The organism is Sphingobium agrisoli, from assembly GCF_041877245.1.
Lineage (GTDB): Bacteria > Pseudomonadota > Alphaproteobacteria > Sphingomonadales > Sphingomonadaceae > Sphingobium.
Genome location: NZ_JBHDJI010000005.1, coordinates 115344 through 230686, shown reverse-complemented (window position 1 = coordinate 230686; position 115343 = coordinate 115344). Strand labels below are relative to the sequence as shown.

Sequence of the window (115343 nt, the reverse complement as noted above, 5' to 3'; positions counted from 1 at the left end):
GCGTTGAGGTCGGCCGCTGTAGCGCGGTTAAGCTGCCCGCTGCGGAAGAGGCGGCCAGTCCTGAGCCGAGCGCCATCAAGCGTGCGCCAGCCGCCGAAATCACGGAAGTTCATTACCCCGTGCAGGGTAACGACACGCTCGGTAGCAGAGATCACGCCAATGAAGCTCGCGCCAATGCCGCGCGATATTCCATCGCAAGACGCTCGACCAGGCGCCCGGCTGGAAGGACATCGTCGATACCGGCCACGCCCTGGCCGGCTGACCAGATCTCCTTCCACGGCTTGACGGTCGATCCATCGGGCGCAACGGACACTTTGGCATGGCGCAAGTCCAGTTTCCTGGGGTCGAACCCATACCTTTGCAGCGAGCCATTGAGGAACGAGGCCGGCGTCCCGCTCATCGCCGCCGTGGCCGTGACTTCGCCTGACCCTGCGGCAAGGATCATGGCCCGATAGTCGTCCTCTATGGCTGCCTCGTCGGTGGCGAGAAAGCGTGTGCCCATGTAGGCCATGTCGGCCCCCGCGACGATTGCCGCGGCCACGTCCCGCCCGGTCGACAGGGCGCCGGCCAGAATCAGCGTACCGTCGAAACGCTTGCGTGCATCGGCGAGGAAAGCGAAGGGATTGAGGAAGCCGGTATGGCCACCGGCACCGCCGGTGAGCAGAATGATGCCATCCACTCCCGCCTCCGCAGCGATTTCCACGTGGCGGGCGCTGGCGGCATCGTGAAACACAAGGCCGCCGTATTCGTGGACAGCCTTGACCACCTCACGGTCTGCTCCGAACGAGGTGATGACCAGAGGAACCTTGTGGCGTACGGTGACAGCCAGATCCTCGGCAAGACGGGTATTGACCGCGCCAACGATCAGATTGACCCCGAACGCGGCATCGTCCGGCCCCAACGCGCCCGTGATCAGATCGAGCCATTGCGCAAAGTCCTCGGCCGTCCTGGCGTTGTGCGCCGGGAAAGTGCCGATCGCGCCCCCGCGGGACGTTTCGATGACGAGTGCCGGGTTGGACGCGATCAACATGGGGGCGGCAATGACCGGCGCCTTGAGGTTGTTGGCCAGGGGAGGGGGGATGCCCATCAGTCACTCTTTCCTTCGTGTTCGATCCTGTCGAGCATCAGCTCGATTTCCGCGCCTCTGGGAAACCCCTGGAACACGGCGAACTGCAGAACGAATTCCCGCAGTTCGGCGCCTGTTATCTCGCCGGAGTTGAGTGCAGCCCGAAGATAGGTTTCCATCGGCAGTGCTGCGCCGGTGGCGCAGACGCAACTCAGCGTGATCCAGAAGCGCGACCGACGGTCGAGCCCAGGCCGACTCCAGACCTCGGCGAAAACGAAATCGCGCCCTGCGGCACGGTAGGGTGTGGTTGGTTCCAGTTGCCCGATGCCAAGGATCTGCCGGACAGTTGCGTTGCCCCGATCCGCTCTTGCCGCCGTTTCCGGAGAAAGACTGAAGTCCGCTGTGCCCATGGTCTCCCTGCTCCTCATCAAGCGATCCGGACAACCACCTTGCCAAGCGAACGCCCGTCCGAGGCAGCATGCATGGCATCCCGGAAGTCTGCGAAATCGAACGTAGTACCGACGGGTGGGCGCAGCCCGTCAGCGCACCACCCGGCGATCAACGCGCGGTTCGCGGCAGCCAAGTCGGACTCCTTCAGGCTGAACTGGCGGACATCGACGCCCACCAGGGCTGCGCCCTTGAGCAGAGCAAGGTTGGCGGGAAGCCGCGGAATCGGGCCACCGGCAAAGCCGACGACAAGATGGCGCCCGCCCCACCCAAGGCTGCGGAAGGCGGGCTCGAACAGATCGCCTCCGACGGGATCGAACACGATGTCGACCCCGCCATTTCCGGTCAGCGCCCTGAGGTTCTCACGCCACCCGTCCTTGCTGTAATCGAGCGTGGCCTCTGCGCCGTGCTGGGCGGCAAACTGACGCTTGGCCGCAGTAGAGGCACCGGCGATCACCCGGGCGCCCAAGCGAGCAGCGATCTGCACCGCTGCCATCCCCACCCCGCCCGCGGCGCCGAGTACCAGAACCGTCTCTCCCGGCCGCACGGCGGCGCGATCCTTGAGTCCGTGCAAAGCGGTCGCGTAATTGGCTCCATAGCTGGCTGCTTCGGCGAAGGTAAGTCCGGCGGGGATCGGTGTCAGTTCGGCTGTATTGGCGACCACATGGTCGGCCAACATGCCGCTGAACCGGGTCACGGCGACCCGATCGCCGGGCGCGAAACGGTCAACGCCAGCTCCGATCGCGACAACCGTGCCGCTGCCTTCGGACCCTGGTACGAACGGGACCTCCGGCTTTACCTGATAAGCGCCCGCCGCGACGAGAACATCCGCATAGCCCAGACTGGTCGCATGGACCCTGACAAGCACCTCGTCCGAAGCCAGAGCTGGTAGCGGCAGCTGGACCAGATCGTATTGGTCGGGCGGACCCAAGCGCTCAGACCGGACGCAGAGCATTGTCTTGGGCGCTGAAAAGTCCAACCGCTCGCCTGAGGTGAAGTCGTCCATCGTCCGAACCCGCCTATTCCCGGACGAGCAGCATGCAGCCGCCGAGCGGCCCGCCGGCCGTACTGTTGATGCTCACTTGCAGATCCTTCGCGACCTGTCGTGCACCGCCCCTTCTCCACAATTGCGTGGCGGCTTCATGCAACTGACCGTAGCCATGCATCCGCCCCATCGAGAGCTGGCCGCCATCGGTGTTGAGGGGGAGCTGGCCTTCCAGGGCTATCCGGCTGCCATCGCCCACGAACGCGTTTTCCTCGCCGGGGTTGCAGAACCCTGCTGCCGACAGCCAGGCAGCGACGTGGAAGGTAAAACCATCATAGAACTGGGCGATGTCCACGTCTGCCGGCTTCAGGTCGGTCCGTTCCCACATCATCGCCGCCGCCGATATGGCCGCTTGGCGTGCCAAGGCATGGCTGGCAATCTGGTCCCACGAATTGCGCACGGTTTGTGCACATCCTACGGCTTCCACCCGCAGCACGGGATTGCGGCAATCGCGCGCCGCATCCCGGCGCGACAGGACGACGGCAACCGATCCGTCACAGGGAACGTCGCAGTCGAACAGACGCACCGGCGTGGCGATCATTTCGGATGCGAGGTATTCGTTGAGCGTGAACGGGCTGCGATAAACGGCTGCCGGATTGAGCGAGGCATTACGTCTATTGTTCACCGCAATACGTCCGGTAGTTTCTTCAGCGAGGCCGTGATCGTGGACGAAGCGCTGGAAATACAAGGCCTGCTGCACCGAGGCCGCAAGAGCGCCGTAAGGAGCAAAGCTGCCGAACTGGCTATAGACCCGATCGCCCGCGATAAGGGCATTGGCCTGTCTCGAGCGCTTGCGCGCGCTTCCTTCCTGCACGGTTCGGAAGATCAGGACATGGCGGCAGAAACCCGCCGCGATGGCGCCAATTGCGTTGAACACAGCCCCAAGTTGGCCTGGCACTTCGATCCCGCCGGCGTACCAGTTCACCTGAAGCCGCAGCGCGTCCATCAACTGGGGCACCCCGATCGGCGAGAAGCCCGAGGCGTTGTTGTCGGCTCCCGGATAGGATGCGACGCCGTCAATGTCCGCCCGGGTCAGGCCTGCGTCCGTTATTGCTTCCATGCAGGCATCGATCGTCAGCGTGAGCGCCGTCCGTTCCGATGCGCGGGACACTTCCGACATGCCGATGCCAGTAATGGCGGTCTGCTTTTCGCCAAAGCGGGTCATGCGGCACGCGGGCGGAACTGAGGGACGAGGATATCTTCTACCTGCTCGAAAACGACCTCGACGGGCATGCCGATGAAAACGGTGGCAGGTTCGGTCCCGATGATGTTCGCGGGCAGTCGAATCGTCACGTCTTCATCCAGTTCCACCAGGGCAAGGACACAGGGCACCGACTGTCCCGGAAGCCACTGGCGAAAATTGATCGTGTAGGTGGCGACGGTTCCCTGTCCGGATACGCGTTCAGGCACAATGTCGCGGCTCTCGCAGGCTGGGCAAAACGAGGTGGGCGGGTGCACATAGGCTCGGCAATCGCAGCAGCGCGCAATCATGAGGGCGCCATTTTCCCCACCGGTCCAGAATGCGCGGTTGTCTGATGTGATCGCCGGTAGGGAACGTTGCATTGGACTGGCTCTCCATGACCGCCCCCTTGTTCACGCCCGAAGGACTGATTGCATCTTGTGGGAACTGATTTGACGTTTTCGTCAAAAGCGTGGATGTGTCAAGCAAGGTTGTTCAGAACCGTTAGCCGAAGGCGCGCCATGCAGCGGCGGCGGTTGAATGAGAGGATTTTGCTATGCCCACGATCAGGTTCGTCCAACATGATGGTCGTGAAGATGTCATCGAAGCTACCGTGGGTGAAAGCGTGATGCGAGCGGCATTGTCACACGCCGTTCCTGGTATTGTCGCCGACTGCGGCGGTTTCCTGAGTTGCGCCACTTGCCATGTCTTTGTTGCCGACGACTGGGTCGACCGCATTGCTCCGCGGACCGACGAGGAAGAGACGATGCTCGAAATGGCTGTCGAGCCCACCGAATTCAGCCGACTGTCATGTCAGATTTTGGTTGATCCGGATTTGGATGGCCTCACCCTGCGAGTCCCCGCGCGGCAGTTCTGAGCAGGCAAGTATCCGGCGTGCGCGACTCCTTGGCGAGGCCGGGCAGGTCATGAGCGCATCTGCAGACATGAACGAAAGGGCCTGTGAAGCACGCTGAATGGGGGATTCATTCAGCTTGCAGGACGGCTCCGGATGATTTATTGACAACCTGTCAGAAATGTGAGGCCTGTCGTGTTCGGGTCCTTGCGTCATTAGGAGAGCAGCAATGCAGTTGGAAGAAATGGTCATCGTCAGCGTGGACGACCACGCGGTTGAACCCACAGATGCTTTCTTCAAGCATTTCACGGGCATCTATCAGAACGAGGCGCCGCGGGTTGTCGAACGGAACGGCAAGGATGTCTGGCTGTGGAACGACACCATTTTCCCGACGATCGGCCTGAACGCCGTGGTCGGCCGGCCGCGTTCCGAATACGGAATGGAGCCTGACAGGTTCAATCAGATGCGCGAAGGCTGCTACAACGCCAAGGCGCGCATCGCCGACATGAACGCCAACGGGATCTGCGGATCGCTGAATTTTCCGACATTCCCTTCGTTCGCCGGCAACCAGTTCATCAAGGCCGGTCTGAATGGCGACCACGACAAGGCGCTGCGCGCGGTTCGGGCCTGGAATGACTGGCATGTGCTGGAATGGTGCGCCGAAGGTCCGGGCCGGTTTATTCCGATGATCATCCTTCCGCTGTGGAACATGGACTCCATCCTCGAGGAAATGAAGCGCTGGGCAGGGCATGGTGTCCACGCAGTGTCCTTCCCCGACAATCCGGCGCGAGTTGGCCTGCCGAGCATCCACAACGAATATTGGGAGCCGTTCTGGAAGGCGTGCGTCGATCACAAGATGGTGATCAACTGCCATATCGGCACCGGCGGGGCCGCCGAGCATGCATCGACCGAAAGCCCGATCGATGCGTGGATCACGACCATGCCGATCTCCATCTCAAATGCTGCGGCCGATTGGCTCTTTGCCGATTTCATGCGGCGCTATCCGGACCTGCGCATGGCGCTCTCCGAAGGGGGCATCGGCTGGATTCCCTATCTGCTCGAACGGGCCGACTACACGTATGAACACCATCGCGAATGGACGTTCTGCGATATGGGCGAACTGCGTCCGTCCGACATCTTCAAGCGCCAGATCATCACCTGCTTCGTGGACGATCAGTTCGGGTTGAAAAATCTCGATTACATGAACCCCGATCTGGTGTGTTACGAAGTCGATTATCCGCATTCCGACACGCTGTGGCCGAATTGTCCCGAATATCTGTGGACCTCGATCAAGCATCTCGACCCCGAGATCATCGACAAGATCTCGCACCAGAACGTCATGCGCGAATACAACTACGATCCGTACACTGCGCTGGGTGGCCGGGATAAGTGCACCGTCCGTCATCTGCGTGAACTGGGCAAGGACGTCGACGTTTCGCCCCGTGCCAACCTTGGCGGTCTGAAGACCGAGAGCATGGACTTGATCGGCGGGGCACGCCGCCGTGTCACCTCCGGCGAAATCATGCAGATGTTCGCTTCCGCCTGAACCTGACGGGAAGCATCAAAATCGGGCCCGGCCTTTTCATGAAAGGTCGGGCCTGATGTATTGTGCCGGGAATGGAGAGTGCGTTTTGCCGGGTTCCTGAAACGGAACCCCGCCACATTGCGCGGGCAGGACGAGACTGGTCCGGTGGTGCTTGTCAGGCCGTCAGCGCACGCCGCCAGGTACCGGCAGGCCGAGATGGCCCCGCAAGGTGTCAGAGGTGTATTCGGTTCGGAACAGTCCCCGTGCCTGGAGAATCGGCACGACCTGATCGACGAATTCATCGAGTTCGCGCGGAAGAATGTTGCACGAGACCAGAAAGCCGTCGGCTGCTCCTTCGCGGAACCACAGTTCCATCGTATCGGCGATCTGATTGGCTGAACCACAGGCGATCACGCTGGTCAGGCCGCGCACAAGCTTCACCGCCAGCTGTCGGATGGACAGCCCCTCCTTGGCCGCGGCATTGCGCGCCTGATCGAACAGGGTACGCGAAGCGTTGGTCAGCGGCACGTCTTCGGGCAGCGGGCCGTCGAGCGGATAGCCGGTCAGGTCGACGCCGCCCAGTGCAGCTTCGAGATGGGCCAGGGCAAAGTCGATATCGACCAGTGCGTCCAGTTCGGCCAGCTTCTGCCGGGCCGCTTCCTCCGTTTCGGCAATCACCGGCACAAAATTGTGTAGCGACTTTACGGAATTCGGATCACGACCGGCCGCCTCTGCACGGCGGCGCAGGTCGGTGCGGTATGCACGCGCGGTTTCCAGGTCTGGCGAGATGGAAAAGGTCACGTCGGCGATCTGAGCAGCCAAATCGCGCCCTGGACCCGACGCGCCGGCCTGCACGATGATCGGCCGCCCCTGGCGTGATGGCGGGACCGAAAGGATTCCGTCCGCCGAGCGGAACTTGCCCTTGTATTGAAAGCGATGAACCTTGCTTTCATCAAACAGGATGCCGGTTTCCTTGTCGCCGATCAGGACACCCGGATCGGTCGATTTCCAAAACCCGCGCACCACGTCTGCGGTCTCATGCGCGACCTCGTATCGCGCGTCATGATTGGGGGCTGCTTCCAGCCCATGGTTAAGTGCTTCGTCGCGCAGTCCAGACGTAACCAGGTTCCACCCGGCCCGACCGCCGCTGATCAGGTCAAGTCCGGCGATGTGACGGGCGATCTGGTACGGAGAGTAATACGTGGATGACATCGTGACGATGAAGCCAAGCCGTTCGGTTACCGCAGACAACGCGGACAGCATGGTGAGCGGATCGAACTGGAAGGTGGTGAAAGGAGTGCGGCAGGCCATGTTGCGCGGCAAGCTGCGGACGCATAGCTGATCGGCGCTGAACATGAAGTCGAACTTGCCGCGTTCGGACGTCTGCGCGATCGTCTTGTAGAACTCGAAGCTCAAGCCCGAATCCGGCTGCGCGTCGGGATGTCGCCAGGCTGCCTGGTGTTGGCCTCCGGTGTACACGATCGTTCCCAGGACCATGTGCTCTCCGTCCCGATTTGCCATGTCGAACAATCCTCTCGCCCACGAAGATTTGCAGCAGCCACCGAGTCGGTTTTCAACGAGCCGTTTGGAGCGCAAGTTGATGCTAGATTAATTCTGACACTTCCGTCAAATTGGGAGCGGCCCGCAAAGCTCTGATTTTCGGTAATTGGTCGGTTGGGGAGAGAAGAACGATGACACATGCTGACGTCCTGATCATCGGTGCCGGGGCTGCGGGCGGAATTGCTGCGCGACGGCTTGCCGAAGCCGGGCTGTCGGTAGTCGCGCTTGAACAGGGCGAGTGGCAGGGTCCCGACCGTTATCGCGGAAACGAGTGGGATTGGGAGGTGACTGCGGCCCGGCAATGGTCGACCCGCCCCGACCTGCGCCGATCTCCGGCCGATTACCGCATCGATTTCTCCGAATCTGACGTCCACGTTCTCAACTTCAACGGGGTAGGTGGCGGCACCGTCCTGTTTAACGGGGTATGGAACCGGCTGCTGCCTGCGAACTTCGACGGATTCAGCCGGTTCGGCATAGGTGACGACTGGCCGATCCGTTACGAGGATCTGGCCCCGTGGTACGATGCCACGGACCGTAGTGTCGGCGTGTCTGGCCTTGGCGGGCATCCTGTCTATCCGGGGGGTGCGGAGCCACCCCTGCCGCCGTTGCCGATCGAGGGCAAGGCTGTGGAGATTGCCAGCGTCATTGCCGCACGAGGGTGGCACTGGTGGCCGGAAACAAATGCCATCCTCTCCGGGCCGTTCGATGGGCGCCATCCTTGCGTTCAGCGCGGGACCTGCTCGAGCGGCTGCAATGAAGGAGCAAAGTCTTCCATCGATCTGACGCATTGGCGCCCGTTCATTGCCGGGGGAGGGAGGTTGCTCACCGGGGCGCGGGTACGGCGGATTACGCTTGATGCGGCCGCCCTATGCAACGGTGCGGAGTGGATCGACCGGGATGGACGGGCGCACCACCAGTCGGCTGACGTGGTGCTGCTGGCTGCCAACGGAATCGGCACCCCGCGCCTTCTTCTCGCTTCGGCCTGCGACAGTTTCCGCGATGGCCTCGCTAACCGTTCAGGCCTGGTGGGCAGGCGCTTGATGATGCATCCATCGGCCTTCGTCCATGGAATTTTCCCCGAACCCCTGCGAAGCTGGCAGGGCCGCAACGGTTCTACCCTGCAGTGTCTGGAGTTTGCGCCACATGTCGATGGATGTGGGTATGACGGTGGCACCAAGTGGTCACTGCATCCTGCAGGGGGAGGGCCGCTCGCCGAGGCAATGCGCGTGTTTGCTGCAAAGGTTCCGCCGTCGGAGTTTCACGCCCGGTTCGATGCACAGTTCGGCCACCGCCTGAAATGGGTGATTCTGGCAGAGGACATGCCGGATACCGAAAACCGCATAGAATTGCATCCGGACCTTACCGACGCCGACGGCGTTCCCGCAGCACGGCTTTTCTACCGCTTCAGCGCGAGCGTCCGGGCAGCGCTGGATGACAGTGTCGAGAAGTCCGCGCAGGTGCTCCGGGATGCTGGCGCGATGGCGATCGAGGCAAGCAACCCGGCACCGGTTGGTGCCCACCTGATGGGAACCGCCCGCATGGGCGATGATCCCAGGAACGCAGTGGTGGACCGCTGGTGCATGACCCACGATATTCCGAACCTGGGGATCATCGATGGTAGCGTCTTCGTGACTGCCGGCACGGTCAACCCGACCAGCACGATCTGTGCGCTGGCCCTCCGTGCAGCCGACCACTTGGTTCGCCACCGTGCCGACGTGCCCCGGCCCGAGATGCGCAATCGCGCTATTCCTGTTGCGGCATCGGCGGGGCGGTCGAACAATGCGGCCGCTGTGGATGCAGCGCTTCAACCGATGCTGACTACGGCAGAACACCGCCGTCTGGTGGAAATCGCCGATTGTTTGATCCCGCAAGTCGATGATCTGCCGGGTGCTGGAGCCATGGTGGATGCCGCGGCATTGAAAAGGCTGTTCAGCGTCCGGGCAGACCTTGTCGAGGCTCTCCGCCGCGCTCTGGCGGGAGACATGGTCGCCCCCGCGACCTTGGTCGGTCACCTGTCAGCCAATGATCCGGTAGCCCACGAGGCTTTGCTGACGACTGTCGCCGGCATCTACTACCTGGATCCCGAAGTGCGAAAACGGATCGGCTATGATGGTCAGGATGCACTCCCCGTCACTCCGGATCGCTATCCAGCCTACCTTGCCGATGGTCTGCTGGACCATCTATTCGAGGATGGCTGGCTCGAGCGGTGGGAGGCTGGCGCATCGCGGCTTACGTCTGCGCCAGCATCTCCCGGGTAGGCCACATCGGCCTTCGGTCTCAAGCCGGTTCGTGGACCACGTTGGCTCGCTGGCGACCACGGACCAGTCGGCCAGGGAAGGCTCCGGTCACCGTGTCGTTCTCGACGATCGCCTCACCCGAGACGAAAGTCCAGCGATAGCCCACGGCGGTCTGGTCAAGCCGGCGGCCATTGGCGGGCAGGTCATCGACAATCCGCGGAGCATGCAGGGTCATCGCGGCATGATCGATCACATTGATATCCGCCTTGTAGCCAGGTGCCAGGATGCCCCGATCGCCAAGGCCCATGACCCCGGCCGGTGTCGAGGTCATGGCTTTGACCGCCTCCTCCAGTGTCAGGCGGTCCCCATTGCGATCGCGAGCCCAATGCGTCAGCATGTATGTCGGATAGCTGGAGTCGCAGATCAGACCGTAGTGCGCGCCGCCGTCGCCCAGCCCGATTACGCAATGCGGGTCCTGCATCATCTCCATCTGATAGCTCAGGCTGCCCTGCGCATAATTGGCGATAGCCACCAGGATCAGGGCATGTCCATCGTTCTCGAGCAGCAGATCGTATGCGATATCTTCGGGGGATCTACCCTCGCGTTCCGCCATGGCCGCGACACTCGACGCGGGATCAGGCTCGTAGCAGGGCGGGTCGCCCAACCGGTACATGTTCTTCCACTGCCGGGTCATGGCAGTCATTGGCAACAGCGTGTCGTCAGGCTGTTCGCCGGTAATCCGCGCCTTGACCTCGGGTTTGCGCATTTCGGCCACACGTTCAGCCAGCGGGAGGTGAGCGATCGCCTTGTAAGACGGACAATAGACGAAAGGATTGCTAGTCAGTTCCAGGCCCGCCAGCATGCCGACAGGGCGGGGGAAGAACTGAGGATGGACCAGCCCGCCACCGGCCTTGTTGTGCGCCTGGGTCAGGTGCAGCAAACCGCGCCAATGGTCAGGGTGCTCGTTGATTTGGGACATTGTGTACGTGACAGGTTGCCCGGATGCCTCGCTCATGACCTTCATCAACGAGAAGCATTCCTCCGGCGTCGATCCGAATGTGCCAAGATCGGGGAGAATCTGCAACAAGCCACCGCCGCCGTCGCGCACGGCGCGGGCCGCGTTGGCCAACTCTTCCGCGTCGATGCCGAAGGAAGGAACATGCTCGCCATCTGCACGGCGGTCGAAGAAGGTGCGGGTCGAGCCAAACCCTAACGCGCCGGCCTGCACGGAATCGCGGACAAGATCGTACATTGCTTTCAGGTCCAGCTCGTTAGCCGGTTCCCGGTCTGCCCCGCGCTTGCCCATTGCATATACGCGCACCGCAGAATGCGGGACGAGGACGCCAACGTCGATGTCGCGGGCACGGGCCTCGACCGCATCGAGGTATTCCGGGAATGTCTCCCATTCCCAAGTAAGGCCTTCCTTCATCACGACACCGGGAATGTCCTCCACTCCTTCCATGGTGATGCAAAGGAGGGGCCGATCCTCTGGACGGCATGGCGCAAAGCCGACGCCGCAATTTCCCATCAGAACCGTCGTCACGCCGTGCGACGACGAAGGGTTGAGGCGCGACGACCAGATCGCCTGGCCGTCGTAGTGGGTGTGAAGGTCGATGAATCCCGGCGTCACGACCAGGCCGGTTGCATCGATCACGGACTCGGCCGTGCCGGTGACGGTCCCCACTTCGGCAATCACCCCGCCGCGCACCGCGACATCGCCAACGAAGCTTTCCGATCCGGTGCCATCAACGATCGTGCCGTTCCGGATGATCAGGTCATATGTGTTCATAACGGTTCCATCCCATTGTCTTCATTGCTGTTTCCAGATTGACAGCAGCGATCATTCCTTGTTTCCAACCATCACATCAGCGCACTATTCTTTCGTCGGAATTCCACGGCGCTGTTGATCATGACGCTGTGAAGCTTCCAGATCCGACCGGCGTCTGCGAAGCGGCATCGAGCAGGGCCATCTGCGCAGGTTCCAGCTTGAGGGTTGTGGCCGGCAGCAGACCCTCGACCTGTTCCACGCTTGTCGCGCTGACAATCGGACCCGTTACTCCAGGCGTAGCAATGATCCAGGCCAGGGCGATCTGCGCCAAGGTGGCCCCGGTTTCGGCAGATACCGAGTCCAGCGCCGCGAGAACGGCGTTGCCGCGAGCATTGAAATACCTGTTCAGCGCTGCGCTGCGGCTGCTGTTCTGAGCATCTTCCGGCTTCCGGTACTTACCCGAAAGAAATCCGCTCGCCAGCGCGAAGAAGGTCATGACGCCCATGCCACGTTCTGCACAAAAGGCGCGGTATGATTCGGGGAAGGCGCCCGCAGCCATGAGATTCAGCTGCGGCTGAAGCACCGCATAGCCGGCAAGTCCGGCCGCGTCGCTGATGTCCAGCGCAGATTCTAGCCGAGCCTGGCTGAAATTCGATGCACCCAGCAGACGGACCTTACCGGCCTTGACCAGCCGGTCAAAGGTTTCGGCAACCTCTTCCTGCGGAACGCTTTCGTCGTCGGCGTGCGCAAAATAGAGATCGACGTAGTCAGTCTGTAGGCGGCGCAGCGAGTTTTCGATCGCCGTCTCGATCACCGATGTCTTCAGGCCTTTTTCGCCTTTGATTTCGAGCAGGCCGACCTTTGTGGCAACCTGAACCTTGTCCCGGTTGCCGCGAGCCTTCATCCAGCGGCCGATGATCGTTTCAGATTCGCCGCCAACGTTGCCCGGGACGTAGGCGTAGTAGGCATCTGCAGTATCGATCATCGTCGCGCCGCCAGCGAAGAATGCGTCCAGCACTTCGAAGCTGCGCTGCTCGTCGATCGTCCAGCCGAAGACGTTGCCCCCGACGATCAGCGGACCGACCGGTAGTCCAGTGTTCCCAAGCGGTTTCAACATGAGCAAAGGCCTTTCAGGCTGCCGTTTCGGCAGACAGTTCGAGGAAGGTGAGCGTGGCATCCAACAGCCGTTTGGCGCGTTCTGCGGGGTTTATGCCTTGGAATGCTTTTGAAGTGCGCGGGATTTCGAGACCCAGGGTGACGTCAGGCAGGGCTGCGATGAACGGACCCAATGGAAAGCTGCCCTTTCCGGGCAGCATGCGATCAAACGCACTCTCATGCTCAAGTCCCGCCATTGGCGCCTCTGGCGGGCCGTCGCACAACTGGACGTGACCGATCACACCGCGGGGTAGCGTCTGTACCTCTGCAACCGATCCGCCGGAACGGACGAGATGCAGGATGTCGATCAGGATGCCGGTCCCTGCATCGCCTGTCTTGTCCACTAGCGCAATCGCCTCCGCCAAGCTGCTAGGTCCGCGATAGGAGAGGAATTCGACATTTACCCGGACGCCATGACGAGCCGCCATCCGTGTGAAGCGGGCAAGTACCTCAGCGGTTTCGTCGCTACCGTCCTTGGCGATTGCGGTCGTGGTTGCAGCACCCAAGTCTGCTCCGAGCGCGAGCGAAGCTTCGTAGCTGTCGATGTCGACGCCAGGGCCCACCCGGAAAACCTCAAGATTGCGTGCCCGCAATCCGGCATCATCGAGGCGACGTTTCATTGTCCGCGCCTGCCCGGGTTCAACCAGACACGGAGCGACGAATTGCGCTGTGGGCGAGTGCACCCACAAGCTGACAGCACCAAATCCGGCGCCAGCCGCCATATCGACTGCGTCAAGCGCGGGCACGTCGAGGAGGGCCAAGGGCTCGAGGCAAAGCTGTCTGATCGCGGCTTCTTGCTGCATGACTTCCTCTATGACGCCTTTTTAACCTGACTCATGGCCGCTTTCGACATTCAGGACCCCGGGCAAGCACAGTTCCTATGGCGGCGTTTCCGGGTCGGCAGGGCGCTCCACCGACCGTAGATGGTATTATTTGACAGTTTCGTCAGAAAAGTCCATACCGCTCGAACGGAAACGAACGAACGTCAAATTGCGAAAGGTAGAACATGACCTCTGCAGCTGCTGAAGTGGAGTCGGCGCACGAACTCCTCGTACGTCAGGCAACCGAAAATGCCCGCCGCTTCCGTTATGCGGAAGACGGTTTTCAGATTTCACCCGGGCCGCTGCTGACCGAGACCGAGGTGCGGGATGCCCGCGAGCATGCGTGGAGCGTCCTGCGTGGCGTATATGAAACGGGCGTTGCGCCCCGGACCAATACCGGAGGTCCGGACATCGACAATCATCCGCCCTACATCGAATCGCAAATGCCGCAGGACGCTGACGATCGCCTTCGCGAGATCATGGCCAGTTCGCGCATGGCGGAATGGGCGGCGGAAGTGACCGGTGCCAAGCGGCTCAAGGTCTTCAATTTCATGGTCATGGCCAAGTACCCGCGCTCGTCTACCAAGACTGTGGTCGGCTGGCACCAGGACCGCCGCTACTTCGAAAAGATCATCAACGGCCGCAGCGTCAATCTCTGGGTCGCGCTGGACGACGTTCCCGTCGAACTCGGGCCGCTTCGGTTTGTCCCCGGTTCGCACAAGTGGGATGCGCTGTACCAGACCGGCTTTTTCGAGCATGACATCGATCGTCAGCGCGAAGAGATCAAGGTTCCCGAAGGCAAGGAATGGAGCGAGCTGGATTCGGTGCTCCCGGCCGGCTGGGCGTCCGCTCACCACACCCATTTGCTGCACGGCAGCGGCATGAACAGTGGTGACAGGCCGCGGATCAGCATGCTGCTGAACTATGGGATCGATGAGTATACCATGGTGCCGGAAAGCTACTTCGCGACCCGTCACGACGACCTGAAGGCCACCCCGATCGTTTACCAGGCGGGCTAAGCTTCAGTCAATCCCAAGTGGGAGCGGCAGGATTGCCGGGAGGGCACCCTGCCGCATCTTCCCTGATGAAAGGTCCGGGATTGTCACTTTTGCCCGCTGCTCGTTCCTGGCCTGTCGCCGCAAGCCGGCGCAATACTAAGGAGCTGGCCGATTTTGGAATCATTTGAAATCGCGGTGCCGCAAGAGCGGCTTGACCGGATTGCCGCCAGGCTTGCCGAGGCGAGGGTCGGGCCGTTCCCCGCCGACGAGGGCGAGTGGGACCTCGGGATGAGCGTCCGGTACCTGTCCGATCTGATCCAGTACTGGCAGACCGAATATGACTGGCGCGAAGAAGAGGCCAGGCTGAATATCTATCCGCAATACCGCGCGACGATCGACGGTCTGGCGATTCATTTCCAGCATATTCGCGTACCCGGTGGACACCCGGTGCCGATTGTCCTGACTCACGGCTGGCCAGGGTCGATCGTAGAGTTTCAGGCGGTGGTCCCCATGCTGTTGGAGGCTGGTTTCTCGGTCGTGGTTCCTTCCCTGCCGGGCTATGGCTGGTCGGGGAAGCCGGCCAATCCGGTCGGGCCAGCGTATACCGCAGACCTTTGGCGCAAGTTGATGGTGGACGTCCTCGGCTACCCCCGTTTTTACGCCCAGGGGGGGGACTGGGGTTCCATGGTCACGAGCTGGCTGGCCGCTCGCCACAGCGATGTAGTTCCGGCGATACATTTGAATCTGTTTCGCACCATCACCCCGGATGGCGCCACCGCAGGCCCGGAGGACACCCGGCTGGCCGCGTACTGGGGCAAGGTCGCCAAGGTGATGGCAAACGAGAGTGCCTATCAGCAGTTGCATCAGACCCGGCCTCAGACCATCGGTCTTGCGCTTCATGACAATCCGGTAGGCTGGGCGGCGTGGGTCGTCGAAAAATTTCAGCGATGGAGCGACAATCGGGGCGACATCGAGAACGCCTTCACCAAAAGCCAGCTTATAACCAATCTGATGACCTATCTAACTACAGACTCGGTTATGTCGTCGATTTGGTTCTACTACGGAAACCGGCAAGAACCGGTGCTTCCCCTGCCGTTGCGAGTGCCGACGGGACTTGCGTCCTACCCTGGCGAGTTCCTGCCCGTGCCGGACAGGGAGCTTGCCGCGTTGGCGTATAATGTCCGCCACTACGCCGTGATGCCATCGGGCGGACACTTTGCTGCGATGGAGGCTCCTGTCGTTTTTGCCCAGGACATCATCGAGTATTTTTTAAAAGCAGGCGCGTCTCAGGCGACTTGACCAATCGACCGGGCCTCGACCCGGATGACTCGCGTCAGACCCAGAGAGAGGTTAGGAGAGCGGAAAAATGAAGGCCAGGCTTCCAGCGTTCGACTTTACGAACACACCTGTACATTGGTCGGCCAACCCCGAGTTCGCGCAGAGGATGAATGCATCGTCGATCATCATCCCGCACCTTGAGCGCTTTTTGAACCGGGTCATGGCCAAGGCCCTGACAACCTTGAAGGATGAGCGCCATGCCAAGCTACGTGCCGAGGTAAGGACCTTCATCCGACAGGAATCGAACCATTACGCGACTCATCAGCGGCAGGCTGAAATGCTCAAGCGAGACGGTTATGACATAGCCGAGCTGGATGCTTGGGTAGAAGCAGAATATGCTCGCCTGTTCGAGACCAAGTCGCTCGCTTTCCTGTGCGCATACTGCGACGGATTTGAAACCTTGGGGCCAATTACAGCGAAGATCTGGCTGGACAACGAGATTTCGGAGCTCATCGGATCTGCCGATCCCGAGATCGTTTCCATGTGGATGTGGCACCTGACCGAAGAGTTCGAACACCGTTCGGTGTGCTTCGATGTCTTCCACGCCGTGCATGGCGGATACTTCCTGCGGATCCGTGCTTTCATTGCCCAGCTTATGCACTTCAAGAAGATGATTACGCGAGTCACCAATCATTTGCTTGAATGGGACCGCAAATCGATGTCAGAGGCAGAACGTATTGAATCGGTTGCCCGTGAAAAGGCTGCCGAAGCCTTGGTGGCCAAGGCGATGAAGCCCAAGCTCCTCAAGGTGCTTTCGCCTACCTACAACCCACGCTATCTTCCAGAGCCGGAAAACTACCAGAAGTATCTTGCCAAATTCGAGCCGGTGCCGGCTTGAGGCTAGGCAGCGGGGTTGCCTGATGAAGGCAGCCCCGCGTGACCGAATACCCTGCAAGGCAATTCAGCAAGGTCGGCTTAGCAGGTCCGCCGTCGGCAGCGCGGCTATTTGCTGCTGTCAGGCCTGACTAGCGCAATGTTGGGCCGTCACCGCCGCTAATCCGCTCAGCCATTACGCGCATGTGCGTGAATCGCGACCCACCACACAGGCGACCCGATGCTGCGGGTGCTGTCCATCTATTTCTGAAGTATGGTTATCGCGCAGTTGCCCCCTGCGCCGAGCACATGGCCGAGCGCAGTCCTGGCGCCTTCTACCTGCCGCGGGCCGCAGGTTCCGCGGAGCTGTGCCACCAATTCGACGATTTGCCCGAGATGCGAGGCTCCAACCGGTTCGCCCTTGCTGATTAGCCCGCCACTCATGTTGACGGGCATCTTGCCACCAATCGCGGTGTGACCATCCTGGACCAACCGACCGCCTTCGCCCACCGGACACAAACCCAGCTCCTCGTAAAGCTCGATCTCGCAGAAGGCGTCGGTATCCTGAACCTCGAAGCAATCGATATCTTCAATGCCGAAGCCGGCCGTCGTGAAGGCGCGCGCCGCCGTGACTTCGGTAGGACCGTCGTTGTCCATCGTCGCGCTCATCGTCTCTGCCGGACAGCGGAAATCCGACGAATAGCGCGATATGGTGTGTGCGGCTGCCGCGATGCGGATGCCATCTGCGCCCAGTTGGCGCATCTTGCGTTCCGATGCGAGCACGACAGCTGCGGCCCCATCATTGGGTGCGCAAATCTCCAGCAGGCGGATCGGATCACAGACCAGAGGCGAGTTCAGGATTTGCTCCATCGAGAACTCCTTCTGGTACATGGCCATGGGATTGTGGACGCTGTTGAGATGGTTCTTGTGTGCAACCATCGCAATCTGTTCGTGGGTCGTACCATACTCATGCATGTGCCGCATGGCCCGCATCGACCAATAAGCCGGGTTCATCGACATCCCGAGTTCAATCTGCCACGAGCTGTAGATCATGGAAGGATCCATGAACCCGCGCGGCATTTTCTCGGTTCCGGCAACTAGCACGAGGTCTGCTTCACCAGCCCGGATTGCCAGCATGCCTTGCAGCAGGGCGGCGCCGCCGCTTGCGCAAGCGGCTTCGATGTCGATCACTGAAATGTCTGTGGCGCCCAGACTGCGCAGAATCCGCGCGCCGGAGGTAGCGGGCAAGTACATCCGCGCCATGTAGGCGGCCTGGACATCCCGCCATTCCACGCCTGCGTCCTTCAACGCCGAGGTAGCAGCCTCTGACCCGATCTGCTGGTAGGATTTCTCGAAACGTCCGAAGGGATGATAACCGGCGCCGATGATGTAGACGTTGCTCACTTCTGCTCTCCTGTCGCGTCATAGGCGAAGGCAACCACTTCGGCCCCGGTGTCGGTGGTCCGCAGCACATAGGGGTGCAAGCGAAGCTCCATGCCGATCCGGATATCGTTGATGGCAGGAAGCAATGGCGCCATGACACGGATTGCGCCGTCGACTTCCACGAGACCAAGCCCGAAAGGCTTGAATTCGGCCGGCCCCTGATAATTGCCTGGAGGCCGGTGACGGACAATAGTGTAGGTGTACAGGGTGCCCACGTCGCCCAGGGTCACGGGAACGAGATCGTCGGCGCCGCAGTTCGGGCATACGTCAAGTTGACCAAGGCCGACTTCTTGACAGGAGCGGCACTTGCTGCCGGCAAGATGGACGTCCTCGATGTTATCGAGCGGGCCTGCGAAAAGCCCTTCCTTGATCGCGATCCGTTCAACGGGGGGCGTAGTCATGCTTGTGATCCCATTTTCCTGCGGGCGCCCGAGCGAGCCCCCGTCTTGTAGCTGGACGGTTACTTGTTGCGGAACACTGGCTGCCGCTTCTCGATGAACGACTGGCGCTTCTCGGCGGTATCCTCGGTGTGGCGGGCCATGAACACGGCACGGGATTCCAGTTCGATCGCAGCGTCGAGGCTGCCGGCAGATTGGTTCAGCCATAGCGACTGCTTGGTCAGCCAAACGCCGAGCGGGACATTGGCGAGGATGTTCCGTGCCACTTCCAGCGCGGCATCCATCAACTGGTCGTCCGGAGCGGTTCGCAGCACCAGGCCGATGCGCTCTGCCTCGTCCGCCAGGATCGGGCGCGCCGTAAGCAGGATTTCTGCGGCGCGCTGCGTACCCACTGCGCGAGGCAACAGGTAGCTCATGCCGAACTCGTGCCCTGTCCCGACATTGTGGATGGAATTGACGAATTTTGCCGAATTGCTCGCGATGCACATGTCTGCCGCAAGCGCCAGGGCGAAACCGATTCCTGCTGCGGCGCCGTTCACTGCTGCGATCACCGGCTGCGGCAACTGGTGCATTAGCACAGGTATCGAGGCCATTTCGGTCATGTGGTGCCGTGAGCGATAGGTTGGTCCAAGCTCGGGATTGTCCAGCCATCTTGCCACGCCCGAGCTTTTCAGATCGTGACCCGCACAGAATGCCCGGCCACTGCCAGTCAGGATTACGACCCGTATTTGCGTATCGTGCTTCAATGCCCGAAGAATGTCGATCAGCTCTGCATATGTCTCAATAGTGAAAGCGTTGAGCTGGTCTGGCCGGTTAAGGGTGAGCCGGCGGACACCGGGGATGACGTCGTCGATCAGTATGTCGGCCATGGCTCGTCCTCAGGCATCCCACCACTTGGCACGCGCAAAACTGTCACCGAACGGTGCATCGCGATTGCGCAGGGCTTCCCGAAGACCGGCTGTGGCCATGTCATGCCGGAACTGGCTGCGCCTCGGCCCCCGCCCCAGATGCGCAATCGCGTCCTGGCTGGCGGCGAAGCGTTGCAGCGTCCGCGCGCCTTGGAGTTCAAGCGCCATGTTGACGACGCGTTTGTGGGTTGCGAGGATCTCCGGATCGACGAGGGCGACCCGCCGTGCCAAAGCTTCGACCTCGGCGTCGAGCTGATCGGCGGGAACGGCATCGAGCACCAGACCGACTCGTGCCGCATCCCGCCCCCGCAGCGTATCGCCCGTCATCAGGATGCGCTTGGTCCATTGTGGGCCGAGATGATAGGTCCACATGTGCGAGGGTGGCGTCCCATTGGCACGTGCTGCGGGAAAGCCGATCTTCGCGTCGTCGGCTGCGATCACCATGTCGCAGAAAAACACGAGGTCGGTGCCGCCAGCAAGGCAGTTGCCCTGAACCTTGGCAATTACCGGCTTGTGAAGATCGAAGATCGTCATCATGTGGCGCTGCGTCGCTTCAAGGTGCCAGCTGTCGTCATCGACAGTGCCGAACCGCGTACGGTAGCTGACGGTCTCTTCAGGCGCAGTGCACTGGTCCGCCTTGACGTCGTTGTAGGTGGTGACGAGGTCGAATCCGGCGCAGAAGTCCTTCCCCGCACCTTGCAGTACGACCACGCTTACATCGGTCCGGTCGTCGGCTTCCATCAGGGCCGCTTCCAGTTCGATCATCATTGGCCGGTTAAGCGAGTTGCGTTTCTCCGGACGATTGAGGGTTATGTAAGCGACAGCGCCATCGACCTTGAAGTCAATGAACTGCGTCTCCTGCAGCCGTTTGCTCACCTTTTTGCTCTCCCTCAATCCACCCACCGGTCAGGCTGCACAATCAGCGACGGGGCTTGGCCAAATCAGGCCGCTTTCGTACGATTCAGACGTTTGTCAAAGAAATCGATCAGCGCGTCGAACAGTTCAGCGGACTGCGGCAGGCGGAAATCATGGGAGAAGGCATGGGCCACACCCTCCCACACATTGAGTTGGGTGGGCACCCCGAGCTTGACCAGACGCGAGTGCATGTGGACGACCGAACTCAACGCGAAGTCGCGACTCCCCGACATCAGCAGCGATGGCGGAAAAGCGCGAAGCGACTCTTCCGACCGGATCGGGAAAACTGCCGGATCCTGGCCGTCAAGGCCTAGAAAATAGAGATGCTCTTCCCATGGCGGCATGCTGCGCCCCGAAATGGCCGGAGCCCACGTGGAAGAATCGCCTTCACCCCAGTAACTCGCTCCGCCGAACAGCAGCGCAAGCGCGCCGGGAAGTGGCTTGCGCGCTTGTTGCAGCCGGTAGATGGCCTGTGTGGCAAGCAGTGCTCCCGCCGAATAGCCATAAAGACCGATAGAGCCGACGCCGTAAATGTCGGCAAGGACGCTAAGTACGGCCTCGACGTCTTCTGCAGCAGCCGGATGTCTGTGCTCCGGGGCAAGCCGGTAGTCCACGGACACCACCTTGCACTGAGCCAGCGCTGCGACAGGAACCGATTCCAGCTGCCCGCAAAGCCGTGCCCCGAACGTAATTCCGCCAGCATGGAGGTTGACCAGAACACGGCCCTCCCATTCCGGCGCCACGCCGTCTGCTGGGGCGATGACCTCGACCGGAACCCCAGCCAGGACATGGGGTTCGATCGTCACGTTGAAGGTCTTGCGCTGCGTGGCCAGAATTCGCGGATAGAAATAGGTGTCGATCCATTCGCGATAGGCAAAAACCGAAGCAGCGTCAGAATCCAGGTAGGGTGGCGGCGGAGGAACCGAGGGCGCCGCACCGGATTTGGCCGCCTTGGCGGGTGGGGGGCTCGCTGCTGCATCCGCCTCCTGGCGGGGATTGCGCAAGAGCGAACTCACCCTGGGCATGGCAAAGGAAGGAACCTGAATCTCGTTTGCTGCCACTTGTCGCACCCCTTTACCCAAGACCCCCTGACACATCGCGAGGATCTGTCTGGACGACGTGATGGCCGCCACCCGTCCAGACGCCTTATGTGCCGCCCGACCGGACGGGAAACACGATGCCACGGTCCAGTTTGTCCTTGCCTCTCTCAAGAGAATCGACATACTTGTCAAGTAAGGACTGAGTTGTTCGGTCCAGGAGGCTATTGTGCCCTGTCCAACCGATTTCGAGCGGCTCTGCGGAACGTGGAGCCTTGTGAGCTGGGAGCGTTTTCGCGCTGGTCGGTTGCTCGAGCATCCGCTCGGCCAGCAACCTGTCGGGCTGCTGACCTACGACCCTGCTGGCTTCGTGCAGGTGCAGACCATGGCCCGTTATCGAACCCTTGAAGTTTTTCGAAATCCGCGTGACGCGGCAAACGCGGGCCTGCGCGGCGCAACACTCAGCGGCGAGCAGGCCGGTGAACTTGTCGAGGCCTATGCAAGTTTTGCCGGCTATGCCGGAACGTTCGAGATCGAGGAGTCGCAACCGCTGATCCGGCACCATCTCTGGACCGGCATCGACCCGGGCATGGTCAGACGTGTGCAGGAGAGGCTTTACAGGTTCATCGGTGAGGAGGGGCTGGAGTTGCGGATCAAGCCCTATCTGGTCGACGGCGTCGAGCACGACGATGCTTTGGTTTGGCAGCGAGCCAAAACCGGCAATACGCCGGAGCGAGAAGGAGCAGGGCGATGAACGACACCGTCGCGCACGAATACGATCTGGTCATCCGTGGGGGGTCGATTATCGACGGTACGGGCGCTGCGGCCTTCGAGGGCGATATTGCGGTGAACGCGGGGCGCATCGTCGAGGTCGGCCGTGTGCACGGTCAAGGGCGTGAGGAGATCGACGCGACTGGCCAGATCGTCACCCCGGGCTTCGTCGACATCCATACCCACTATGATGGGCAGGTGACCTGGGACAGCAGGATGCAGCCTTCTTCGTGGCATGGCGTGACCACGGTGGTCATGGGGAACTGCGGCGTCGGCTTTGCGCCGTGCCGCCCCGGCGACCGGGACATGCTGATACGCCTCATGGAAGGGGTGGAAGATATTCCGGAGCCAGTGCTTTCCGAAGGGCTTCCGTGGAACTGGGAAACCTTTCCCGAATACCTCGATGCCGTGGGCGCACGCCAGTTCGATGTCGACGTCTGTGCCATGCTGCCCCACGCCGCCTTGCGGGTCTACGTAATGGGTGAGCGCGGTTTCAGACGGGAAACCGCAACGCCTGAAGACATCGCCCGGATGCGGGAAATCACCGGCGAAGCGATTGCCGCGGGCGCGTTCGGCTTTTCGACCTCGCGTGCACATACACACAAGACCCTGGCCAACGAGCCGACTCCTTCATTCAGCGCCAGCACGGATGAACTGGTCGGAATTGCCATGGGGCTTGCGGATGCGGATGCCGGCGTGCTGCAGGTTGTCGGCAACCCCGAGTTCGACGGTTTCCTCGAAATGACGCGCGCGTCAGGTCGCCCGATGTCACACTTGCTGTCGCAGACCCATGGAAATCCCTCTGCCTGGCGCGATGCGTTGGCTCGACTGGAGCAATTCAACCGTGAGGGGCTGCAGGTGCGCGCGCAGGTAGGCGGCCGACCCGTCGGCGTGCTGATGGGGCTGGATTTGACCCTCCACCCTTTCGTGCTCCATCCCTCCTATGCCGCGATAGCCGGCCTGCCCCGTGCAGAGCGCCTGGCGCGCCTCGCGGACCCCAAGTTTCGGGCCGTGTTGCTGGCCGAAGAGCCAGGCCAGGGGGTGGTTTTCGACCGTGCCCTGCTGACCCGTTTCGAGGAAATGTTCCTGCTTGAGGGTGAGCCCGACTACGAACAGACGGCTGACCAATCGGTTGCGGCGATCGCCCGTCGCCGCGGCATTTCGCCGCAGGAACTGGCACTGGAGCACATGCTGGAACAGGATGGGACCCGCCTGCTGCTGACCCCAATGGCCAATTACTGCGAGTTCAGTCTTGAGCCGGCTCGGGAAATGCTGCTCCATCCGTACACGCTGTCCGGCCTGTCCGATGGCGGTGCCCACATGGGCACGATCTGCGACGGTAGCCTGCCCACCTACATGTTGAGCTATTGGACTCGGGACCGGACAAGAGGGCCGCGCCTGAGCCTGGTCGAGGCGGTCAAGATGCAGACCGCAGACACCGCTGCCTGGATGGGACTGACGGATCGCGGAATCCTAGCTGAAGGGCTACGCGCGGACATCAACGTGATCGACTACGAGCGGCTGAAGCTACACGCGCCAGAGTTGCGTTTTGACCTGCCGGCCGGTGGAAAGCGGCTGGTGCAACGTGCTGACGGCTACAGTGCGACCATTATCAACGGCATCGTGTCCTATCGCGACGGCGAAGAAACGGGAGCGTTACCTGGCCGACTGGTAAGGAATCGCAGGGCAGCTGCCTGACCGGATCCGGCGTGCGCGAATGGCGGGATGACTAGCCGGTGTCGCAAGGATGAACATTTACCCTGGGAGACAAGATGTCGGTAGAAGTTGAAATCAGTGATGGGGTAGCCGTTGTAACGCTGGCCCGACCCGAAAAGAAGAACGCCATTACAATAGACATGCGTGTCCAGCTTTGGGAGGCGTTCGAGGGTTTTCGGGAAAACGATGACGTGCGAGCCGTGGTTCTTGCCGGCGCCGGGGGGGACTTCTGTTCGGGGATGGACGTCGGCGAATTTGGCAGCCGCAGCGTGCGTGCCACGCTTGATCGCATGCAACGTCTGCATCGCATTAGCCGGGCCATCTATACCTTGAAGAAGCCTACCATTGCCGCTGTATCGGGCGTTTGCATGGGAGTGGGGTGGAGCTATGCGCTGTCGTGCGACTTGGTCGTTGCCGATCAGACTGCGCGGTTTTCGCAAATCTTCAACAAGACAGCTCTGGCGCCGGATGGTGGCGCCGTTTGGTTGCTCCCGCGCATTGTCGGATCCATGCGCGCGAAAGAGATAACTTATTCGGGGCGTTTCGTTGGGGCCGAAGAAGCGCTCGCGCTTGGCCTCGTGCTTGAAGTCGTGAAGGAGGGATCGGTGCTGGACCGCGCCGTCGCAATGGCGCGTGGCTTTGCACGGGGACCAGGTCTGGCCCTGGAGATGGCCAAGCGCCAATACGAACTGGCAGCCAGCACTGACTTTTGCAGCTTTTTGGAAAATGAAGCTGCGATGCAGCCGCTCTTGATGCGCTCTGACGACTATCAGGAGGGTGTGACCGCCTTTGGTGAGCGCCGACCGCCCGAATTCCGGGGAATGTAGCTTGACGGCGTCAAATATATTGACAATTGCGTCAAATTCCTTGGATGTCGGCTGAGGTGCGAGCGGCGGCGGTCGCGTTTGCAGATATATTGGGAGTGGGCAGTGGCTCTGATTTACGACGACGCGCAACGCCAGATTGCAGACGAGTGCGAACGCATCCTGAAGGCCGGGTTTTCCGGCCCGGCACTCAAAGAGCTTCTGGAACCGACAGGCCAATACGACGAAGGGTTCTGGCAACTCTGCGTGGAGCAGGGCTGGACCGCGATCGCTGTGCCCGAGGAATTTGGCGGCTTAGGGCTCGGCCTGTCGGAGCAGGGCATCGTAGCGCTGGCCTGCGGGAAGGCAGCCTGTGGCGCGCCGTTCCTGACGACGGGTTACGGCGTGGTCGAAGCGTTGAAGCGTTTCGGGAGCGAGGCTCAGCAGGCCGCCTGGCTGCCGCGCTTGGCCGCTGGCGAGGCCAAGGGGGTTATCTGCTTCAGCGAAGGCAGGGCCATGCTGCCAGACGTCCCGGCCGTGCGCTTCGACAACGGTCGTCTCACGGGAACCAAGCAGGCGGTGCCCGGTGGAGCGGCCGGTAACGTCGGCGTGATCCTCGCGGCCTCAGCGGAGGGCCCGGTCCTCGTACTGGCCGACCTAAATGGAGCAGAAACCGAGCGCCGTATCCTGCCGACGTTCGACAACAGCCGGGTCGCGGCTGACCTCTCCTTCAACGGAGCCTCGGCCGAATTGCTTACTGGACACGGCCACGACGCGGCGAAGACCATCCTTCGCCTGCTCGCCGTGGTGATCGCCCATGAACAAGTTGGCGGAGCCGAAGAGGTGCTTGCCTGGGCGCGTAGCTATGCGGTGGAGCGGCGCGCCTTCGGGCAACCGCTCGCAGCATTCCAGTCGATCAAGCACCGGCTCGCGGAAAATTATACCGCGATCGAACTGGCCCGCGGCAATTGCCAGTATGCTGCGCACCATGCCGACGATCCGCACTTTGCCAGATTTGCGGCGGCTGCGCGGATTTCGGCTATCGACGCCTACGACATGGCGGCACGCGACGCCATGCAGGTGTTCGGGGGCTTGGGCGGAACGTGGGAGGCAGACCTCCACCTTCACCAGCGCCGCGCGCGAACGCTGGCCCTTGAGTTCGGTAACAGCATGTTCTGGGAAGATGACCTCGTCGGGGAGCTACGTCGTGCCAACTGAGACCAATATCGAACACTATCGTGCCACGGCGCGCGCCTGGCTGGAATCGCATGCACCCCGCTATGGCGAGGAAGCTCGTCGTGGGCTGAGCGAAGATGAAGACCTGGCGCTGGGTCGTGCCTGGATGGCGCTTAAATACGATGCCGGGTATTCCGGGATCAATTGGCCCAAGGAGCATGGCGGACAAGGGCTTGGGCCGTTGGAGAAGGTGGCCTTCGAAGAAGAGGAAATGCGCTTTGGCTTCCCGACGGGCTACTTTGCGGTCAGCCTAGGTATGCCCGTGCCAATCGTCTTGCGATACCTCACCGGGGAGTGGGTACTGGACCGTGCGAAAGCTGCGCTGCGCGGCGAAGAGATCTGGTGCCAGCTTTTTTCCGAACCGTCGGGAGGTTCGGATCTTGCCGGACTGCGCATGCGGGCGTCATTCGACGAGGCGACCGGCGAGTGGCATCTCGATGGCCAGAAGCTGTGGACCAGCTATGCACAATATTCGGATTACGGCATCATCGTCGCCCGCAGCGACCCGACCGTGGCGAAGCATAAGGGGCTAACCTATTTTTGGGTGGATATGCGCAGCGCCGGAGTCACCGTGCGGCCGATCAAGCTTGCGGATGGTTCGCATCACGTCAACGAGGTTTTCTTCGACAACGTTAGGGTGCCTGACTCCCAGCGGCTCGGCCGGATCGGCGACGGTTTCAAGGTCGCCATTGAAACTCTGGTGATCGAACGGCATCACGCATCGGATCCTGCTGGATTTGGCCCTGCACTGGACTTGTTCGTCGCGGAAAGTGCCGAGCCCGACGCGAATGGCGTTTCACTGCTTGACGATGGGCGCGTACGGGAACGTGTGGCCCGCAACTATGCTCTGCAAAACGGGCTTCGTGCCATTCAGGCGCGTGGCCAGCTGATGCTCGGCCTGGGCATCGAGCCTGGGCAGGAAGGCGCGATCAACAAGCTTGTTGCGGCCCGCGCAAGGCAGCGGTTGTCGGAATTCGTGCTCGATGCAAGGGGCACGTCAGGAATGGTATGGAATCGGGGCGTCAGGTCGAATGACTGGGTTGGCAGCTGGTTGACGGTGCCTACCGCGCGGCAGGCGGGTGGGTCGGACGAGATGTTGCTCAACACGATCGCCGAACGCATTCTGGACCTTCCCCAGGATCACAGGCCGGACAAGGGCGTGCCGTTCAACCAGATTCCAAAGTAGCACAAGCCGCTTTTGTGAATGCTTTAGAACACTGGACAGCCAAGACATGATTGACGCCTTCATCTGCGACGCCATCCGCACCCCGATAGGTCGTTACGGTGGTGCTCTTGCCGGTATTCGCCCGGATGACCTTGGTGCCGTTCCGATCAAGGCCTTGCTTGCCCGCAATCCGGGGCTTGATCCGGCCGCGATCGAGGAAGTCTTCTATGGTTGCGCCAACCAGTCAGGGGAAGACAACCGCAATGTTGCGCGCATGAGCCTGCTCCTCGCCGGGGTTCCCAGTCAGGTGCCGGGCGTCACGCTGAACCGGCTCTGCGCCTCGGGGCTGGAAGCGGTTGGCGCCGCTGCGCGAGCGATCGGCACAGGCGAGATGGCTCTGGCCTTGGCTGGTGGGGTGGAAAGCATGACCCGCGCCCCGTTCGTTCTCGGCAAGAGTGCGTCTGCGTTCGGCCGCGAACAGAAGCTCGAAGACACGACGATGGGGTGGCGCTTCGTCAACCCGGCGCTCGACGCGCTTTACGGGACCGAGACCATGCCCCGCACCGGTGAGAACGTTGCGGTGGATCACCGGATCGACCGTGACAGCCAGGACGCATTTGCCCTGCGCAGTCAGCAGCGCTGTGCCGTTGCGCAGCAATCAGGATTCATGGCTGCCGAGATCACGCCGGTCACGGTCCTTGGCCGCAAGCGCGGCGAAACGGTGGACGTCGATGCTGACGAACATCCGCGGAGCGACACCAGCGCAGAGGCCTTAGCCAAGCTGAAGCCCTTGTTCGCGCAGGGAACCGTTACTGCGGGCAATTCGTCCGGCATCAACGATGGTGCCGCAGCTCTGATCGTAGCGAGCGAAGAGGCTGCCAGAATCCACGGGCTCACCCCGCGAGCGCGGATCCTCGGCATGGCATCAGCCGGTGTAGAACCGCGCATCATGGGGGTCGGGCCGATTCCGGCATGCCAAAAACTCATGGTACGACTTGGCCTGACCATTGACGATTTTGACGCAATCGAACTGAACGAGGCCTTTGCCAGCCAGTCGCTTGCGGTCCTCCGCGGACTTGGCCTTCCTGACGATGCCCCACATGTGAACCCCAACGGCGGTGCAATCGCCTTGGGTCATCCGCTAGGCATGTCCGGCGCCCGACTTGCGCTTACCCTTGTACACCAGCTTGAAGCCAGCGGCGGCCGACGCGGACTGGCCACGCTTTGCGTTGGGGTCGGCATGGGATTGGCCCTCGCGGTGGAGCGGGTATGAGTTTCTTGCTGCCTCGCCGCCTCGCTCTGTTCATCGCGGACAGGGCCGGGGAGGCATGGCATGCCATCTGAAGGGATATTCGCCACCGCCCGGAAGCATCCGGCCAAGCCGTCCGCCATTCTGGGCACGAACGGCGAAATCCTGACCTACGGCGAGCTTGATAGCCGCTCGTCCATTCTCGCCGATCGTCTGCGCACTCGGCTTGACGAGGGGGACAGGGTTGCGATCCTGCTCGAAAACGGCCTCGACTACGCCGTTGCAGCCTGGGCTGCTCGCCGCTCGGGTCTGCGCTATGTGCCGATCAACTGGCACCTGCAACCTGCCGAAACCGCCTATATCATCCGCAATTGCGATGCCTGTGCGGTTATTGCCAGCCCCTGTCTACGGGAACTGGCGACAGCGTCGGTAACTGGGTTCGAAGGCCTGGAGTTGTGCTTGTCCATGGGTGAGCCATTTGGGCGCTTTCAGGCACTTCCGGCTGCATCATCCCGATCTTCCCGGTCCGACCGTGAAGGTGCCGCAATGTTCTATTCTTCGGGTACTACCGGTGCTCCCAAAGGCATCATGCGTGCGCTTGGCAGTCAGCCAGCCGGCGCCCCCGGACCGGGCGAGGCGCTGATGCGCGACGGCTACGGGATAGACGCGGATGCCGTTTTTCTTTCACCCGGCCCGCTATATCATGCCGCTCCCCTGGCCTGGGTGATGGGCACGCAGGTTCTCGGCGGGACCAGCGTCATAATGCCGTCGTTCGATGCCGAAGCCGTGCTGGCGGCAATCGAACGGTTCCGCGTCACGCACGCGCTCTTCGTACCGACCCACTTCGTTCGAATGCTCAAGCTGCCCGAGGCGGTACGCCGGCGCTATGACCTGTCGAGCCTGAAAGCGGTGATCCACGCCGCCGCGCCGTGCCCGCCAGAAGTCAAGCGGCGCATGATCGAATGGCTGGGACCGGTGATCGAGGAATTCTATGGCGCCAGTGAAGGTGGTTTCATCCGGGTCTCCACCGCCCAATGGCTGGAGCGACCCGGCACGGTCGGGCAGGCAGTAAACGGATCGGTTCGGGTACTGGGTGATGACCACAAGGATCTTCCCCCAAGAGAAACGGGGCTGGTCTATTTCCGCCTTGATGTGCCCTTCGAATATCACAATGAAGCCAGGAAGACCCGGGAAGCCATTCTTGACGCAGACTGGTTCACCGCTGGAGACATAGGCTACCTTGACGAGGACGGGTTTCTCTTTCTCGTCGACCGCAAGAGCAACATGATCATTTCCGGTGGGGTGAACATTTACCCCCAAGAGGTTGAGAACGTCTTGACCATGCACGAGTTCATTGCCGATCTGGCGGTGATCGGCGTACCGAATGAAGAGTTTGGCGAAGAAGTGAAGGCCATCGTGGTTCTCGCCAAAGGGGTGGTTCCTGCGGACGACCTCGCAGACGTGCTGATCACATTCTGCCGCGAGCGCCTGGCTCATTTCAAGTGTCCTCGGTCGATCGAGTTTGTGACTGAAATCCCGAGATTGCCCAGTGGCAAGGTACGCAAGCACGAGTTGTCGAGCCGCTACGCCAATGAAAGTCGGCCCCTTCGAAACTGACCGAGCCGACGTGTATATGAAATGGGAAATTGGCGATGTACGACGTTATGGATGGGGTGAAGGTACTTGAGGTTGCGGAGCACACGTTCGTTCCGGCTGCGTCAATGATCCTTGCGGACTGGGGCGCCGATGTGATCAAGATCGAGCGCACCACCGGTGGTGGTGACCCCGGGCGGAATCTGGCGATCCCGAATTCAGGTCGTGACGGCCTCAACATGTTTTTCGAGGCTGGCAACCGCGGCAAGCGTTCGCTTGCCCTGGACCTGACGCAAGAAGCGGGCCGAGTGGTCTTGCATCGGCTCATTACTAGCGCGGATGTGTTCGTCACCAACCTCCGGGCAGATGCCCGGTCGAAGCTTGGCATCGATGCGGCGGAGGTCACCGCGATCAATCCACGGATTATCTATGCCCGTGGAACCGGTTACGGCTTGCGGGGCAGGATGGCAAACGATGGAGGCTTTGACTATCCATCGTCCTGGTGCCGGTCGGGCTCGGCCTACATGCAGACACCGGAGGGCGGTGAGCCACCGATGCAGCCTGGCTCTGTCGGCGATCTGGGCGGCGGCGCGACCTTGGCAGGCGCAATCTCTGCTGCTCTATTCCGTCGTGAACGCACGGGCCAAGGCGCGATCGTCGACAATGCGCTTTATCTCTTCGGCATCTATCTGATGTCGCAATCGATCGTTGCGGCAGGGATGGGGCTGGAACGAGGACCTCAGCCAAAGCATGCCGATGCCTTCAATGCGATCATGAACAACTACAAGACCCGTGATGGTCGCTGGATTTCACTTTGTCTGTTAATGGATCAATGGTGGCCCGATCTCGCTCGCCATCTTGACCGGCCCGAATGGTTGGAAGATGAACGATTCAAGGACCAGGCCGCCCGCTACGCCAATCGGCGGGCGCTAATTGTCGAACTGGACGGGATATTTGCATCCCAGGACTTTGCGTATTGGAAGGAAAAGCTTGCCTCACTCCAAGGGGTCTGGTCACCGATACAGTCGCCGGCAGAAGTGATCGCCGATGAGCAAGCGGTCGAAAACGGCTTCGTTGCGCGGATAGAGACTGACGACGGTCGCGCGTACATGGGCGGAGCGTCGCCCGCACAATTCGACGAGCGACCAATCGGCCCGCTCAAGGCTGCACCGGCCTATGGCGCGCACAGCGAGGCTATCCTCGCCGAAATTGGGCTTGGTGTCGATGACATCGCCGAACTTCGCCGCCTCGGGGTCATCAACTGATCCGCTGCAACAGAAGGGTGAGCAATGTTCGCAGCCGATCTTCTGGCGGGTAAAGTCGCTCTTGTCACGGGATCGACTGCAGGAATGGGCGCTCGCACTGCGGAGCTGTTGGCCCAGGCCGGTGCGGCGCGCGTCTTCATCAACGGACGATCGGCAGAAGCCGGGTGCGGCCATGATCGATGAACTGAGCAAGGCTTCGCCCGGCTGCCGCTTCGACTTCGTGGCCGCCGACTACAACACCACGCAGGGTGTAAATACACTGTTCGAGCGGACCGCTGCCGCGGGCGGGCTGGACATCTTCGTCCACACCTGCATGTCCGAAGGGGTTTCGCTCAAGCCATTTGTGCAGACAAATCGCGCAGACTGGGAAAAGTTTGCCCAAGGGTTGTTTTTCAGTCTGCTCGAGTGCTGTTCACGCGCGGCGCCACAGATGATCGGTCGTGGCGGCGGCGCAATCGTCTCCTTTGCTTCGGACGCAGCCAAGATAGCGACGCCCGGCGAAACGGTGAGCGGAGCCTGCTTGGCGGCCAACGTCATGTTCGTGCGCACCCTCGCGCTGGAGCTTGCCCGCAACCAGATCCGCGTCAACGCCGTCACCCCGTCAATCACTCGCGGGACCCGGACTTACGACCGCATGATGGCTGACGAGTTTACAAGAAAACTGTTCGCGAAGGCCGAGGGACGTGCCCGCCTTGGCGTGGCTTCGGCCGAAAATGTCGCTCCGACCGCAGTGTTTCTGGCGAGCTCTTTGGCATCGCATCTCACGGGACAGGTGATCAGCGTCAATGGCGGCATTTCGGCTGCGTAAATCCGGCGCAGTACGCGATGTCAAACTGACGATAATGTCAAGCAATGTCGCCTCTCGGGGCGGAAGGAGATCAAGCGTGGAAAAGATTGCAGATTTCAAGGGCCGCATGCTCAACCATGTCGAGGCGGTCTATCGTCCCGGCGAGCGTGAGCTGGCGATCGAAATGGCACAAGCGCTCGGCCTGACGGTGACCGATACCGGCTTCCGCAGCGCTGCGGGCAGCCCGACCTTCCTTGCGGTACATCCATGTTCCGACGACTGCGATCCTGCCAACAACGTCTTTTATGTTTCCGAAATGACCGAAGAGCATCAGGCGCTGGATAAACGGCTTGGCGAACTGCTTGGGAAGGATGTCGAGCTCGCCGCCATTGTAGGCGCATATACGCGCAAGGCGGTTGGTAATCCATCGGGCATACCGCACTTCGGAATTCGATATCGCTCGTTCGGCGAAGTGCAGGAGGTCGCAAAAGCGGTAGCCCGCCTTGCGTCGAAGCTTGCCGGTCGGTCGCTCAACTTCGATCTGTTCAAGCCCAAAGATGCAACCGAGCCGGCGGTGACCCAGAGCTTCCTGTACCAGGATGTGATTGTGGCCGGGCCATCCGCGCTTGGCCAACTGATCGAGCTACAGAGCCACCGCCCGCGGTAACTGCGCTAAGCTTTGCGGAAGTTTGGCAGGACCCACCCGTCGTTGATGGGAGTCCACTCCACCGTGACTTTCATCCCTATGTGCACCGCTTCGGCATCGCAGCCGGTCACGTTGGCGATCAGCCGCACGCCTGGCGCTCCGTCAAGTTCTACCACCACGGGAACGTAGACATACTCCTCGCCGTTGGCGGGGTTCCGGTTGCAGATCGCGAAGCTAAACACCTCGCCGGTTCCGGGCAGAGTGGGAAAATCGGCCTTGAAGCTCGAACACTCTGGGCAGACCGGGCTCGGCGGCATGCGGAAGTGGCCGCATTCGGCACATTGGCAAGCCGTCAGACGGTGGTCCTTGGCCGCTTGCCAAAATGGCTCCGTGGCGGGGTTTGTCGTGATGCTGATCTGCTCGCCGGGAAGCAGGCGTGCTGGGCCGTAGGTGATCTGACCGGTCATCTCAGGCACTCCTCAGGATAAGGCTGGAAACGGGGAGCGGGGCGGGGCCGCCGCTGACCAGAGCAAAGTTGCAATCGCGCACCTGGTTCACAGTCGTACCGCGCAGCTGCTCCACTGCCTCGGTGATGTGGGTCATGCCGATGATATAGGCCTCACTCAGATTGCCACCATGCGTGTTGACCGGGGTGCCGCCGTTGACGCCGCGGCCGGTCGCCGGATCAAAGCGCAGCTTCCCCGCCAAGGCGTAATCGCTGGCTTCGCCTCTTTCGCAGAAACCGTAGTCCTCCAGCTGCATCAGCACCATCGGGGTAAAGTGATCGTAGAGCAGCGCGACGTCCATGTCCTCGGCCGCGAGACCTGACTGTTCCCAGATCCGGCCAGCTGTGAAAGCATGGCCAGAGCTGGCAAAATAGGGGTCGGGCATCCCGTACCAAGTGAACGCACGGCCCCATTCACGCTGCGCGCCATGGGCGACGGCGTGGACATAGGCTGGCTTCTGGCGACAGTCGCGCGCACGATCCGCCGTGGTCGTGATGACAGCAACGGCACCGTCTGACTCGAGGCAGAAGTCAAGCCGACGCAGCGGATCGGCAAGAACGGGCGAGGCCATGTAGTCTTCGAGGGTAAGTTCCTTACGGCGGATTGCCTTGGGCCGGTTCATTGCGTGCAGCCGCGTCGCGATTGCCACCTCGCCGAAGGCTTCCTGGGTGGTGCCATAAAGATGCATGTGCCGCCGGGCCAGCACGCCGATGAGGTGCCCGGGACCAACCAGTCCGCTGGGCTGAAGAAAGCTGTTTTCGGGGTCCGGGCTCATCTTCCCAAAGACTGTGCCCAGCCGGGACTGGGGCAACTGCTGCAAGCCCATCACGGTTACGCAGTATTTGCAGTCTTCATTCATGAGCGCGGCGGTGGCCAGCCCGACAGCGCCTACCGAGCCGCCGCCGCCCGAGGTTACAGACGCGGTAAACGAGATGTGGGGCATGCCCAGCATTTCCATGAGCATGGCGGAGTCGAACTTGCCAGTATACCCCATGCCGGCGCCGGAATAATACGCGATCCCGTCAACCTGCTTGATCGAAATGCCTGCATCGTCACAAGCCTTGAGGATAGCCTCGGCAGCCATTTCATACACCGTGCGCGGATAGCTGTGTCCGCGCACGTAATAATCGGTCGCCCCGATTCCCACTATCGCGGTCTTGTCCTGATTGACCCAACTCATTACCTTTTCCTTCCACTTGCCGGGCGATATCCTCCGACGAGCATTCAGTGTTCGCCGTTCAGCCCTTTCACGGAAAACTGATCCCAATCTTTCCGAAGAATTCTCCGGATTCGAGCGTGCGCATCGCTCCGGCAAGCTCCCTCAGCGGATAGATCCGATCCACGACCGGGTGCATCCGGTGTGCCTCGATAGTGCGTAGCATGGCTTCAAAGGTGTCGCGGTTACCTGTCATCACGGGCACAATGCGGCGGGCGGCCTGAGACTGCCATGAGGGAACGCCGCCGAGCAAGCCAACCGCCGCAATCACCCCGTCCTCTTCCAAACCGGCGACGGCCTGTTCCAGACCCTGTTCACCAACGACGTCGATCAGCAGATCCCCGCCGCGACCGACGAGGTTACGAATAGCGCTGGCCCAGTCTGGCTCGCGTCGGTAGTTCACGCAGAAGTCGGCCCCAAGCGACCGTGCGCGCGCCAGCTTCTCGTCTGATGATGACGTGATTGCGACCCGCGCCCCGACTGCCTTGGCGAACTGAAGTGCGGCGATCGATACGCCGCCGGTGCCCTGAAGGATGACCAGGTCGCCAGCACCCACCCGTCGGGCGAGATGCAGTGCACTCCATGCCGTCACGCCGGCACAAGGCAGGGTCGCAGCCTCCAGATCGTTGATTGTGTCAGGGATGGCAACAAGGCTCTCCGCCGGGAACGCTGCAAACTCGGTGGCGGTGCCATCGACAGGACCACCAAGATGCGCATCGGTCAGCGTTTCAAATCCGCCGCTGATCCAGCCCAGGGCAAAGATCGGAGCGACGCGCATTCCTGTTACGACCCTGGAAACATCTGGAGCCACAGCAACAACTTCGCCGCAGCCGCATGACAGCGGAACGTAATCGCTGCGTTGCTCCATGCCCGGCAACCGGCCACGTAACGCCAGCAGGTCGCGATAGTTCAGGCTGGCGGCGCGAATCCGGACCAGTGCCTCGCCCGGTCCCGGCACAGGCACCGGAACTTGTTGGATCCGAATTCCCTCGATTCCCTGACCGGGCTGGGCAACGGCCTGCCACCCTGTCAGTCCGGAACTCATGCGTGTGCTTGCTTCTGGATTTGGCCGCCAACGACATCCTGGAAACGAGCGCCTTGGACGGCCAGTTCTTCGATCAGCCTGGCAGGCTCGAAAGCGTCTCCATGCTTGTCCGCCAGTGCGGCAAGCTTGTCGCGAACTTGAGCAATGCCCTGCAGGTCCGCCCAGAACATCGGACCGCCGCGATAGCGGGGCCAGCCATATCCGGCGAGCCAAACCACATCGATGTCGGAAGAGGACCGCGCGATGCCTTCTTCAAGAATACGCGCGCCCTCATTCACCATCGCGAGGAGTATGCGGTCAGCAATTTCCTGCTCGGCCACTTCACGACGAGCGATGCCCTGCCGCGCCGCAAAGCCCTCGACCACGTCCATGACCACTTGCGAAGGCACGGCCTTCCGGTTGTCATCGTAATCGTAGTATCCAGCGCCGGACTTCTGTCCGTGGCGGCCCATCTCGTTGAGGATCTCGCGCACTGTGGCCGAGCGGGACTGGGTCCGGTCCCAGCCGACATCAAGCCCGGCCAGATCGCGCATCTGGTATTGGCCCATCGGAAAGCCGAAGTCATACAGCACCTTGTCCACCGCCCATGGGGTGGCGCCGTCAAGTATGAGCTGATCGGCCTGAGCGCTGCGGGCAAAGAGCATGCGATTGCCGACGAAACCGAACCCGTTGCCGACCGTGACCCCCAACTTGCCGATCCGCTTGACCACTGCCATGGCCGCAGCCAGCACGGTCGGGGCGGTCTTACTGGTGCGAACCACCTCGACCAGCTTCATCACGTTTGCGGGCGAAAAGAAGTGCAGGCCGAGCACGTGATCCGGGCGGCTGGTGACGCTGCCAATGGCTTCGATGTCAAGGTAACTCGTGTTTGAGGCCAGGATCGCCCCAGGCTTGGCCACGGCGTCGAGCTTCCGGAAAACCTCGTGCTTTACCTCCATCAATTCGAAGACAGCTTCGATGATCAGGTCTGCCTGGCTTACAGCCGCAAAATCGAGAGCAGGGTTGATCAGAGCCATGCGGGCCTCAAGCTCGGCAGGCTTGAGCTTGCCTTTGCTGACGGCGCCTTCATAGTTGCGCCGGATCGCCTCGACCCCGCGGGTGAGCGCTGCTTCGTTCGTTTCCACGAGCGTGACGGGCATGCCGGCGGCGAGGAAGTTCATGGCGATGCCGCCGCCCATCGTGCCTGCGCCGATCACAGCTAATGACGCAACCGGGGGAATGGCCAGGTCGGGCGGCACGTCGCGCAGCTTTACCGCGTCCCGCTCGGCAAAGAAGACGTGACGCAGGGCAGCCGACTGACTGTCGGACACCAGCGAGTCGAACAGCGCGCGTTCCTGTTGCAGCGCCGCGTCAAAGGACGGCTCGGACACAGCGATCTCGATGCAGCGAATGTTGGCTTCCGGTGCCTTGAACCCGCGAAACTTCTTCTCATTGGCCTTGCGGAATTTCGCAAAGAGTTCCGGATCGGCCAGGGCCTCGTCGAGGCGGTCGCGCCGGTCGCGCACTTTCACCAGTGGCAGATTGTCGGCCACGATCCGGCGTGCAAAGGCGAGGGCATCTTCCCGCAGTCGGCCTTCCTCCGCCAAGGCATCGACAAGCCCGGTCGCGGCGGCCTCGGCGGCGCCAATCTGGCTCCCGCTCGTTACCATCTCAAGCGCCTTGGGCACACCGACCAGACGCGGCAGCCGTTGCGTCCCGCCTGCGCCTGGCAGGATCCCGAGATTGACCTCGGGCAAGCCAAATCGGGCCGACGGCACCGCCACCCTGTAGTGGGCGACCATGGCGAGTTCGAGGCCCCCGCCCAGCGCAGTCCCGTGAATGGCAGCGATGACAGGCTTGGTAGAATTCTCGATCACAAGCTGCAGCTGGCGCAGCGTCGGCTCGACCGCCGGCTTGCCCAGTTCTGTGATATCGGCCCCAGCAAAGAAGGTCCGTCCCCCGCAGAGCAAGACGATCGCATCCACGTTGGAATCTGCCTGCAACCGGGTTACGGCTTCGGCCAACCCCTGCCGAACGACCGCCGACAAGGCATTTACCGGCGGATGGTCGATCGCCATCACGGCGATCCGGTTATCGACCTCAAGAGTGGTGACTGCATTGATCTGGACGGTCATCTGATCTCTCAGTTCAATCCGCTTGGAAGTGCCGGGCGGGCGGGGTAGGGTGGGGCGACCACCGGAAGGTCTCGGCGGTCCATTCAGGCCCGCTTTACTTGGGTGGCATTCGGATGCCGCCGTCTATGCGGATCAGCTGTCCGTTGAAGTAGGAGTTGCGGATCAGCTCCAGAATGAGGCTGGCGAATTCTTCCGGCTTTCCCAGGCGCTTGGGGAAGGGAACCGACTTGCCCAGACCGTCAAACACGGCTTCGTTGTATTCGCGAACCTTGAGCATCGGGGGCGTGGCGAAAATTCCGGGGAGGACGGCATTGACGCGAATGCCAACGTCCATGAGATCACGCGCCATGGGCAAGACCATCGCATTTACCGCACCCTTGCCGCCGCCATAGGCGACTTGGCCAACCTGACCGTCCTGTGAAGCCGCCGACGACGTGAAGATCAGGCAGCCACGTTCGCCGTCTTCGTTCATGGCATCGGAATTGGCCATGCCCAGCGCCGCGATCGAGGCAATGCGATAGGTGGCTGTGAAGATCCCGTCGGCTGCCAGAGCGATTTGATCGGTCGGGGTACGCTTGTACCGGCTGTTGGCCTTGTCCCAGCTCAGCGTCTTGCCGCCGCCGGTGACCACAGCGCAATGAACCAGAACCCGTTCCTGGCCATGCGCCGCCCGTGCCTTGGCGAAACCGGCCTCCACACTCGCTTCGTCGAGAATGTTGACGTGACAGAAAACGCCGCCGATCTCTTGCGCGATTGCTTCTCCGGCTTCTTCACTGATGTCGAAGATCGCGACTTTGAACCCTGCCGCCGCCAGAGCCCGCGCGCTAGCGCAGCCCAGCCCGGAAGCGCCTCCCGTCACAATGGCGGACATTCCCTGTTCGATTTCCATTTTTCCTCCCCTTCGCCGCCGAATCGCACTCATTGAGCTGATTTGCCCTTGATTGACGGAGTCGTCAATTTTTAGCTTGTCGTTTCGCCGGGTTCCGCGCACCTTGGGAGAAAGAACGGACGAAGGAGCGGACTCGGATGACCTTTAAGATCGATTCATATCGCGTGGATGGTAAGGTGGCGATCGTCACCGGCGCCGGGGGGCGGGGCCGCAGCATCGGACGGGCCTATGCCATGGCGCTGGCGGAAGCTGGCGCCTCGGTCGTCGTGGCGGATCTGCGCGGTGAAGGCGCGGCTAGTGTTGCCGAGGAAATCTTGGCTGCGGGCGGCAAGGCCCATTCGGTGCAGGTGGATATCGCCGACGCGGTGTCGGTTGCTGCCATGGCGGACGATGCCAAGGCCAAGTTTGGCGGTGTGGACATTCTTGTCAACAACGCCGCCTTGATGACCGAATTGAGCTATGAACCGCTGTTGACCACGCCGCTTGATAAGTGGAACCGCACCCTTGATGTAAACCTTACCGGCGCGCTGAACTGCATTCAGGCGGTGGCGCCGATGATGATCGAGCGTGGCGGCGGAAAGATTGTCAATCAGAGCTCAGGGGGCGCCTACCCAGCCAAGACCCTCTACGGCATCGCCAAGCTGGCGCTGGTTGGCCTGACCACGGCCATGGCTTACGAGCTTGGCCCCAAGGGCATCAACGTCAACGCGATCGCCCCCGGCAACACCAATTCAGATGCCGGCGCATCGCTTACGCCGCCGGGCTCGCCTTTCCGCACGATGCTCGAGAACACCGTGGCCATGCGCGTTCAGGGCGAACCGGATGAACTGGTCGGCGCTCTCCTGCTCCTTTGCTCGTCGGCTGGGGATTGGATCACCGGTCAGACTTTGAAGGTCGATGGCGGCTGGATCGTGGCGCCGTAATGGCCAGTTAATTGCCGGAAAGCCTGGTAGGGCAGGAACGAGAGGAGCCGGGGAATGCCCCGGCTCCTTTTTATCTTACGTTATCCTTTTCTTGGAGGAACTCCGGGGCCCGGCTCCCCACCATCGATCGAAATTACCTGACCTGTGATCGAACGACCGCCCGTAGTCGCCAAGAAGACCATTCCTGCTGCAATCTCTTCGGGCTCTACGACCCGTTGCAAGGGAATATCGGCTATCAGCCTGTCGATGTAATCGGGATCTTCAGCCGTCCGCTGCGTCATTGCATCCGATCGCGTGAGGCCGGGGGATACCGCGTTGACGCGAACGTTGAAGGGGGCAAACTCCGACGCAAGCGAGCGGACGAGAAAGCCAAGGCCCGCCTTGGATACGCCATATGGCAAGACCCCATAGGAGGGGCGCACGCCACTGGCGGAAGTGGTGACGAGGATAACCCCATCACCGCGTGCTTTCATCGCGACTCCAGCATGGTTCATCAGCGCGGCGTTGTTCACGATGTTGACGTTGACGAGTCGAGCGAACTCGGCCGGATCGGTCCCCTGCAAGGGGCCGAAGGTCTGCGGCAGTGCCGCAGCGTTGCACACCAGCGTATCGACCTGGCCCAGAAGCTCTGCTGCCCGGTCATAAGCCTGAAGGGATTGCGGAATATCCGCCAGATCGGCCGTTATCCCGAAAGCGGCTTGGCGTCCTGCCGCAGCGTTGATTGTTACCGCCGCTTCGTCGACATCGTTCGCTGTGCGGCTGCTGATCACAATCGTTGCGCCGCAATCGACAAAGGCTTGGGCAATAGCCCGCCCGATCCCTTTGGTGGCCCCAGTGATGTAGGCTGTCTTTCCCGACAGATCGAACAGGGTACTTGTCATTTTTGTTCTCCAAACAGGCTGTTCCGCGTGGTGCCGGAGAGTATTCGGCCCAAGCTTCGTGGCGCACGATCAGGGTAAGGCGTCTGCCAGCACGAGTGCGTCAGCCAGTGAACGCGCAACATCATTGAGGTGCGTGCAGCCCAATGTACCCGCCAGCTCGTCCGTTACCGATGTTCTAAGTTCGTTGACCGGTTTGCCAATCAGGCGATTTAGGTTGAGCACGGCGCCAGGGCATTCTGCATAGGGCAGGACCAACGCCTCTGCACGGATGGCGGCCAGCGTGCCGCTTGTCGCGTCGATCTCGGCGAACAGCCGGTACTCGTGTACACCCCTGCGTCCGCCGGCGGGCAGCGAGCCGCTGTCCTGGAACCCAACGTCGGCCTTGAGTACTGCGCCATCGCGCCAAAGATCGAGCCGTCGCGCCCGCCGCATCTGCGGACCTTCGAAATCGGGAAGGTCATGCCAGGCCAAGGGATCGTCCGGATCTCCGAGATCGGCAACGGGCGCACTCGACTGGATGCCTGTATTGACCCCAAGGTCCGGACGGAGCGCGCTCGACCCAGAAGCGAAACCGGTGCAGATATTTACCATGGCGCCGCTCTTCGGCCCCGCGCTGCCGTCGGCTTGCTGCGGAGGCCAGTCCGGGATCCAGTTTGACCATGCCCACGGCGCGACGAGACTCGCGCCAGCGAAATCATCCAGAAGCTGGAACAGAACCGATCCGCGCAGGTCTCCCAGCGTTTCGTTAAGTTGCTGACGGCTGGACCTTCCGGCGCGCACACCTACCAGGTTCTGCGCGCGCTGGTCGAGCGGCATGGTCTCGATCGCCATGATCTGGCGGCTGACCGAGCATTGCAGATCAAAAGCTTGCGACGCTACGACTTGGCTTGTGCCGTCGGGATGGGTCAACATGTCTCGCCCCTTGCCCACCATGTTGAAGGGGGCGCCCACACCGAGCGGCCACTGCGAGTCGATGGTCGTAGTCCGACGGATGGATCCGGGCCGCCGTTTGACCGAGAGGCCGTCCGACTGCCGGGCGAGCGGAAACTGCGGTGGTCTGTTCACTGGTATGGCTTTCCAAGGTTAGTTGGCAGAGCGGGCAGCGAGACCGGCGACTAGCGCCGCTGCTACCCGGCCTTTTCCATCCTTCTTTGTGGAGCGCGGCTAGGCTGCCTTCGTTAGGATCGGGCAGGGCGCAAGGCCAGGTCTTGCGACCTCGCCGCCCGGTCAATCGGCCAGTTCGGGAACTCGCGCGGTGGCGGGCGCCTTTTTGCCGCCCCGCACCAGTCGTCCAGGCAGGACACCTGTGGACTTGCCTTCACGATAGGTGATCTCTCCGCTGACTACAGTCGCCACGTAGCCTTCCGAGCCTTGGGTCAGGCGCTTGCCGCCTGCCGGGAGATCGGCCTTAACCAATGGGCGATGCAATCTGATCCGGTCCATGTCGATTACGTTCAGGTCAGCCTTGTAGCCAGGAGCAAGCACGCCCCGGTCATTCAGACCTACCGATTGCGCGGCAAGGCTGGTGAGTGACTGGATTACCTTTGGCAGGGTGATGCCCTGCTTTCCGACGCGCTGAGCAAGCGTATAGGTTGTAAACGCGGCATCACAGATCATGCCATAATGTGCGCCGCCGTCGCCTAGCGCCGGGATCGTCAGCGGCTCGCCAAAGAAGTCGGCGGTGTTATCGAGATAGGTGTTCAGATCGGTGGAATAACGGCAGAGAATGGCGTGACCATCGTCCTCGAGGAGGGCGTCGTAGAGCACCTCAACAAGGGGTCTGCCTTCCCTTTCGGCCCGGAGGTTAAGGTTGTCCTTGTCCCCGAAGTGATAATTCGCGGACTCGTCCATGTAAAAGATCGTGCCCTTCAATTGAACCGTTTCGACAAAGCCGGGATTGGGGTCTTCAGGGCTTTCCGAGAGGATTCTGGCGCGAAGTGCGGGGTCCTTCATCTTCGCCACACGCTCGGCAAGGGGAAGGTTGGCAAGTGGCCTGTAACTGGGGTTGAGGCAGAACGGGTGGAAGCTGAGGTCGAGGCCGAACAGCATCCCGATCGGACGGGTCATGAACTGGCCACGAATATCCAGTCCCTTCGCAACGAGGGCCCGCACTTCATCGACGTATTTCTGCCAATTATCGCCGTAGGCGATCAGGCTGTAGTTGATCGGTCGCCCCGAAGCCTCAGCGATGTCGCGGAACATGGCGACTTCGTCCGCGGGGTCACCGTGCAGGTACGGGATCATCTGGAAAACACCGGCGCCGGCATCGGTCAATCCGCGAGAAAGTTCAAGCAACTCACGTTCATGAACGCCGACCGATGGAGCGAGTTGGCCGCTGCGGAACCGGTGGAACAGGTTGCGCGAAGTGGACACACCCAGTGCACCGGCGCGAATGGCCTCGGTCACCAGCGCGCGCATCCTTGCCAGATCTTCGTCGGTTGCCGGTTCGATGTTTGCGCCGCGCTCACCCATCACGAAGACGCGAAGAGGGCTGTGCGGAATCTGGGTTGCGAAATCGATGTCTGCGTGACGCTTATCCAGCGCTTCGAGATACTCCGGGAAAGTTTCCCAGTCCCATGGCACGCCTTCCGCCATGACGACCTCGGGAACGTCCTCGACGCCCTCCATAAGCTTGATCACCAGTTCATGATCCGTGCTGCGGGCGGGCGCAAAGCCGACTCCGCAGTTGCCCATCACGACTGTTGTGACACCGTGGTTGGATGACGGAGACAGGGTATTTTCCCATGTAATCTGGCCATCGTAGTGCGTGTGTACATCAACGAAACCGGGGGTTACGAAGGCGCCGCGGGCATCGATCTCTTCCCGACCACTGCCAGTCACCTGGCCCACTTCGGCGATCACTCCGTTGGCAATTGCCACGTCGGCGACGAACGGTTCTCCACCGCGCCCGTCAACCACGCTGCCACCGCGGATTACGAGGTCAAAATCGGGCATCTTACTCTCCTCGTTGAAACATGCGCCCCGAGCGGATTTTTCGCCGTACGGGCTTGAGACCTTCAAGGTCAGCGACATAGATCTGTCGCGTGCTGCACCGCCAAAATCAGACCGGAAGTTGCTTGACACTATCGTCAATACACTGGAATGACAGGGGTGGCAAGCAGGGGAGAGGCGCCGGTGAGCACACGCTTGAATGAGACGCTTGAGGCCGACTATGTCATCATTGGCGCTGGATCGGCAGGCTGCGTTCTGGCCAATCGGTTGAGTGCCGACCCGAGCGTGCGCGTCATACTCCTTGAAGCCGGCGGCGATGACCGGCTCCTGTCGGCGCCGCGCAATCTCAAAGCTCGCCTGATGATTGGCATCCCCGCCGGGTTCAGCCGAATCTCGAACGATCCTTCGCTCAATTGGAGTTACCGGAGCGAGCCGGATCCTTACGCTGCCAACCGGCAGTTTTTCCTGTCACGCGGTAAGGTGTTGGGCGGATCATCAGCGATTAACGGAATGATCTACGTGCGCGGCCTGCCGCAGGATTATGAGCACTGGCGCCAGCTTGGCTGCGACGGATGGTCGTGGGGCGATGTGCTGCCGTACTTCCGCGCGTCGGAGCGGTACGCCAAAGGTGCGAACGAGTGGCGCGGGGGTGACGGGCCGCTTGCGGTCGGTGAGCAGAAGTTTCATCATCCGATGACGGAGCGACTGCGCAAGGCATTCATCGAAGCGGGAATTCCCCCCACGGAGGACCTCAGCACGGGCGATCACGAGGGTGTCGCCTACGTTCAGGGCGCGATCAAGAATGGCCGCCGGCAATCGGGCGCTGTCGCTTATCTGCATCCCGTGCGGCACCGACCGAACTTGCGCATCATGACAAATGTGCTCACCCGCCGGGTCCGTATAGAAGATCGCGAGGCCACCGGTGTCGAGGTGGAGCAGGACGGCATCGTTGGCTTTATCCGTGCACGAGCCGAAGTCATACTTGCGGCAGGAGCCTTCAATAGCCCGCAATTGCTGCAACTGTCGGGGATCGGCAATCCCGACCTGCTTCGCGAACGGGGCGTTCCGGTCGTTCACGCCTCGCCCGACGTCGGCGAGAACCTGCAAGACCACTACATCGTCCAGCTTCGGGCCACGCTCAAGCCGGGATCGCCGAGCCTTAACGCCCGTTCGCGAGGCCTTGGACTGGTCAGCTCTGTGCTGCAGTATGGATTGAGGCGGCAGGGCTTGTTGTCCAGCGCGGCAGCACACTTGACAGCAATCGCACGCAGCAGCCCGGCGCTCGACATGGCTGACTATCAGTTCTTCAGCAGCCCGGCGAGCACTGACGTCGTACGAACCGCGGAAGCCGGACACACGATTCTTGACCGTGAACCAGGCGTTACCATCGGCGGGCATCCGGCTCGTCCGAGGTCCCTGGGCCATGTAAGGATACGATCAGCACATCCGCAGGAACATCCTGCGATAACAACCAATTACCTGTCCGATTCCTATGATCAGCAGACGACCATTGCCGGTGTCCGGCTGGCCCGCCGCATCCTCGCCCAGCCAGCCATCGCCGACGTCATCGTGCAACCCACCCGTCCCCCGTTCGATTTGATGAGCGATGACGAAATCCTCGACCATGCGCGCGAGACCGGTGGCTCGATCTATCATTACGTCGGCACGTGTCGCATGGGCGGCGAGGGGGCGGTAGTATCGCCTCGCCTCAAGGTGCATGGGGTGGGGCGCCTTAGGGTGGCCGATGCTTCGGTCATGCCGCGCATCGTGTCTGGGAACACCAATGGCGCCGTTATCATGATTGCGGAAAAGGCCTCGGCCATGATTCTGGCCGAACGCTGCGGCAAGTAAGCACCTGTTGGATCGTCCAGACGCAGGGAAGGTCTTGTCATCATATCTAGAGACATCGTGCTGGTTCATGGCGGCGGCCAAGGGAGTTGGATCTGGGACGAGATGGTTGCCGCGATCCGGCTCGTTGCGTCGGACGAAGTCGGTCGCGTGATCGCGCTCGACGTTCCAGGATGCGGGGCAAAACGCGAGCGCGACACCTCTGGGCTGAGCACGCCGGAGGTGATCGCCGAGCTGATCGCCGAACTCGAGGCGATGAATGTTCAGGATTCCCTGCTGGTCGGCCACTCCATGGCGGGAACCCTGCTGCCCGGCATGATCGCCGCTGCGCCCGGCCGTTTTGCCCGAGCGGTCTACTTCACTTGCGCTGCTCCGGCACAAGGACAGACCATCAGCCAAATGATGGGGAACCGACGGCAAGGGGACGACGAGGCGGCGGTGGGCTGGCCGGTGGATCCGGCCTCGACCACGCCGACCGAGCTGTTCCGGGCAGCATTCTGCAATGACATGGACTCTGAAACCTCCGACCGCTTCCTGGCCCGGCTGTTTCAGGATAACTGGCCCGCAGCCTGCGGCGATAGCTGGGCGCAGTGGGAATATGATGCCGCCCGCTCAATCCCGGCGACCTATGTGATTGCGCTGACTGACCGCATCCTCACCGTGCCATGGCAGCGCCGTTTCGCCGAGCGGTTGCATGCAGAACGCATCCGGTACCTCGATTCAGGCCACCAAGGGATGAATACCTGCCCGTTTTCCTTGGCAGAGATCCTGATCGCAGAAGCACGGCACGGCTGATGAATGCGGCTTTTGGAGAAGGCGGCTGCAAATACTGCGTCGCCCTCTCTCCTATCAGGCCGGGAAAAGTGTCTTGACGTTGCGCCGCAGCAATTTGCCCATTTCGTTGTATGGCAGGGTGTCGACGAACTGCAGGTGCTCCGGCACACGCGAGGAGCGCAGCTTGCGTCGCACCAGGTCGCGCAATGCGTCAGGATCGACGTTCGAGCCAGCGGTGCGAACAACCGCAGCAGCGACGGTCTCGCCCCATTCGACCGATGGCACCCCGACCACGGCGACATCGGCCACGCCCTCGACTTCGCGCAACACCGCTTCGATCTCGCCGGGCGAAATGTTCTCGCCGCCCCGCACGATCACATCATCGATCCGGCCGGCGAGAAACAGAAATCCTTCATCGTCGAGGAAACCGGAATCTCGGGTAGGGAACCAGCCTTCCTCGTCGGTAAGCTTGCGTCCCTGGTACTCGCCGGAAACCTGCGGGCCGCGTACGAAGACCTCGCCAAGCTCATTGGGCCCGACGACGCGCCCATCCTCGTCGCGAATCTCGACTTCGACCGTCGGCAGCGGCTTCCCAACCGAATCAAGACGACGGGACACCAACGGATCGGGGTGACCATGTGCGGTGCGGTGATCCTCCGGTCCCAGCAATGCGATTGTCGAACTTGTCTCCGTAAGGCCGTAAGCATTGGTGAACGCGACATGCGGGAAGAGGTCCAGCGCACGCTGGACGACCGGCAAGGGCATTTTGCCGCCGCCGAAAGCGAGAGAGCGCAGAGCCCCGAACTGCGGCGGCTGGCCGGTCTCATCGATGTGCGCGATAATGCGGGTGAGCATCGTGGGCACAACAAAGGCGCTCGTCACGCTCTGCTCGGCGCAGCGCTGAATCCATTCCGCCGGGCTGAACTGGGGGAGCTGTACGATCCGCCGCATGGCATAGATCGAGCTGAGAACCGCCGACATCCCGGCGACGTGATATGGCGGGACAGACACGAGGGTTGCTTCGTCTTCTTCGGCCGAGCAGAACTCTACCGTTCCAAGAATATAGCCCAGCATGTTTTGATTGCGCAGCAAGGCAGCCTTGGGTTCGCCGGTCGTGCCGCTGGTGAAGAGCTGCACGGCAATCCCCTCTTCGTCCTGGGGCGCTTCCCAGTCGCGTGGCTCGTCCGTGATTACGTTCGCGAGAAAGGCAGTCGCAGATTGGAGCACGCGGGTCGCACCATCGGGGATCGTGGCCAGCTTGTCCTGATCGGCAATAAGGAAGACGGGCTTGAGCCGTTCGATCAATCGATTCGTTTCCGCTGTCGTCAGGCGGTAGTTGAGCGGGGCGAACGGCTTCCCGGCCAGCGCGGCCCCGAAGAGGGCGATCACAGTCGCCGGACTGCTTTCGCCCAGATAGCCCACGTAATCGGCCCCGCTTGCAGCAATTTGCGCAGCAGCCGCCTGAGCCGAGGCATAAAGCCGACCGTAGCTGTAGTGGTCAGAGCCATTGGTAAGGGCGATCCGATCCGGAAAGGTGTCGGCTGCCATTTGTAGGACCAGTGAAATATTCATGTCGTCACGCCAGTTTGTCGAGAAACAGGTGCCGGAAGCGGGTCACAGGAACCCCCGGCAAGCTTGGATGATTTTGACGTCCCGCTGGGGCAAGGATCGTCAGGCGCTTGGCAAGTTGAGAATCGCTTCCTCGTCCATTCCCGAAATCCTCAATTCTCATCGGACCAAAAAGTGGGGCGAGCGGCCAGCTCCATTCCGGCGAACGGCTTGATCGCGCCTTTTGGCATTGCCCAACCCCTATCCGTCATCGCGCCTTACTTCATGGCTTGCACAGGTGAAGGAAAGCGTCATATCGGTATTTGACACAACTGTCATGTCCTATTGTCTAGTGAGAGGCCACTTATGCCAACCCCGGTCATCGTCAGCGCAGTGCGCACCGCCGTCGCGACAGCCCGCAAGGGAACGCTTGCCAACACCAGCGCTGAACAGCTCGCCGCAACGGTGCTTGCGGCGGCCATCGATCGTGCCGGGATTTCGCCGGATCTTGTCGACGACGTCATCTTTGCCGAATCTCTTTACGGTGGCGGGGCTGTCGCGCGGCATGCGGCTGTCGAACTAGGAATTTTCCAGACCGGCGGAATGGCGATCAACCGCCATTGCGCCGGCAGTCTGACTGCTGTCGGCCTGGCGGCGGCGCAGGTACTGAGCGGGATGGAACGGATCATCGTGGCGGGTGGCGTACAGTCGATGTCGACGGCGCCGATCATGCGCCGGCGGATTCCGGGGACCGAGGAGTTTCAGGAATTCTGGATGCCGCCGACCCATCCGGCCACGGAAGACGCGCCCAATGTCGACATGTCGATCACGGTCGGCTGGAACACTGCCAAAGCGGCCGGGCTGACGCGAGAGGACATGGATGCCTGGGCGCTGCGTTCCCACCAGCGGGCGATCGCAGCGATCGACGCAGGTCACTTCAATGACGAGATTGTCCCGGTCGATGCGCTGCAAATGGACGGCTCCACGGTTCGGTTCGAAGTCGACGAGCACCCCCGTCGCGACAGTTCCGCCGAACGGTTGGCGAGCCTGAAGGTGATCCACCCCGAGATTGAGGGCTTCTCGATTACGGCCGGCAATTCCAGCGGTGTGAACGATGCAGCCTCGGCCTTGACCGTCACGCGCTCGGACATCGCCGAAGGAATGGGCCTCTCGCCGCTTGCCAAGGTCATCGGCTGGACGGCACGCGGTGCCGCACCCCGTGACACAGGTCTCGCGGCGATCGAGACGATCCGCAAGTTGCTGGACCGGACTGACCGCAAGGTTTCAGACATTGCGGTGTGGGAAATCAACGAGGCTTTTGCTGCGGTCCCGCTTGCAGCATGTCGTATGCTCGACATTGAAGAGGAGCGGGTCAATGTCTCGGGAAGCGGCTGTTCGATCGGCCATCCCGTCGCCGCGTCTGGCGGGCGCATGCTCGCCACTCTGATCAATGATCTCAAGCGCCGTGGCGGCGGCCTTGGAGTTGCAGCGATGTGCGCCGGAGGCGGCCAAGGCGGTGCTGTGCTGATCGAGGTGTAACCCTCGCTTCCGGGCGTCCTGCATCATGGCGCCCGGGAGAATGCCTCAAGCACGGGCGCGATCCGGCGTTCCACTTCTCCCCGGCGTTTTGCGTGAGTCACCACGTGAAGATGATTGTGACGGATCGCCTCGACTACGAGGTCGCCGACAATTTCGGGGGCCATCGGCTCAGGTGATGCGGCAGTTATGGCTGTCCCGATCGCTGAAGACATGTGCACTCCAGCCAGCTCGCTGCTTTCCGCGATGCGCGTGTTGATCCGTCCTGGGCAAAGCACTGAAACGCCGACACCTGCAGGAGCGAGTTCTGCTGCCAGAACTTCGCTTAGGCCCACAACGCCGAACATTGCTGCCGTGTAGGCACCCAATCGCGCGCCAGACGTCAGCCCGGCCATCGAGGCTGTGTTGACCACATGGCCACGACCGCGGGCACGCAGTCCGGGTACGAATTCGCGAATACCGTTGTATGTGCCAGTCAACTTGATCTCGACTACGCGATCGAAATGCTCCGGTGACATCTCGTCCAGCGCAGTGAAATCAGGGCCGATACCCGCATTATTGACCAGAATGTCGACCTCTCCCAGTTCCCTTTCAACGTGCGTGCGCGCAGCATGCCAGCCTGTTCGATCAACCACGTCCAAGGGAATGCCGATTGCGGCCTCGCCAAGTCCCTCAACGGCTTGCGTCAACCATTCGGAATTCAGGTCTGCCAACGCGACCCTGGCACCTTCGCGAACCAGAGATCGGGCGATAGCAAGACCGATTCCGCTCGCGCCTCCGGTGATGAATGCGATGGCACCTGAGAACTGAAAAGGCGTCTGCTCGTTCATCTATCCTGCTCCCTGGGACAGGACCTGTCGTTTGCCCCGTGCCGTGTCCACCGTCCAAGACCTTTGCGGTCGTCAAATGTTCTTGCTCAATCATCGATTCCGTCGATCAGACCCCACTGCAGGGCGGTACGGGCGCTGATCCTCGCACCTGTGAGCATCATCCAAGCCGCACCCTGACGACCGATCCGGCGGGTGACGCTGACACAGCCGCCCGCTCCCGGGATCAGGCCCATCCCGGTCTCGGGCAGGCGCAGGAACGTCGACGGCGTAGCGGTGACCCTACCGCCAAAAGCCGCAATCTCCACGCCTGCGCCCACGCAGGCGCCATGCAGGTGGAAGTGGTATTTTGCGCCATGCGCAGCAAGCATGCGGGCAGGCAGCCGCTCGGTCCGGATGAAGTGGCCAGAAATTCCGCTGGAAACCTTTCCGAACTCGCTCAGCGCTCCTCCTATGCTGAAGCTATCGCCGTTGCCGCGAACATGAATCCGTTCGATCCCTTCATCGAGCGCGCCGACGGTGAATGCTTCGAACAATGCATCGCGCATCTCGACGTCGATCTCGTTGCGCGCAGCGGGCCGGTTCAACACAATATCCATTTCCGCTCCCCTGCGACTTAGCAATACGGGGGGGGCTGGCTGCGGGGAAGCCACAGCGGTCGCGGCTCCACCCGGCGAAGCTTTGACTTGGCGGGTCTCCAGCCAACGATGGAATTCCTCGCCCTGCTGGAGTGCCGCAAAGGCAAGCGATTCGACAACGAGGCCTGCCGACAGTGGCAGGCCTTCGATCACGCGCAAGGCTTGGACGAGAACAGTGGTGGAGACAGGGTTACGAGCCACAACCGCTGCTATGCGGTCGAGGTCTTGCGGGTTTGAGACCGACAAATCGAACCCCCGCAATCGCATGGGAGTAGAGGTCAGGGCGAGCGACGGGCAAGGCAAGGCCAGCAACCACGCTTCGGCTGCCTGCGCCGCAGATTCGGGATTTCCGGCAAAGTTCGTGAAGTCGACGGTGAGAAGGGTGCCAGGAGCAATCCCCAGTGCCAATGGATCCATACGGACGAGAGGGCCGGAGAGGTCTTCGGGAGCCAATTCCATGTTTTCCATCCTGCCATGGTCCGTTGATTGACGCCACCCAGACATCACCTGACTTGACGGTCTAGTCAAATTTGTTATCGCAGAGACCACAAGTCGTGGGTCCTGGGCCAAGCCCGTTGATCGCAGCGATCGTGACCCAGCAGCGGGAGCATGGAATGACCAGTGTTGGCAGCTATACGGTAGATGATGGTATCGGGATAATCACTATCGATTCCCCGCCGGTCAATGCGCTCAGCCACCGTGTGCGTGTCGCACTGGACGATGGTTTCCGGCTTTTTGCCAATGATCCCGACGTGCACGGCATCGTGCTGATCTGTGCCGGGCGGACATTCATTGCCGGCGCTGACATCACGGAACTCGGCAAGCCCATTCTCGAGCCGACCCTTCGCGAGGTCGTCGATCTGATCGAACAGGGGGCGAAGCCGGTGGTTGCTGCCATCCATGGCACGGCGCTCGGCGGCGGCTATGAGATGGCCCTGATCTGCCACTATCGCGTTGCTGTTCCCAGCGCGCAGGTCGGCCTGCCGGAAGTGAAGCTCGGGCTTCTTCCCGGGGGTGGCGGCACGCAGCGGCTGCCGAGGCTGGTGGGGCCGGAGATCGCCCTGGATGTGATCATCAAAGGCGATCCTGTGCCTGCACCCGAGGCACTGCGGTTGGGCATGATCGACGCCCTGGCGGAAGAAGGCCAGTTGCTGGAGGGTGCGCTAGTATTCATCCGGAAAGTGATCGCAGAAGGGCAGCCTTTGCAGCGGGTGCGTGACCGCACGGACAAGACGGGTCCGTACCGCGGCAACAGCAACCTGTTCGACCAGTTCCGCAGCAAGAATGCCCACGCAATGCGAGGCTTTCTTGCGCCGGAGAACAACATCAAGGCCATCGAAGCGGCGGTTGAGTTGCCGTTCGACGAAGGTATCCGGCGCGAGCACGAACTGTTCACCGAATTGCTCCAGTCCCCACAGTCCGCCGCGCAGCGCTACTATTTCTTTGCCGAGCGGGAAGCGGCAAAGGTTGCCGATATTCCGGCAAGCACTCCGGTGCGTCCGGTCAAAACGGTTGGCATCGTGGGTGCTGGCACGATGGGCAGTGGCATTGCGATGTGCTTCCTCAATGCCGGCATCCCCGTCACGCTCGTCGACATGTCGGCGGAGAATCTGGGGAGGGGACTGGCGACAATCCGTCGAACCTACGAATCCAGCGTGGCACGTGGCAAGCTATCCCGAGACAAGGCTGATCAGCGCTTGGCTCTCGTGACCGGAGCGGTCGGACTGGATGAATTGCGGACCGCCGATCTGGTGATCGAGGCCGTGTTCGAGCAAATGGAATTGAAGCGCGAGATATTTGCCAAACTCGATGAGATCGTCCGTCCTGAAGCCATTCTCGCCACTAACACGTCGTTCCTGTCGATTGACGAGATTGCCTCTGCCACCAGCCGGCCGGAGCGGGTTCTTGGGCTGCACTTCTTCTCACCCGCGAACGTCATGCGCCTGCTTGAGGTAGTCCGAGGCGCCGCGACTGATTTGGATGTCGTCGCGACTGGGATGAAGTTGGCCAAGACGCTCCGCAAGGTGCCCGTGCTTTCGCGGGTTGGCCCCGGCTTCATTGCCAACCGCGTCATGGCGCCACGCAGCCGCCAGGCCGAGACGCTTCTGCTCGCGGGAGCAACCCCGGCGCAGGTGGATTCGGCATTGTACGATTTCGGTTTTCCCATGGGTCCATTCCAGATGCTCGATCTGGCTGGTCTGGATGTGACCGGACGCGGCGGCGCAGAGCGAACGCTACGCGGCGATTTCGTGTCCCGCGGTCGCCTTGGCCAGAAGCAGAACGGCGGATTTTACGATTATGACGCCGATCGCAAGCCTTCGGCATCGGCAGAAGCAGCCCAGATCATTGCGGAGTACGCGCGTTTGCGCGGTGTTCCGCAAACGGGCGCCGGCTCTTCGGAAGAGATCGTCGCCGATCTGCTCTATCCTGTCGTCAACGAAGGCGCGAAACTTCTCGAGGAAGGCATTGCCGCGCGAGCATCCGATATCGATGTTGCCTGCATCCTCGGATATGGTTGGCCGGTCTACACCGGCGGCCCGATGTTCTGGGGTGATACGGTTGGTCTCGACAAGATCGTAGGCCGATTGCAGGAACTCGCCGAGGTCCATGGCCCTGACTTCGCGCCTGCCAAACTGTTGCTCGACAAGGTGGCCTCAGGTGGATCCTTTACCCGCTGATCGTAGTCGCCCGTTTTGATGCACCTGACACTGAATGGCCCATTTTTGGAGGAATTAGTATGGCCGAGGCCTACATCATCGACGCAGTGCGGACGCCTCGCGGCATTGGAAAGGTGGGCAAGGGCAAGCTTGCCCACCTGCACCCCCAGTACCTTGCTGCAACCGTGATGAAAGCGCTGAAGGACCGGAACAACCTCAAGACCGAAGAGGTTGATGACGTCATCTGGTCGGTCTGCACGCAGGTGCGCACGCAAGGCAGCGACCTGGGCCGCATGGCAGCGCTGGACGCCGGTTACGATGTGCGTGCCTCCGGCGTGACGCTCAACCGGTTCTGCGGAGGCGGGATCACTGCAGTCAATCTGGCGGCCGCCCAGATCATGGCCGGCATGGAGGACTGCATCGTCGCCGGTGGGACCGAGATGATGTCGTTCACCAACACCCAGGCGCGCGAGGAACAGGCCGCCGGGTTCGAGCCCTTGGGTATTGGCGCGGGCAATGCCCGACTCCAGGCCGTGCACCCGCAATCGAACCAAGGGGTTGCGGCCGATGCCATCGCCACAATCGAAGGCTTCACGCGCGAGGAGCTCGACCGGGCAGGGGTGATAAGCCAGGAAAGGGCGGCGATCGCCATAGCAGAAGGGCGGTTTGCACGGTCGATAGTGCCGGTCGTCGACGATGACGGGCAAGTCGTTCTGGACAAGGACGAATATCCTCGACCGGGCACCACCCTGGAAGATCTTGGAGCACTCAAGCCTGCCTTCTCCGCAGTGATCGACCAACCGATGAACAAGAGCGGGGAAACCTTCCGCCAAGCTATCAACCGCCGCTATCCGGACGTGGACATCCAGAACTTCCATCACGCGGGCAACTCCTCAGGCGTGGTTGACGGTGCGGCAGGAGTGCTGCTCGCATCCAGGGACTACGCCGACAAAATGGGTTGGCAACCGCGCGCGCGGATCGTCGCTACCGCCAATGTGGGGGATGACCCGACGTTAATGCTCAACGCCCCTGTCGCGGCGGCACGCAAGGTGCTGGCGCGAGCCGGGCTGACGGTGGATGATATCGACCTTTTCGAGATCAACGAGGCATTTGCGGTAGTGTCCGAAAAGTTCATTCGTGACCTCGGCCTTGACCGCGAAAAGGTCAACGTCAACGGCGGTGCCATTGCCTTGGGGCACCCGATCGGCGCCACCGGTGCGATACTGATCGGCACCATTCTCGATGAACTGGAACGGACCGGCAAACAGCGGGGGCTGGTCACGATGTGCGCTGCAGGCGGAATGGCCCCGGCCATCATCATCGAGCGCTGCTAACTTCCATCCCAGTGGGCGGATCCGGTCAGGCGTTGGTCATGCGGCCTTTCCACCTGACTGGTCCCGGAAGTAGCGCATCTTGTGCCGCAGCCAGCCTTCGACCTATGAAATTCGGCGGGTCAGACCGGACAGCAGGCGTTCGTCAGATTGCGAGAGTCGCTTCGATCATGATCGCGAGATTGCGCAGGACATCGCCTCGTTCATAGGGCGTGACGGTCAGCCACCAGTGGTACCAGAAACGGTCCAGCATGGATCGCAAAGCGAGGCTGCGGATCAGCAGGTCAGACTGGGTGCCCTTCGCGCCGAGCAGCCGGAGCGAATCAGCCAGGATGCGTGAAGACCTCTGGGTGCCTTCCATGCCGAGCTTTCGCAATTCCGGATCTTTGAGCGCTGCTTGTTGCCACGTCAGAATGTAACCGCCGTCACGCTCCAGAAAGCCGAAGTATTCACCGATCCACGCCTCGATCCCTGGGCGCAGATTCCCTCGGTCAATCTCGCCCAACTGCTTGAAGATCGCGCAACTGGTATCGCGGGCGTCCGCGCCCGCCACGATCATGATTTCGGTCTTGGAAGAGAAGTAGGTATAGAACGAGGCCCGCGAGACTGCAGCGGCATCCGCGATGTTGTCGATCGTGGTGGCGGCATAGCCGTATTCCAGAAACAGCGCCTTGGCCGTGTTGACGAGCAACTCCTTGGTCTGGAGGGCCCGCTTGCGAAGCGGCACGTGGGATGACCGATGGTTGGGGAGCTTGCGCTTACCTCGTTCCGACGTGCTTGAAGTCGGCTTCGGATTTTCGGTCGCACCGATCACGGATTCCTGGTGGGCGGTGTCGAGCAATTTTTTGGCCATAATGGCTAGGCATTGGCAGGGTGGTCGGACGGTGACAAGATCATAGTTGGCCGGAGACTGTTCCAGTTGCTCGCCGCGTCCTGCATTAGCGGATTGACGAAGGTGTCAAAAAGTGTTTGGAGGGGTGGCATTCGGGAGATAGCCATGGATTTCAATCGCTACAAGCATGTGCGTTTTGAGCGGCGCGGGCGCGTCATCGTCGTTGCGCTGTCTCGGCCGGACCAGATGAACGCCGTGTCGGGCGATATGCACCGGGAACTCGCCCCACTGTTTGCCGATCTCGCGCATGATCCCGATTCGGACGTCATTGTGCTGACCGGCGACGGACGGGCCTTCAGCGCTGGCGGCGACTTCGATTTGCTGCTCCAGCAGAATGAGGATCCGTCGATGTTGCCGGCCGCGGTGGCGGAGGCCAAGCAGGTCGTGTTCAGCATGCTTGAGTGCAACAAGCCGATTGTCGGCCGGATTAATGGCGATGCCGTCGGGCTTGGATGTACCTTGGCGCTGCTATGCGACGTCATCGTGGCTACGGAAACGGCGCGATTCGGTGATCCGCACGTCAAGGTAGGGCTTACTGCGGGCGATGGCGGTGGTATCATCTGGCCGCAACTGGTTGGGTTCGCCCGTGCCAAGCAGTATCTGCTCACTGGAGATCTGCTGGATGCGCGTGAGGCCGAGCGGATCGGGTTGATCAATTTCGCGGTCCCAGCTGACGAGCTTGACGAGGTGGCTTTCCGTTGGGCCGATCGTCTTGCCCGCTCGCCGCAGCTGGCCCTGCGGACGACCAAGACTATCATCAACATGGAACTCAAGCGAATTGCCCACGCTCAGATGGATGCGGGCATGGCTTATGAGGCGATGACCATGGGCAGCGCAGACCTGCGCGAGGCGATCGACGCAATAAAGTCTCGCCGAAAGCCGAACTTCACAGGGCGGTGAACTGATGGGAATAGCTCAAAGGATCGCGGCAACAGGCATGACCGCCGAAGATCCGGAACTGATCGAGGCAGTACGCGACAGTGTACGTGCGTTTGCCAGAACGAGACCGGCACATGACAGTGCAGTAGATCGAGCCGAGGAGTGGCGGCAGATAGCTGAAGCCGGCTGGCTGGGGTTGCTGGCCGACGAAGCGGTCGGCGGATCAGCCCTTTCGGTCGAAATCATGGCTGCACTGCACGAAGAACTGGGTCGCGGCGGGGTGACGCGGCCCTACTCGGCTGTGGCGACCTTGTCCCTGATTGCGCTGGATCAGTGCGCCGAAGGAACATTGCGCGATGCGGTTCTGAGCGGACTGGTGGAGGGGAAGGCCTGTCCCGTCCTCTGCTGGCAGGAGAAACCCGGTCAGGATGAGCGGACGCTCCCGCTGGTGGCATTAGGTGAAGGTCCGATTGCGTTCACCCGTGTCCTGATCGATCTGGCTGACTTGGCGACGCATCTTTGCATTCCCGCCGAACGCGATGGAGCGCCGGGGCTGATCGTACTTGAACGGAACCATCCGGGAGTGTCCCTGAGTCTGGTTCCGGGCCTGTCAGGCAGTGAAGTCGGGCATCTGGCCTTTGAAGGGGGAGTTCCTGACGGGGCGTTTCTGCCGTTCATCATTGCCGATGCGTTGGCTCCCGCCTTTCGGCTGACGCGGATTGCGGCCGCCGCGCAGTTGTCAGGGCTGTGCGCCCAGATCAATGCCATGACTGCCGACTATGCCGGGCAGCGCGTGCAGTTCGGGAAGGCAATCGCCACAAATCAGGTCGTGCAGCATCGCCTGGTTGACATGTGGATGGAACAGACCCTCGCAGCAGCTGCGGTGGCGCATGCGGCCCGCTCGTGCGGTGCCGAACAAGAGGCGGAGCTTTCCAGTCTCGCAGCCAAGGCGCGCGCCTGGCAAGCGGGAGATGTCGTGACGCGGGGCGCTTTCCAACTCCACGGCGCGATCGGCTACACCGGCGAATACCCACTGGGGGCAATGGTGCGCGGTTGTCTGGCGCTTATGGCCTGGCTTGGCGGTGCAAACACGCTGCGCCGTCGTTTCGTCGCGATCGAGCGGGAACGAAGGCAAGCAGCATGAACGAGCCGATTGATCTCGCAATCAGCAATCACGTGGCCACGGTCACCCTGAACGCGCCACCGGTAAATGCGCAGAACGCAGCCTTCATGGATGCATTGATTGCTGCGTTTGATCGTATCAGCGACGACCCCGAGGTGCGTTGCGTGATCCTTACCGGTGCCGGCAAGGTGTTTTCCGCAGGTGCCGACCTCAAGAGCCGGATCAAGGGCAGCCCCGAACCTGGTGTGCAATGGGCACATTTGCGCCGCGTCCGCGAAACTTTCTACGCCGTCATGGAATGCCGCAAGCCGGTCATCGCAGCGGTCAATGGTCCAGCCTTGGGGGCAGGCCTCGCCTTGGTTGCTTCATGTGACATCCTGCTGGTGTCCGAGACAGCAAGCTTCGGGCTGCCCGAGATAAACGTCGGCCTCATGGGCGGGGCCCGCCATGCGCTGCGGCTATTTGGCCATTCCCTTGCCCGCCGAATGGTTCTTACTGGCTATCGTGTTCCGGGGCCGGAACTGTTTCGCCTGGGCATTGTCGAGGCTTGCCTGCCGCCGGACGAGCTCATGGTCGCGGCGCGCAACATGGCTGAGGACATCGCGAGCAAGAGCCCTCATGCAATTCGCCTGGCCAAGCGTACGCTTGGGGCTATCGAAAATCTTTCCCTGCGCGATGGCTATCGTTTCGAGCAGAACATGACGGTGGAATATTCCACTCACCCGGACTCCCGTGAATCGATGCTTGGCTTCATCGAAAAGCGCGAGGACCGCAATTTCGCGGATTGACCGAACAATGACCGACCACGTCGACTATGCCGCAATGGACCCAGCAGCGTTCAGGCTGATGGTCCGTGAATGGATCCAGGCCAATTATCCTGAAGACAAGCGCTATATCGTCCGCCGGATGGGTATGGATGAGATCGGCGACTGGGTGCGGGCGCTTGGCGAGAAGGGCTGGCTGGCACCGAGCTGGCCACGCGAGTGGGGTGGAATGGGTCTGCCCATCAGGCAGCAGATCATCTTCATGGAGGAAATGGCGCGTCACGGCTGCGCGCGTTTTCCCGATCAGGCGCTCAACTTGGTGGGGCCGCTGCTTATGGCCTTCGGCACTCCCGAGCAGAAGGCGCGCCACCTCCATCGCATCGCCCGCGGAGAGGAAATCTGGTGCCAGGGCTATTCAGAACCCGTCGCTGGGTCGGACCTTGCATCATTGCAATGCAAGGCTGTTCGTGATGGCGACAGCTTCGTGGTTACGGGCGAAAAGACCTGGACCACCCTGGCGTTCTGTGCCGACTGGATATTCACTCTGGTACGTACCGACAACTCCGGTCGCAAGCAGGAGGGTATAAGCATCCTGCTGATCGACCTGACCTCGCCGGGTGTTACGGTCCGACCAATCGAAAGCTTCACCGGTGAGCGCGAGTTCGCGCAGGTTGTCTTCGACAACGTGCGCGTGCCCATCGCCAACCTTGTTGGCGATGTGAACCGTGGATGGGACATGGCAAAGTCCGTCCTGGGTCATGAGCGCGTGATGGTGGGGGCACCAATCATCCCGATGATGGCATTGGGCCAGCTCGAAGACTTGATGGAGCAGATCGGAGCGTTTGATGATGCCGCGGCGCTTGATCGCTACGCTGCTCTCCGCCTTGACCTGCACGATCTGACAACGATGTTCGAAGAGTATGTCCACAGGATCGAGGACGGAAAGCCAATCGGCAGCGACGTTTCGTTGCTCAAGATCCGTGCTACGGAACTCTACGCCGCAATATCCGAGGAAATCCTCCTGCTGGCTGGCGATCGCGCGTTGATAGCCCAACCAATCGTTTTGCCAGGAAACGTGGTGTTTCCGCTCGAAATCTACGCGGCATCGCGTGTTCCGACGATCTACGGCGGTGCGAATGAAGTGCAGCGCAACATGATCGCCAAGTCTGTACTTCGATTGCCGAGCTGACCAGCATGACCATGACCCTGGGCGACATCATTCGCAACAATGCGCGCTGGTATGCTGATCGCCCGGCGGTGGTTTGCGGCGATAATGTGCTGACTCATTCCCAGTTTTCTGATCGGGCGCATCGTCTGGCATCGGGGCTGAGTCTGCTGGGACTGGCCCATCAGGACCGTGTGTGCGTTCTCGCCCAGAATTGCGTCGAGTATCTTGAAGCTTACGGCGCGGCCGAGCTTTCCGGGTTGATACTCGCGACCGTCAATTACCGGCTTGCCGTGCCGGAGATGAACTATATCATCGGAGACGCCGCGCCTCAGGCGTTGATCTTTGAAGCCGCCTATACCGATCATGTCCTGGCGATGCGAGACAGCCTGCCGCGTGAAATCCGGTACATCGTTATCGGTGACGGCCCGGACTGGGCCTTGCCTTATGAAGGTGTCGTGGCGAGCGGAGCGCCCGAGGAGCGTGACTGGGGTGTTTCACCGGACGACATCGCCTACCTGCTTTACACTAGCGGCACCACCGGACGACCGAAAGGCTGCATGCTCGGCCAGAGCAATCAGGTTGCATCGGCGGCGATGACCTCGTTCCACATGCGTTGTGCCTGTGAGGACCGGACGCTGTTGGTCATGCCGCTGTACCATGTCGGCGCCAAGAACATTCAGTTGGCTCAGCATTGGGCCGGTGGCACGGTTTACGTGGAACGGGTGTATCGCCCCGCCGAGGCGTTGGCCACCATTGCGCGTGAACGGATAACAATCGGGCATCTGGCGCCCACGATGGTTCAGATGTTGCTCGATGAGCCTCGTTTCGACGACCATGACCTGTCCAGTCTCCGAATGATCCTGTATTCGGCAGCCCCGATGCCGCTGCCGCTGCTACGCGACGGGATAAGGCGGATCGGGCCGGTGTTTGCGCAGATCTATGGCCAAACCGAAGGTCTTGGGACAATCCTGCCGATCGATCTGCACCGCCCCGATGGCACGGAGGACGATCTGCGCCGACTGGCTTCCGTGGGCCATCCTTATCAGGGTTGCCGCATGCGCGTCGTCGATGAGCATGACCGCCCGCTCGGCGTCGGTGAGGCTGGGGAGCTTTGTGTCCAATCTCCCACCGTCATGCGCGGCTACTGGAACAACGCGGCGGCCACGCTTGACGCACTTCGGGGCGGGTGGCTGCACACGGGGGATGTGGCCACGATCGACCGCGAAGGCTACGTCCACCTCAAAGATCGCAAGAAGGATGTGATCATCTCTGGCGGCGAGAACATTTACTCGCGCGAGGTGGAGGCCGTTATCGCCGAACATCACGACGTTGCAGATGTGGCGGTCGTTGGTGCCAAGGATGCGAAGTGGGGTGAGATTGTCACCGCCTTCGTCGTCTCGCGCTCGGACTCCCTGACCGAAGCCGACATTGTCGCGCACAGCCGGACGTTGATAGCCGGCTACAAGACCCCAAAGCGGGTGATCTTCGTTGACGACATGCCTCGCTTGCCGAGCGGCAAGATCAACAAGCTCGCACTGCGGGCAGGCCTTGAGGCGCTAGTCCAGTAAATTGATTAGCGCGACCGCGATGACTGCGGATCGTTTCTTGACGTATGCGTCAAATTCTGCGATTTCCGCGTAAGCTGCAGCTATGGTGAATTGTATGACCTTCGACAGGACCGAAGAACTCGACCTCTACCGTGACAGCATTCGCAAGTTTTTGGAACGCGAATGCCCGGTCGAGAAAATTGCGGTATGGGAACGTGAGGATCGCGTTCCTCGAGAACTGCTGAAGGGCATGGCGGATCTGGGTGTTCTGGGCCTGACCACGCCGGAGCAGTATGGCGGCAGCGGTACCGACGTGATCGTCATGACCGTCGTCATGGAAGAGCTTGCCGCACGCTGGAGCGGCTTGGCGAGCCTTTATAATATGAGCGTCGGCTATGGCAGCCTCAATCTCGTTTACAAGGCGTCCGAAGCGCAGAAGCAGCGCTTCCTGCCCGGCCTACTCTCCGGCGAGACGCTGGTCGCTTATGGCTTGTCGGAACCTGAGGTCGGCGGCGACCTTGCTTCGGTACGCACCCGTATGGAGCGTAAGGGTGACAAGGTAGTCGTATCTGGCGCCAAGCGCTGGATCTCCGGGGCCAACGTAGCAGATTACATGCTGACCCTCGTTCGCAGCGGCGATCCGGCTGACCGACACCGGAACCTCTCGTTCGTCATGATTCCCATGGACGCGCCCGGTGTCAGCTACGAGACGACCCGTTGCATGGGAACGCATGGCATCCCCACCAATGACGTGCATCTCGATGATGTCGAGATTGATGCTGACTTGGTCCTCGGCGAAGAGGCTGGATGGAACCAAGGCTGGTCCATGCTGGCAGGCGGTAGCTTGGAGGTGGAAAAGCTGGCGCCGACATTCATAGCGCTTGGCATCGCCAACGCTGCCGTGCAGGAGGCGTGGCAGTACAGTCAGGATCGCTCGCAGTTCGGCAAGCGCATCTGCGGGCATCAGGCGGTGCGACACGTGCTGGCAGATGTCCAGACCAAGCTGAAGGCTTGCCGCCTTATGGCCTATGATGCTGCGGCAAAGGTGCACAACAATGATCCGTCGGCAACCGACACCTGCATGGCAAAGCTGTTTGTTGCGGAAACCGCGCGAGACATCGTGCTGGCTTGCCAGCAGTATGTGATGGGGGCCTACGGCTATGCTGAAGGCTTTCAGATGGAGCGCTATGTGCGCGATATTCTGGCCGTGCCGATCTACGGTGGATCGTCTGCCATCCAGAAGAACAATATCGCCACCTTGATGAAGCTTCCTCGCGAGTAATCCTCCCGAGGTCGCATGCGCTTACTGCCACAGTCCGTAATGCCGAACAGTTGACAATTGTGCACCAAGATGGTCGTGTTGTTGCGCCGGTGACGGCCCGCCTGCCCGCAGCGCGGGCAGTGCCGCCGGAGCCACAGGAACGCAGGCATCTTTGGATGACATCTCGTAAAAGCGAAGATACCAACCGGGATCAGGACCGGGCAGACGAAATTTCGTTCGTGCGACGGGCGAGGGGGACTAACGGAGCCGGGCAAGATGGGCCATCGGTCGGCTCTCGTGCGCTCCGGACGCGTGAGCACCTGATAGCAACTGCTCGTCAGACCTTTCTGCGGCAGGGTTATGATGCAACTTCGATCGAGAGTATAGCTGAAGCGGCAGGCGTATCGCGTTCGTCCGTCTACACGTACTTTTCCTCCAAAAGCGAACTGCTGATGGAGGTCGGGACTTCCGGCATCAGCAACAGCTTTTCGATCCTCAGTTCCCTTGGTGATTTGCCCCGCGACTGGACCTTGGGCGACATCGATGGCTGGGTGCAGAGATACTTCGAATATCTTGAGGATCACGGCGGCTACATGCTCGTCTGGCTGCAGGCGGCGCGTTCTGACGAGCAATTGCGCGAACTGGGTATGCGTGGGTCGATGCGCGCTGCTCGTCTCGCAAGCGATGCCATGCGCAAGATCGGTGCGCCAGATGATAGCGAGCCGCATGTCCAAGGCCTTGCCCTCATGGCCCTGCTGGACCGCTTCTGGTACCACTGGCGGATCACCAAGGCGCCGCTCGAACGAACCGACGTGACCCGCGGCCTTGCGAGGACGATTGCGGGCATGCTGCGCAGCTACGAACCGGTTAGCAAGCCGAAGGCCACCCGCAAAAAGAAAGTGGCGCCCTCCGACTGACCTCTGGATGCGTTGTCCAGGCGGTTTATTGTAATGTCGGCTATTCTTTTGCCGCCTGCGGTATCGCCCGACATGACCGCAGGGCGAGGCAGTGATGCTACGGAAAAGCGAGGTGTCCTGACAAGACGACATGCCGGAGTACCCATTTTCCTGTTAACCATCGCGGCGGTTGCTGCGTTCGCCACAAGGATTCGCGCCCCTGTGCGGCCCCGGCTCGACTTGCGAACGAATGTCAATAGCCTGATCAGGGAATGAGGAAAACCATGAACACGTTGCCCGGCAAGAGCTATACGCTGCAGACCGATCCATCCCTGATCGCGGATGTGAGGGCTAGAGTGGCAACTGCACGCTTTCCGAAGCAGCAGGCGGGGGCCGACTGGGCGACCGGAACGCCGCTTTCGTACATGCAACGGCTGCGCGAATACTGGCTGCACGACTTCGACTGGTCATCATGGGAAGCGAGGATCAACCGCCTTTCGCAGCGAATGGTCGAGGTTGAAGGCGAGACTGTTCACGTTCTGATCGAGCCGGGTTCCGGCACAGATCCCGTTCCGTTGGTCATGACACCGGGGTGGCCGGGCAGCTTTATCGAGTTCATCGACATCATCGATGCTCTGGCCCACCCGGAACGTTACGGCGGGTCAGCGGAACAAGCGTTCACGGTCATTATTCCGAGCCTGCCGGGATACGGATTGTCACCGGCTCCAGCCAAACCCTTGGAGCCGCGGGATATCGCTCGCCTGTGGTCCCGGCTTATGACCGACAGTTTCGGTGTGGATCGCTACCTGGCCTATGGCAGCGACTGGGGTAGCCTCGTGACGGCAACGCTGGCTTTCGAATTCCCCGAGCGGCTTGCGGGAATCATGCTGACGGCATCCGGCGGCACTCCCGATTTTACCTCGGGTGGCCCGATTGCACCCGAGGAACAGGTTTGGCTCGATGGTTTCAGGGCAGCGATGGAGGGTGAAGCCGGTTATCAGGCCATCCAGGGGACCAAGCCCCAGACGCTGGCCTATGCGCAGACTGACTCGCCGATCGGCCTTGCGGCATGGATCGTGGAAAAGTTTCAGTCATGGACTGTGCCCGGAACGCAGGAAGATCCGCCTTTCTCTATGGACGTTCTCCTGGCCAATATCATGCTTTACTGGATCAACGGTTCGTTGGCGCCGAGTTGGCTTTACATGTTCCTCGACAAGGCGCGCGGCCCGCGCCAAGGCAGGGCCAAGGTGCCGGCAGTCTTCATGATCCCGCCACATGATCTGTTTCCGCCAGTTCCGCGTTGCAGCCTCGAACGAAGCTACAATGTGGCGGACTATACCTTGGCGGGTCGAGGTCACTTTCCGGGCATGGACAGCCCAGCCACGCTGGTGGCCGAGCTTCGCCGGATGCTGTTACCCTTGGCGCGCCGCTGATTGCGGCAAAGCCAGGTGGTCCCGTTTATTCGGGACCCCATTCGATCGGCAATGAGTCCACGCCCCACACCCCGACGGTGTGATATGACATGTCCTTCCCGGGGGCGAGACGGATGTTCGGAAATGCAGCCACCACCTCTTCCAGCACAACCTTCATCTCCAGCCGGGCCAAGTGGATGCCGAGGCAATAGTGAATTCCGCCGCCAAACGTCATTCCGCGGTCCTTGCGGTTGAAGTCTATTGCGTGGGGATCCGGATACTTGCGGTCATCGCGGCTGGCCAGCATTGTGGGCAGGTTGACCCAGTCGCCCGCCTTCATCTTGACGCCTTTGAACTCGAAATCCTTGACGACGGTGCGGCGGTTCCGCACTACGCCATAGGCTCGGCAAAGTTCGTCGACTACGTTCATGATGTTCGAAGGATCACTCCGGATCTGGTCCTGAAGGTGAGGCTCCGAGGCCAGGCGATACATATGCCAGCCCATGCTGCCGAGCACCGTGTCGAGACCCGCGGCATAGAGTAACGAACACATGCCTATGATGTCATCGTGTTCCATGGGTTGGCCATTGACCTTGGCGGCGAGGATGCGGCTGATCACGTCATTGCCGGGGTTGGCCTGACGCTCCGCGATGCGCTCTTCCAGGTAATGCACGATGTCCCGCATCGCGCTGCGGCGGATCTCGTTGGTCTCGCCGCGGATCATCGTGGTTTCCCAAGCGAGGAACTGGGCCAGATTGTCGCGGGGAAGGTCGAGCAGATCGAGGAAGATCGTCGTCGGGAAGAAGCGGGCAAAATCCTCGATGTAATCGAAGGACTTGCGGCCCTTGAGGTCGGCGATCAACGATCGGCAGATGTCGCGAATTCCCTGCTCCATGCGCTTGACCGCGCCTGGCTGGAAGAACGGCTGGACAACCTGCCGGAAGCCAAAATGCCGGGGCGGATCAATGGCCTGAGGATTGAATACCCACGGAACGCCCAGCACTTCCGAGAACACGGAATAGAAGTGATCCCGAGCGCTGAAATGCTCTGAATCTAGATAGACAGCCTCGATATCCTCGTGCCGGGTGAGCAGCCATCCACCGACACCGCGGTAACCTCCTGCAGCCCAGACGATATCTGGCCCGTCGTGAAGCCGCGCCGCTGCTTTGTATGGGTCGGCCAGTTCGGCAACGAATTCGTCGATGTCGCGATCCCAGATCAGTTCGCTTGGGACGTGATCGGGAAATCGTGCTGTCATTGTGTTGGCCGTCATTTCCATCTCTCCTTGTAACCCAACCGGGCTCCGTTCGGGCTCGGGGGGGGCGACAACCAAGGGCCGGCCTCCATCAAGCTGCACTTCTGGGGCGCATTTGCTGACTTGACATAACCGTCAAACCGTCCACTATCAAGCCATAAAGCAATCGCAGGTATTTGGGAGCAGCCACATGAAGCCCTTCATTTTCAGCGCTGACAGCCACGTTAGCGAGCCCTCGAATCTCTACCTCGAAGGGCTTCCGACCAATCTGAAGAAGTATGCCTTGGCCAGTAGGCGGGACGGAGATTATCTTCTGGCTGGAACCGAGGAAAAGACGATTTACCGCATGCGGATGGGCAACCATCGTGAATCGCCCCTGGCCAAGGATCGTGCTGGTCTGCGCGATATCGCGGGCAGGTTGAACGACATGGAACATGAAGGCATCGACGCAGAGATCTGTTTCCCGACCCTTGGCCTGTGGCTCTACGCAATCGGCAATGCCGAAGCTGAGGCTGCTTCGGCGCGACTCTACAACGACTGGCACATTGATTTCCTGGGGGGGCATCCCGACCGGTTCGTTCAGTGCGGGATGCTGCCTGTCATCGACTTCTCGGCCACAATCGCAGAACTGGACTATCTTGCTTCCCGCGGGGTTCGTTCGGCGATGCTTCCCGCCGTCACCCCTCCCGGCTGCCCGAAGTACAACGATCCCGTGTGGGATCCGGTTTTTGCGCGCGCGGGTGAACTCGGCATCGTGTTCGTCATGCACACCGGCACCGGGATGGAAAGCGTCACGTCCGAACGCGGCCCTGGCGCAGCTATCATCAATTACTCAAGCCAGGCAATGGATGCGCAGCTTACGGCAATGTATCTGATTGCTGGCGGCGTGCTCGACCGCAACCCGAACGCAAAGGTCGCATTCATCGAAAGCGGCGCCAGCTGGCTGGTGGCTCTGGGTGAGCGGATGGACGAAGTTGCGCAGGCGCACGAGGTGTTCGTGCGGCCCAAGCTTTCGCGGTTGCCCAGCCAGATCATCGACGATCAGATCTGGGCCGCGTTCCAGCATGACCGCGCGTGCGTTGTTGCCGCTGGCATGGGTCTGCCGGGTGCGAAGAACGTGATGTGGGGGTCCGATTACCCCCACGCGGAAGGAACCTGGCCGATTAGCCGTAATCTGGTCGACAGCTTTCTGAACGACCCTCATCTTGATCGCCAAGCCGTGCAGGACTGCTTCGGGCTGAATGCAGCACGCTTGTTTGGCATCACCCCGCAGGTGCATACCAGCGCTCTGGCAGCCTGATAAGTCGGCGCCAACCGACACGCCATCGCCAAATTGTACCTATCGGGAGCAGCGCCTTGCCGACGCCTTTGAATGACGAACTCATCGTAGCACATCTGGGCACCGGCATCGCCAGTGCATACTGTACCAAGCTGCTGGTCGATGGCGGAGCATTGGCAGTCTGGGTTGAAGGACCGGAGGGTGATCCGCTTCGCCGTCGCTCGGCCAGCGGCAGCAAGGTGGACCCTGTCGCCGGGGGGCCGCTGTTCCAGTTCCTTGCCGCCTCGGCCGAGGGGCTGGTGGTCGATCCCGCAATTTCAGAAGACCGGGCGAGGTTGTGGGATTTGCTCGCGCAGACCGACGTGGTGGTTTGGAGCCCTGATGGTCCGATCACTGCCTTGGACGAGTTCGCTCCGGCTGAAATAAGAAAGCGTTGTCCCAGGGCGATCGTTGTTGCCATTACGCCCTTCGGCTTGGCCGGGTCTGCCAAGCCGGCAACCGAATTCACTCTTCAGGCTATGGCAGGGGGCTGGATCGGGCGCGGCAACGCCGATCGTGAGCCACTTGCCGCGGGCGGGGATCATGGCGATTGGGCGGTCTCCGTGTTTGCGGCCAACGGCGCCCTCGCTGCCTGGTTCAGGTCCCGGGACAGCGGGGTCGGGGAGTTGATCGACGTTTCGGTCCTTGATGCCATGCATCTGACCCAGTCGTTCTTCGCCGCAACGTTCGAGGGGGGGGCAGGTCGGCCCTACCGCACGGTCCGCTCACCTACCGTGCCGCTAAACCATCCGACTTTGGATGGCTTTGTCGGGTTCCAGATCACGACCGGGCAGCAGTGGCTCGACTTCTGCATCATGGTAGAGCGTCCCGACTGGGCAGAAGACAAGGCGCTCTCCAGATTTGAAACCCGCGCGAACCGCGTGGCAGAGTTGACACAAGTTGTCGACGCCTGGACGAGCGAGCGAACAACTGCGGAAGTCGTCGAACTCGCTTCGCTGTTCCGTTTGCCAGTTGCTCCAATCAATGATGGACGTTCGATTGCCGAGTTCGAACAGGTTGCTGCCCGTGGATGGGTGGCGACCAACCCTGTATCCGGGGTTTCTCAGCCCGCCCCGCCATACTTTTTCAACGGCGACATCGGACCCCGCCAGCCGGGACCAGCTCCTCGGCTCGACCCTGCTCACATACCGAATCTACCACCACGAACCAAACGAGCGCCTGTGGCAGGAAGCACGGCCAAGCTGCCGTTTGAAGGCCTGCGTGTGGTTGATTTCACCGCCTTCTGGGCAGGTCCGATTATCGCTCATTTTTTCGCGATCTTCGGCGCCGATGTGATCCACGTCGAGTCAATCCAGCGGCCTGACGGGATCCGCGCTGCGACGATTCGGCACGATATGAGCGAAGGATGGTGGGAAGCCTCTCCATTCTTTGCCGGAACGAACACCAACAAGCGCGACCTGACGCTGGACATGAGCCGCCCCGAAGCGCGCGAGCTAGCCATGCAACTGGTCGCCCAATCTGACGTCCTGGTCGAGAACTTCAGCTCGCGTGTGATGCAGAATTGGGGGCTCACATACGAAAAACTGCGCGAAATCAATCCTCGCCTGATTATGGTCCGAGCTTCCGGGTTCGGCAATTCAGGGCCGTGGAAAGATCATGTGGCTTACGCCACGACGGTTGAGCAGGCTTCGGGTCTCGCATGGGTCACAGGCTATGCCGACGATCGACCGGAAATCACCGGCGGTGCATGCGATCCTATCGCTGGCTCGCATGCCGCGTACGCAATTATGCTTGCCCTGGCGGCGCGCGAACGCACGGGCGAAGGCATGCTGCTGGAGACCCCGCAGTTTACGACCGGCTTCAATCTCAGCGCCGAACAACTGATCGAATATTCCGCCAATCGCGTTGTTCTCGGGCGGAACGGCAACCGGTCATGGGTCCATGCACCGCAAGGTGCCTACCGGGCGGCCGACTGGGACCCACCCTATGCCACCATGCCTAAGGATGATTGGGTAGCAGTCAGCGTAACTTCACCCAGGGAATGGGCTTCACTCTGCGAAGTCATCGGTGCAGCCGAGCTTGCCGCTGACCCGGAACTGGCAACGCCTCAGGGACGGATGCAGCGCCACGACGAGATCGATCGGGCAATCGCCGCATGGGTGCGCCCGCTGCCGGCCGACGAGGCCGTTGCGATACTGGTCAAGGCTGGCGTACCGGCGTCCCGCTTCGCTACCCAGGCCGGGTTGCACCTGCTTCCCGACGTGGTCGCTCGTGATCTTTACGAGCAAGTCGACCAACCGGTTCTTGGGATGGTCCCGATCGTCGGATATCCTGCACGTTTCGAACATGGGCCGGATCGTATCCATCGCAGTCCGGCGCCAACGCTCGGCCAGCACAACTTTGAGATCCTCACAGAACTGCTTGGCGTGAGCGAGAAAGACGTGGCGCGGCTGGAGGCGGAGAACCTCATCGGCACCCGTCCACGGATGGGAACCGCTTGGTAACACCAGAAGCGGACATTGGTTGACGCTGTCAGCCGCGGAGTGTCGACGCCTCGCCATAAGCATGAAGCGTGGGAAGGGAGATCTAATTGGTGACCGCTGGTTGGGATCCCGCCTTGACGCCGCTGGCGGGGATCAGGATCCTCGATCTGGGCGTCATCGCCTCTGCCCCTTTCGCCGCCCGGACGCTGCAGGATCTGGGCGCCAACGTCATCAAGCTGGAAACACCAGACGGCGATCCGCTGCGAGGCGGGCCGCAGGCCCGGGGCAAGCGACGGTTCCCGTTCATCGCCTGCAACCGCGGTCGACGGGCAATAGCGGCAGACCTGAAATTGCCAGGCGGACAGGCCGTTCTTCGCCGACTCGTCGAGCGAGCCGATGTGCTGATCGAGAATTTCCGGCCGGGAGTCGGGCCGCGCTTGGGCGTGACGTGGGACGCAATGTCAGCGATCAATCCGGGCCTGATCCATTGCACCATAACCGGCTTCGGCGAGGATAGTCCGCTTGCCCGGCGACCGATTACGGACGGAGTGGTGCAGGCTCATGCCGGATTGCTCGAATTGACGGGGAGGGATGGGCGTTTCGGGGAACCGGTGCCTCTGATCGTTGCCGATGCCATCGCCGGTTCGACAGCGGCACAGGCGATCACCGCAGCATTGTTTGGCCGCATGCGTACGGGCCGGGGCTTGCACATCAATATCAACATGCTCGATGGTTTGCTCAACTACCTGCATCTGACGGCCAATGTCACAACGTCGTCCGGGCCACCTGCAACCAACGTGCTTGAGACTGCCGATGGACAGGTCCTGCTGGTTCAGCCGGTACTCCACTTCTTCCCGAAGTTCGCTGCCGCAATTGATGCACTGGTCGGATGTCCCGAACTGGTCCATGATCCCCGCTTCGGCACTCCCGATGCACGCGCTGAAAATGTGGGTGTGCTGCGCGGTTTATTGCAGAATGCCTTCCGCAAGGCGTCAGCAGACGCGTGGCTGGCTGCCATGGCCAAGGCTGGCGTTCCCGCCGGACGCATCAATACCGTAGCTGAGGGGATTCGCACTGCGGAGGCATCTGCCATTCCGATCAATCTTGACGGCGTTGAAATGATGCTCGCTGCGAGCCCGTTCGTCATGAGCGGGGAGCGCATTCCGACTCCCGCAACTGCGCCGACGATCGGCGAACACAGTGACGAGATCCTCGCCGAAATTGGGTTCTCGGAAGAAGAGGTTGAAGCTCTCCGGGAGCAGGGTGCGGTTCCGTCTCCGGAGCAAGACAACAATTGTTGACATGTACGTCAAAAACCATCACCCTCGCGATAAAGAAGGCTGAAGATCGGGTGTGAAAATCCGACCGGCTTTCGCATCAGCACATTTTATCCAGAGGATGCCATAGCGATGAAGGTCACCAAGCTGAGGCCGGAATTGCCGTTCGGAGTAGAGGTAGCGGGCCTCGGTCCGGCGGACCTGAAGCGTGTTGCCACTGTAAGCGAACTGCGCGAACTGTGGATCCAGCATGGCGTGATCGTTTTCCGCGAGATCGACGAGACCCCAGAGTTCCAGATCGCGCTCAGCCGGTGTTTCGGTGAGTTGGAGCCGCACCCGGTCAAGGAACTGTGGGTGGACGGGGCGCCGGACCTCATCAGCCTGTCTTCCCGGCCAGAGTCAGGGAATATTTTTCAGATCGACGGGAAGCAAGTCGCCAACTGGATCCCGTGGCATTCCGATCTCACCTACGTACAGAAGGTCAACCGAGGCGGCTTGCTGCGGGTTACGCAGGCGACCAGTTGGGGCGGCGAGACGTGTTTCAGCGACCAGATAGAAGCTTACAACCGGCTGCCAGAATCGCTCAAGGAGCGGGTCGATGGGCTTGAGATACTCTATCAACTCAAGATCATCGACACCACGCGGTACGTCAGGCGGCGCGGTGTCGAATTAATCCGGGCATCTTCCACCCTGGAAGCTCTGAGGCGCCGCGTTGATACGGATTACCCGCCGGTAGCTCATCCTGCTGTCTATGTGCAGCAGGAAACCGGCCGGAAGGTCCTGAATATCTCCCCGTTGTTCGCGGAGGGCATCGTCGGGATGGATCGCGAGGAAGGCGGCGCACTGCTCGACGAACTTGTCGACCATATCGAGAGCTGCCCCTTCTATCGCCATGCCTGGGGCGATAATGAAATGGTCCTGTGGGACAACTGGCGCATGATCCATGCCGTGACCGGTGGTCCCACGGACGAGGTCCGGGTGATGCGGCGAACCACGATTGGCGGCGATTATGGCATGGGCCGGGCATTGACTTACGCTGATGCGGCCTGAGGCTGTGCGCGACGAACCCGTGTCATACGTCCAGCACCTCAGGATGGAGTGTTCTTCGTGAATATCCTCGTCATCGGCGGGACTGGGCAAACCGGCCCCTTGGTTATTCAGGGGCTAGTCGACCGCGGACATGTCGTAACGATTCTTCATTCGGGCCGGCACGAGCCGCCGTTACCTCCGATCGAGCATATCCACGCGGATGCGCATTTCGCAGAGACGCTCGAACCAGCGCTCGCGGGGCGGCGTTTCGACGCCGTGATCTGTATGTATGGCAGGGCCAAAGTCGTTGCCGATGTGCTGGTTGGCAAGACAGAGCGCCTGATCAGCATTTCCGGCGCCCGCTATTACTACGGTTGTCCCGATGACCCGCGTTGGGGGCCGATCGGCGCTTGGACAGCCTCGGAGCAGAGTCCTTTTTCCGACAGCCCGGAGACCGATCGGCTGGGCCATCGCGTTTTCGCCACCGAACAGGCCATCATGGCTCATCAGCAGGCAGGCCATTACGATGTCACCATCCTGCGATTTCCGGCGATCTACGGGCCCGGCTCGATCCTCCCTGCAGACTGGGGTTTCCTGAGGCGCATTCTCGACGGTCGGACTTCGTTGCTCATGCCGGATGGCGGTCTGATGCTGCGCTCCCGCGCCTATCGCGACAATGCTGCCCATGCCGTTCTGCTGGCGGTTGATCAGGCTGCGGAAAGTCGCGGCGAGATTTTCAACGTGGCGCACTCTCCGCCCGAGCTGAGCTTAGGTCAGACTGTTCTGGCAATGGCCCGGGCGCTTGGCCGTGAGGTTGAATTTGTCGACTGTGCGGGGTGGCTGGGCCACCGCACTTATGGCGGGCAGATGGGCTTTCATCAGGTACTCGACACGACCAAGATCCGCGCCCGGCTTGACTACAAGGATCAGGTGCCCCTGCTCGACGCACTGGCCCGAGCCGCAGTCTGGTGGCGTGATCATCCGCCTGAAAGGGGCGGGGAGGTTGAACAGAAGCTTGGCGATTCGTTCGACTATGCAGCGGAAGACCAATTGATCGAGCGACTGCTCAAGTGCCGTGCCGAGCTCGACGCGCTGCGCGGCGCAGCTGCGCAGTCAGCTCATCCGTTTCGCCATCCCAGGCAAGCGGGTGAAGCCTGGAACAGCGACACTTCGACAAAGTTGATGAACTCGCCTCTGCGCTATCCCTACGCCCTGCGAAGCCATTGATGGCAGACCGCGATTCCTTTTCTTCTGCCTCCTTTGTCAGAGGGGAATCGGGCGCATATCCGGGACGGGCCGTTGCCGGGCAGATCCTGTTCACCCTGTTTCTTGCCACTGTTGTGTCCTACATGGATCGGGGCATCATCGCGCTTCTTATCCCGGACCTGAAAGCCACATTCGGTCTGAGTGATACAGAAATCAGCATTGTCCAGGGGATGGCCTTTTCGGTTTTTTTCTCCTTGGCTTCGATCCCGGTCGGGCATCTCGTCGATCGGATGAATCGCCGGAACCTCATCATCGCGGGCATATTGTTCTGGAGCGGCGCAACCATGGCCTGTGGTCTGGCGGAGACGTATCCCCAACTGCTGATCGCACGGGCTTGCGTAGGCGTGGGCGAGGCAAGCCTGATCCCGGCGGCTTATTCGATCGTGGCGGATTGCTTCGTGAGCGAGCGGCGCGGCCGGGCGATGAGCCTGCTGGTAGCGGCTGCATCGCTTGGGGGAGCGCTGTCCAACATTGTTGGTGGACTCTTGCTTAAGGCGGTCTCGGGGAGTTCACATGTTGTCGTCCCCCTGCTTGGAGATCTGCTGGTCTGGCGCTTCGTCTTTGTTGTCTTTGGCTCCTTCGGGGTGGCGCTCACAGCGCTGCTGCTGGCGTTTCGGGAGCCGCAGCGCCAGCCGAGTGGCAATTACGTCCAGGCTTCTGCCAAGAGCAGCCCTTCATTCCTGAGCTTTGCGCGCCGGGATCCCTATCTGTACGGCGCGACATTCGTTGTCGTGGCTCTGATCTTCACCACCACGACCGTTACCTCGATCTGGATTGTGGTTGCACTGACCAGGGTACATCACGTCGATATTGCCACCTCGGGTATGCTGATCGGCTTCACAAAGCTTGCGTCGCACGTGCTTGGGTCCCTTGCGGGCGGCGTGATCGGCGACATGTTGAGCCGGGCGAACGGGCGTTACGGCCGGTTCAACATCTGGATCTTGGGGATGCCGTTGCTGGGCTTGGGTGGGCTTCTACTCGTTTGGCCGGGGACGGAAACTGCCTTTGTGGTAGGGTTCTGGCTGATTGGAATCGCTGGAGCTGCAATCGCAGGCGCAAGCTATCCGATCATCTACGATATAGTTCCGGCGGAGCTGCGTGGGCAAAGCGTTGCTTACTGCATGACCATCGCAAATATTGTGAGTTTCGGCATCGGGCCGACATTGCCGGCCCTGCTCAACGACCGTGCATTCAAGGACGAGGCCATGATTCACTGGTCGCTGATGATCGTCACGGTTGGCGCAAGTCTGACCGCTTGGATCATGATCTTCTCGATTCGTCGGCGGTTCGAGCGTGCGAGAACAATTCTGGGAGAGTCCGCCTGATGTCGCAGAACAAAGACCACGCTGGGGGGGCGCCCGGTCGCGAGGCAGTGCTCGCAGAATGGCGCGCCAACTGGCCCGTGCCGATTGCCGCGTCGGCTGCGATCATGGCTAGCTTGATCCACTTTGGAACGCTGGGGGTGTTCCTGCCCGAAATCGAGGCTGAAACGGGGTGGACAAGGTCTGAAATCACGTTTGGCATGATGCTTTCCAGCATCGTGTCGATCGTCGCATCGCCCTTCGTCGGAATGCTGGTGGATCGGTTCGGAGCGCGTCGAGTGGGTTTGCCGGGCTTGACGCTATACCTGGCTGCAGTGGCCGCTCTCGGTCTGACCGGATCCTCCATCTGGGGCTGGTGGGCCACTTGGGTGATCCTCGGGGCGGGCGGCGCGCTGGCGAAGTTCAATGTCTGGGCCGCGGGCGTCTCGCGGCGGTTTGATCGGGGGCGTGGCATGGCGATTGCCGTGGCGCTCAGTGGCACGAGTCTCGCTGGCATAAGCATGCCAGCGCTTGCGGCCGTGGCTCTCCACTATGCCGATTGGCGAACCGGTTATCTTGCCATTGCAGCGCTTGAGGCCGCAATCGCGTTGCCGTTGGTTCTGTGGTGCTTTAATGACCCGTCTGTAGAAAAGGCCCACTCGATCACAGCATCGGCACCAACCGCGCCCGTCATTGGCACTCCACGGCTGAGAGACCTGTTCCGGTCCCGCACGTTCCTGGGCTTTCTGCTGATTTGCGTAACGACCTTCCTGCCGCTTAGCGCGCTAAACATACATTTCGTGCCCCTGCTGCGCGAGGACGGGATTAGTGCTGAAACGGCAGCTGGCCTCGCGGCATTGATCGGGGGGGCCTCTCTGGCCGGGCAGGCCGCTTCGGGCTGGCTGCTGGATCGGGTACCAGGAAATCGGGTTTTTGCCGGTTTCCTGCTTTGCGGCGTCATTGCGGCCGGCCTTCTGTTGACGAAACACTCGGTCATGACCGGCGCACTGGCGGCGTTGGTATTCGGCTTGCTCAACGGTGCGGGACCAGCCTGCCTCGCGTACCTTTGCTCCCGCTGCTTCGACATGCGGATCTACGGTACGGTCCTTGCTTCATTGGCCGGAGTGATGAGCCTGAGCGCTGGCCTCGGCTCTTTGCTGGCAGGTGCCACTTTCGACTGGGCTGGCAGCTATGCCCCGTTCCTGATTGCCGCGATGCCAGCGTTCGCCGTCGCAGCCGTATGCAATCTTGCCATGAAGCAAAGGCCTCCCGCGGCTGTGATAAACACCTGATGACGTCCTGCGAGTTCGCTAGTCCGGATGTCTTGGCATCCGGCCGGCGCCATTCAATGATCAAATCACTGATCAAAAAAAGGAACTTTTACCAATGAAGATGGCCGGCGAGGAGCGGATTTCGGCTCCAATCCAGGCAGTTTGGGCGGCGCTCAACGACCCCGAAATCCTGCGACAGGCAATTCCAGGTTGCCAGTCCCTTGTTCCGATTGGCGACGATGCGTTCGAGGCTGCCGCGACTATCAAGGTAGGCCCGATCAGCGCTCGGTTCGGCGGCAAGGTTCGGCTGTACGATCTCGATCCACCCAACGGTTACAAGATCAGTGGAGAGGGAAGCGGGGGTGCTGCCGGCGCGGCCAAAGGCGGGGCACAAGTCCGACTTGTTGAGGATGGGGCTGACACGATCCTGCACTATGAGGCCTCGGCGGAGGTAAGCGGCAGGCTCGCGCAACTTGGCGGCAAGTTGATTGACCTTACGGCCAAGCAACTCGCCGGAGTGTTCTTTTCCCGCTTTGCGCAGGAAGTCGTCAAGGGTGCGAGTCCCGCGTCCACGCCGGTGGCCATGGCTGCAGATCCAGCCCAACCGGCAGCGGTGGTGGCCAAGCACATCTCGCTTCCGCAGAAGGCAATCCAAGAAGGCGGCATCGCCACCAGCGTCTGCCTCGTCATTTCGCTGGCGGCGCTCGCGACCGGAATGCTGATCGGCGGGCTAGTGGCGAACTCGTCCGGGTTGGAACGCTTGGCCTTTATCGTGGCTGCGCTACTGGGTGTAGTGGTGGCTGCAACAGCCTTTATAGTTGGCCGACGCTCTGGCCGGTCTCTTGCGACTGTCCGGCTGGACGATGAATCCATTGCGCGGCTGGCGGATGCGGTGGGGAGGCAGCGCTGATGAAAGCTGCACCGTTTGATTATGTGGAGGCTGGCAGCGCGGACGAGGCTGTCCACCTTTTGGGCGAAACCGGCGCGGAAGGTGCAATCCTCGCAGGAGGGCAGACCCTGATGCCACTGCTCGCGCTGCGTATGGCGACGCCAGCGGTTATTGTCGACATCAACCCGGCGGCGGACCTGGCGGGGATTACCTCGGGCGAAAAGGGTGTCCGCATCGGCGCTGCAACCCGCCAGGCGGCCGCTCTGACCAGTCCGATTGTGGCGAGCCACGCTCCGGCCCTGACCCGCGCCATCGCACATGTCGGACATTACCAGACCCGGAGCCGGGGAACGGTCGGTGGTTCGATCGCGCTTGGCGAGCCCGCAGCAGAGCAACCTGCAACGGCGGTAGCGATGGGAGCCATGATCGAATTGCGGTCAACAAGAGGGGCCCGACTCGTCCCGGCGCGCGATTTTTATCTGGGATCGTACCTCACCGCCCGGGCCGATGATGAAGTTCTGGTAGCAGTGCACTTTCCACAATGGCCCGCTGGTACTCAAATTGTCTTTCACGAAGTGGCGCGACGCGCGGGTGATTTTGCGCTGGTCGGTTTGATCATGCTGTTCGACGTCTGCGACCAGAAGATTGCGAGGGCCGGAATTGGCTGGTTCGGGATGGGGCCTACGCCCATTGCCGGCCTTGCGGCGGAACGAGCATTGACCGGCGTCGCCTTGTCCGATCTGGATCCACGCGAACTCGCCCGGATCGCATTGGCGGAGGTTGAACCGGCCGACGACCTTCATGCGTCGGCCCATTATCGCAAGACCGTGGCCACACGCCTGTTCGAACGCAGTATACAAACCTTGGGCGGGAGGGTCGCGGCATGAGCGTCCACTTCATCGAATTCGAGCTGAACGGTTGGACAGTCGAGGGAACGGCAGAAGCGCGACGGACGCTGCTCGACTTCATCCGCGTTGATGCCGGGTGTACCGGAACACATGCAGGCTGCGAACATGGCGTGTGCGGAGCCTGCACCGTACTGGTCGATGGGCATCCCGTTCGTGCCTGCCTGATGCTGGCTGTGCAGGCGAACGGTAAGAGCGTGGAAACAGTGGAAGGTCTTGCGAGGAGCAGCGAGGAACTGCACCCCGTTCAACAATTGTTTCGCGAAGAGTTCGCGCTGCAGTGCGGGTTCTGTACGCCCGGCTTCCTGATGACGCTGGTCGCAATGGATCGGCTGGAGCCGCGCCCCACTGGAGAAGAGATGCGCGCCGCGCTGTCTGGCCACTTGTGCCGGTGCACCGGGTATCAGGGAGTGCTCAGAGTGGTTGAGCGGCTGGCGGAGCAGGGCAAGTGAACGATCTGGCTACACAATCGGGGGCACGGTTCATCGGCCAGCGCGTGCAGCGTAAGGAAGACGGTCGACTGCTTACCGGAACCGGGACCTATATCGACGACGTGGTTCTGTCGGGCATGCTGCACGCCGCTTTCGTACGTAGCAACGTGGCGCGTGGCCAAATCATTCGCATGGACACCCAGCGTGCGCGGGACCTTCCTGGCGTGGTCGCGGTACTCACCGCAGCCGATATCGATCGTCTGGGTTATCAGGTTGGCAATCCGGTTTTTGATATGCCGGAATGTCCCGGCCCGGATAATGGCTTGCTCGCGCGATCGGACGTTCGCTTTGTCGGTGATCCCGTCGCACTTGTCGTGGCGGAGACGCGCGCGATCGCCGAAGATGGTGCCGCATTGGTTGAGGTCGATTATGCGACCGAAACCCCGGTAATCGGCATAGATGCAGCCAAAGCCATGGGGCCGTTACACCCAAACCTGACGAGCAATCTCTCGAATGCGCAAGACAGCGGAGAGAATGGGGCAATCGACGCCATCTTCGCCGGTGCTGCCCATTTGGTCGAGGACGTGGTGCGCAATTGCCGGCAGGCGCACATGCCGATGGAACCGCGTGGCCTCGTCGCGGCGCGCAATGGGAGCGGCGCTCTCACCGTGTATTCGGCCTGCCAAAGTCCACATCTGTCGTCCCTTCACATTTCGAAGGTCTTCAACCTGCCTCAGCAGCAGGTTCGGGTGGTCGGGCAGGACGTAGGCGGAGGGTTCGGCCTCAAGATGTCACCGCAGCGGGACGATCTGGCCGTGATCGCTGCGGCAATCCTGATCCGGCGACCGATCAAATGGATAGAAGATCGATTGGAAAATCTGATCGCCGCCGGGCAAAGCCGCGAAGACCAGATGCGCGTCAGGCTGGCGTTCGATGCCGATCATCGGCTGCTCGCCGCGGATATTGAGTATGACTGCGACTTTGGCGCCTATCCGTACGCCGTGCAATCCAGCGGAAGCCTCGTCACGCCGATGTTTCCCGGACCGTACCGGCTGCCGCATTACCGCTGGAAGGCTCGCGGCTGGCACACCAACACCACTGGTCTTGCGCCTTACCGCGGTCCATGGATGATGGAAATGTTCGCGCGAGAGGTCATGTTCGACATTGCGGCGAGACAAATGGGTGTGGATCCCGTCGAGCTGCGACGCAAGAATATCATTGGCAAGGAAGATCAGCCTTTTCAGACTGCCGCAGGGATGGTGCTTACCGATCTCAGCCCGCGCGAGACGATGGAACTCACTCTCGAGGCCTTCGATTTGACTGCCTTTCGCCGCGAACAGGCGTCAGCGCGCGAGAACGGTCGCTACATCGGGCTGGGCATTGCCAACGGGATAGAGCCAACAACTGTGTCGTTCGGCTATTTCGCGTCGGATGTCGCACACGTTCGGGTCGAGGCGAACGGGCAAATCACAGCCATGACCACGACCTTCTCGCAGGGCCACGGCACTGCCACCTCGATCGCCCAGGTGATTGCGGAACGTCTCGGCGTGAGAATGGAGGACGTGACAGTCGTTGAGGGCGACAGCTCACGTACAGGCTTCGGCTCAGGTGCAGGAGGAAGCCGGCAGGCTGTCGCCGGAGGTGGCGCGGCCATCAAGGCTGCAGACCTGTTGCGCGACAAGATCGGCCGGATCGCTGCATATGCCTATAACGCAAGCCCGGAATCGATCAGGATCGAGGGCGGGGTGATTACGGTGGACGGCTCGCCGGAAATTCGCTCCTCGATCGCGGAAATCGCGATGCTGGCCTACGTCGCCCCTGACCGCCTGCCGCCTGACATGGAGATGGGGCTGGAGGCACAGTACCGTTTTCGCCCGCCTCCGATGGTTTTCGCGAACGCGACTCATGCCTGTATCTGCGAAGTCGATATCGTTACGGGCAAGGTTTCCATCCTGCGCTGGGTGGCGGGCGGAGACTGCGGCCAGCTGATTAATCCCGCAATAGTCGAAGGGCAAATCGCAGGCGGCGTAGTACAGGGCATCGGCGGGGTACTGTTTGAGCATATCCGCTATGACGAAAATGGTCAGCCGTTGGCGGTCACGCTCAAGGATTACCTGCTGCCCACGGCCCTGGATGTCCCCAAGATCGAATACCGTCATATGTGCACGCCATCATCGACGCCCGGCGGGTTCAAGGGTGTGGGCGAGGGTGGGGCGATGATCTCTCCACCAACTCTGGTCAATGCCCTTGCCGATGCGTTGGCGCCGTTCGATCAGCGCTGGACCACGATGCCATTATCGCCCGACAGGATCGTTTGCGGTTTGACCTCTCAGTCCGCTACCGCTGTCGGCGTCGATTGAGCAGCGAGCCGTAGAGCCTCATAGGGTTTAAGCTGGAACAGGGCCAGCAAAGGGCAAATGATTGCGGCGGTCGCGATCACGATTGACATCGAGCCACGGACCGCCGCATCGTTTCCGAACACATATTCTGTCAGAACAGCGACAGCGGTGATCGCCGCGCCCATACCGATCACGTTGGCCAGCAGCAGCAATACGGCAATCGCTCGGCCACGGAATTGCACAGGCGTGATGTCGTAAAGCGCCGGGTAGCTGAGGCTCGAAAGCAGTCCGCTCGTGACAAGCACAATCAGGGTGCCGGCGTAAAACGCTGGCTCTGATCCGAAACCCATCATCATGGCGCCAATCACGATCGGAACTGTTCCGCCCAGCCAGGCCCGTAGCCGACCATAAGGCCGGTTCTCCCGCGCCATCCAGTCACCCAGCTGTCCACCAAGAAATCCGCCAAGGACGCTGCTGGGCACCATGATGATGCCAAGGGCAATCCCGGCATCGGCTGCACTTTGGCCGAAGTTGCGGATCAGGACGCTCGGCACCCACGCGGTCGCCACGTACGAGGTGGCAAACGTAAAGGCTATCATGAGTTTCAGAGATACTGTCACTCGCCAATTGCTCCAGACAAACCTGGCATAGTTAGTGCCAAATTCAGCCGGGCGGGTTGCAGCCGCGCGAGTCGGCTCGCGTATCGTCAGAACCAGCAGGGCCATCAGCAATCCTGGCGCGCCAGCCAGCAGAAAAGTAACCCTCCAGACTTCCAGCGCGCCCAGCAACGGGAGCTCGATTTCGCCACTGCCCCCCAGAGCCTTGAGGACGATGCCACCCAACAGGGACGAGGCGGCGCCGCCGATCGCCGCCGCCATCACCATGAAGCTCATCGGGCGGCCGCGGCGCTCGGACGAAAACAGGTCGCAAATCATGGAATAGGCTGCCGGAGACAGGCACGCTTCGCCGATCCCGACTCCAGCGCGCGCTGCGAACAATTGTTCGAAGTTCTGTGCCAGACCGCACAGCATCGTCATGATGCTCCATCCCGCGACGCCGCAGAGGACAATCATCTTGCGGTTCAGGCGATCGGTCAAAGTGCCGATCAGCAGGCCGCCGGCTGCGAAGAACAACGAAAACGCAAATCCCTGGACAATGCTGATCTGCACCTCGCTAAGGTCAAGGGATCGGCGCAAGTCCGGCACGAGAATACCGACTATACCGCGGTCGAGGTATGAAAGCACCGCGGCCGATACGAGGACGAATACGATATACCACCGGTCGCGAGCCTCTGTGCCGCTCCGTCCAGGACGTTCTGCATTAGCCATCTGTCATCCCGCCCTTGTCCGGGCGTGGCAGGTGCCCGCCCGTGTATCTGGCATACTTATATTAAAGTTGACAACTTCGTCAAACGGATTACCCCGTGGGCATATGGCGAAAATCGCCTGAGTTCACGCAAAAGGGACGCAGAAACCAAGAAGCTGCGCTTGCTGGGCTGGAGAACCAAAGGGGAGGTTCCTGATGACGCATCTGAAAGACCAGATTGGACTGCTGGCCTGCGCTTCCATGGTAGCGCTTGTCGGGATCGTGCCGACTTATGCCCAGACCGGACCAACGGCCGCGACGCCTTCGGAACCTGACATTATCGTCACCGCGCAGCGGCGATCGGAACGTCAGGTCGACGTGCCTTTGTCGATCAGCGTGCTCAGCGACAAGTCCCTGACTGCCGCTGGCATCAACGGCGTTCAAGGGCTGACGCAGGTAACACCTGGCCTGCAATACAGCCAGACCGGCGTCCTGACGCAGCCGACCATCCGCGGCATCGGAACCACCGGCACGAACGTTGGCGACAGCGCGAACGTTGCGACCTATGTTGATGGCGTTTACCAGGCAACCATGCTCGGCGGCTTGTTCGAACTGAACAACATCGACCGGATCGAAGTGCTCAAAGGGCCTCAAGGGACCCTGTTCGGGCGGAACGCCACTGGTGGCGCAATCCAGATCCACACCCGCGAGCCGCAGGCCGGTACGGCAGTCGAGGCAAGTGCTGGGTTCGGATCGTTCAATGACCGCTGGATCAAGGCCTACGCAAGTACAGGCTCTGATGACGTTTCTGCCAATGTTGCAGCGGTCTATCGTCAGGACGACGGTTACGTCCGCGACCTGAACCGGAACGTTACTGTCGGCGCGCACAAGACGATGAGCGTGATAGGCAAGGTCAAATGGGCTCCTACCGATCACACGAAGGTGATCCTGACGGGGAACGTTGCTAACCTGATCGACAACTCGGTCCTGACTCCCTATTTCGTACTCAACAATTCGCGGTCGGCATTCAACGATGCCAGCAAGCCTTATGCGCGCACGCCGGGGACTACCGCTCTGTCGCTTGATCCATTCAATCGGGTGAACCAAAGCGGGATCAGCCTGACAGCGCAGCACGATACCGGCGAAGTGACGATCAAGTCGCTTACCAGCTACCAGCACGTAAGCTTGCGGAACCTCACCGACCTCGACGGCGGCCCACTGCCCATCCAGAAGATTTTCTATCGGAATATCAGCGATTCCCTTTCGGAAGAACTGACGATTGGTTCATCGGGCAACCGGACGCTGAACTGGGTCGGCGGCGTATTCCTGTTCCGCGACGATGCCGATCAGCCTACCTACGTGATCAACGATACGGCCTTTTTGCGCTCAAACGTACTGACCAAGGCCCTGGGTCTGTTCGGCGAGGTCAACGTCCAGGCCACGGACCAGCTCTCGCTCATCGCCGGGGTGCGGTACAGCACGGAAAACAAGCGACTGACGTCGCAAGCTCTTGCTACGTCCGGTCCAGTCTACCGCCTGGACAAGACTTGGAACAGCTTCACGCCCCGAGTATCTGTGCGCTATGAGCTGGCCGACCGGGTTAACGTCTACGCGACGTTCAGTCAGGGCTTCAAGAGTGGGGCCTACAATTCCAGCACCGTTCCCGGAGGGGCAGATCCCCTCGCGACTATCGGGGCAGTCGATCCCGAAAAGGTCACGGCATACGAGGCCGGGCTGAAGGTCGCGCGCAACGGCCTCACCTTCAACGCCGCTGCCTATCATTATGATTATACCAACATTCAGGTGAGCTCGTTCGTGGGTAACGCCACGGCCGTTACGCGCTTGCAGAACGCAGCCAGCGCCCGGATCACCGGCATCGATGGAGACATGAGTTTCGTCGTATCCGATCACCTCAGGCTCACTGCTACAGCCGCGTACTCGCACGCCCGTTACAGGGATTTCATTGGCGCGATCGCGCTGATTCCTTCCTCGACGGTCAATCCGGTCAATGGCACGAGCAATGGCAACGTCCAGAGCAATACCACGGCTTCTGGTAATGCCATGGTACGCCAGCCCGATTATACTTTGGGTTTCGGAGCCAACTACACCCAGCCGATTGGCGCGTCTTCAATCGAAATATCGGGCAACACCTATTTCAGCGGCAGCTTCTTCTGGGACGCGGCCAACACGGTCAAGCAACCAAGCTACAATGTCACGAACATGCGGGCGACGTGGATCTGGCCGGGCGAGAAGGTAAGTGTTTCTTTGATCGGCAACAATGTTTTCAATTCGAAGTACAACCAGGCCATGGCGATCGCAACCGCAGGTACGCGTGGCGTCGTGGCGCGGCCAGCTTCGATCGCAGGTGAACTGCAGGTTAAATTCTGATCGACACATGCAACGGGGTGGCAGGGCAGGTGGCATATGACGCTATCTGCCCTCATCATCTCGGCCTGTGCTTAATAACTGCTAATGGACTGCCATGAACGCCACCACTGACCATACCGACCGCTACCCCCTTGCTGCTTTTGCTGGCAAGCGCCCGCCTGCGCCGCAATGGTTTACCGATGTCATGGCGGTTCAGCCCGAGCGCCAGAGTGTTGCAGTCGCAGGTGCAGAGATCGAATTCTTCTGCTGGGGCGAAGTGGGTAAGCCCGGCATTCTGCTTATACATGGCAACTTTGCCCACGCGCACTGGTGGGGGCCGCTGTCTCCGCTGCTCGGTCGCGACTACCGCGTTTGTGCGATGTCATTGGCCGGCATGGGTGGTTCTGGCTGGCGTGAAACCTATTCGGTGGAAATGCAGGTGCTTGAAGCGGTGGCGGTAGCGGAAGCCGCACAACTGTTCGCCGCGGCCGAACTCCCGTCGGTGGTGGCGCACAGTTATGGCGCGGAACCGGCAATCTTCATCGCAGCGCTTCAGGGCGAGCGCTTCGCCCGGGCCCTGTTGCTAGATAGCGGGGTCGCTCCAAGCTTTGACCAGGAGGTGCTTACCACCAAAGGTCGCAGTTATCCGAGCGAGAAGGACGCTTTGGCACGGTTCCGGCTGGCGCCGCCGCAGGAACACAGCAACCTGTTCATCATCGATGATATTGCTCGAAAGGGTTTGGTCAAGGACAGCGAAAGCGCCTGGCGCTGGAGCTTTGACCCCCAGTTCTGGAATCACCTTGCTCGCTATGATGGCTGGAACACGCTGAGCAAGGCACGGTGTCCGCTTGCGTTCATCTATGGCGCCGATTCCAAGCTGGTCACCGCAGACATGGTCACGCTGCAGAAATCCAAGGCACCTGCCGGCACGCCGTTCATAGAGATTTTCGGCGCGGGCCACCATCTGATGATCGATCAGCCCTTCGCAGTGCATGCCGCAATACGCGGATTGATCGAGGAAGCTCGGCGTAGCACCGCCTGAGACGCCTTCGAATGGGCCGGGCAGTCCCCCGTGTCTGTTCAGCCTGCCCCGATGCTACGGGCAAACGTCGAGGTCGCCAATGGTCGGCAACGTCGGGCAAAATGCTCGGCATCAGCCCCGATGATTGCGCAGTTGCCCTCTCCCCATAACTCCCACGACTGGCGTCGGACAATTCTCCAGCCAGCCGGACCGCGCGTCCATTCGTCCTCATACCAGCCTTCGCTGCGCCAGACGTCTCCCCCGGGAAAACCCTGCTTGATCAGCCGCCATTGGCCGTAAGTCAGGCTCCGAGCCTGATTATCGGCAATGTCGATGATGGCATTTGTGATGCTGTGCCTTGTCCGGTCGAAGCAGCGGTGAACACGGTCGAAGCCCTCCACGAAGGCCGCGAGGCTGGTGTATGCGCTGTTGTCGGCGTGCCTCACGAAGACTGCAGGCCCGGAGAAAATCTGCTCGAACAGATCCCACCGCAGAGCATCGACCGCAAAGCCGTAGAGATCCAACTTGGCCCGTATTTCCAACCAGTCGCGCCCAGGCTCGGAAGGATCCATCGTGATTCTCTGTAGCGATTCCTGCATGGCGGTCCCTCCTAATGTACAGCGATCATTTGGTAACGCTGAAGCCCGAAGGTGCGGCGAACGGTACGAGGCAGCGCGAGCCAATCAGCCAATCGCCATCCCGCCTGACGAAGACGTCATCGTAATATCCCAGGATGATTGGCCTCGCGCCGGTTGCAAGCAGGCCTTCCCCACGCAGGTAGGAAATTGCCCGGACAGACTCACCATCATACCCGTGCAGCATCACGTTGCTGATGAAATGCACAAAATAGACATACTTTCCGCTCGGCACAGAAAATACGCGGCGTAATTCTTCCTGACCTTTCACGAGCGGGAACCCCAGACACCTCTCGTCAAAAACGCCGTCTTCCGCGAACAAGCCAGGAAGGGCGTCATACTGCTTCGTGTCGCAACAATAGGCATATCGATAAATCCGGTCGCAGACATCAACGCGCACATCGACGGGAATCGTGCCTCCAGCAAGAGTATCGACGGGTCTGAATTGCACTATCTGGGGCTCCGCGTGGCATCGACTCACCTCAACTACACAGTGTACGTTTGACTAGGTTGTCAAGTAGCGGAGAATGGGCGAGTGCATCTGCTGGCAAAGCCGGTGCGGCAGATACAACGTTGCTCATGAGTGGTTTTGGAGATCAGGCCGTCTCGGAAAAGAAATGATTTGACGGTCATGTCAAAAATGTTCATTGCAGTTCCTCAGGTGGAGAAGTCCGCCGTCGGCTCATAACCGCAGCCGGGCGATCGAAGTCCGGTCCAGGGGGCTGCTGCAATCATGGGTCAGGCAGGCCACGGGCATCGTCTCGGGCGCTTGAGTGTAGGGAACTAGGACGATGGAAATTGCACCGGTTGTAAACCAGATCATTGGCGAGATCGATTTCGATCCCGATGCCCTTCACGCGAAGTATCTACTTGAACGCGACAAGCGGCTTGAGCGAGGTGCACGTTCCTATCAGCCGATCGCTGGCGAACTTTCGCATTTCTGCGAAGACCCGCACGCTGATCCTGATTTCACGCGGGACCCGATCAACGACGAAGTTGACTTCCTGCTGATCGGCGCAGGCTTCAGTTCGTTGGTGCTCGGTGCCCAGTTGCGCAAGGGCGGTCACACCAAGCCCAGCAGCATCCGTCTGATCGATGCGGCGGCCGACGTTGGCGGCACCTGGTACTGGAACCGCTATCCAGGTGCCCAATGCGACACCGAAGGCTATGTGTACATGCCGATGCTTGAGGATACGGGCACCATGCCCACCTGCAAGTATCCGTACCAGCCGGAAATTCTTGCGCAGGCCAATCGCATTGCGGACAAGTACAACTTGCGCGACAACGCGATGTTCCAGACCTCCGTCACCGGTATGACGTGGAACGATACAGTCAAGAAGTGGGTCATCACGACTGATCGCGGCGATAACTTCAAGGCAAAGTACGTCGTGATGGCGACCGGTCCGCTCAGCAAGCCGAAACTTCCGGGCATTCCCGGGATCAACTCGTTCCGCGGCCACACCTTCCATACCTGCCGTTGGGACTATGGCTACACCGGCGGGAACACTCTGGGAGGACTCGACGGATTGCGCGACAAGCGTGTCGGCATCATCGGGACAGGGGCGACCTCGATCCAGTGCATTCCCCATCTCGCCGCGTCAGCCAAGGAGCTGTACGTTTTCCAGCGCACCCCTTCGTGCGTGGATCTGCGCTACAACAAGCCCACCGATCCGGAGTGGGCGGCCTCGCTCAAGCCTGGCTGGCAGTGGGAGCGCATGGTCAATTTCGCCGAGGTGCTCGAGGGCATCCCCGACGTCGAGGTCGACCTGGTCAATGACGGCTGGACGGTGCTCTACCGGAAAGCCTTCGGCCCGGCGCTGAAAAAGGCGGCGGAGCAGGTCGGGCGCAAACTGAACCGTGAAGAGCGCAGCCAGCTGCTCGAACTTTATGACTACCAGAACATGAACCGAATCCGCGATCAGATTTCGAGCATCGTCAAGGATCAGAAAACCGCCGAATCGCTGAAGCCCTGGTATCGGCAGTTCTGCAAGCGCCCGACGTTCCACGATACCTATCTCGAAGCGTTCAACCGGCCCAGCGTTCACCTGGTCGATACGGACGGGCTCGGGGTCGAACAGATTACCCCCGAAGGAGTCGTGACCAACGGGACGGAGTATCCGCTCGACTGCCTGATCTTTGCGACCGGTTTCGAAACGGAGACGTCCTATGTCCACCGCGCAGGCTATGACGTGGTCGGCCGGGATGGGCGGAAGCTTTCGGATTACTGGTCCAACGGACTACGCACCTTCTTTGGCGTGGCCGTGGACGGGTTCCCCAACCTGTTCCTGCTCGGCCGGACGCAGAGCGGTGCCTCGCTAAACCTGCTATACGGCATCACGCGCCAGATCGGTCACGTTGTGCATATGATCAATGAGACCGAAAAGCGCGGGGCCGCCGCAGTAGAACCGAGCCCGGAATCTGTCCAGAACTTCCTGGATGACTTCTGGTCGCACAAGCGCAAGGCCGACCGGTACTGGGCGGAATGCACGCCCGGGTTCTTCAACAACGAAGGCAACGTCACCAACAACAACGGTTTCTTCGCCGATGTCTATGGCGGCGGCATCCGGAAGTTCTTTGCCAACTTCCAAGCTTGGCGCGATAGCGGCGACATGGTCGGCATGAACTTCGATTTCGCGAAAGATGCGGCTGAGGCTGGCTGACACTCAGCCTAACTGACCTTGCAAAGGCATCGCCTCGGACGGACCGCCGAGGCGATGCAGACATCAACTGGAACCCGCATGATAACTCTTTATGGGATGAGCAGTCCGAATGTCGTCAAGGTACTCCTGATTCTTGAGGAACTGGGCGAGGAATACGTTTTCGAACGCTGCGACGTCATTCTGGGCGAGCAGTTCACCGACCGTTTTCTGGCGATGAATCCCAATGCCAAGGTGCCCGTAATCGTCGACGACAGTGCTGCCGATGGTCCGCTGACAATCTTCGAATCCGGGGCGATCTTGTTCTATCTGGCCGAACGGGCAGGGCAGTTCCTGCCTGGATCAGGAGCGGGGCGCTACAAGGCCATGCAATGGCTCATGTTCCAGATGGCCGGTGTCGGGCCGATGTTTGGACAGGCGATCCATTTTCGTGATCGGCCGACAGGCAACGACTATGCGGTCGAGCGCTACAAGCGTGAACTGGTTCGCCTGTGCAATGTCATAGACGGAGCCTTGCAGCAAACGGGGTATCTGTCGGGAGCCGATTACAATATTGCCGACATGGGGGTGTTCCCTTGGATGAGGACCTGTTCGCGGTTTTTCCCCGACGTGGAGTTCGCGTCGGCCACGCGCGAGTGGTATGATCGGGTGGCAGCCCGTCCGGCGACCATTCGCGCTCTCGAGGTTGTCGATAAGTTGTCAAACCTGGACAAGAGCAGCATGAAGAGTGCTTCGCCTGAACAGATCATTCGGTATTATGGACGCCCACGGGACTGAAACTGGCTATCTACCGATTGCAGCGGAGCAATCCATTAGCATCATGGGCAGTCTCACGATCGAACATTGACTAGAGGAGAGTAAGATGAAGCCCGGAACTCGTTTGCGGAGCGTCGCAGATGACACCGAAGTCATGGTTATCCGCTGCGGAGACGGCACTGTCGAGTGCGGTGGGTCGCCTATGGCTGAAGTCAGACCAGACGAGGCTGCACCGCTCTCGCCCGATTTTGCTTCCGGGACGATGATGGGCAAGCGCTACGTCGATGCCGAAGGCCAGTTCGAACTGCTCTGCGTCAAGCCAGGCAAGGGCTCGCTGGGTGTCAACGGAATCGCCCTGACGGTTAAGGAAGCCAAGCCGCTACCGGCTTCAGACTGATTAGCCTCAGCCACGTTCGAGTTATCGGCCCAGATCTTTTGAGGAGACGCGAAGATGACCCATCCTGTGGTGGTGACAGGCGCAGCCGGGTTTCTCGGCAATTGCGTTTCACGATACCTCGCCGAACAGGGGCTTAGTGTGGTTGGCATCGATCTGGTAGAAGAACAACCAGATTTCCCTGGCACTTTCATTGGGGGGGTGGACCTGACCGATGCCAGCGACACGAGCAAGGCATTTGGCGGGCCGGCAACAGCGGGCGGGATAGCAGGGTTGGCCAGCATTGCTGGCGGCTTTCGCTGGGAAACGGTCATGGATGGAAGCCCGGAATCCTGGGATTTCCTCTATCGTATCAACGTCCGGACGGCCCTAAACGCAGCACGGGCAGCCGTGCCTCTGCTGAATCCGGGGGCGGGCATCGTCAATGTAGGCTCGGCCGGCACGCTCAAAGCCCTGACGGGAATGGGCGCCTACACGGCCAGCAAATCTGGCGTGGCAAGGCTGACCGAAGCCTTGGCCGAGGAGCACAAAGGGAAGATCCGGGTCAACGCGGTGCTTCCTTCGATCATCGACACGCCAGTGAACCGCGCTGACATGGGCGATGCCGAGGCAGACCGATGGGTTCGTCCGGAGGAACTTGCTCAAGTGATCTCGTTCCTCCTTTCCAACGCAGCTTCTGCGGTGACGGGCGCCTGCATTCCCGTCGTTGGCCGGGTCTGACGCCAAATCACCTTTGCCGCGGTGCAACGCCTATGCCGAGGGGTGGCGTAATGCTGCGACCAAGCCGCCGTCGACCAGAATATCCGTCCCGGTGATGAAGGATGCCCGCTCCGACGCAAGAAACTCGACTACACCGGAGATCTCCGCCAACGTTCCTTCCCGTTGAAGGGGCGTAGCGGAAAGCAGGTCGTACTTCATCGGCTGCCGCGCGAATTCGAGCGCCCCCATCGGCGTCGCGATAAGGCCTGGCGAGAGGGAGACGATCCGCGCTAGGCGCTGTCCCCAGGCAGAAGCCTCTCGGCGGCACATCCGGTTCATCGCGAACTTGGATAGCTGATAAGCTAAATTAGGCGTTCGGGGCTGATTGATCGCTTCGGCGAAACGTCGAGCGAAGCCGGGGGCCAGTGGATCTTCATCCATCAAGGCTTGGACCGGAGGAGCAACATCGTCTACGTGCCCACCCATCGAGGAGATGAAGATCGCACACGTGCCCGGTACGGCTAGAGGCAGGAACGCGCGCTCGACCCGACGGGCTCCGATCAGATTGACTGCGATGATCGCATCGAAATCACCCATGCTGGGCGACAGCCCGACCACGTGCACGAGAACTCGCGGCGGCCCGAGATCACCGGCCCGCGCAGCCAGGCCGCTCACATCGTCATCAATGGTTATGTCGCAACGATGAGTTTGGGCGTCGAGGCCTTCGTCTTTCATGGCGCCGGACAGCCGATCGAGCGCATCCGCATCTCGATCGGCAATCAATAAGCGATAGGATTGACCCAGCCTTCGGGCGATCGCCCTAGCCATCGCCCCGGCGCCGACTACCGCCGCAAGACCAAGGTCCGGTCGCTCGCAGCTTCCAGGCTGGCGCATAACATTCACTCCCGCATTCCTGATGGTCTGATTGGCCTGCGTTTTCGGTCGGCTACATGTCTGTGCGTCGAGGCTTTACTGTGCGCCCGATTTTTGGGTGACTCTGACGGAGCTAAGCGCGTTTTTGCTCAGCGCGATAGCTCAGTGACGTCAATGTGGCCGTTGAACTGCTGTACCTGCCTGCCCGTCTTGTGGTTGACCTTGCGATACTACCTCCAGCGAACCGGTTTCCCTCATACAGGGCCTCTGCGTAAAAAATCGACCGAACGGCGTGTCGTCGAACGAGAGGACCGCCTTCTTCGCTTTGAGCGCCTGCAAGCGCTAGCCGGCCGTGAGGCCTGCATCGATTGATACACAACTGCCATGATAGGAGCGGCCGGCTGGAGAGGCCAGCATGGCGATCAGTTCCGCAACATCCTCTAGCTCGACAAGACTGCGGATGGGATAGAACCGGGCCATGAGCTCGGCATCGGGATTGGCGGGGAGAGTCATCGTTTTAGATATGTCGGTCGCCATTGCGCCGGGCGCCACAGCGTTGATCCTGATCGGTGCGCGCATGTATTCCATTGCCAGCGACTTGGTCATGCTGACCAACCCAGCCTTGGTTGCGGTGTAGGCCGCGCAGTAGGCTTCGCCGATGTAGGCAGCCGAGGAAGCGCAGTTGACGATCGCCCCGTTGGTTTCAAGCAGGTGAGGGATCGCTGCCTGCGACAGATACCATGGTGCATGAAGGTTGATCGCCATGGTCAATTCAAAGTCACGGCGTGGCATATCTGCGCTATGCGCCATCCGGATGATCCCGGCGATGTTGCACAACGCATCCATCCGACCGCATTGCTCCACTGCGGCGGCGATCGTACCAAAACAAGCGTCTGGATCGGCAAGATTGGCCACATGTCGCACGGTTTCCACGCTGCCGATCATTTCGGCCGTAGCCGCCAGACCATCTGCATCTACGTCTACCAGCACCAGTCGTGCGCCGACCTCTGCCAGACGGAGCGCGGCGGCCCGTCCCAGTCCCGCCGCGGCTCCGGTAACGACGGCAACGCGGCCCGTCATCTCAATCTGCTGCACCATCTTGTCACCTTTGCAAATCTGTCGGAAACCAGACGACGGGGGTACGGCGTCAGGCTATCGCTTTCTTTGCCTTCAACGCCTCGATCCGGTCCCAATCCAGTCCCATTTCTATCAACACCATTTCGGTGTGTTCACTGGCTTCGGGGCCACGCACGTTCTGCGCGGGTTGCTGGTTGAACTGCACCGGATTGGCAACTAGTCGGATCGGCTTTCCGCCATCGGCCGATTCAACCTCGTAGATCATGCCATTCGCCAAGACCTGCGGGTCCTCCGCCACGTCCAACGGAGTCTGATAGACGGCCCACTGCCCGCGCATCGTTTTCAAACGCTCCTTCCAGTAGCTGAGCGGCTGGGACCCGATGGCCTCGACTATATAGGGAACGCACAGTTCGGCGTTGTCCATCAGCGCCTCGACCGTTGAGAAGCGCGGATCCTCCAGCAGGTGCGCCAGATCTAGGTGTTCAAAGGTATCCCTCATATATGGTCCGGGCTGAAGAACCGTCAGGTTGATCATGCGGCGATCCTGTGTCGCATAGACACCCATGAACGGATTGCGGGTGCCTTCGACGACCTTGCCGTTCACCGGCAGCGGGTTGGTGAAGGGCACGGCCCCCAATTCCATCGCCACGTCGGTGCTCATCGCGGTGGCCCAGATGCCCGATGACAGGAGTGAAACATCGACTTCCGTCGCTTCGCCGGTCCGCTCGCGATGGAAGAGTGCGGCCGAAATGCCTCCAGCGATGAACATGGCTCCGATCGTATCACCATAAGCAGGCCCAGGCATCTGGAGTGGAGCATCGAGTTCGACAGGAGTTACCAGGGTGGCGGAACCGCCCCGCGCCCAGAACGCGCTGGCATCGAAACCGCCATTGTTGCGTTCCGGCCCTTTGTCGCCCAGCGCCGAACCACGAACATAAATGATGTTCGGATTGGCCTTGCGGATGTGCTCCACATCGATTTTGAGCTTCTGTCGGGCGGAGGGCAGGAAGTTTGTCAGGAACACGTCGCAGGTTGCCGCGAGCTGGTACAGCAGTTCCACGCCCTCTTCCGTGGCGATGTCGATCCCGACGCTTTTCTTGCCGCGATTGGGATGATGCATGGTCGTGGCGCGCAGCGGGTTTACCGCCCAGCGCTGCAACACCTTGAGGCCGCGCTGTGCATCTCCGCGCTCGGGATGCTCGATCTTGAGGACTTCGGCGCCCCAGTCCGTCAGCACACCGCCCGCAGCCGGAACAAAGGTAAACTGGGCTACTTCCAGAACACGAACGCCCTTCATGACAAGGCTCATCACAACTCTCCCAACTCTGTCTCTTCGGTCAGCCCGTCAAAAAGAATTTCGACACGGACGAATTTTGGACCACACGCCAACAAGCGAGTATATTTGACATATTGTCAAGTTCCGTCTTGGGTCATCAGCCCGCCATACCTTGCCAAAGTTTTCGCCGCTGATCATCCGCCCATCCGGGGATCGAAATCTTCGGTTAAGGTCCACAGGCCATCACGGTTTCTCATCCAGCCGAACGAAGCAGACGTGCCCCCATCGACGGGCAGCACGACACCCGTCACGTAAGCGGACAGATCGCAGGCGAGGAACACGGCGGCGTCGCCGCACTCTTCCTCGGTTCCTTCACGGGCCAGCGGGATGATGCGCAGCAGACCGTCCACCTCCGCCTCGGAGCGTTGACGCCAGGTTGCCGGGTCGACCGGCCCCTTGCGGTTGCCCATTACTCCGGGAGTCAGTGTGTGATCAGGAGCGATGGCGTTCACCCGGATGCCATGTTCGGACAACTCCAGCGCCATGGTCCGGGTGAAGTTCTCCATCCCCGCCTTGCAGGCCGCGTAAACAGCGAAATTTGGTGCAGCGCGCGATGCCTCGATGCTGCTGACGTTTATGATCGAACCGCCTCTTCCGCTTCGGATCATGACCGGAGCAGCCGCAGAGGTCGCTGCGAGGAGGCTGATCAGGTTCAGGTCGATATGTCGCCGCCAGCTCCGCTCGCTCTGTTCAAGAAAGGGTCGCAATGAGGTGCCGCCGACATTGTTGACAAGGATATCCACCCTGCCAAAGCTGCGATCTGCAGCTTCGACCAGTCCGCGGACCTGGTCGCTGTCCATTGCATCCATGGCCACCGCTTCGACCAGTCCGCCTTCGGCGGCAATTGTCGCGACGACTTCTTGCGCGCGTTCGGGCTCGACTTCGCCGATCACCACAGCAGCGCCCGCTCTCGCCAGAGCTCTGGCGATGCCCCGGCCTATGCCGCCGCCGCCGCCGGTAACCACGGCGGTCTTCCCTTCCAAGGACACCTTTGTCAGCATGGTCTGGTCCATTCCTTAAGCCTCCGCCAAATCGGCCATCTGGGGAATGTCGCGGGTACTGATGCGATAGATCAGCCGCCGTTCGCCGTCCTTGTCGCTGTAGTTGGTGGGCGTTGCCGAATGCAGCACTGCAAAATTGTCCCAGATCAGCAGGCCGCGCGTCCGCGCCGCGCCTTCTGCCTGAAAGCGGTGACTGGTTGCATGCCGCTTCACTTCCCTCAGCAGATCGATGGCCTCGTCCTCGGCCATGCCAACGATGCCGGCGGCTGAGCCAGCCGGTGCATAAAGCAGCATCTCGCCCGTTACGGGGTGCTGCCGGACCAAGGGATGATGGACCTGCGGCAATGAGGGCACGTTCGCCCGACCGCGATACTCACCATCCGCCATGAGCCGCTTGTCGCCTTTTCCATGCACGACGATCAGTCCCTCAAGCCGAGCTTTCATCGCATCGTCGAGTGCATCGTAAGCCGCGACCATGTCGCAAAACAGCGTTTCATTGCCGCTGGCTGGTGCCTCTACTGCATATAGCGTCGTGATGCTTGCCGGCGGATTCTCGTAGGACCCGTCCGAGTGCCAATGCAGAGCGAAGTCGCGGTTTTCCGCTATCGTGTCGGGACTGTTGGAGATGACGATCAATTCAGGCGTCCCGCCATCACGTTGGGCAGGATCGAAGAACACGATCGGACGCCCCAAGCGCCGGGCAAAGGCGAGATAGCTTTCGGTATCGAGCTCCTGGTCGGGAATCATCAGAAAGCGATGACGATAGAGCGACCGTAGGATGGTGGCGATGTCCCCGGCGGTCAGGCCATCCGAAATGTTGATACCGCTGAGGACGGCGCCAAATCCCCGCTTCATCGCCTCGCATTGCATGTCCGCCTTCCTTTCCTTGTTCCGCCAGATGTGCCTGGGTCAGTCGCGCGTCAGCAGCAGCGCTCCGCCTGGAGCCCCTCCACCTGTGGTGACGACCGCCACTTGCGCGTCGCGGACCTGACGGGCGCCGCCTTCGCCGCGAAGCTGGACGCAGGCTTCGTGCAGGAAGCCAAACCCCTGCAGACGTCCGGCGGAAAGCTGTCCGCCATGGGTATTGAGCGGGAGTTCGCCATCGAGTGCGATTCGCTTCCCGCCTTCCACGAAGGCGCCACCTTCACCGATCGCGCAGAACCCGAGCAATTCAAGCCAACTTAGACAATTGAACGTGAATCCGTCGTACAACTCCGCGACGTCGACATCGGCAGGTTTGAGGTCGGTACGCTGCCACATCGACTGTGCTGCGCCTCGGGCGAGCGGCATCTGGTCAAGGACGCCGTTGTCCCAGCTCACGCGTTCGACCAACTGCGTTCCGCATGCCTCGATCCGTACGGACTGACCGCGGGTGTCTCGAGCCGCTGCAGCTTCGGAGACGATTACCGCGGTAGCGCCGTCGCAGGGCACGTCACAATCGTAGAGGCCAAGCGGTGTCGAGATCATCCGCGCCGACAGGTAATCGTCCATGGAAATCGGATCGCGATAGATTGCGGCGGGATTGTGCGCTGCATTGGCCCGCGCATTTATCGCGATGGCTCCGAGTTGTTCGCGGGTCGTGCCGTACCGGTGCATGTGCAGATTGGCATAGGGCGCGATCCAATTCGCGGCGGAGAAGGCGCCGAATGGAATCATCCACTGGAAGTCACCGGCGATTTCCGGTGAGGGCGAGCTGTGCGGGTTCGTGGTCTGCCGCTGCTGCGCCGAGGATTCCCAGGTGCAGCGCCAGACGATCACGTGTCGCGCCAGCCCGGCGGCAACAGCCATGGCCGCTTCGACCAGCGCCCCGGTATGACCGGCAAATTCGTGCCCAGAATTGAACCAGCGGGGGTGGACCTGCAGCACCCGCTCGACATCTGCGATGCCGCCACCCGAATAGCCATCGCGCGTCAGCGGTCCAGGGTGGCAGGACAGTCCATCTATGTCGGATCGTTCCAGACCGGCATCAGCCATTGCCGCCAGACAGGCATCCACCGCCAGGCCGATCGGACTGGCGCCCAACCGGCGACCGATCTGCGACTGGCCGATCCCGGTGATCCGCACCTTGCTTTCAAACTTGTCGATCATGGCCGCACAGGCGCAAACAAGGGGAGGTAGGCCGGGCCCTGCTGCTCGAACAGGACCTGCACAGGCATGCCGAAGGTGACCTCGGACGGGTCACAGCCAATGAGGCGAGACGTGAGCCGGACATAGCGAGCCTCGTCGATCTCGACGATGGCAATGACATATGGCGGCGGGAATTCGGGATGCCATTGATGCTGGTTGACCGTGTACGTAGACACCGTCCCGCGCCCCGAGACAGTGGTCACGGATAACCCGTCGCACAGACACTCCGGGCACCGGGGCTGGGGCGGATGAACATATGTCCGACACGCGTCACACCGCTGGAAGCGCAGCTTTCCGTCCAGCCCCGCCGTCCAGAAGAACTCAGTTTCCGGAGTGATCGCCGGATAAGGTTTGGGCACTGACTACCTCTCTTTCCGGCAGACCCGGAGGTTGTCTGGCTCATGCCAGCCTCTTTTTAGGCGTTTCCCGAGCACATGAAGGCCAGGGTTGACGTGACGGAAGTATTACTGACAAAACCGTCAAGTCCAGCGATTCTTTGAGTTATCGCGCATATCGCGACGAAGGCTCTGGTTTGTTGGCCTCGGGCGTTCGCCAGCATGAGCAGTCGTTGCAGACTTGACAGGGTGTCACAAATGGCCTTGAGCAAGATCAAGCGTGAAAGTCAGCCTCGCATGTCAAGCCCGTGAATCGGATTGAGCGGGAGCTTTGGCGAAGAAGGGTGCAAGCGCAAGACCGCACAGCGGCACAAGGATGAGGAAGCCATGATCACGGACTGTCAGTCGCTCTACATCAGCGGCGAATGGGTAAAATGCGAAAACTTCGAGGCTGTCATCAATCCGGCTGACGAGTCTGTCCTGGGGCACGCTCCTGTTGGCAATACCGCCCATGTCGAAGCTGCAATTGCCGCCGCCCACGATGCCTTTCATCGCGGACCCTGGCCCCGGATGTCGCCAGTGGAACGGCAGGCGCGCCTCACGGCATTTCTTGACGCCATCGAACGTCGGACGGGCGAGATTGTCGATCTGATTGTGGCCGAAGCTGGCGCCAACGTGGGGCTGGCGCAATATCTACAGTTCGGCATTCCGATGAAACATGCGCGAACAACCGTGGAGATCATGCTGCGACCGGCACAGACCAGCCTGCCGATCGACCTCACTCCCGCCGCAGATGGCACCACGGTGCTCGGTGCCAACGTGCTGTCGCGCGAGCCGGTCGGTGTGGTGGCTGCGATCACGCCATACAATTATCCCTTCTTCCTCAATCTGGGCAAAGTCATTCCTGCACTTGCAGTGGGATGCACCGTTGTCTTGAAGCCCTCGCCCTACACTCCGTTCGAGGCGCTGCTGTTCGGCGAAATCGCCGAGGAAGTCGGCCTTCCGCGCGGCGTGCTGAACGTTATTACCGGTGGCGCGGACGTCGGCTCGGCGCTCACAACGGACCCGCGCGTCGATCTCGTAACCTTTACCGGATCGGACGTGGTTGGCGCGGCAATCCAGGCGCAGACCGCCCCGACGCTCAAGCGCGTACTGCTGGAGCTCGGCGGCAAATCGGCCCTTGTCGTGCGCAGCGATGCCGACCTCATGAAAGCAGCAGCAGCCGGGGTCATGGGCTTCACCATGCATTGCGGGCAGGGCTGCGCACTAACCACCCGCCATCTGGTCCACAATTCGGTAAAGGCCGATTACATCGCGGCCGTCGGGCAGATCATCGGCGGGATGAAGATCGGCAACCCGGCAGACCCCTCGGTGGCGGTCGGCCCGCTGATCCGCGAAGCGGCGCGTGAACGCAGCGAACGCTACGTCGAGATCGCAAGGTCCGAAGGCGCATCCTTGGTCATGGGCGGGCAACGCCCCACCCATCTCGATAGGGGTTTCTTCTTCGAACCCACGTTGTTCGACAATGTCGACAACAGCTTTCGCATCGCCCGGGAAGAAGTGTTCGGCCCGATTGCGGTGGTGATCGGGTTCGACAGCGACGAGGAGGCGGTTGAACTCGCCAACGACAGCGACTTCGGACTGGGCGGCGCCATTTACTCGCGCGATGCCGGCAAGGCTTACGAAATGGCACTAGCCATCCGTACGGGCGGGGTTTCCATCAACGGCGGTTCGGGCACCATGTCGAGCCACGCTCCGTTTGGTGGCATCAAACGCTCGGGATACGGTCGCGAATACGGCATCGAAGGGTTGAACGAATTCACTTACATGAAATCGATCAGTTTCAACGCCGGATGACCGCAATGGTGTGCGGCCATGGATAAGGTGCTTCCGTCGGGCTCGGAACCCGCTGCAAACAGGAGCGGGCTGCAGGCGTGGCTTGATCAGGCCTGGAGGCAGGAGGCCGAAGTCAGGAATGTTGACGTCGAGGGTGCTCAAGTCAGCTATCGCGCCTGGGGCCTTGATCAGACGGACAAGCCGGGCCTGATCCTGGTCCACGGCGCGCTCGCGCATGCGCGTTGGTGGGACCATATCGCGCCCAGCTTCGCCGCCCGCTTTCGCGTGGTGGCGCTGGACTTCACGGGTATGGGTGACAGCGCCAGGCGGCCGACCTATTCCCGCCCGCAGTATGCGCGCGAATTGGCTGGCGTGGCGCGCCATGCCGGTCTTCGGAACGTCGTGCTGGTCGCGCACAGTTTCGGCGCAACGCCTGCACTCTACGCAGCTTTGCACTTTCCCGACCTGTTCGAGCGGGTGATTGCGATCGATGCGCGGGTGTTTCGCGAGCATACCGGCAAGCATCTGCCCGGCCGCCAGAAACGGATCTACCCCACGCACGAGGAGGCGGTTTCCCGCTATCGGCTGATTCCGCCGAGTGCGGGGCTGGATCCCGATATTCTTGCCTATGTCGCATCGCACTCGGTAGCGCGCAGTTCGGACGGATGGAGATGGAAATTCGATCCCGAAACGATCGACCCGGTGGACCGTTGGGGCATGGTTGACGAAATGCGCTTCAAGCCCCTGGCGGTTGACCTCATCTACGGCGGCGAGAGCAGCTTCATGACTGCCGAGAACATCGCCAACTTCCTGCATCACATGCCGGACTGCGGTGCGCCGGTGGAGATTCCCCTCGCGAACCATCACATCATGCTGGAACAGCCGGCCGCACTGATTGCCTCGATCAATGGCTTGCTGGCGAGGCCACATCAGAAAAGGATATCGCAATGAGAATCCGGATCGTTCCTGGCCGCTGCACGGGTCATGCACGCTGTGCTGCAGTGGCTCCCCAAATCTACAAACTCGATGACGATGGTTACATCGCCATGCAAGAGACGCAAGTCGATGCGGTAGACCAAGCCCTGGCCCAACGCGGTGCCCGGGCTTGTCCGGAGCGGGCAATCGAAATCATCGAAGACTGACGAAGCGGAGCGGTTGACAAATGCCCCGGCTGGAACACTGGAACCTGCGCACCTTCGATCTCGACGGAACAATCGCGTTTTACGAAGACGTGGTGGGTTTGCGGTCCGGTCCCTTTCCCGGCAAGCCCGGGGCCGGTGCATGGCTTTATGATGAAACAGACATTCCCGTTGTCCACGTCGTCCGGCTCGACTGCAGTCAGCGCGAAAGGGAGATAGCGCGCATCTCCGCTCGGCTAGGCGATCTCGGCCCACCGGTCGACCTCGATCGGCGCGGCTCCGGTGTGATCGATCATGTCGCGTTTGCTTGCAATGGTCTTCCCGCTACGCGCAGCAGGCTTGCCGACCGCGGTGTTCCATTCCGCGAGGTTAGCTTTCCCCGCCTCGGCCTGACCCAGATACTTGTTTGCGACCCCAACGGAGTTGTGCTCGAACTCAATTTCCGCGAAACCGCGCCAGAAGCCGCCAATGGTGCTGACGTCTGAGCCGCCAAGGCTCGCAGCCGATCCGTCCTATTTTCCCCAGCAGGATGCCCATGAAGACCTACGAAGCCTCGCAGTTCGAGACGATCCGCTACGAAAAAGGTGAAGATCGTGTCCTCACGCTAACCCTTGACCGTCCCCAGCGGATGAACAGCTTCAATCAGCGCATGCTGGATGAAATGCGCTCGGCCTGGCATCTGTTCCAGCAAGATCCGGATCTCAGGAGCGCGGTCGTTGCAGCAGAAGGCGACCGAGCATTCAGCACTGGCGTCGACGTGATCGATTCGATCGACGAATACCCGGACATGCCTTTCGACGAGCGTGATCCTGGCGAGTCACTGGGTCCGAAACAGAACCTCGTCTGGAAGCCGGTACTCGCGGCAGTCCACGGCCTCTGCGCCGGGGGTGCGTTCTACATCCTGAACGAGTGCGACATCATCATCTGCTCCGACGACGCGCAGTTTTTCGACCCTCACGTCAGTTTCGGCCTGGTCTCGGCATGTGAGCCTATCGGCGCTTTGCACCGGATGCCATATGGCGACATCATTCGCATGGTGCTGATGGGTAACGATGAACGAATTTCCGCCGAAACCGCACTGCGCATCGGACTGGTGTCTCAGGTGACGCCCCGTGAAGAGCTTCTGCCCACCGCCCGGGCGTTGGCTGCAAAGATCGCGGAGAAACCGACGGTGGCAACCCAGGGAACTGTCCGGGCCCTGTGGGAAGCTCTCGACATGCCCTACCTGGCAGCGGTGCGGAACTCTTACAAGTACACCCAGATCGGCAATCGCCTGTCGCGGCTGGACCGTTCGGAAGTTGTCAAATCGCCATTCACGCTGCGGTGATGCACTTAGATCCTGTTTAGACCGATAGTCTTCGTTGACGTCGTCTGGATAAACCTGCTGGACCTTTGCCCGCACTTGCTGAACAGCGCACAATGCTTGGCGAATGGAAGTTGACCCAATGAACGAAAGCATAGCGTCGGAGGAGCGGGCGCCAGGTTTCCTTGCGCCCCTGCAGGTGCCACTGTTCCGGCGAATCTGGGTTGCCAGCGTATTGTCGAACCTCGGCTACATGTTCCTTTCGGTGGGAACCGGCTGGGAGATGACCTCGCTTACCGCAGATGCGGGGATGGTCGCACTGGTGTTGACGGCCATGATGCTGCCGATGACCCTGCTGTCCATCCCCGCCGGCGCGATCGCAGACATGTACGATCGTCGGCGGATCGGCCTGTGTTCCCTAGCTCTGTCCATGGCTTCGGCAGCCGCACTGACGGTGTTCACGTCGCTTGGTCTGGCTTCCCCCTGGTTGTTGCTTGGATTCTGCACGCTGACCGGCGCCGGCATGACACTGTTTAATCCGGCATGGCAGGCTTCGGTCAGCGAACAGGTGCCGCGGCGGGTTCTGGGGCAGGCGGTCGCACTTAACTCGATCAGCTTCAACATCGCGCGCAGCTTCGGACCGGCGCTCGGCGGATTGGTGGTTGCAGTTGCCGGGGCCTCGGCGAGTTTCGCAGCTACAGTAATCTGTTACGTCCCGCTGTTCACTGTCATGCTGTTCTGGCGTCGGCCGCGCGTGCCTTCGCGTCTGCCGCCTGAACGGATCGATAGGGCGGTCAGCGCGGGAATTCGCTACGTCCTTCACTCTCCGCCAATTCGAATCGTGCTGGTCAGGACCTTTTGCTTTGGTTTCGGGGGAAGTTGCCTTTCGGCATTGATGCCGCTGGTTACCCGCGATCTCTTGCACGGCGGAGCGCAGGTTTTCGGCGTGATGCTGGGGGCTTATGGCTTGGGTGCCGTTGTAGGGGCGATCGGGCTGAACCGTTTGCGGCAGACCTGCACCGCCGAACAGGTGATCGCTCTGTCCACGATCACCCTTGCCGGATCAATCGTCGTTGTCGCAACCAGCACTTCGGCTGTCCTTACTGCCGCGAGCCTGCTCGTCGCCGGTGCGGGGTGGATGGTGGCTTTGGCACTGTGCAATGTTCACGTCCAGTCCTCGGCTCCGCGCTGGGTTTCCGGACGCCTGCTGGCGGCCTATCAGACCTCGGTCGCCGGAGGAGTGGCCCTCGGCAGCTGGGGCTGGGGGCGGGTCGTCGAGGCATTGTCGGTGGAGTACGGCCTGCTGCTCGCCGCACTCTACCTTGCCGTCAGCCTGCTGCTCGGGCGCCTGCTGCCCCTGCCATCGATCAGCAATGCGAGCCTTGATCCGGTCAAGCTGTCGGAGCCGGAAGTCAATCTCGACCTTACTGGGCGGTCAGGGCCGATTGTCGTGCAGATCGAATATGACGTGCCAGCAGAGCAGGCCCGCGACTTTTACCGCGTAATGCAGGCCTTGCGCTCGGTGCGTCAGCGCAACGGTGCATATGACTGGTCGATTGCTCGCGATATCGGGGACGCAGAGCTCTGGATCGAACGCTTTCAGTGCCCGACCTGGCACGACTATCTGCGCCAGCGCGATCGCAATACGCCCCATGAAGTGGAGATCCAGCGGTCGTCACGGTGCTACCTCAAGGCTGGATCCGACGTGCGCGTCCGGCGCTTGCTAGAGCGTCCGTTCGGTTCCGTGCGCTGGACCGACGATGCCCCGGAGGATCCGCTCTACACCAATGGTCTGAACGTCGCTTCCCGCGAGCCGTGATCCTTCAGCTCAACAGACGGACATCGGGCCGTTGAATGCGGCAGCGTCGACATCGTCGCGTTCGCCCCACATGGCCACAGCCCTCGCACGTTGATGGGGGATGAAATCTTCGGGGAACCGCCCCGTCGATCCTGGAATTTTTTTCAACACTGCCCGGCCGGCAAACATCTGGTGAATCTCGGTCGGGCCATCGGCCATGCCCATGGCCAACACGGAAGACCACATGCCCGCCAAGGGCGTCTGGTTCGAGACGCCCAGCGAGCCGAGCAGATGCATCGCCTTGAACACGATGTTATGCGAGACTTGGGCACAGGCCACCTTGCAAGCGGCAATCCAGGGCAGGGCTTCCTTTTCCATGTGGTTGTCCAACATCCAAGCGGTGCGCATCACCAGCAGTCGAAATTGCTCCAGTTCTATCCAGCATTGGCCTATATCGACCTGAACCAGTTGCTTGCGGGCGAGCATTTCGCCCTTGGTCACGCGGCTATTGGCCCGGGCAGCCATCATTTCGATCGCCCGGCGGCACATCCCAACCGTCCGCATGGCATGGTGAATGCGCCCGCCGCCAAGTCGCGCCTGCGCGACCATGAAACCGCCGCCACGGGGTCCCAGCAGGGCCTCCTTGGGAACGCGCACGTTGTCATAGCGCAGATGGGCATGAGTCCCTTCCGGGAAAGGTTCGCCGGGCAGGCCGGGGTTGGACAGGATCGTGAGCCCCGGCGTGTCATGCGGCACGATCAGGATCGACATGCGCTTGTAAAGTTCCGCCTCCGGATCGGTAACCACGACTGCGAGGAAAAATTCGGCAAATCGCGCATTGGACGAGAACCACTTTTCGCCATTTATGACCCAGGTATCGCCATCAAGTTCAGCCCGGCAGCGGAATTGGGTGGGGTCGGATCCGCCTTCCACCTCGGTCATGGAAAAACAGGAGACGATCTCGTTCTCGAGCAGCGGCCTTAGATACCGCTGTTTCTGTTCGTCCGTACCGAAGCGGGCAAGGATTTCGGAATTGCCGCTGTCTGGCGCCTGACAGCCGAACACGGTCGGACCCCAGACAGTGCCCCCAAGAATTTCGTTCAGGTGCAGCAGCTCGACCGCGTTCCATCCCGGTCCACCTAAATGAGGCGGAAGGTGCGCACCCCAGAGACCCTGTGCACGAACTTCCTGCTGAAGCGGGCGAACAATCCGCATGGCCTTCATATCCCGGGGATTCCACGGCGCGCCATGCTCCGGATACAGCGCATCGAGCGCGCGCACTTTTTCTGCCACAAATGTTTTGACCCATTCGAGCTTGGCGGCGAAATCGGGATTAAGCGTAAAGTCGATCATTGTCTCGTGCCGTCCCCAAGTGACTTGACTAGACAATTGTCTAATTTGGTCGCCCTTGTCCAGCAGGAATTGCGTTCACCCCGGGGCCTCGGGCCGCGACCGAGCGTGCATCGATCTCTAGTCGAGCCAGTGCAGGCGGTCGGCTGGCCTGGATCGCGGTATCGGCTTGATCGATCAGCGCCTGCAACAGCGCCAGATCCTCCTGATCATGAAAGTCGGACACGACCGATCGCTTTTGCCCATTCAGCACATCGAAGTATCTAGGATCGCCTGCGCGCGCGCCATCGAGGCGATGGCGGCCCTCGACTTTCACGACTTCGGCGCCGACTAGGGACATCAGCGCTCCTGCCAATGGGCCTGCCCACAAGACTGCCTCACGCTGAGTACGTCAGCGCCGGAGGATACACCAGTCCACCGCGGTCCGGGTGACGGTGCTCACCATCAATCCGGCGTGACGCCACGCGAAGGCCGGGTCGACGGCCGTCGGTCTCGGATAGGCTGCCATGTAGAGGGCATCGAGCAAGCCGCTGGTGTGTTGCTCCGCCAGGCCCGAGCCCCTGTTGCGCTCGAGAGCAAGGACATCAGGGTTTCATTTCCGCGCCGCCACGGTTTATCCCCGTGCAACGAACGCCGCGAGGCGCTGGCTGACAAGGGTGATCCCGGCATCGATCGCATGAACCCACCGTGACCGAGCGGCCATCAGGCAAACATGCTCGATCTGGATCACCATGAATTCCGCATCCACGCACCGATCCGGCGGGGCGCCGTCGGCCGAAGCGAATGCAGCGAACTTTTGTCCGAGTGCGGCCACCAGCCGTTGGCGCTGTCGATCGATCAGGTCCGACATTTCAGGATTCTGCGCCAAAGCCAAAGCATAAAGCCCCATTGACGGGCTTCGCGCGCGGTAGCGTTCGCTAACTTGCCTCAACCAAAGGGCGAAATCTTCTGCTGCGCAGGCCGTGCCCGAAAGCCCCTCAAACAACTGGACTTGGACGGCCCAGTCTTCCTCAAGGAGGCCCATCAGCAATTGCTCCTTGCTGGAGAAATGCAGGTAGACCGTCGCCCGACTGACGCCCGCGCGGCCTGCAATGTCGTCAAAGTTGGTCTTAGTGACGCCGTCGGTCAGGAAACAGGCTCGCGCCGCCCGCAGGAGGCTGCGCCGCGTGGCCTCCTTCTGAGATTGACGTGTCGAAGGGACCTCCGGAGCGCCATGCGACAGATCAGATTGATCAAACTTCATTAGACAGTTATCTACCCAATTTTTAACAAGGCGAGGCCAAAGCATGAATATGGCAAAAATGGGTTTTGGCAACATGCTCGACCTCGTCGACGTCCCCCGATTCGAAGCCTGGGCCGACCAGCATGTGCCACGGTTGGGGCATGGCCCTCTCGACCTCCGCTTCCTTACCGGTGGGTCGAGCAACGCAGTGTACAGCGTGAGCCGGGGTGGCGACACGGGCGTGCTGCGCCGTCCACCGCGCGTCCCCAGGCCGGACAGTGCCAAGATCCTTGGACGAGAGGCACGCGTGCTCCAAGCGCTTAACGGTACTGGTGTACCGGCCCCCGAGATGTGGGGTTGGTGCCCCGACAGTGATGTCATCGGCAGCCCGTTCTATGTAATGAGCTTTGTCGACGGCTGGACACCCAACGGGGACGCGCCCTTTCCGGAACCATTCGAAAGGGCCGGACCGGAGAGAGCCGGCATGGCCTTCGAACTGGTGCGCGGGATAGCAGATCTGGCCTGCGTGGATTACCACGCCGTCGGCCTTTCGGATTTTGGCAAGCCAGGCAATTTTCTCGCGCGTCAAGTTGATCGCTGGCGGGGTCAATTGGCGATGTACCATGATACCGAAGGCTATGCGGGGCGCCATCTCCCCGGCTACGACTATGTCGCTGACTGGCTCAGCGCCAACACTCCTGAAAGCCCGCGCATCGGCATCATCCACGGAGACTATGGCTTTCCCAACACATTGTTTTCGCGGACCACGCCCTGTCGACTCGCCGCAATGATCGACTGGGAACTTTCCACCATTGGTGATCCGCTACTGGATCTTGGTTGGACGATCCATTGTTTCGCTCCGCGCGATCCAGCTGGGGTTCCGCCACCAGCCAATCTGTTCGATCCTTCGTTCTATCCCTCGCGCGAAGATCTGGCAGAAGCTTATCACGAACAGACTGGGTTACCCATCGACCGCATCGACTACTACATGATCCTGGCACAGTTCAAGCTGGCGACTTTGCTGGAACGAAAGTATGCTGAGGCGCTCGTAGGTAGGGCCAGCCAAGCCTATGGCGAGTTCTTCGGCCAACTCACGCTCGATCTGCTGGTTTGCGCCGAACAGTTGGCGCGCCGGACGAACGTCTGATGAACGCAAGGCGGACATGGTCCGCGAGGCCCATTACGGCATCTAGCCATGGTCTTGCGCCATGTCGGACGGGCGGACGGGCCGCTTGCTATTTCGCAGCATTCTTGCGCAGGGCCTTGCCCAGCGCTGCGAGTTCCTTGTTCAAGCTCTCAAGACTTGCACGGTCCCTTCCGGTCGCTTTGAGCACGGCAGCGGGAACGCAACCGAGTGCTGTCTCTGCCAAGGCGGCGCCCGATGCGGTGAAGCTGAGGCGGACGACGCGCTCGTCCTGCTTGTCCCTCGTGCGCGTTACCAGGCCAGCCGCTTCCAGCCGCTTGATCAACGGGGTGAGGGTGTTCGATTCGAGGTGCAAGGTCTCGCCCAGTTCGCTCACCCTTTGACCGTCCTTGCTGCTTAGCGCCACAAGAGCCAGGTACTGTGGATACGTGATGCAATAAGGATCGAGTAGCGGCTTGTAGACGCGGTTGAAGGCAAGGCCCGTCGTATAGACGGAGAAGCACAGGAACTGGTCGAGGGGGTTGCCCGTGGGGGGAGAGGGGGCTGGCTGGGTCATGACCGTTATATAAATCGCACGACTTGATCGCAAGGTTTCACACTCCTCTTCCACCTGCTCAGCGAACTCTATGAGCGCACCAGCGTCATCATCACCACCAACCTGAGCTTCAGCGAATGGGCCGGGGTGCTCAGCGATGCCAAGATGACCACGGTGCTGCTCGATCGGCTCACCCATAATTGCCACATCCTCGAGACCGGAAACGACAGCTTCCGGTTCCGAGCCAGCTCGGCAGCGCCCAAAACCTGAAAGGAAAAATCGCCCGCTTGACCCAGTCCCCGCATCGCGGGACATAGTACCCACCCGGGTCAACTCTCGATGGAAATCCCGGGTCAAATCTCACCGGAAATCAACACATAGGCGCTACCACAGCCCTACGGCCTCGCGGCAACGGATGTATGCCGCATCCGTCTCAAGCCATCTCGCGCGCCGCTTCGGTCGCAGCGCTTGCTCGGCCCAACGACCATGAGACGGACGAGGTTGGAGGGCACCTCCTACGGTGAGGTAAGCCCGGTCACAGCCGCTGCCGACGTATTTCCGGTCGCGCTTCGATTGGATGGTGCGGAGGGTATCCTCATGCCGCCATTGGCTGGCGATGCTGCGCATCACCTGTGACAGGAAGGCCGAAAGCGGGACATCCGCCGGCCAAGGTCTCTGCCCGGAAAGGATGCGTGCGAGCGCTTCGTTCAGTAGGTCCCCGGCGTCACGACGCGGCAATCCGCTCACCCAGGTCTGCGCAAGCGCAGCCAGTCGCAGCAGGTCGGCCTGGCGAAGCCTGCCCAAAACCCGTCCGACCTCCTCTAGGGAGAGAGTTTCAACCGCATCGGCCATCGGGCTGCTCGCACCATCCTTTCGATGTCGTTGCGGAGCTCGACGGGAAAACGGGAAGGTCGCCCCCAAAAAATTATCGCGGGCGTTTGCGGAGTCGGTGCCGACGACGCGCGGGCGGCACCGCTCGAACCATATCGACGCCATGACGGCGGCCGCGATCATCCCTCTCCAGGCGCGGCACCTACCGCTATCTCGGCTGCGACCCGTGCCTCGATCGCAGCCGCAATCTCGGAATAAAGATCCACGTCCTGATCGGGCGCCGAAATCGAGATCGCCAACGTGTAGCGCGCCCGATCGCTAATCCGCCGCTGCCCGACATGCGATTTCCACCAGCCCCCGACGGGGAAAATCGCGATCTGGTCATGCGCGGCGAGATCGATGGCAGGACCGCGCCAAAGGTCGCAATGCAGCGACCCGGCCTGCATCGCTTGGGGGCCGAGCAGCCAATAATCCGCCTCGCCGTCATTCTCAGCGCGCTCGCCCGGCGCATTGCTCAACCGCCGCCGGAAGTCGGCCGCCGTTTCGGTGCGCTTCTTGATCGCGAACCGCAGCCCGAAAGAGCGATAGGTATCTGGCCGCGTCGCCGCCCGTCCCGTTAGATTGGGCTCGATGAAATAGGACAGCGTCACCTTCATCGCGACGGCCGCATTCTCCAGCGCCTCGAGTGCGGCACGCGGCCAGGGCAACGCGAAGAAATGGACCTCGTTGAACACCGCGCCGCGGCCGTCCGCGCCGAGCGCATAGGGTTGAATCTCGCTCTCCACGAGCAAGGTCACATCATTCGATGCCGATGCCAGCGCTCGCCCAAGGTCGGGAACGCCGTATCCCACCTCGCGGATGATTTGTTGCTTTTCACCCTTCGAGATCGTGCGCCAGCTGCGGCCGCGGCCAACGAGCTTCGACCGGATCGGCTGCGGCCATTCCGCCGAATGGACGGTCAGCGCTCGGTAGGTCTCGGGCCACCGCTCCGGTAGCCCAGCCTTCAACCGACCGATGAAGTTTCCGGCGACCCCAGTCGCGGCGCTCGTTGCCCAGAACGGCACCAGCGGCTGTGCGGCAACGTCCTTGCCCGACGTGAGCAACGACACGGCAGGATGCCAGCCACAAAAGCCACCCGCATCCACCATCATATTGCCCGCCTCGAATAGCACCTCGGGCTTGATCGGGGTCAAGTCCACCGGAAGCAGCTTCGATCCCCGGCTGAACGGGCTCTTCTCATTCGCCGCCACCAGCGGATTGAGTTCAGGATCGTCGGCCGAGGGCCCTATCTTGGCGGTGTATCCGCCGACCGAGAGCGCATTCCAGCTTTGTGATGGATCTTCGAGCGAATGATGTTGCTCGACATCCGCCTTCATGCCGCCCGCGATGTTGCCGGTCGCCACGAAAACCAGCCGCTTGGGATGGTCCTTGGCGGCAACCCCATCCAACCGCTCGCCGGGCATCGCGCCGGCACAGATCTGGTCGAGGGCACCGCTCCAGCTCGACGGCCCGTCCGGGTCGAAATGATCGGAAGACGTAGCGATGCAAAAGCTGCGCGGCACATTTGGCCGCTCCACCTCGGCCACCGCCACAGCCGATTGGGTGATGATGCCGTATCGAGCGGGCTCGTTCGGCGGGAACCCTGCCGGCGGCAAGAACTTCACCGACTCAGCCGCATGGCCGAGCTGGACGCGCCGGCCATCCGCCATCGGCGTCGCAAGATCGCCATGCAGCACGAGTCCCGCCATACCGGTGCCGTGACCGCCGCCACCGGCATGATCGTCCGTGCCCCAGGCATCGTTGACGGACCATGCACCCGCCAGTCCCGGGGCAACGAGGGGATGCCCGGCCGCAACGCCTCTATCGATGACGCAGACCACGGGCGCGCCATCCGCGGGCGGATCGACCCGCGCCGCATAGTCCTCGACCAGCGCCTGCTGCCCGAGGCCATTCTCGCCGAGATCGAGAAACGGCTCGATACTGCCCGCCGCCGGACGGATTTCGCTGATAGCGCCGTTCAGCCGATCCGCGATCCCCACAATCTCATTCTGGCTGCCATGCGCGAAGATGATCGCGGTGTCCGGAAAGGTGAGCCGCTCGGGATGGACGTCGAGGCCGGCGCGACGGACACCCTCGACAACGGCGTTCGCTATGAGATCGGCCCGCTGTGTGTCCGGCCGGCGAAGCCAAAGCTCCCACCACCCACGCTCATCCTGATCATCCGGTGCTGCTGTCAGAAGCGAGCGCCCCCAAAGCATCGCGGATCGTTTCGATGACCTCGAACTTGTCGACGTCCGGACGCGGCTGGTTGCCGAGATTCTCGGACCCATAAGCGCTGATCCGATTCTGCAGGAAGGCGCGCGCGTCGTCCGGCACGAACACCACTGCTGTTTCCGTGCGATTCTCGTTGCGCTCAGAACGTAGGACGACGATCTCCTGCCCGGGGAAGTCCAGCGGCGGCGTCTTGGTCGCCTTCGCCCGAGCGGTCGGCACCATCGTCTCGACCTCGACCAGCGTTCCACGCTTAAGCCCATCGACCGCGATACGTTGATCCTGATCGCGTCGGGGCAGTTCGCCAAGAGCGCGGGTCAGTTGCTCAAGCAACACCTCCGCGTGCTCGTGATGGTCCTCCCGCCGATCGCGCTGATCACGGCGCATGCGCGGGTAGACATACTGAGCGCTTTCTCGCCAGCGCGTGATCTCGATATGCGGGAGCCTGTGGCCCCCGTTTCCATCCCCGTTGGGCATTGCCCCCTCACTTCAGTCATTCGCGGTAAAAGTCGACGGTCCTCGCTGTGGTTCTGATGTCTTTCTAGCGATGGAAGCGCCGCTGGAACGACTGGCGATCCTGAAGCGCACGCCTCAGGCTATCCGGAGCGATGCTCGTCGCACCCTCGAGAATGGCATCCTTGACGACCGAGTCCGCTGCCCGCACCAGTTCGCCCTGGCTCAGACCCTCGGTCAGCGGTCCGATCGACGACCACGCCTTGGCAGCGAGCCGCAGCTTCCCCATTCGGCGGGTCAGGATCTTGCGCGCCGCATCGCTGTCCGGCGGCACATATTCGACGACCTCATCGAATCGGCGCGCAAGCGCCTTGTCGAGGATCTCGACGTGGTTGGTGGCGGCGATCACGATGCTGTCTGTCGCGTTGGGTTCCTCCATGAAGGAGAGCACCGAATTCAGCACGCGGCGGATCTCGCCGACATCGTTGGGATCACCGCGCCGCGCGCCGATCGCGTCGAATTCGTCGAGAAGATAGACGCCGCGCATCTGCGCGATCTGATCGAAAAGCAGGCGAAGCTTACCCGCGGTCTCACCAAAGAATCTGCTGAAAAGGGCTTCGAGACGCACGGTGAACAACGGCAGCCGGAGTTCACCGGCGATCGCCGATGCCGTCATCGTCTTGCCGGTTCCCGGCGGTCCCACCAGCAACAGGTGCGTCGCGGGGATCTGGCCGTGGTCACGCAGTGTCGTGCGCTCGGCCTGTTCGCGCACGACCCGCTGCAGGCGCGATAGCACCTCGTCAGCGAGGACCATGCTGTCGAGTTTGATCTTCGGATAGATGCTTTCGACCAGGCCCTGCAGCTCGCCGCGCGGCCGCGCGAGCGGGATCGGCGTCTGACCCGAAGGCGCGCCGGCGGTCCGCTCGCGAGCCTTCTGAACCAGCCGCTTCAGCCGGTTGGCATCTTCTTCATTGCCCTGGCGCGCCTGTTGCGCCGCAATCTGAAGCGCGATCGAGAGAAATTGCTCTTCATCTCCCTCGACATGGGAGTTCAGCAGCGCGACGATCTGCTTTGTAGACATCAGCGCTCCTTTCTTGCGCGATCCAAGAGCGTGGTCCGAGCGCGAACGGATCAGTTCCCCCTCCATCCGCTCTACCGGAATCGCGGTAATCACGCCACAACAGATTGCCAAAGCGCGCCGCCCAGAAGCCGCCGGATAGGCTTGGGATGCCTTCGGCGCGCTCCACGGTCGGCGGGGTTCATGCGGCGAGTGCCCGTTCAACATCATTCCGGTCATTGTCGCGAACGCTGCTGGCACGACCGTCGAGCAGGTCCGCAATCTTCGCGGCGACCTTGTCCGCCGTTTCGCGCAGCCCCTCTTCGATATGAATGTACCCCTGCGTTACCCCGCGCTTCCCGTGTCCAAGCAGCGCGGCGATCGTGAGCTCCGAATAGCCCATGTCGCCCGCGACGCTGCTGAACGTGTGACGCAGCGTGTGCGGAGTCACGCCTTCGATCCGCGCAGCGATACACAGACGCTGCAAGACGTCCGGAACCTGCTTGTAGTGACTGTTGCCGTAGTCCGACGGGAATACGAACGGACAGCCGGCAATCTCGCTTTGGGCGCACAGCACCTCCAGCGCAGCCTTGCCCACCGGCCGATCCTGTGCGCCGGACTTCGTGTCGGGGAAATGCACGGCCGCCCTTTCGGGATCGACCCAGGTGCGCTCGATTTCTTGCGCCTCCGAAAGCCGGAACCCGCTGAGCGCGATCAAGCGAACCGCAGCCAAGCCGGTCGGATTCTCATCGCGTGTGGCGGCGATCTGCATGGCTGCACCAAGCTTCCCCAATTCGATCGCACTCAATCGCCGCGTACGGCGATTGCTGGCCATCCTCCGCGCGCCCTTTGCGGGGTTGGCATCGATTATACCCAGGCGAACCGCATGCTCGCACATCGAATGAAGAGTGGAGATCACGCGCGAGGCCGCGCCGCCCCCGCCCGTCGTCCTTCGTCCCCGGCCTTTGCCCTTGTCGGCCGCGCTCTTGCCCGTCGCGATGTCGGCCTGCATGGCTTCGATGTCCGCCGGCTTCAGCCCGTTCACCTTACGGTGGCCGATGAGCGGGCGGATATGCCGATCGATGCGGCTCCGTTCCATCCTAACCGTTGAGGCCTTGATCGGCAGGCGCCTGCGTCCAAGAAGGCGACCGGCTTCGGCCTCCTCCAGATACCAGTCGCAGACCTCGCCAATCGTAGGCGCCGTCCGCTTCGATTCCTTGACGTCCGCCGGGTCGACACCCCGCGTCACGTCAGCAAGCATTCTGATCGCTTCCTTCCGTGCCTGGTCGACCGAGAACACCGGGAAGCGCGCATATACACTGCGCCGCAGGCGTCCGTCCGGGCTGCGGTACTGGAGCACATAGGACTTCACGCCGGTCGATCCCACCCGAACGCCAAAGCCCTTCAGTTCTCCATCCCAAAGGAACGATTGACCCGTCGCGGGCACCGTCGCGCTCTCGATCATATGGGTTGTCAGCTTACCGGGCATCGCACTTTACCTCCGAGCCTGATATTACGTCATCGGGCGCCAGGAGAAAAGTAATAATGAGGTAATCGCACGATCGGATAGCTTCGGATAGGTTCAGGTCGGTTTCATCAGGATAAGAGACTGTTATATTGAGGAATATAGAATGAAATCTGGTTTTGGGCGGCTAACGGAAATGTCGCTTTCGATCCTTGGTAAGGCTGAGGTCGTGAGTTCAATCCTCACCGGCAGCACCATTTTTCACATGCCCTAGCGCGATCGTCATCGGTTTTACAGGATGCGGTAATCGCATCGCTGATGGGTGTGAGCGCGACTAGCTGGAATCGCATCCGACGGTCTGCCGCACCGGCGATGGCAGCACATCCCCCGCGAAATGCGCGGCGAGGTTGCCCATCAGCGTTGCCGCCAGCTGCGCCACCGCCTCATGCGTCGCCCCGCCGGTATGCGGGGTCAGCACGACATTGGGGACGTTCGCCCACTTCCCCGGATCGGTCGGTTCGGGATCGAACACGTCGAGCGCCGCGCCGCCCAGCCGGCCGTCTTCGAGCGCCGCGATCAGCGCGGCCTCGTCCACCAACTGCCCGCGCGCGACATTGACCAGCAGCCCGTCCGGCCCCAGCGCCTCCAGAACGCCCGCGTCGATCATCCCGCGATTACGCTCGTCGGCGCGGGCGGCCACGACCAGTATGTCGCTGTCCCCCGCCAGCGCCAGCAGTGATTCGGCGCGCGGCCATCGGAGTTCCGGCTTGTCGCGCGGCCCCCACCAGGCGATCGCCATCTTCATCGCCGCCGCGCGCTCGGCAATGGCGACGCCGATCGCACCCATGCCGACGATGCCGAGCCGCGCGCTGCTCATGGAGCGAGTCCGCGTCTTGGCCTCGATCGTCCAGCCGCCGTTCCGCAACTGGCGATCGCCTTCCACGATCCAGCGCCTGTGCGCGATCATCAGGCCGATGGCATGGTCGGCCACATCCTGCGCATTGGCCGCGCCGCCATGCGCGACCGCGATGCCCCGATTGCGCGCCAGATCGAGGTCGACCCCGTCATAGCCCACGGTGAAGCAGGCGATCAGCGACAGGCGCGGCATGGCATCCACAAGGTCGCGGCCCAGCGGAAACTCGCCGGCCCACACCAGCGCCTCCACCATCGCCAGGCGTTCGGCCGGGGGCGAGTCCCACAGCGCTATGACGTCGTAGCGTGGCTGGAGCATCGGCAGCAGCGGGGCCAGCAACGGCTGCCCCACCATCAGCAAGGGCCGCTCCATCGCTCAACCCACCTGCCGCAACGCCTGGGCGAAGTCGGCGATCAGATCGTCCGCATCCTCGCAGCCGATCGAGATCCGCACCATATTGTCGCCGATGCCCAGAGCCGCCTTGCGCTCGGCCGGCACGGACAGGTGCGTCATCGCGGCGGGATGGCTCGCCAGTGTTTCGGTGCCGCCCAGGCTCACGGCCAGCTTGGCGATCTTCAATGCGTCGAGGAAGGCGAACGCCTCCGCCTCCCCGCCCTTGAGATAGAGCGAGAAGGTCGATCCCGCGCCGGTGCAATGGCGGCGGTAGATGTCGGCCTGCCGATCGGTCTCCGGGAAGCCCAGATAGACGACCTTCTCCACCTGCGGCTGGTCCCGCAGCCAGGCGCAGACCTTGGCCGCATTCTCGCCCGCCCGGCTCATCCGCAACTCCAGCGTCTCCAGGCTTCGCAACAGCATCCAGGCGCTGTGGGGATCGAGGATCGTGCCGATGGTGTTCCGCATCAGGCGGATGGAATTGATCAGCGCATTGCCGCCCAGCACCCCGCCAGCGACGAGGTCGCTGTGACCGCCGGCATATTTGGTGAGGCTGTAGATGACGAGGTCCGCGCCATGGGTCAGCGGCTTGTGCCAGAGCGGCCCGAGAAACGTGTTGTCGATCGCGATCGGCGGCACATGCGCTTCGCCCGCGAACAGCGAGTCGCGTCGCGCGGCCACCGCCTCCAGATCGACCAGCACGTTGGTCGGGTTGGCGGGGCTTTCGAGATAGAGCAAGGCGACGCGCCCCAGCCCCTTCGCCTTCTCGATCACCGCGCCGATCTCCTCCGCAGTCGCGCCGGCGGGGAAATCGAGCCACTGCACTCCGAACTTGCCGAGGATGCGCCCGATCAGCGATTCGGTCGCTGCATAAAGAGGCGCTGAATGGACGATCACGTCGCCCGGCTGCACCAGCGCCAACAAGGTGGTGGCGATCGCCGACATGCCGCTGGAGAAGAG

General features: G+C 61.3%; 105 protein-coding genes and 2 pseudogenes (2 of these 107 cut by a window edge). 57 read left to right on the top strand and 50 right to left on the bottom strand.

Going from position 1 to position 115343, the window contains the following annotated elements:
* The 6 genes in view from ACETPF_RS10965 to ACETPF_RS10940 are tightly spaced (at most 17 nt apart) and all read right to left on the bottom strand, a layout consistent with a single transcriptional unit that may run on beyond the window.
* A protein-coding gene (locus ACETPF_RS10965; RefSeq protein ID WP_373934510.1) for a tyrosine-protein phosphatase crosses the window boundary here: on the bottom strand, window positions 1–155 show its start. It extends 640 nt beyond the left edge of the window; only the first 155 of its 795 coding nucleotides appear in the window; the start codon lies at window positions 153–155; its stop codon lies beyond the left edge, outside the window.
* Complete coding sequence (locus ACETPF_RS10960; RefSeq protein ID WP_373934509.1) at window positions 152–1087, bottom strand: NAD(P)H-dependent flavin oxidoreductase; 936 nt, start codon at window positions 1085–1087, stop codon at window positions 152–154. The genes ACETPF_RS10965 and ACETPF_RS10960 overlap by 4 nt, the downstream gene beginning before the upstream one ends.
* Window positions 1087–1476 carry a carboxymuconolactone decarboxylase family protein gene (locus tag ACETPF_RS10955; protein ID WP_373934508.1) on the bottom strand — a complete coding sequence of 130 codons (390 nt, stop codon included), beginning with the start codon at window positions 1474–1476 and terminating at the stop codon, window positions 1087–1089. The genes ACETPF_RS10960 and ACETPF_RS10955 overlap by 1 nt, the downstream gene beginning before the upstream one ends.
* A 17-nt stretch (window positions 1477–1493) precedes the next feature.
* Window positions 1494–2519, bottom strand: a complete 1026-nt coding sequence (locus ACETPF_RS10950; protein WP_373934507.1) for an NADPH:quinone oxidoreductase family protein — start codon at window positions 2517–2519, stop codon at window positions 1494–1496.
* 13 nt (window positions 2520–2532) lie between these two features.
* The gene (locus ACETPF_RS10945; protein WP_373934506.1) at window positions 2533–3723 is read right to left on the bottom strand and encodes a thiolase family protein; all 1191 of its coding nucleotides are present in this window, start codon (window positions 3721–3723) and stop codon (window positions 2533–2535) included.
* A complete protein-coding gene (locus ACETPF_RS10940) occupies window positions 3720–4121 on the bottom strand; it encodes a Zn-ribbon domain-containing OB-fold protein (RefSeq protein ID WP_373934505.1) in 402 nt (133 codons plus the stop codon). The genes ACETPF_RS10945 and ACETPF_RS10940 overlap by 4 nt, the downstream gene beginning before the upstream one ends.
* A 173-nt stretch (window positions 4122–4294) precedes the next feature.
* Between ACETPF_RS10940 and ACETPF_RS10935 the strand changes: the two genes are divergently transcribed.
* Both ACETPF_RS10935 and ACETPF_RS10930 read left to right on the top strand, forming a co-directional pair.
* The gene (locus tag ACETPF_RS10935) at window positions 4295–4615 is read left to right on the top strand and encodes a 2Fe-2S iron-sulfur cluster-binding protein (RefSeq protein ID WP_373934504.1); all 321 of its coding nucleotides are present in this window, start codon (window positions 4295–4297) and stop codon (window positions 4613–4615) included.
* Window positions 4616–4820: 205 nt separating this feature from the next.
* A complete protein-coding gene (locus ACETPF_RS10930) occupies window positions 4821–6137 on the top strand; it encodes an amidohydrolase family protein (protein ID WP_373934503.1) in 1317 nt (438 codons plus the stop codon).
* Window positions 6138–6299: 162 nt separating this feature from the next.
* Here the strand turns inward: ACETPF_RS10930 and ACETPF_RS10925 are convergent, their stop codons facing one another.
* Window positions 6300–7637, bottom strand: coding sequence for an LLM class flavin-dependent oxidoreductase (locus ACETPF_RS10925; protein WP_373934502.1), 1338 nt, complete (start codon window positions 7635–7637; stop codon window positions 6300–6302).
* 170 nt (window positions 7638–7807) lie between these two features.
* Here ACETPF_RS10925 and ACETPF_RS10920 point away from each other — a divergent pair, with 170 nt between their 5' ends.
* Entirely contained in the window at window positions 7808–9934 is a 2127-nt protein-coding gene (locus ACETPF_RS10920; RefSeq protein WP_373934501.1) for a GMC oxidoreductase, read from the top strand.
* A 19-nt stretch (window positions 9935–9953) separates the two neighbouring features.
* On the opposite strand, the gene ACETPF_RS10915 is transcribed toward ACETPF_RS10920, so the two are convergent.
* The 3 genes from ACETPF_RS10915 to ACETPF_RS10905 form a co-directional block, all read right to left on the bottom strand.
* Window positions 9954–11702 carry an N-acyl-D-amino-acid deacylase family protein gene (locus ACETPF_RS10915; RefSeq protein ID WP_373934500.1) on the bottom strand — a complete coding sequence of 583 codons (1749 nt, stop codon included), beginning with the start codon at window positions 11700–11702 and terminating at the stop codon, window positions 9954–9956.
* Between the two features lie 118 nt (window positions 11703–11820).
* Window positions 11821–12798 carry an aldo/keto reductase gene (locus ACETPF_RS10910; RefSeq protein WP_373934499.1) on the bottom strand — a complete coding sequence of 326 codons (978 nt, stop codon included), beginning with the start codon at window positions 12796–12798 and terminating at the stop codon, window positions 11821–11823.
* Window positions 12799–12811: 13 nt separating this feature from the next.
* Window positions 12812–13639, bottom strand: coding sequence for a sugar phosphate isomerase/epimerase family protein (locus tag ACETPF_RS10905; protein ID WP_373934498.1), 828 nt, complete (start codon window positions 13637–13639; stop codon window positions 12812–12814).
* A 203-nt stretch (window positions 13640–13842) separates the two neighbouring features.
* Between ACETPF_RS10905 and ACETPF_RS10900 the strand changes: the two genes are divergently transcribed.
* From ACETPF_RS10900 to ACETPF_RS10890, 3 genes are all read left to right on the top strand, one after another.
* Window positions 13843–14676, top strand: a complete 834-nt coding sequence (locus tag ACETPF_RS10900; RefSeq protein ID WP_373934497.1) for a phytanoyl-CoA dioxygenase family protein — start codon at window positions 13843–13845, stop codon at window positions 14674–14676.
* Between the two features lie 153 nt (window positions 14677–14829).
* On the top strand, window positions 14830–15954 hold the full coding sequence (locus tag ACETPF_RS10895; protein WP_373934496.1) for an epoxide hydrolase family protein: 1125 nt from the start codon (window positions 14830–14832) through the stop codon (window positions 15952–15954).
* 67 nt (window positions 15955–16021) lie between these two features.
* A complete protein-coding gene (locus ACETPF_RS10890) occupies window positions 16022–16831 on the top strand; it encodes a metal-dependent hydrolase (protein ID WP_373934495.1) in 810 nt (269 codons plus the stop codon).
* A 236-nt stretch (window positions 16832–17067) separates the two neighbouring features.
* On the opposite strand, the gene ACETPF_RS10885 is transcribed toward ACETPF_RS10890, so the two are convergent.
* The 5 genes from ACETPF_RS10885 to ACETPF_RS10865 all read right to left on the bottom strand — a co-directional run bounded on the left by ACETPF_RS10885 (window position 17068) and on the right by ACETPF_RS10865 (window position 21603).
* Window positions 17068–18210 carry a thiolase family protein gene (locus tag ACETPF_RS10885; RefSeq protein ID WP_373934494.1) on the bottom strand — a complete coding sequence of 381 codons (1143 nt, stop codon included), beginning with the start codon at window positions 18208–18210 and terminating at the stop codon, window positions 17068–17070.
* Window positions 18207–18650: a Zn-ribbon domain-containing OB-fold protein gene (locus ACETPF_RS10880; protein ID WP_373934493.1), complete on the bottom strand. Its 444-nt coding sequence runs from the start codon at window positions 18648–18650 to the stop codon at window positions 18207–18209. Before ACETPF_RS10880 ends, ACETPF_RS10885 begins: the two co-directional genes overlap by 4 nt.
* 59 nt (window positions 18651–18709) lie before the next feature.
* The gene (locus ACETPF_RS10875; RefSeq protein WP_373934492.1) at window positions 18710–19516 is read right to left on the bottom strand and encodes an enoyl-CoA hydratase/isomerase family protein; all 807 of its coding nucleotides are present in this window, start codon (window positions 19514–19516) and stop codon (window positions 18710–18712) included.
* A 9-nt stretch (window positions 19517–19525) separates the two neighbouring features.
* Window positions 19526–20431: a crotonase/enoyl-CoA hydratase family protein gene (locus ACETPF_RS10870; protein WP_373934491.1), complete on the bottom strand. Its 906-nt coding sequence runs from the start codon at window positions 20429–20431 to the stop codon at window positions 19526–19528.
* Window positions 20432–20496: 65 nt separating this feature from the next.
* The gene (locus ACETPF_RS10865; RefSeq protein ID WP_373934490.1) at window positions 20497–21603 is read right to left on the bottom strand and encodes an alpha/beta hydrolase; all 1107 of its coding nucleotides are present in this window, start codon (window positions 21601–21603) and stop codon (window positions 20497–20499) included.
* A 133-nt stretch (window positions 21604–21736) separates the two neighbouring features.
* Between ACETPF_RS10865 and ACETPF_RS10860 the strand changes: the two genes are divergently transcribed.
* From ACETPF_RS10860 to ACETPF_RS10810, 11 genes are all read left to right on the top strand, one after another.
* Window positions 21737–22261 (top strand): lipocalin-like domain-containing protein, encoded by a 525-nt coding sequence (locus tag ACETPF_RS10860; protein WP_373934489.1) that lies wholly within the window; start codon window positions 21737–21739, stop codon window positions 22259–22261.
* The gene (locus ACETPF_RS10855; protein ID WP_373934488.1) at window positions 22258–23976 is read left to right on the top strand and encodes an N-acyl-D-amino-acid deacylase family protein; all 1719 of its coding nucleotides are present in this window, start codon (window positions 22258–22260) and stop codon (window positions 23974–23976) included. Before ACETPF_RS10860 ends, ACETPF_RS10855 begins: the two co-directional genes overlap by 4 nt.
* 74 nt (window positions 23977–24050) lie before the next feature.
* Entirely contained in the window at window positions 24051–24821 is a 771-nt protein-coding gene (locus ACETPF_RS10850) for an enoyl-CoA hydratase/isomerase family protein (protein ID WP_373934487.1), read from the top strand.
* A gap of 102 nt (window positions 24822–24923) precedes the next feature.
* Window positions 24924–26015: an acyl-CoA dehydrogenase family protein gene (locus ACETPF_RS10845; protein ID WP_373934486.1), complete on the top strand. Its 1092-nt coding sequence runs from the start codon at window positions 24924–24926 to the stop codon at window positions 26013–26015.
* Entirely contained in the window at window positions 26005–27219 is a 1215-nt protein-coding gene (locus ACETPF_RS10840) for an acyl-CoA dehydrogenase family protein (protein ID WP_373934485.1), read from the top strand. The genes ACETPF_RS10845 and ACETPF_RS10840 overlap by 11 nt, the downstream gene beginning before the upstream one ends.
* A 46-nt stretch (window positions 27220–27265) precedes the next feature.
* Window positions 27266–28471 carry a 3-oxoadipyl-CoA thiolase gene (gene pcaF / locus ACETPF_RS10835; protein WP_373934484.1) on the top strand — a complete coding sequence of 402 codons (1206 nt, stop codon included), beginning with the start codon at window positions 27266–27268 and terminating at the stop codon, window positions 28469–28471.
* A 60-nt stretch (window positions 28472–28531) separates the two neighbouring features.
* Complete coding sequence (locus ACETPF_RS10830) at window positions 28532–30064, top strand: AMP-binding protein (RefSeq protein ID WP_373934483.1); 1533 nt, start codon at window positions 28532–28534, stop codon at window positions 30062–30064.
* 35 nt (window positions 30065–30099) lie between these two features.
* Window positions 30100–31305, top strand: coding sequence for a CaiB/BaiF CoA transferase family protein (locus ACETPF_RS10825; RefSeq protein ID WP_373934482.1), 1206 nt, complete (start codon window positions 30100–30102; stop codon window positions 31303–31305).
* A gap of 24 nt (window positions 31306–31329) precedes the next feature.
* Entirely contained in the window at window positions 31330–31488 is a 159-nt protein-coding gene (locus tag ACETPF_RS10820) for a KR domain-containing protein (protein ID WP_373934481.1), read from the top strand.
* On the top strand, window positions 31478–32113 hold the full coding sequence (locus tag ACETPF_RS10815; RefSeq protein WP_483475728.1) for an SDR family NAD(P)-dependent oxidoreductase: 636 nt from the start codon (window positions 31478–31480) through the stop codon (window positions 32111–32113). The genes ACETPF_RS10820 and ACETPF_RS10815 overlap by 11 nt, the downstream gene beginning before the upstream one ends.
* Before the next feature lie 76 nt (window positions 32114–32189).
* Entirely contained in the window at window positions 32190–32759 is a 570-nt protein-coding gene (locus tag ACETPF_RS10810; RefSeq protein ID WP_373934479.1) for a hypothetical protein, read from the top strand.
* A 5-nt stretch (window positions 32760–32764) separates the two neighbouring features.
* Here ACETPF_RS10810 and ACETPF_RS10805 read toward each other — a convergent pair whose 3' ends face one another.
* From ACETPF_RS10805 to ACETPF_RS10785, 5 genes are all read right to left on the bottom strand, one after another.
* Window positions 32765–33205, bottom strand: a complete 441-nt coding sequence (locus ACETPF_RS10805) for a Zn-ribbon domain-containing OB-fold protein (protein WP_373934478.1) — start codon at window positions 33203–33205, stop codon at window positions 32765–32767.
* 1 nt (window position 33206) lies between these two features.
* On the bottom strand, window positions 33207–34424 hold the full coding sequence (locus tag ACETPF_RS10800; protein WP_373934477.1) for a thiolase C-terminal domain-containing protein: 1218 nt from the start codon (window positions 34422–34424) through the stop codon (window positions 33207–33209).
* Window positions 34425–34491: 67 nt separating this feature from the next.
* Window positions 34492–35505 (bottom strand): zinc-dependent alcohol dehydrogenase family protein, encoded by a 1014-nt coding sequence (locus tag ACETPF_RS10795; RefSeq protein ID WP_373934476.1) that lies wholly within the window; start codon window positions 35503–35505, stop codon window positions 34492–34494.
* Window positions 35502–37619 carry a 3-hydroxyacyl-CoA dehydrogenase NAD-binding domain-containing protein gene (locus ACETPF_RS10790; protein WP_373934475.1) on the bottom strand — a complete coding sequence of 706 codons (2118 nt, stop codon included), beginning with the start codon at window positions 37617–37619 and terminating at the stop codon, window positions 35502–35504. The genes ACETPF_RS10795 and ACETPF_RS10790 overlap by 4 nt, the downstream gene beginning before the upstream one ends.
* Before the next feature lie 94 nt (window positions 37620–37713).
* A complete protein-coding gene (locus tag ACETPF_RS10785; protein ID WP_373934474.1) occupies window positions 37714–38508 on the bottom strand; it encodes an SDR family oxidoreductase in 795 nt (264 codons plus the stop codon).
* A gap of 137 nt (window positions 38509–38645) precedes the next feature.
* On the opposite strand from ACETPF_RS10785, the gene ACETPF_RS10780 reads away from it, so the two are divergent.
* On the top strand, window positions 38646–39431 hold the full coding sequence (locus tag ACETPF_RS10780) for an SDR family oxidoreductase (RefSeq protein ID WP_373934473.1): 786 nt from the start codon (window positions 38646–38648) through the stop codon (window positions 39429–39431).
* Window positions 39432–39511: 80 nt separating this feature from the next.
* On the opposite strand, the gene ACETPF_RS10775 is transcribed toward ACETPF_RS10780, so the two are convergent.
* From ACETPF_RS10775 to ACETPF_RS10765, 3 genes are all read right to left on the bottom strand, one after another.
* Window positions 39512–40312, bottom strand: a complete 801-nt coding sequence (locus tag ACETPF_RS10775) for an SDR family NAD(P)-dependent oxidoreductase (protein WP_373934472.1) — start codon at window positions 40310–40312, stop codon at window positions 39512–39514.
* Window positions 40313–40381: 69 nt separating this feature from the next.
* Window positions 40382–41224 (bottom strand): DUF2889 domain-containing protein, encoded by an 843-nt coding sequence (locus tag ACETPF_RS10770; RefSeq protein WP_373934471.1) that lies wholly within the window; start codon window positions 41222–41224, stop codon window positions 40382–40384.
* Between the two features lie 315 nt (window positions 41225–41539).
* On the bottom strand, window positions 41540–43267 hold the full coding sequence (locus ACETPF_RS10765; protein ID WP_373934470.1) for an N-acyl-D-amino-acid deacylase family protein: 1728 nt from the start codon (window positions 43265–43267) through the stop codon (window positions 41540–41542).
* 180 nt (window positions 43268–43447) lie between these two features.
* Here ACETPF_RS10765 and ACETPF_RS10760 point away from each other — a divergent pair, with 180 nt between their 5' ends.
* A complete protein-coding gene (locus ACETPF_RS10760) occupies window positions 43448–45115 on the top strand; it encodes a GMC family oxidoreductase (protein WP_373934469.1) in 1668 nt (555 codons plus the stop codon).
* A gap of 57 nt (window positions 45116–45172) precedes the next feature.
* Window positions 45173–45907: an alpha/beta fold hydrolase gene (locus ACETPF_RS10755; protein ID WP_373934468.1), complete on the top strand. Its 735-nt coding sequence runs from the start codon at window positions 45173–45175 to the stop codon at window positions 45905–45907.
* Window positions 45908–45961: 54 nt separating this feature from the next.
* On the opposite strand, the gene ACETPF_RS10750 is transcribed toward ACETPF_RS10755, so the two are convergent.
* Complete coding sequence (locus tag ACETPF_RS10750; protein WP_373934467.1) at window positions 45962–47458, bottom strand: class I adenylate-forming enzyme family protein; 1497 nt, start codon at window positions 47456–47458, stop codon at window positions 45962–45964.
* Window positions 47459–47521: 63 nt separating this feature from the next.
* Here ACETPF_RS10750 and ACETPF_RS10745 point away from each other — a divergent pair, with 63 nt between their 5' ends.
* Window positions 47522–47761 carry a hypothetical protein gene (locus ACETPF_RS10745; RefSeq protein WP_373934466.1) on the top strand — a complete coding sequence of 80 codons (240 nt, stop codon included), beginning with the start codon at window positions 47522–47524 and terminating at the stop codon, window positions 47759–47761.
* 39 nt (window positions 47762–47800) lie between these two features.
* Entirely contained in the window at window positions 47801–48973 is a 1173-nt protein-coding gene (locus ACETPF_RS10740) for a thiolase family protein (RefSeq protein ID WP_373934465.1), read from the top strand.
* A 23-nt stretch (window positions 48974–48996) separates the two neighbouring features.
* On the opposite strand, the gene ACETPF_RS10735 is transcribed toward ACETPF_RS10740, so the two are convergent.
* Window positions 48997–49800 (bottom strand): SDR family oxidoreductase, encoded by an 804-nt coding sequence (locus ACETPF_RS10735; protein ID WP_373934464.1) that lies wholly within the window; start codon window positions 49798–49800, stop codon window positions 48997–48999.
* An 86-nt stretch (window positions 49801–49886) separates the two neighbouring features.
* On the bottom strand, window positions 49887–50903 hold the full coding sequence (locus ACETPF_RS10730) for an enoyl-CoA hydratase/isomerase family protein (RefSeq protein WP_373934463.1): 1017 nt from the start codon (window positions 50901–50903) through the stop codon (window positions 49887–49889).
* A 146-nt stretch (window positions 50904–51049) separates the two neighbouring features.
* On the opposite strand from ACETPF_RS10730, the gene ACETPF_RS10725 reads away from it, so the two are divergent.
* Both ACETPF_RS10725 and ACETPF_RS10720 read left to right on the top strand, forming a co-directional pair.
* Window positions 51050–53113, top strand: coding sequence for a 3-hydroxyacyl-CoA dehydrogenase NAD-binding domain-containing protein (locus ACETPF_RS10725; RefSeq protein ID WP_373934462.1), 2064 nt, complete (start codon window positions 51050–51052; stop codon window positions 53111–53113).
* 59 nt (window positions 53114–53172) lie between these two features.
* Window positions 53173–54426 carry an acetyl-CoA C-acetyltransferase gene (locus tag ACETPF_RS10720; protein WP_373934461.1) on the top strand — a complete coding sequence of 418 codons (1254 nt, stop codon included), beginning with the start codon at window positions 53173–53175 and terminating at the stop codon, window positions 54424–54426.
* A gap of 142 nt (window positions 54427–54568) precedes the next feature.
* On the opposite strand, the gene ACETPF_RS10715 is transcribed toward ACETPF_RS10720, so the two are convergent.
* On the bottom strand, window positions 54569–55276 hold the full coding sequence (locus ACETPF_RS10715) for a TetR/AcrR family transcriptional regulator (protein WP_373934460.1): 708 nt from the start codon (window positions 55274–55276) through the stop codon (window positions 54569–54571).
* Between the two features lie 144 nt (window positions 55277–55420).
* Between ACETPF_RS10715 and ACETPF_RS10710 the strand changes: the two genes are divergently transcribed.
* The 8 genes from ACETPF_RS10710 (at window position 55421) to ACETPF_RS10675 (ending at window position 64386) form a co-directional block, all read left to right on the top strand.
* The gene (locus ACETPF_RS10710) at window positions 55421–56215 is read left to right on the top strand and encodes an enoyl-CoA hydratase-related protein (protein ID WP_373934459.1); all 795 of its coding nucleotides are present in this window, start codon (window positions 55421–55423) and stop codon (window positions 56213–56215) included.
* Between the two features lie 37 nt (window positions 56216–56252).
* Window positions 56253–57338, top strand: coding sequence for an acyl-CoA dehydrogenase family protein (locus ACETPF_RS10705; RefSeq protein ID WP_373934458.1), 1086 nt, complete (start codon window positions 56253–56255; stop codon window positions 57336–57338).
* Window positions 57335–58105, top strand: a complete 771-nt coding sequence (locus ACETPF_RS10700) for an enoyl-CoA hydratase/isomerase family protein (RefSeq protein WP_373934457.1) — start codon at window positions 57335–57337, stop codon at window positions 58103–58105. The genes ACETPF_RS10705 and ACETPF_RS10700 overlap by 4 nt, the downstream gene beginning before the upstream one ends.
* Before the next feature lie 7 nt (window positions 58106–58112).
* A complete protein-coding gene (locus ACETPF_RS10695; RefSeq protein ID WP_373934456.1) occupies window positions 58113–59270 on the top strand; it encodes an acyl-CoA dehydrogenase family protein in 1158 nt (385 codons plus the stop codon).
* A gap of 5 nt (window positions 59271–59275) precedes the next feature.
* A complete protein-coding gene (locus ACETPF_RS10690; protein WP_373934455.1) occupies window positions 59276–60817 on the top strand; it encodes an AMP-binding protein in 1542 nt (513 codons plus the stop codon).
* A 94-nt stretch (window positions 60818–60911) separates the two neighbouring features.
* Window positions 60912–62078, top strand: a complete 1167-nt coding sequence (locus tag ACETPF_RS10685) for an acyl-CoA dehydrogenase family protein (protein ID WP_373934454.1) — start codon at window positions 60912–60914, stop codon at window positions 62076–62078.
* 59 nt (window positions 62079–62137) lie between these two features.
* Complete coding sequence (locus ACETPF_RS10680) at window positions 62138–62974, top strand: TetR/AcrR family transcriptional regulator (RefSeq protein ID WP_373934543.1); 837 nt, start codon at window positions 62138–62140, stop codon at window positions 62972–62974.
* Window positions 62975–63237: 263 nt separating this feature from the next.
* Complete coding sequence (locus ACETPF_RS10675) at window positions 63238–64386, top strand: epoxide hydrolase family protein (protein ID WP_373934453.1); 1149 nt, start codon at window positions 63238–63240, stop codon at window positions 64384–64386.
* Window positions 64387–64411: 25 nt separating this feature from the next.
* Here ACETPF_RS10675 and ACETPF_RS10670 read toward each other — a convergent pair whose 3' ends face one another.
* Window positions 64412–65638 (bottom strand): cytochrome P450, encoded by a 1227-nt coding sequence (locus ACETPF_RS10670; protein ID WP_373934452.1) that lies wholly within the window; start codon window positions 65636–65638, stop codon window positions 64412–64414.
* A 172-nt stretch (window positions 65639–65810) separates the two neighbouring features.
* Between ACETPF_RS10670 and ACETPF_RS10665 the strand changes: the two genes are divergently transcribed.
* From ACETPF_RS10665 to ACETPF_RS10615, 11 genes are all read left to right on the top strand, one after another.
* The gene (locus ACETPF_RS10665; RefSeq protein ID WP_373934451.1) at window positions 65811–66920 is read left to right on the top strand and encodes an amidohydrolase family protein; all 1110 of its coding nucleotides are present in this window, start codon (window positions 65811–65813) and stop codon (window positions 66918–66920) included.
* Window positions 66921–66988: 68 nt separating this feature from the next.
* A complete protein-coding gene (locus ACETPF_RS10660) occupies window positions 66989–69403 on the top strand; it encodes a CaiB/BaiF CoA-transferase family protein (RefSeq protein WP_373934450.1) in 2415 nt (804 codons plus the stop codon).
* Window positions 69404–69492: 89 nt separating this feature from the next.
* Window positions 69493–70683 carry a CaiB/BaiF CoA transferase family protein gene (locus ACETPF_RS10655; protein ID WP_373934542.1) on the top strand — a complete coding sequence of 397 codons (1191 nt, stop codon included), beginning with the start codon at window positions 69493–69495 and terminating at the stop codon, window positions 70681–70683.
* Window positions 70684–70791: 108 nt separating this feature from the next.
* Entirely contained in the window at window positions 70792–71709 is a 918-nt protein-coding gene (locus ACETPF_RS10650; protein ID WP_373934449.1) for a TauD/TfdA dioxygenase family protein, read from the top strand.
* Between the two features lie 57 nt (window positions 71710–71766).
* Window positions 71767–72915 carry an NAD-dependent epimerase/dehydratase family protein gene (locus ACETPF_RS10645; RefSeq protein ID WP_373934448.1) on the top strand — a complete coding sequence of 383 codons (1149 nt, stop codon included), beginning with the start codon at window positions 71767–71769 and terminating at the stop codon, window positions 72913–72915.
* Window positions 72915–74279, top strand: a complete 1365-nt coding sequence (locus tag ACETPF_RS10640) for an MFS transporter (RefSeq protein WP_373934447.1) — start codon at window positions 72915–72917, stop codon at window positions 74277–74279. Before ACETPF_RS10645 ends, ACETPF_RS10640 begins: the two co-directional genes overlap by 1 nt.
* Before the next feature lie 104 nt (window positions 74280–74383).
* On the top strand, window positions 74384–75547 hold the full coding sequence (locus tag ACETPF_RS10635) for an MFS transporter (protein ID WP_373934446.1): 1164 nt from the start codon (window positions 74384–74386) through the stop codon (window positions 75545–75547).
* Between the two features lie 94 nt (window positions 75548–75641).
* Complete coding sequence (locus tag ACETPF_RS10630) at window positions 75642–76436, top strand: SRPBCC family protein (RefSeq protein ID WP_373934445.1); 795 nt, start codon at window positions 75642–75644, stop codon at window positions 76434–76436.
* On the top strand, window positions 76436–77302 hold the full coding sequence (locus ACETPF_RS10625; protein WP_373934444.1) for an FAD binding domain-containing protein: 867 nt from the start codon (window positions 76436–76438) through the stop codon (window positions 77300–77302). The genes ACETPF_RS10630 and ACETPF_RS10625 overlap by 1 nt, the downstream gene beginning before the upstream one ends.
* Window positions 77299–77772 carry a (2Fe-2S)-binding protein gene (locus ACETPF_RS10620; RefSeq protein ID WP_373934443.1) on the top strand — a complete coding sequence of 158 codons (474 nt, stop codon included), beginning with the start codon at window positions 77299–77301 and terminating at the stop codon, window positions 77770–77772. Before ACETPF_RS10625 ends, ACETPF_RS10620 begins: the two co-directional genes overlap by 4 nt.
* Entirely contained in the window at window positions 77769–80111 is a 2343-nt protein-coding gene (locus tag ACETPF_RS10615) for a xanthine dehydrogenase family protein molybdopterin-binding subunit (RefSeq protein ID WP_373934442.1), read from the top strand. The genes ACETPF_RS10620 and ACETPF_RS10615 overlap by 4 nt, the downstream gene beginning before the upstream one ends.
* On the opposite strand, the gene ACETPF_RS10610 is transcribed toward ACETPF_RS10615, so the two are convergent.
* A complete protein-coding gene (locus ACETPF_RS10610; RefSeq protein ID WP_373934441.1) occupies window positions 80081–81418 on the bottom strand; it encodes an MFS transporter in 1338 nt (445 codons plus the stop codon). The genes ACETPF_RS10615 and ACETPF_RS10610 overlap by 31 nt on opposite strands.
* A 193-nt stretch (window positions 81419–81611) precedes the next feature.
* On the opposite strand from ACETPF_RS10610, the gene ACETPF_RS10605 reads away from it, so the two are divergent.
* Window positions 81612–83783 (top strand): TonB-dependent receptor, encoded by a 2172-nt coding sequence (locus ACETPF_RS10605; protein WP_373934440.1) that lies wholly within the window; start codon window positions 81612–81614, stop codon window positions 83781–83783.
* Window positions 83784–83877: 94 nt separating this feature from the next.
* Window positions 83878–84804, top strand: a complete 927-nt coding sequence (locus tag ACETPF_RS10600; RefSeq protein WP_373934439.1) for an alpha/beta fold hydrolase — start codon at window positions 83878–83880, stop codon at window positions 84802–84804.
* 38 nt (window positions 84805–84842) lie between these two features.
* Here ACETPF_RS10600 and ACETPF_RS10595 read toward each other — a convergent pair whose 3' ends face one another.
* Complete coding sequence (locus ACETPF_RS10595; RefSeq protein WP_373934438.1) at window positions 84843–85382, bottom strand: nuclear transport factor 2 family protein; 540 nt, start codon at window positions 85380–85382, stop codon at window positions 84843–84845.
* A gap of 25 nt (window positions 85383–85407) precedes the next feature.
* Window positions 85408–85869, bottom strand: a complete 462-nt coding sequence (locus ACETPF_RS10590) for a nuclear transport factor 2 family protein (protein ID WP_373934437.1) — start codon at window positions 85867–85869, stop codon at window positions 85408–85410.
* Window positions 85870–86209: 340 nt separating this feature from the next.
* On the opposite strand from ACETPF_RS10590, the gene ACETPF_RS10585 reads away from it, so the two are divergent.
* The 4 genes from ACETPF_RS10585 to ACETPF_RS10570 all read left to right on the top strand — a co-directional run bounded on the left by ACETPF_RS10585 (window position 86210) and on the right by ACETPF_RS10570 (window position 89945).
* Window positions 86210–88078, top strand: a complete 1869-nt coding sequence (locus ACETPF_RS10585) for a flavin-containing monooxygenase (protein WP_373934436.1) — start codon at window positions 86210–86212, stop codon at window positions 88076–88078.
* A 54-nt stretch (window positions 88079–88132) separates the two neighbouring features.
* The gene (locus ACETPF_RS10580; protein ID WP_373934435.1) at window positions 88133–88852 is read left to right on the top strand and encodes a glutathione S-transferase family protein; all 720 of its coding nucleotides are present in this window, start codon (window positions 88133–88135) and stop codon (window positions 88850–88852) included.
* An 85-nt stretch (window positions 88853–88937) separates the two neighbouring features.
* Entirely contained in the window at window positions 88938–89228 is a 291-nt protein-coding gene (locus ACETPF_RS10575; protein WP_373934434.1) for a hypothetical protein, read from the top strand.
* A gap of 54 nt (window positions 89229–89282) precedes the next feature.
* Window positions 89283–89945 (top strand): SDR family oxidoreductase, encoded by a 663-nt coding sequence (locus tag ACETPF_RS10570; protein WP_373934433.1) that lies wholly within the window; start codon window positions 89283–89285, stop codon window positions 89943–89945.
* A gap of 30 nt (window positions 89946–89975) precedes the next feature.
* Here ACETPF_RS10570 and ACETPF_RS10565 read toward each other — a convergent pair whose 3' ends face one another.
* The 8 genes and pseudogenes from ACETPF_RS10565 to ACETPF_RS10530 all read right to left on the bottom strand — a co-directional run.
* Entirely contained in the window at window positions 89976–90818 is an 843-nt protein-coding gene (locus ACETPF_RS10565) for an SDR family oxidoreductase (RefSeq protein WP_373934432.1), read from the bottom strand.
* A gap of 321 nt (window positions 90819–91139) precedes the next feature.
* The gene (locus tag ACETPF_RS10560) at window positions 91140–91895 is read right to left on the bottom strand and encodes an SDR family NAD(P)-dependent oxidoreductase (protein WP_373934431.1); all 756 of its coding nucleotides are present in this window, start codon (window positions 91893–91895) and stop codon (window positions 91140–91142) included.
* 49 nt (window positions 91896–91944) lie between these two features.
* Window positions 91945–93183: a CaiB/BaiF CoA transferase family protein gene (locus ACETPF_RS10555; protein WP_373934430.1), complete on the bottom strand. Its 1239-nt coding sequence runs from the start codon at window positions 93181–93183 to the stop codon at window positions 91945–91947.
* Window positions 93184–93344: 161 nt separating this feature from the next.
* The gene (locus tag ACETPF_RS10550; RefSeq protein WP_373934429.1) at window positions 93345–94223 is read right to left on the bottom strand and encodes an SDR family NAD(P)-dependent oxidoreductase; all 879 of its coding nucleotides are present in this window, start codon (window positions 94221–94223) and stop codon (window positions 93345–93347) included.
* 3 nt (window positions 94224–94226) lie between these two features.
* Window positions 94227–95081 carry a TauD/TfdA dioxygenase family protein gene (locus ACETPF_RS10545; RefSeq protein WP_373934428.1) on the bottom strand — a complete coding sequence of 285 codons (855 nt, stop codon included), beginning with the start codon at window positions 95079–95081 and terminating at the stop codon, window positions 94227–94229.
* 39 nt (window positions 95082–95120) lie between these two features.
* The gene (locus ACETPF_RS10540) at window positions 95121–96299 is read right to left on the bottom strand and encodes a thiolase family protein (RefSeq protein WP_373934427.1); all 1179 of its coding nucleotides are present in this window, start codon (window positions 96297–96299) and stop codon (window positions 95121–95123) included.
* The gene (locus ACETPF_RS10535) at window positions 96296–96541 is read right to left on the bottom strand and encodes a Zn-ribbon domain-containing OB-fold protein (protein ID WP_373934541.1); all 246 of its coding nucleotides are present in this window, start codon (window positions 96539–96541) and stop codon (window positions 96296–96298) included. The genes ACETPF_RS10540 and ACETPF_RS10535 overlap by 4 nt, the downstream gene beginning before the upstream one ends.
* Window positions 96542–96568: 27 nt before the next feature.
* Window positions 96569–96697, bottom strand: a pseudogene (locus ACETPF_RS10530) (zinc ribbon domain-containing protein); the annotation flags it as partial.
* 294 nt (window positions 96698–96991) lie between these two features.
* On the opposite strand from ACETPF_RS10530, the gene ACETPF_RS10525 reads away from it, so the two are divergent.
* From ACETPF_RS10525 to ACETPF_RS10500, 6 genes are all read left to right on the top strand, one after another.
* Window positions 96992–98530, top strand: a complete 1539-nt coding sequence (locus ACETPF_RS10525) for an aldehyde dehydrogenase family protein (protein ID WP_373934426.1) — start codon at window positions 96992–96994, stop codon at window positions 98528–98530.
* 18 nt (window positions 98531–98548) lie between these two features.
* On the top strand, window positions 98549–99460 hold the full coding sequence (locus ACETPF_RS10520; RefSeq protein WP_373934425.1) for an alpha/beta fold hydrolase: 912 nt from the start codon (window positions 98549–98551) through the stop codon (window positions 99458–99460).
* Window positions 99457–99651, top strand: coding sequence for a ferredoxin (locus tag ACETPF_RS10515; RefSeq protein ID WP_373934424.1), 195 nt, complete (start codon window positions 99457–99459; stop codon window positions 99649–99651). The genes ACETPF_RS10520 and ACETPF_RS10515 overlap by 4 nt, the downstream gene beginning before the upstream one ends.
* Window positions 99652–99671: 20 nt before the next feature.
* Window positions 99672–100133, top strand: a complete 462-nt coding sequence (locus ACETPF_RS10510; RefSeq protein ID WP_373934423.1) for a VOC family protein — start codon at window positions 99672–99674, stop codon at window positions 100131–100133.
* A gap of 50 nt (window positions 100134–100183) precedes the next feature.
* On the top strand, window positions 100184–100975 hold the full coding sequence (locus ACETPF_RS10505; protein ID WP_373934422.1) for an enoyl-CoA hydratase/isomerase family protein: 792 nt from the start codon (window positions 100184–100186) through the stop codon (window positions 100973–100975).
* A 118-nt stretch (window positions 100976–101093) separates the two neighbouring features.
* Window positions 101094–102770 (top strand): MFS transporter, encoded by a 1677-nt coding sequence (locus tag ACETPF_RS10500; protein WP_373934421.1) that lies wholly within the window; start codon window positions 101094–101096, stop codon window positions 102768–102770.
* A 9-nt stretch (window positions 102771–102779) separates the two neighbouring features.
* Here ACETPF_RS10500 and ACETPF_RS10495 read toward each other — a convergent pair whose 3' ends face one another.
* The 3 genes from ACETPF_RS10495 to ACETPF_RS10485 all read right to left on the bottom strand — a co-directional run bounded on the left by ACETPF_RS10495 (window position 102780) and on the right by ACETPF_RS10485 (window position 105342).
* Entirely contained in the window at window positions 102780–104102 is a 1323-nt protein-coding gene (locus ACETPF_RS10495; protein ID WP_373934420.1) for an acyl-CoA dehydrogenase family protein, read from the bottom strand.
* 40 nt (window positions 104103–104142) lie between these two features.
* Entirely contained in the window at window positions 104143–104469 is a 327-nt protein-coding gene (locus ACETPF_RS10490) for a CoA transferase (RefSeq protein WP_373934419.1), read from the bottom strand.
* 243 nt (window positions 104470–104712) lie between these two features.
* A complete protein-coding gene (locus ACETPF_RS10485) occupies window positions 104713–105342 on the bottom strand; it encodes a TetR/AcrR family transcriptional regulator (RefSeq protein WP_373934418.1) in 630 nt (209 codons plus the stop codon).
* 43 nt (window positions 105343–105385) lie between these two features.
* On the opposite strand from ACETPF_RS10485, the gene ACETPF_RS10480 reads away from it, so the two are divergent.
* Window positions 105386–106468, top strand: coding sequence for a phosphotransferase family protein (locus ACETPF_RS10480; RefSeq protein ID WP_373934417.1), 1083 nt, complete (start codon window positions 105386–105388; stop codon window positions 106466–106468).
* Between the two features lie 88 nt (window positions 106469–106556).
* Here the strand turns inward: ACETPF_RS10480 and ACETPF_RS10475 are convergent, their stop codons facing one another.
* Window positions 106557–107021 carry a MarR family winged helix-turn-helix transcriptional regulator gene (locus tag ACETPF_RS10475; RefSeq protein ID WP_373934540.1) on the bottom strand — a complete coding sequence of 155 codons (465 nt, stop codon included), beginning with the start codon at window positions 107019–107021 and terminating at the stop codon, window positions 106557–106559.
* Between the two features lie 33 nt (window positions 107022–107054).
* On the opposite strand from ACETPF_RS10475, the pseudogene ACETPF_RS10470 reads away from it, so the two are divergent.
* Window positions 107055–107270: pseudogene (locus tag ACETPF_RS10470) on the top strand (ATP-binding protein); the annotation flags it as partial.
* 114 nt (window positions 107271–107384) lie between these two features.
* On the opposite strand, the gene ACETPF_RS10465 reads toward ACETPF_RS10470, so the two are convergent.
* The 7 genes from ACETPF_RS10465 to ACETPF_RS10435 all read right to left on the bottom strand — a co-directional run.
* The gene (locus ACETPF_RS10465; RefSeq protein ID WP_373934416.1) at window positions 107385–108014 is read right to left on the bottom strand and encodes a hypothetical protein; all 630 of its coding nucleotides are present in this window, start codon (window positions 108012–108014) and stop codon (window positions 107385–107387) included.
* Complete coding sequence (locus ACETPF_RS10460) at window positions 108011–110089, bottom strand: S8 family peptidase (protein WP_373934415.1); 2079 nt, start codon at window positions 110087–110089, stop codon at window positions 108011–108013. The genes ACETPF_RS10465 and ACETPF_RS10460 overlap by 4 nt, the downstream gene beginning before the upstream one ends.
* The gene (locus ACETPF_RS10455) at window positions 110049–110579 is read right to left on the bottom strand and encodes a hypothetical protein (RefSeq protein ID WP_373934414.1); all 531 of its coding nucleotides are present in this window, start codon (window positions 110577–110579) and stop codon (window positions 110049–110051) included. The genes ACETPF_RS10460 and ACETPF_RS10455 overlap by 41 nt, the downstream gene beginning before the upstream one ends.
* 64 nt (window positions 110580–110643) lie before the next feature.
* Window positions 110644–111729 carry an AAA family ATPase gene (locus ACETPF_RS10450; RefSeq protein ID WP_373934413.1) on the bottom strand — a complete coding sequence of 362 codons (1086 nt, stop codon included), beginning with the start codon at window positions 111727–111729 and terminating at the stop codon, window positions 110644–110646.
* 85 nt (window positions 111730–111814) lie between these two features.
* Complete coding sequence (locus ACETPF_RS10445) at window positions 111815–113101, bottom strand: tyrosine-type recombinase/integrase (protein WP_373934412.1); 1287 nt, start codon at window positions 113099–113101, stop codon at window positions 111815–111817.
* A 310-nt stretch (window positions 113102–113411) separates the two neighbouring features.
* Window positions 113412–114362, bottom strand: a complete 951-nt coding sequence (locus ACETPF_RS10440; protein ID WP_373934411.1) for a 2-hydroxyacid dehydrogenase — start codon at window positions 114360–114362, stop codon at window positions 113412–113414.
* Window positions 114363–114365: 3 nt separating this feature from the next.
* Window positions 114366–115343 carry the 3' portion of a cystathionine gamma-synthase family protein gene (locus ACETPF_RS10435; RefSeq protein ID WP_373934410.1) on the bottom strand. Its footprint extends 348 nt past the window's final position, so 978 of the gene's 1326 nt are visible here — the last part of the coding sequence; its start codon lies off the right edge, out of view; it ends in the stop codon at window positions 114366–114368.

What these genes read in the sequence shown, in the direction of transcription:
- ACETPF_RS10740 (WP_373934465.1), top strand. Translation starts at nt 47,801, where the DNA reads ATGCCAACCCCGGTCATCGTCAGCGCAGTGCGCACCGCCGTCGCGACA.
- ACETPF_RS10555 (WP_373934430.1), bottom strand. Translation starts at nt 93,183, where the DNA reads ATGAGCCTTGTCATGAAGGGCGTTCGTGTTCTGGAAGTAGCCCAGTTT.
- ACETPF_RS10825 (WP_373934482.1), top strand. Translation starts at nt 30,100, where the DNA reads ATGTACGACGTTATGGATGGGGTGAAGGTACTTGAGGTTGCGGAGCAC.
- ACETPF_RS10665 (WP_373934451.1), top strand. Translation starts at nt 65,811, where the DNA reads ATGAAGCCCTTCATTTTCAGCGCTGACAGCCACGTTAGCGAGCCCTCG.
- ACETPF_RS10700 (WP_373934457.1), top strand. Translation starts at nt 57,335, where the DNA reads ATGAACGAGCCGATTGATCTCGCAATCAGCAATCACGTGGCCACGGTC.
- ACETPF_RS10635 (WP_373934446.1), top strand. Translation starts at nt 74,384, where the DNA reads ATGGCTAGCTTGATCCACTTTGGAACGCTGGGGGTGTTCCTGCCCGAA.
- ACETPF_RS10910 (WP_373934499.1), bottom strand. Translation starts at nt 12,798, where the DNA reads ATGTTGAAACCGCTTGGGAACACTGGACTACCGGTCGGTCCGCTGATC.
- ACETPF_RS10940 (WP_373934505.1), bottom strand. Translation starts at nt 4,121, where the DNA reads ATGCAACGTTCCCTACCGGCGATCACATCAGACAACCGCGCATTCTGG.
- ACETPF_RS10520 (WP_373934425.1), top strand. Translation starts at nt 98,549, where the DNA reads ATGGATAAGGTGCTTCCGTCGGGCTCGGAACCCGCTGCAAACAGGAGC.
- ACETPF_RS10850 (WP_373934487.1), top strand. Translation starts at nt 24,051, where the DNA reads ATGTCGGTAGAAGTTGAAATCAGTGATGGGGTAGCCGTTGTAACGCTG.
- ACETPF_RS10475 (WP_373934540.1), bottom strand. Translation starts at nt 107,021, where the DNA reads ATGACCCAGCCAGCCCCCTCTCCCCCCACGGGCAACCCCCTCGACCAG.
- ACETPF_RS10480 (WP_373934417.1), top strand. Translation starts at nt 105,386, where the DNA reads ATGAATATGGCAAAAATGGGTTTTGGCAACATGCTCGACCTCGTCGAC.
- ACETPF_RS10770 (WP_373934471.1), bottom strand. Translation starts at nt 41,224, where the DNA reads ATGTTGACCCATCCCGACGGCACAAGCCAAGTCGTAGCGTCGCAAGCT.
- ACETPF_RS10925 (WP_373934502.1), bottom strand. Translation starts at nt 7,637, where the DNA reads ATGGCAAATCGGGACGGAGAGCACATGGTCCTGGGAACGATCGTGTAC.
- ACETPF_RS10485 (WP_373934418.1), bottom strand. Translation starts at nt 105,342, where the DNA reads ATGAAGTTTGATCAATCTGATCTGTCGCATGGCGCTCCGGAGGTCCCT.
- ACETPF_RS10765 (WP_373934470.1), bottom strand. Translation starts at nt 43,267, where the DNA reads ATGCCCGATTTTGACCTCGTAATCCGCGGTGGCAGCGTGGTTGACGGG.
- ACETPF_RS10565 (WP_373934432.1), bottom strand. Translation starts at nt 90,818, where the DNA reads ATGCGCCAGCCTGGAAGCTGCGAGCGACCGGACCTTGGTCTTGCGGCG.
- ACETPF_RS10695 (WP_373934456.1), top strand. Translation starts at nt 58,113, where the DNA reads ATGACCGACCACGTCGACTATGCCGCAATGGACCCAGCAGCGTTCAGG.
- ACETPF_RS10790 (WP_373934475.1), bottom strand. Translation starts at nt 37,619, where the DNA reads ATGACCGTCCAGATCAATGCAGTCACCACTCTTGAGGTCGATAACCGG.
- ACETPF_RS10875 (WP_373934492.1), bottom strand. Translation starts at nt 19,516, where the DNA reads ATGGCCGACATACTGATCGACGACGTCATCCCCGGTGTCCGCCGGCTC.
- ACETPF_RS10900 (WP_373934497.1), top strand. Translation starts at nt 13,843, where the DNA reads ATGACCTCTGCAGCTGCTGAAGTGGAGTCGGCGCACGAACTCCTCGTA.
- ACETPF_RS10830 (WP_373934483.1), top strand. Translation starts at nt 28,532, where the DNA reads ATGCCATCTGAAGGGATATTCGCCACCGCCCGGAAGCATCCGGCCAAG.
- ACETPF_RS10585 (WP_373934436.1), top strand. Translation starts at nt 86,210, where the DNA reads ATGGAAATTGCACCGGTTGTAAACCAGATCATTGGCGAGATCGATTTC.
- ACETPF_RS10515 (WP_373934424.1), top strand. Translation starts at nt 99,457, where the DNA reads ATGAGAATCCGGATCGTTCCTGGCCGCTGCACGGGTCATGCACGCTGT.
- ACETPF_RS10710 (WP_373934459.1), top strand. Translation starts at nt 55,421, where the DNA reads ATGGATTTCAATCGCTACAAGCATGTGCGTTTTGAGCGGCGCGGGCGC.
- ACETPF_RS10685 (WP_373934454.1), top strand. Translation starts at nt 60,912, where the DNA reads ATGACCTTCGACAGGACCGAAGAACTCGACCTCTACCGTGACAGCATT.
- ACETPF_RS10905 (WP_373934498.1), bottom strand. Translation starts at nt 13,639, where the DNA reads ATGCAGCAAGAAGCCGCGATCAGACAGCTTTGCCTCGAGCCCTTGGCC.
- ACETPF_RS10575 (WP_373934434.1), top strand. Translation starts at nt 88,938, where the DNA reads ATGAAGCCCGGAACTCGTTTGCGGAGCGTCGCAGATGACACCGAAGTC.
- ACETPF_RS10725 (WP_373934462.1), top strand. Translation starts at nt 51,050, where the DNA reads ATGACCAGTGTTGGCAGCTATACGGTAGATGATGGTATCGGGATAATC.
- ACETPF_RS10800 (WP_373934477.1), bottom strand. Translation starts at nt 34,424, where the DNA reads ATGAGTTGGGTCAATCAGGACAAGACCGCGATAGTGGGAATCGGGGCG.
- ACETPF_RS10855 (WP_373934488.1), top strand. Translation starts at nt 22,258, where the DNA reads ATGAACGACACCGTCGCGCACGAATACGATCTGGTCATCCGTGGGGGG.
- ACETPF_RS10690 (WP_373934455.1), top strand. Translation starts at nt 59,276, where the DNA reads ATGACCATGACCCTGGGCGACATCATTCGCAACAATGCGCGCTGGTAT.
- ACETPF_RS10730 (WP_373934463.1), bottom strand. Translation starts at nt 50,903, where the DNA reads ATGGAAAACATGGAATTGGCTCCCGAAGACCTCTCCGGCCCTCTCGTC.
- ACETPF_RS10460 (WP_373934415.1), bottom strand. Translation starts at nt 110,089, where the DNA reads ATGCTTTGGGGGCGCTCGCTTCTGACAGCAGCACCGGATGATCAGGAT.
- ACETPF_RS10595 (WP_373934438.1), bottom strand. Translation starts at nt 85,382, where the DNA reads ATGCAGGAATCGCTACAGAGAATCACGATGGATCCTTCCGAGCCTGGG.
- ACETPF_RS10960 (WP_373934509.1), bottom strand. Translation starts at nt 1,087, where the DNA reads ATGGGCATCCCCCCTCCCCTGGCCAACAACCTCAAGGCGCCGGTCATT.
- ACETPF_RS10785 (WP_373934474.1), bottom strand. Translation starts at nt 38,508, where the DNA reads ATGGAAATCGAACAGGGAATGTCCGCCATTGTGACGGGAGGCGCTTCC.
- ACETPF_RS10670 (WP_373934452.1), bottom strand. Translation starts at nt 65,638, where the DNA reads ATGACGGCCAACACAATGACAGCACGATTTCCCGATCACGTCCCAAGC.
- ACETPF_RS10950 (WP_373934507.1), bottom strand. Translation starts at nt 2,519, where the DNA reads ATGGACGACTTCACCTCAGGCGAGCGGTTGGACTTTTCAGCGCCCAAG.
- ACETPF_RS10465 (WP_373934416.1), bottom strand. Translation starts at nt 108,014, where the DNA reads ATGATCGCGGCCGCCGTCATGGCGTCGATATGGTTCGAGCGGTGCCGC.
- ACETPF_RS10890 (WP_373934495.1), top strand. Translation starts at nt 16,022, where the DNA reads ATGAAGGCCAGGCTTCCAGCGTTCGACTTTACGAACACACCTGTACAT.
- ACETPF_RS10545 (WP_373934428.1), bottom strand. Translation starts at nt 95,081, where the DNA reads ATGCAATGCGAGGCGATGAAGCGGGGATTTGGCGCCGTCCTCAGCGGT.
- ACETPF_RS10805 (WP_373934478.1), bottom strand. Translation starts at nt 33,205, where the DNA reads ATGACCGGTCAGATCACCTACGGCCCAGCACGCCTGCTTCCCGGCGAG.
- ACETPF_RS10550 (WP_373934429.1), bottom strand. Translation starts at nt 94,223, where the DNA reads ATGGACCAGACCATGCTGACAAAGGTGTCCTTGGAAGGGAAGACCGCC.
- ACETPF_RS10495 (WP_373934420.1), bottom strand. Translation starts at nt 104,102, where the DNA reads ATGATCGACTTTACGCTTAATCCCGATTTCGCCGCCAAGCTCGAATGG.
- ACETPF_RS10650 (WP_373934449.1), top strand. Translation starts at nt 70,792, where the DNA reads ATGAAGGTCACCAAGCTGAGGCCGGAATTGCCGTTCGGAGTAGAGGTA.
- ACETPF_RS10795 (WP_373934476.1), bottom strand. Translation starts at nt 35,505, where the DNA reads ATGAGTTCCGGACTGACAGGGTGGCAGGCCGTTGCCCAGCCCGGTCAG.
- ACETPF_RS10620 (WP_373934443.1), top strand. Translation starts at nt 77,299, where the DNA reads ATGAGCGTCCACTTCATCGAATTCGAGCTGAACGGTTGGACAGTCGAG.
- ACETPF_RS10920 (WP_373934501.1), top strand. Translation starts at nt 7,808, where the DNA reads ATGACACATGCTGACGTCCTGATCATCGGTGCCGGGGCTGCGGGCGGA.
- ACETPF_RS10780 (WP_373934473.1), top strand. Translation starts at nt 38,646, where the DNA reads ATGACCTTTAAGATCGATTCATATCGCGTGGATGGTAAGGTGGCGATC.
- ACETPF_RS10625 (WP_373934444.1), top strand. Translation starts at nt 76,436, where the DNA reads ATGAAAGCTGCACCGTTTGATTATGTGGAGGCTGGCAGCGCGGACGAG.
- ACETPF_RS10605 (WP_373934440.1), top strand. Translation starts at nt 81,612, where the DNA reads ATGACGCATCTGAAAGACCAGATTGGACTGCTGGCCTGCGCTTCCATG.
- ACETPF_RS10705 (WP_373934458.1), top strand. Translation starts at nt 56,253, where the DNA reads ATGACCGCCGAAGATCCGGAACTGATCGAGGCAGTACGCGACAGTGTA.
- ACETPF_RS10455 (WP_373934414.1), bottom strand. Translation starts at nt 110,579, where the DNA reads ATGCCCAACGGGGATGGAAACGGGGGCCACAGGCTCCCGCATATCGAG.
- ACETPF_RS10880 (WP_373934493.1), bottom strand. Translation starts at nt 18,650, where the DNA reads ATGACTACGCCCCCCGTTGAACGGATCGCGATCAAGGAAGGGCTTTTC.
- ACETPF_RS10600 (WP_373934439.1), top strand. Translation starts at nt 83,878, where the DNA reads ATGAACGCCACCACTGACCATACCGACCGCTACCCCCTTGCTGCTTTT.
- ACETPF_RS10820 (WP_373934481.1), top strand. Translation starts at nt 31,330, where the DNA reads ATGTTCGCAGCCGATCTTCTGGCGGGTAAAGTCGCTCTTGTCACGGGA.
- ACETPF_RS10610 (WP_373934441.1), bottom strand. Translation starts at nt 81,418, where the DNA reads ATGGCTAATGCAGAACGTCCTGGACGGAGCGGCACAGAGGCTCGCGAC.
- ACETPF_RS10930 (WP_373934503.1), top strand. Translation starts at nt 4,821, where the DNA reads ATGCAGTTGGAAGAAATGGTCATCGTCAGCGTGGACGACCACGCGGTT.
- ACETPF_RS10445 (WP_373934412.1), bottom strand. Translation starts at nt 113,101, where the DNA reads ATGCCCGGTAAGCTGACAACCCATATGATCGAGAGCGCGACGGTGCCC.
- ACETPF_RS10540 (WP_373934427.1), bottom strand. Translation starts at nt 96,299, where the DNA reads ATGATCGACAAGTTTGAAAGCAAGGTGCGGATCACCGGGATCGGCCAG.
- ACETPF_RS10570 (WP_373934433.1), top strand. Translation starts at nt 89,283, where the DNA reads ATGACCCATCCTGTGGTGGTGACAGGCGCAGCCGGGTTTCTCGGCAAT.
- ACETPF_RS10955 (WP_373934508.1), bottom strand. Translation starts at nt 1,476, where the DNA reads ATGGGCACAGCGGACTTCAGTCTTTCTCCGGAAACGGCGGCAAGAGCG.
- pcaF (WP_373934484.1), top strand. Translation starts at nt 27,266, where the DNA reads ATGATTGACGCCTTCATCTGCGACGCCATCCGCACCCCGATAGGTCGT.
- ACETPF_RS10720 (WP_373934461.1), top strand. Translation starts at nt 53,173, where the DNA reads ATGGCCGAGGCCTACATCATCGACGCAGTGCGGACGCCTCGCGGCATT.
- ACETPF_RS10945 (WP_373934506.1), bottom strand. Translation starts at nt 3,723, where the DNA reads ATGACCCGCTTTGGCGAAAAGCAGACCGCCATTACTGGCATCGGCATG.
- ACETPF_RS10560 (WP_373934431.1), bottom strand. Translation starts at nt 91,895, where the DNA reads ATGGTGCAGCAGATTGAGATGACGGGCCGCGTTGCCGTCGTTACCGGA.
- ACETPF_RS10500 (WP_373934421.1), top strand. Translation starts at nt 101,094, where the DNA reads ATGAACGAAAGCATAGCGTCGGAGGAGCGGGCGCCAGGTTTCCTTGCG.
- ACETPF_RS10440 (WP_373934411.1), bottom strand. Translation starts at nt 114,362, where the DNA reads ATGGAGCGGCCCTTGCTGATGGTGGGGCAGCCGTTGCTGGCCCCGCTG.
- ACETPF_RS10735 (WP_373934464.1), bottom strand. Translation starts at nt 49,800, where the DNA reads ATGAACGAGCAGACGCCTTTTCAGTTCTCAGGTGCCATCGCATTCATC.
- ACETPF_RS10510 (WP_373934423.1), top strand. Translation starts at nt 99,672, where the DNA reads ATGCCCCGGCTGGAACACTGGAACCTGCGCACCTTCGATCTCGACGGA.
- ACETPF_RS10630 (WP_373934445.1), top strand. Translation starts at nt 75,642, where the DNA reads ATGAAGATGGCCGGCGAGGAGCGGATTTCGGCTCCAATCCAGGCAGTT.
- ACETPF_RS10815 (WP_483475728.1), top strand. Translation starts at nt 31,478, where the DNA reads ATGATCGATGAACTGAGCAAGGCTTCGCCCGGCTGCCGCTTCGACTTC.
- ACETPF_RS10775 (WP_373934472.1), bottom strand. Translation starts at nt 40,312, where the DNA reads ATGACAAGTACCCTGTTCGATCTGTCGGGAAAGACAGCCTACATCACT.
- ACETPF_RS10505 (WP_373934422.1), top strand. Translation starts at nt 100,184, where the DNA reads ATGAAGACCTACGAAGCCTCGCAGTTCGAGACGATCCGCTACGAAAAA.
- ACETPF_RS10675 (WP_373934453.1), top strand. Translation starts at nt 63,238, where the DNA reads ATGAACACGTTGCCCGGCAAGAGCTATACGCTGCAGACCGATCCATCC.
- ACETPF_RS10580 (WP_373934435.1), top strand. Translation starts at nt 88,133, where the DNA reads ATGCAGACATCAACTGGAACCCGCATGATAACTCTTTATGGGATGAGC.
- ACETPF_RS10715 (WP_373934460.1), bottom strand. Translation starts at nt 55,276, where the DNA reads ATGGCCAAAAAATTGCTCGACACCGCCCACCAGGAATCCGTGATCGGT.
- ACETPF_RS10935 (WP_373934504.1), top strand. Translation starts at nt 4,295, where the DNA reads ATGCCCACGATCAGGTTCGTCCAACATGATGGTCGTGAAGATGTCATC.
- ACETPF_RS10640 (WP_373934447.1), top strand. Translation starts at nt 72,915, where the DNA reads ATGGCAGACCGCGATTCCTTTTCTTCTGCCTCCTTTGTCAGAGGGGAA.
- ACETPF_RS10915 (WP_373934500.1), bottom strand. Translation starts at nt 11,702, where the DNA reads ATGAACACATATGACCTGATCATCCGGAACGGCACGATCGTTGATGGC.
- ACETPF_RS10750 (WP_373934467.1), bottom strand. Translation starts at nt 47,458, where the DNA reads ATGAATATTTCACTGGTCCTACAAATGGCAGCCGACACCTTTCCGGAT.